General features: G+C 62.9%; 105 protein-coding genes, 1 tRNA gene, 2 pseudogenes and 1 CRISPR repeat array (1 of these 109 running past the window's edge). Of the genes and pseudogenes, 44 read left to right on the top strand and 64 right to left on the bottom strand.

Going from position 1 to position 113,537, the window contains the following annotated elements; all coding sequences use genetic code 11:
* From AC2FL1_RS08020 to AC2FL1_RS08000, 5 genes are all read right to left on the bottom strand, one after another.
* Window positions 1-1,210: the 5' portion of a branched-chain amino acid ABC transporter permease gene (locus AC2FL1_RS08020; protein WP_496823613.1), read on the bottom strand. Its footprint begins 95 nt before the window's first position; only the first 1,210 of its 1,305 coding nucleotides appear in the window; the start codon lies at window positions 1,208-1,210; the stop codon falls past the left edge of the window.
* Window positions 1,207-2,217, bottom strand: a complete 1,011-nt coding sequence (locus AC2FL1_RS08015) for a branched-chain amino acid ABC transporter permease (protein WP_234218037.1) — start codon at window positions 2,215-2,217, stop codon at window positions 1,207-1,209. The genes AC2FL1_RS08020 and AC2FL1_RS08015 overlap by 4 nt, the downstream gene beginning before the upstream one ends.
* Window positions 2,218-2,220: 3 nt before the next feature.
* Window positions 2,221-3,051, bottom strand: coding sequence for an ABC transporter ATP-binding protein (locus AC2FL1_RS08010; RefSeq protein WP_496823609.1), 831 nt, complete (start codon window positions 3,049-3,051; stop codon window positions 2,221-2,223).
* The gene (locus AC2FL1_RS08005) at window positions 3,048-3,836 is read right to left on the bottom strand and encodes an ABC transporter ATP-binding protein (RefSeq protein WP_234170370.1); all 789 of its coding nucleotides are present in this window, start codon (window positions 3,834-3,836) and stop codon (window positions 3,048-3,050) included. Before AC2FL1_RS08005 ends, AC2FL1_RS08010 begins: the two co-directional genes overlap by 4 nt.
* A 138-nt stretch (window positions 3,837-3,974) precedes the next feature.
* Window positions 3,975-5,168: an ABC transporter substrate-binding protein gene (locus AC2FL1_RS08000; RefSeq protein WP_496876557.1), complete on the bottom strand. Its 1,194-nt coding sequence runs from the start codon at window positions 5,166-5,168 to the stop codon at window positions 3,975-3,977.
* 159 nt (window positions 5,169-5,327) lie between these two features.
* Between AC2FL1_RS08000 and AC2FL1_RS07995 the strand changes: the two genes are divergently transcribed.
* The gene (locus AC2FL1_RS07995; protein ID WP_496876556.1) at window positions 5,328-6,440 is read left to right on the top strand and encodes a PQQ-dependent sugar dehydrogenase; all 1,113 of its coding nucleotides are present in this window, start codon (window positions 5,328-5,330) and stop codon (window positions 6,438-6,440) included.
* A 107-nt stretch (window positions 6,441-6,547) separates the two neighbouring features.
* On the opposite strand, the gene AC2FL1_RS07990 is transcribed toward AC2FL1_RS07995, so the two are convergent.
* The gene (locus AC2FL1_RS07990; RefSeq protein ID WP_496823603.1) at window positions 6,548-7,552 is read right to left on the bottom strand and encodes a GlxA family transcriptional regulator; all 1,005 of its coding nucleotides are present in this window, start codon (window positions 7,550-7,552) and stop codon (window positions 6,548-6,550) included.
* A 171-nt stretch (window positions 7,553-7,723) separates the two neighbouring features.
* Between AC2FL1_RS07990 and AC2FL1_RS07985 the strand changes: the two genes are divergently transcribed.
* Window positions 7,724-9,094, top strand: coding sequence for a class II 3-deoxy-7-phosphoheptulonate synthase (locus AC2FL1_RS07985; protein WP_496876555.1), 1,371 nt, complete (start codon window positions 7,724-7,726; stop codon window positions 9,092-9,094).
* Window positions 9,095-9,169: 75 nt separating this feature from the next.
* Here the strand turns inward: AC2FL1_RS07985 and AC2FL1_RS07980 are convergent, their stop codons facing one another.
* Window positions 9,170-9,862, bottom strand: a complete 693-nt coding sequence (locus AC2FL1_RS07980; protein ID WP_496876554.1) for a PAS domain-containing protein — start codon at window positions 9,860-9,862, stop codon at window positions 9,170-9,172.
* 247 nt (window positions 9,863-10,109) lie between these two features.
* Between AC2FL1_RS07980 and AC2FL1_RS07975 the strand changes: the two genes are divergently transcribed.
* The 10 genes from AC2FL1_RS07975 to phoB all read left to right on the top strand — a co-directional run bounded on the left by AC2FL1_RS07975 (window position 10,110) and on the right by phoB (window position 19,609).
* Window positions 10,110-11,000 (top strand): YicC/YloC family endoribonuclease, encoded by an 891-nt coding sequence (locus tag AC2FL1_RS07975; protein WP_496876553.1) that lies wholly within the window; start codon window positions 10,110-10,112, stop codon window positions 10,998-11,000.
* Window positions 11,001-11,018: 18 nt separating this feature from the next.
* Entirely contained in the window at window positions 11,019-11,660 is a 642-nt protein-coding gene (gene gmk, locus AC2FL1_RS07970; RefSeq protein WP_496876552.1) for a guanylate kinase, read from the top strand.
* Window positions 11,657-12,181 carry a gamma carbonic anhydrase family protein gene (locus AC2FL1_RS07965; protein ID WP_496876551.1) on the top strand — a complete coding sequence of 175 codons (525 nt, stop codon included), beginning with the start codon at window positions 11,657-11,659 and terminating at the stop codon, window positions 12,179-12,181. The genes gmk and AC2FL1_RS07965 overlap by 4 nt, the downstream gene beginning before the upstream one ends.
* 15 nt (window positions 12,182-12,196) lie before the next feature.
* Complete coding sequence (locus tag AC2FL1_RS07960; RefSeq protein ID WP_496876550.1) at window positions 12,197-13,243, top strand: sensor histidine kinase; 1,047 nt, start codon at window positions 12,197-12,199, stop codon at window positions 13,241-13,243.
* Between the two features lie 213 nt (window positions 13,244-13,456).
* Complete coding sequence (locus tag AC2FL1_RS07955; protein WP_496823592.1) at window positions 13,457-14,485, top strand: substrate-binding domain-containing protein; 1,029 nt, start codon at window positions 13,457-13,459, stop codon at window positions 14,483-14,485.
* A gap of 72 nt (window positions 14,486-14,557) precedes the next feature.
* Entirely contained in the window at window positions 14,558-16,018 is a 1,461-nt protein-coding gene (gene pstC, locus AC2FL1_RS07950; protein ID WP_496823590.1) for a phosphate ABC transporter permease subunit PstC, read from the top strand.
* A complete protein-coding gene (gene pstA, locus AC2FL1_RS07945) occupies window positions 16,015-17,373 on the top strand; it encodes a phosphate ABC transporter permease PstA (protein ID WP_496876549.1) in 1,359 nt (452 codons plus the stop codon). The genes pstC and pstA overlap by 4 nt, the downstream gene beginning before the upstream one ends.
* 14 nt (window positions 17,374-17,387) lie before the next feature.
* Window positions 17,388-18,185, top strand: coding sequence for a phosphate ABC transporter ATP-binding protein PstB (pstB, locus tag AC2FL1_RS07940; protein ID WP_496876548.1), 798 nt, complete (start codon window positions 17,388-17,390; stop codon window positions 18,183-18,185).
* A 17-nt stretch (window positions 18,186-18,202) separates the two neighbouring features.
* A complete protein-coding gene (phoU, locus tag AC2FL1_RS07935; RefSeq protein ID WP_496876547.1) occupies window positions 18,203-18,904 on the top strand; it encodes a phosphate signaling complex protein PhoU in 702 nt (233 codons plus the stop codon).
* Between the two features lie 15 nt (window positions 18,905-18,919).
* Window positions 18,920-19,609 carry a phosphate regulon transcriptional regulator PhoB gene (gene phoB, locus AC2FL1_RS07930; RefSeq protein ID WP_011047684.1) on the top strand — a complete coding sequence of 230 codons (690 nt, stop codon included), beginning with the start codon at window positions 18,920-18,922 and terminating at the stop codon, window positions 19,607-19,609.
* Window positions 19,610-19,625: 16 nt separating this feature from the next.
* On the opposite strand, the gene AC2FL1_RS07925 is transcribed toward phoB, so the two are convergent.
* Window positions 19,626-20,537, bottom strand: a complete 912-nt coding sequence (locus AC2FL1_RS07925; RefSeq protein WP_496823584.1) for a LysR family transcriptional regulator — start codon at window positions 20,535-20,537, stop codon at window positions 19,626-19,628.
* 98 nt (window positions 20,538-20,635) lie between these two features.
* On the opposite strand from AC2FL1_RS07925, the gene AC2FL1_RS07920 reads away from it, so the two are divergent.
* From AC2FL1_RS07920 to AC2FL1_RS07910, 3 genes are all read left to right on the top strand, one after another.
* Window positions 20,636-21,862 carry an acyl-CoA dehydrogenase gene (locus AC2FL1_RS07920; protein WP_496876546.1) on the top strand — a complete coding sequence of 409 codons (1,227 nt, stop codon included), beginning with the start codon at window positions 20,636-20,638 and terminating at the stop codon, window positions 21,860-21,862.
* A gap of 142 nt (window positions 21,863-22,004) precedes the next feature.
* A complete protein-coding gene (locus tag AC2FL1_RS07915) occupies window positions 22,005-23,753 on the top strand; it encodes a SulP family inorganic anion transporter (RefSeq protein WP_496876545.1) in 1,749 nt (582 codons plus the stop codon).
* Window positions 23,754-23,971: 218 nt separating this feature from the next.
* Window positions 23,972-24,742 carry an SDR family oxidoreductase gene (locus AC2FL1_RS07910; RefSeq protein WP_496876544.1) on the top strand — a complete coding sequence of 257 codons (771 nt, stop codon included), beginning with the start codon at window positions 23,972-23,974 and terminating at the stop codon, window positions 24,740-24,742.
* Here AC2FL1_RS07910 and AC2FL1_RS07905 read toward each other — a convergent pair.
* The 11 genes from AC2FL1_RS07905 to AC2FL1_RS07855 form a co-directional block, all read right to left on the bottom strand.
* Window positions 24,739-25,608: an acyl-CoA thioesterase gene (locus AC2FL1_RS07905; protein ID WP_496876543.1), complete on the bottom strand. Its 870-nt coding sequence runs from the start codon at window positions 25,606-25,608 to the stop codon at window positions 24,739-24,741. The two genes, AC2FL1_RS07910 and AC2FL1_RS07905, sit on opposite strands and share 4 nt — an antisense overlap.
* Before the next feature lie 16 nt (window positions 25,609-25,624).
* Window positions 25,625-27,580, bottom strand: a complete 1,956-nt coding sequence (locus AC2FL1_RS07900) for an acetoacetate--CoA ligase (protein WP_496876542.1) — start codon at window positions 27,578-27,580, stop codon at window positions 25,625-25,627.
* A complete protein-coding gene (locus AC2FL1_RS07895; RefSeq protein WP_496876541.1) occupies window positions 27,577-28,812 on the bottom strand; it encodes a serine hydrolase domain-containing protein in 1,236 nt (411 codons plus the stop codon). Before AC2FL1_RS07895 ends, AC2FL1_RS07900 begins: the two co-directional genes overlap by 4 nt.
* Window positions 28,813-28,917: 105 nt before the next feature.
* Window positions 28,918-29,718 carry an IclR family transcriptional regulator gene (locus tag AC2FL1_RS07890; protein WP_496876540.1) on the bottom strand — a complete coding sequence of 267 codons (801 nt, stop codon included), beginning with the start codon at window positions 29,716-29,718 and terminating at the stop codon, window positions 28,918-28,920.
* On the bottom strand, window positions 29,715-30,743 hold the full coding sequence (locus AC2FL1_RS07885) for a phosphotransferase (RefSeq protein WP_496876539.1): 1,029 nt from the start codon (window positions 30,741-30,743) through the stop codon (window positions 29,715-29,717). The genes AC2FL1_RS07890 and AC2FL1_RS07885 overlap by 4 nt, the downstream gene beginning before the upstream one ends.
* A 10-nt stretch (window positions 30,744-30,753) precedes the next feature.
* Window positions 30,754-31,404 (bottom strand): histidine phosphatase family protein, encoded by a 651-nt coding sequence (locus tag AC2FL1_RS07880; protein ID WP_496876538.1) that lies wholly within the window; start codon window positions 31,402-31,404, stop codon window positions 30,754-30,756.
* Between the two features lie 3 nt (window positions 31,405-31,407).
* Window positions 31,408-32,409, bottom strand: a complete 1,002-nt coding sequence (locus AC2FL1_RS07875; RefSeq protein ID WP_496823565.1) for an NAD(P)H-dependent flavin oxidoreductase — start codon at window positions 32,407-32,409, stop codon at window positions 31,408-31,410.
* A gap of 13 nt (window positions 32,410-32,422) precedes the next feature.
* The gene (locus AC2FL1_RS07870) at window positions 32,423-33,352 is read right to left on the bottom strand and encodes an SDR family NAD(P)-dependent oxidoreductase (RefSeq protein ID WP_496876537.1); all 930 of its coding nucleotides are present in this window, start codon (window positions 33,350-33,352) and stop codon (window positions 32,423-32,425) included.
* A gap of 10 nt (window positions 33,353-33,362) precedes the next feature.
* Window positions 33,363-34,181 carry an SDR family NAD(P)-dependent oxidoreductase gene (locus AC2FL1_RS07865; RefSeq protein WP_496876536.1) on the bottom strand — a complete coding sequence of 273 codons (819 nt, stop codon included), beginning with the start codon at window positions 34,179-34,181 and terminating at the stop codon, window positions 33,363-33,365.
* A 9-nt stretch (window positions 34,182-34,190) separates the two neighbouring features.
* The gene (locus AC2FL1_RS07860) at window positions 34,191-35,306 is read right to left on the bottom strand and encodes an acyl-CoA dehydrogenase family protein (protein WP_496876535.1); all 1,116 of its coding nucleotides are present in this window, start codon (window positions 35,304-35,306) and stop codon (window positions 34,191-34,193) included.
* Window positions 35,307-35,311: 5 nt separating this feature from the next.
* Window positions 35,312-36,469, bottom strand: coding sequence for an acyl-CoA dehydrogenase family protein (locus tag AC2FL1_RS07855; RefSeq protein WP_496876534.1), 1,158 nt, complete (start codon window positions 36,467-36,469; stop codon window positions 35,312-35,314).
* 138 nt (window positions 36,470-36,607) lie between these two features.
* Here AC2FL1_RS07855 and AC2FL1_RS07850 point away from each other — a divergent pair, with 138 nt between their 5' ends.
* Window positions 36,608-37,600, top strand: a complete 993-nt coding sequence (locus tag AC2FL1_RS07850; RefSeq protein ID WP_496876533.1) for an NADPH:quinone oxidoreductase family protein — start codon at window positions 36,608-36,610, stop codon at window positions 37,598-37,600.
* Between the two features lie 6 nt (window positions 37,601-37,606).
* On the opposite strand, the gene AC2FL1_RS07845 is transcribed toward AC2FL1_RS07850, so the two are convergent.
* Complete coding sequence (locus AC2FL1_RS07845) at window positions 37,607-38,263, bottom strand: histidine phosphatase family protein (protein ID WP_496876532.1); 657 nt, start codon at window positions 38,261-38,263, stop codon at window positions 37,607-37,609.
* 56 nt (window positions 38,264-38,319) lie between these two features.
* Between AC2FL1_RS07845 and AC2FL1_RS07840 the strand changes: the two genes are divergently transcribed.
* The 4 genes from AC2FL1_RS07840 to AC2FL1_RS07825 all read left to right on the top strand — a co-directional run bounded on the left by AC2FL1_RS07840 (window position 38,320) and on the right by AC2FL1_RS07825 (window position 40,958).
* On the top strand, window positions 38,320-39,144 hold the full coding sequence (locus AC2FL1_RS07840) for an enoyl-CoA hydratase (protein WP_496876531.1): 825 nt from the start codon (window positions 38,320-38,322) through the stop codon (window positions 39,142-39,144).
* A gap of 24 nt (window positions 39,145-39,168) precedes the next feature.
* Complete coding sequence (locus AC2FL1_RS07835; RefSeq protein ID WP_496876530.1) at window positions 39,169-39,657, top strand: MaoC family dehydratase; 489 nt, start codon at window positions 39,169-39,171, stop codon at window positions 39,655-39,657.
* Between the two features lie 99 nt (window positions 39,658-39,756).
* A complete protein-coding gene (gene aroQ / locus AC2FL1_RS07830) occupies window positions 39,757-40,206 on the top strand; it encodes a type II 3-dehydroquinate dehydratase (RefSeq protein WP_496823551.1) in 450 nt (149 codons plus the stop codon).
* Window positions 40,203-40,958 (top strand): helix-turn-helix transcriptional regulator, encoded by a 756-nt coding sequence (locus AC2FL1_RS07825; RefSeq protein ID WP_496876529.1) that lies wholly within the window; start codon window positions 40,203-40,205, stop codon window positions 40,956-40,958. Before aroQ ends, AC2FL1_RS07825 begins: the two co-directional genes overlap by 4 nt.
* 493 nt (window positions 40,959-41,451) lie before the next feature.
* On the opposite strand, the gene tsf is transcribed toward AC2FL1_RS07825, so the two are convergent.
* A complete protein-coding gene (tsf, locus tag AC2FL1_RS07820; protein ID WP_234144218.1) occupies window positions 41,452-42,327 on the bottom strand; it encodes a translation elongation factor Ts in 876 nt (291 codons plus the stop codon).
* A 77-nt stretch (window positions 42,328-42,404) separates the two neighbouring features.
* On the bottom strand, window positions 42,405-43,178 hold the full coding sequence (rpsB, locus tag AC2FL1_RS07815; protein ID WP_496876528.1) for a 30S ribosomal protein S2: 774 nt from the start codon (window positions 43,176-43,178) through the stop codon (window positions 42,405-42,407).
* 309 nt (window positions 43,179-43,487) lie between these two features.
* Between rpsB and AC2FL1_RS07810 the strand changes: the two genes are divergently transcribed.
* Together AC2FL1_RS07810 and AC2FL1_RS07805 are read left to right on the top strand one after the other, a co-directional pair.
* A complete protein-coding gene (locus AC2FL1_RS07810) occupies window positions 43,488-44,510 on the top strand; it encodes a hypothetical protein (protein ID WP_496876527.1) in 1,023 nt (340 codons plus the stop codon).
* On the top strand, window positions 44,504-45,682 hold the full coding sequence (locus tag AC2FL1_RS07805) for a hypothetical protein (protein ID WP_496876526.1): 1,179 nt from the start codon (window positions 44,504-44,506) through the stop codon (window positions 45,680-45,682). The genes AC2FL1_RS07810 and AC2FL1_RS07805 overlap by 7 nt, the downstream gene beginning before the upstream one ends.
* Window positions 45,683-45,686: 4 nt before the next feature.
* Here AC2FL1_RS07805 and olsA read toward each other — a convergent pair whose 3' ends face one another.
* From olsA to AC2FL1_RS07790, 3 genes are all read right to left on the bottom strand, one after another.
* Entirely contained in the window at window positions 45,687-46,520 is an 834-nt protein-coding gene (gene olsA / locus AC2FL1_RS07800; RefSeq protein WP_496876525.1) for a lyso-ornithine lipid O-acyltransferase, read from the bottom strand.
* Between the two features lie 2 nt (window positions 46,521-46,522).
* Complete coding sequence (gene olsB / locus AC2FL1_RS07795; protein ID WP_496876524.1) at window positions 46,523-47,278, bottom strand: L-ornithine N(alpha)-acyltransferase; 756 nt, start codon at window positions 47,276-47,278, stop codon at window positions 46,523-46,525.
* Between the two features lie 108 nt (window positions 47,279-47,386).
* Window positions 47,387-47,569, bottom strand: a complete 183-nt coding sequence (locus AC2FL1_RS07790; RefSeq protein WP_044028244.1) for a DUF3553 domain-containing protein — start codon at window positions 47,567-47,569, stop codon at window positions 47,387-47,389.
* 49 nt (window positions 47,570-47,618) lie between these two features.
* On the opposite strand from AC2FL1_RS07790, the gene AC2FL1_RS07785 reads away from it, so the two are divergent.
* Entirely contained in the window at window positions 47,619-48,215 is a 597-nt protein-coding gene (locus AC2FL1_RS07785) for a histidine phosphotransferase family protein (RefSeq protein WP_496876523.1), read from the top strand.
* On the opposite strand, the gene AC2FL1_RS07780 is transcribed toward AC2FL1_RS07785, so the two are convergent.
* The 9 genes from AC2FL1_RS07780 to AC2FL1_RS07740 form a co-directional block, all read right to left on the bottom strand.
* The gene (locus tag AC2FL1_RS07780; protein WP_496876522.1) at window positions 48,216-49,469 is read right to left on the bottom strand and encodes a glutamate-5-semialdehyde dehydrogenase; all 1,254 of its coding nucleotides are present in this window, start codon (window positions 49,467-49,469) and stop codon (window positions 48,216-48,218) included.
* A 54-nt stretch (window positions 49,470-49,523) separates the two neighbouring features.
* Window positions 49,524-50,630 carry a glutamate 5-kinase gene (gene proB / locus AC2FL1_RS07775; RefSeq protein ID WP_496876521.1) on the bottom strand — a complete coding sequence of 369 codons (1,107 nt, stop codon included), beginning with the start codon at window positions 50,628-50,630 and terminating at the stop codon, window positions 49,524-49,526.
* On the bottom strand, window positions 50,618-51,652 hold the full coding sequence (gene obgE / locus AC2FL1_RS07770) for a GTPase ObgE (RefSeq protein WP_234136752.1): 1,035 nt from the start codon (window positions 51,650-51,652) through the stop codon (window positions 50,618-50,620). The genes proB and obgE overlap by 13 nt, the downstream gene beginning before the upstream one ends.
* Window positions 51,653-51,688: 36 nt before the next feature.
* Complete coding sequence (locus tag AC2FL1_RS07765; RefSeq protein WP_011047718.1) at window positions 51,689-52,225, bottom strand: GNAT family N-acetyltransferase; 537 nt, start codon at window positions 52,223-52,225, stop codon at window positions 51,689-51,691.
* Window positions 52,222-52,833 (bottom strand): LysE family translocator, encoded by a 612-nt coding sequence (locus AC2FL1_RS07760; protein ID WP_496876520.1) that lies wholly within the window; start codon window positions 52,831-52,833, stop codon window positions 52,222-52,224. Before AC2FL1_RS07760 ends, AC2FL1_RS07765 begins: the two co-directional genes overlap by 4 nt.
* A 96-nt stretch (window positions 52,834-52,929) precedes the next feature.
* Window positions 52,930-53,199: a 50S ribosomal protein L27 gene (rpmA, locus tag AC2FL1_RS07755; RefSeq protein WP_011047720.1), complete on the bottom strand. Its 270-nt coding sequence runs from the start codon at window positions 53,197-53,199 to the stop codon at window positions 52,930-52,932.
* Between the two features lie 11 nt (window positions 53,200-53,210).
* Complete coding sequence (locus AC2FL1_RS07750) at window positions 53,211-53,792, bottom strand: 50S ribosomal protein L21 (protein WP_496823529.1); 582 nt, start codon at window positions 53,790-53,792, stop codon at window positions 53,211-53,213.
* Between the two features lie 290 nt (window positions 53,793-54,082).
* Complete coding sequence (locus AC2FL1_RS07745; protein ID WP_496876519.1) at window positions 54,083-54,886, bottom strand: DUF2059 domain-containing protein; 804 nt, start codon at window positions 54,884-54,886, stop codon at window positions 54,083-54,085.
* Window positions 54,886-55,725 (bottom strand): DUF2059 domain-containing protein, encoded by an 840-nt coding sequence (locus tag AC2FL1_RS07740; protein ID WP_496876518.1) that lies wholly within the window; start codon window positions 55,723-55,725, stop codon window positions 54,886-54,888. Before AC2FL1_RS07740 ends, AC2FL1_RS07745 begins: the two co-directional genes overlap by 1 nt.
* Before the next feature lie 122 nt (window positions 55,726-55,847).
* Here AC2FL1_RS07740 and AC2FL1_RS07735 point away from each other — a divergent pair.
* A tRNA-Ser gene (locus AC2FL1_RS07735) sits at window positions 55,848-55,937 on the top strand.
* A gap of 580 nt (window positions 55,938-56,517) precedes the next feature.
* On the opposite strand, the gene AC2FL1_RS07730 is transcribed toward AC2FL1_RS07735, so the two are convergent.
* The 14 genes and pseudogenes from AC2FL1_RS07730 to AC2FL1_RS07665 all read right to left on the bottom strand — a co-directional run bounded on the left by AC2FL1_RS07730 (window position 56,518) and on the right by AC2FL1_RS07665 (window position 73,770).
* Entirely contained in the window at window positions 56,518-58,209 is a 1,692-nt protein-coding gene (locus tag AC2FL1_RS07730) for a DEAD/DEAH box helicase (protein WP_496876517.1), read from the bottom strand.
* A gap of 78 nt (window positions 58,210-58,287) precedes the next feature.
* A CRISPR array of direct repeats spans window positions 58,288-59,117; the repeat unit is 36 nt; unit sequence CCTTTAGTAACCACCCGTTTTCGGGGTGGCTGTGGC.
* A 58-nt stretch (window positions 59,118-59,175) separates the two neighbouring features.
* A complete protein-coding gene (locus AC2FL1_RS07725; RefSeq protein ID WP_496876516.1) occupies window positions 59,176-60,189 on the bottom strand; it encodes a hypothetical protein in 1,014 nt (337 codons plus the stop codon).
* 58 nt (window positions 60,190-60,247) lie between these two features.
* On the bottom strand, window positions 60,248-60,748 hold the full coding sequence (locus tag AC2FL1_RS07720) for a type I-E CRISPR-associated protein Cas6/Cse3/CasE (RefSeq protein ID WP_496876515.1): 501 nt from the start codon (window positions 60,746-60,748) through the stop codon (window positions 60,248-60,250).
* On the bottom strand, window positions 60,738-61,190 hold the full coding sequence (locus AC2FL1_RS07715; protein ID WP_496876514.1) for a hypothetical protein: 453 nt from the start codon (window positions 61,188-61,190) through the stop codon (window positions 60,738-60,740). The genes AC2FL1_RS07720 and AC2FL1_RS07715 overlap by 11 nt, the downstream gene beginning before the upstream one ends.
* Before the next feature lie 10 nt (window positions 61,191-61,200).
* Window positions 61,201-61,830 carry a hypothetical protein gene (locus AC2FL1_RS07710; protein WP_496876513.1) on the bottom strand — a complete coding sequence of 210 codons (630 nt, stop codon included), beginning with the start codon at window positions 61,828-61,830 and terminating at the stop codon, window positions 61,201-61,203.
* 550 nt (window positions 61,831-62,380) lie between these two features.
* A pseudogene (locus AC2FL1_RS07705) lies at window positions 62,381-63,742 on the bottom strand (IS1380 family transposase).
* 567 nt (window positions 63,743-64,309) lie between these two features.
* Window positions 64,310-64,585 (bottom strand): hypothetical protein, encoded by a 276-nt coding sequence (locus AC2FL1_RS07700; protein ID WP_496876512.1) that lies wholly within the window; start codon window positions 64,583-64,585, stop codon window positions 64,310-64,312.
* Between the two features lies 1 nt (window position 64,586).
* A complete protein-coding gene (locus AC2FL1_RS07695) occupies window positions 64,587-64,922 on the bottom strand; it encodes a hypothetical protein (RefSeq protein WP_496876511.1) in 336 nt (111 codons plus the stop codon).
* Window positions 64,919-65,266 carry a hypothetical protein gene (locus AC2FL1_RS07690; RefSeq protein ID WP_496876510.1) on the bottom strand — a complete coding sequence of 116 codons (348 nt, stop codon included), beginning with the start codon at window positions 65,264-65,266 and terminating at the stop codon, window positions 64,919-64,921. Before AC2FL1_RS07690 ends, AC2FL1_RS07695 begins: the two co-directional genes overlap by 4 nt.
* Window positions 65,267-65,466: 200 nt before the next feature.
* On the bottom strand, window positions 65,467-67,785 hold the full coding sequence (locus tag AC2FL1_RS07685) for a phage/plasmid primase, P4 family (RefSeq protein ID WP_496876509.1): 2,319 nt from the start codon (window positions 67,783-67,785) through the stop codon (window positions 65,467-65,469).
* A 451-nt stretch (window positions 67,786-68,236) separates the two neighbouring features.
* On the bottom strand, window positions 68,237-69,520 hold the full coding sequence (locus tag AC2FL1_RS07680; RefSeq protein WP_496876508.1) for a tyrosine-type recombinase/integrase: 1,284 nt from the start codon (window positions 69,518-69,520) through the stop codon (window positions 68,237-68,239).
* A 361-nt stretch (window positions 69,521-69,881) separates the two neighbouring features.
* The gene (locus AC2FL1_RS07675; protein ID WP_496823524.1) at window positions 69,882-71,195 is read right to left on the bottom strand and encodes an HlyD family type I secretion periplasmic adaptor subunit; all 1,314 of its coding nucleotides are present in this window, start codon (window positions 71,193-71,195) and stop codon (window positions 69,882-69,884) included.
* Between the two features lie 3 nt (window positions 71,196-71,198).
* Window positions 71,199-72,995 (bottom strand): type I secretion system permease/ATPase, encoded by a 1,797-nt coding sequence (locus AC2FL1_RS07670; protein WP_496876507.1) that lies wholly within the window; start codon window positions 72,993-72,995, stop codon window positions 71,199-71,201.
* 127 nt (window positions 72,996-73,122) lie between these two features.
* Complete coding sequence (locus tag AC2FL1_RS07665; protein ID WP_496823520.1) at window positions 73,123-73,770, bottom strand: 2OG-Fe(II) oxygenase family protein; 648 nt, start codon at window positions 73,768-73,770, stop codon at window positions 73,123-73,125.
* Window positions 73,771-74,016: 246 nt separating this feature from the next.
* On the opposite strand from AC2FL1_RS07665, the gene AC2FL1_RS07660 reads away from it, so the two are divergent.
* From AC2FL1_RS07660 to AC2FL1_RS07650, 3 genes are all read left to right on the top strand, one after another.
* Window positions 74,017-74,865, top strand: a complete 849-nt coding sequence (locus AC2FL1_RS07660; protein ID WP_496876506.1) for a hypothetical protein — start codon at window positions 74,017-74,019, stop codon at window positions 74,863-74,865.
* Window positions 74,866-74,912: 47 nt separating this feature from the next.
* Window positions 74,913-75,605, top strand: coding sequence for a hypothetical protein (locus AC2FL1_RS07655; protein WP_496876505.1), 693 nt, complete (start codon window positions 74,913-74,915; stop codon window positions 75,603-75,605).
* Between the two features lie 305 nt (window positions 75,606-75,910).
* Window positions 75,911-78,874, top strand: coding sequence for a hypothetical protein (locus AC2FL1_RS07650; RefSeq protein WP_496876504.1), 2,964 nt, complete (start codon window positions 75,911-75,913; stop codon window positions 78,872-78,874).
* A 402-nt stretch (window positions 78,875-79,276) separates the two neighbouring features.
* Here the strand turns inward: AC2FL1_RS07650 and AC2FL1_RS07645 are convergent, their stop codons facing one another.
* The 10 genes from AC2FL1_RS07645 to AC2FL1_RS07600 all read right to left on the bottom strand — a co-directional run bounded on the left by AC2FL1_RS07645 (window position 79,277) and on the right by AC2FL1_RS07600 (window position 88,493).
* Window positions 79,277-79,630 (bottom strand): RidA family protein, encoded by a 354-nt coding sequence (locus AC2FL1_RS07645; protein WP_496876503.1) that lies wholly within the window; start codon window positions 79,628-79,630, stop codon window positions 79,277-79,279.
* Window positions 79,631-79,648: 18 nt separating this feature from the next.
* Window positions 79,649-80,749, bottom strand: coding sequence for an NAD(P)/FAD-dependent oxidoreductase (locus AC2FL1_RS07640; protein WP_496876502.1), 1,101 nt, complete (start codon window positions 80,747-80,749; stop codon window positions 79,649-79,651).
* A complete protein-coding gene (locus AC2FL1_RS07635; RefSeq protein ID WP_496876501.1) occupies window positions 80,746-81,771 on the bottom strand; it encodes a histone deacetylase family protein in 1,026 nt (341 codons plus the stop codon). The genes AC2FL1_RS07640 and AC2FL1_RS07635 overlap by 4 nt, the downstream gene beginning before the upstream one ends.
* Window positions 81,768-82,247: a GNAT family N-acetyltransferase gene (locus AC2FL1_RS07630; protein ID WP_496876500.1), complete on the bottom strand. Its 480-nt coding sequence runs from the start codon at window positions 82,245-82,247 to the stop codon at window positions 81,768-81,770. The genes AC2FL1_RS07635 and AC2FL1_RS07630 overlap by 4 nt, the downstream gene beginning before the upstream one ends.
* The gene (gene kce / locus AC2FL1_RS07625; protein ID WP_496876499.1) at window positions 82,247-83,173 is read right to left on the bottom strand and encodes a 3,5-dioxohexanoate:acetyl-CoA acetone transferase; all 927 of its coding nucleotides are present in this window, start codon (window positions 83,171-83,173) and stop codon (window positions 82,247-82,249) included. Before kce ends, AC2FL1_RS07630 begins: the two co-directional genes overlap by 1 nt.
* 1 nt (window position 83,174) lies before the next feature.
* A complete protein-coding gene (locus tag AC2FL1_RS07620; RefSeq protein WP_496876498.1) occupies window positions 83,175-84,506 on the bottom strand; it encodes an aminotransferase family protein in 1,332 nt (443 codons plus the stop codon).
* A gap of 1 nt (window position 84,507) precedes the next feature.
* Window positions 84,508-85,584 carry an ABC transporter ATP-binding protein gene (locus tag AC2FL1_RS07615; RefSeq protein WP_496876497.1) on the bottom strand — a complete coding sequence of 359 codons (1,077 nt, stop codon included), beginning with the start codon at window positions 85,582-85,584 and terminating at the stop codon, window positions 84,508-84,510.
* 64 nt (window positions 85,585-85,648) lie between these two features.
* Window positions 85,649-86,788, bottom strand: a complete 1,140-nt coding sequence (locus AC2FL1_RS07610) for an ABC transporter substrate-binding protein (RefSeq protein ID WP_496824296.1) — start codon at window positions 86,786-86,788, stop codon at window positions 85,649-85,651.
* 53 nt (window positions 86,789-86,841) lie between these two features.
* Window positions 86,842-87,627 (bottom strand): ABC transporter permease, encoded by a 786-nt coding sequence (locus AC2FL1_RS07605; RefSeq protein WP_496876496.1) that lies wholly within the window; start codon window positions 87,625-87,627, stop codon window positions 86,842-86,844.
* A complete protein-coding gene (locus AC2FL1_RS07600) occupies window positions 87,627-88,493 on the bottom strand; it encodes an ABC transporter permease (protein ID WP_496823498.1) in 867 nt (288 codons plus the stop codon). The genes AC2FL1_RS07605 and AC2FL1_RS07600 overlap by 1 nt, the downstream gene beginning before the upstream one ends.
* Before the next feature lie 93 nt (window positions 88,494-88,586).
* On the opposite strand from AC2FL1_RS07600, the gene AC2FL1_RS07595 reads away from it, so the two are divergent.
* The 11 genes from AC2FL1_RS07595 (at window position 88,587) to AC2FL1_RS07545 (ending at window position 101,148) form a co-directional block, all read left to right on the top strand.
* The gene (locus AC2FL1_RS07595) at window positions 88,587-89,555 is read left to right on the top strand and encodes a LysR family transcriptional regulator (protein ID WP_496876495.1); all 969 of its coding nucleotides are present in this window, start codon (window positions 88,587-88,589) and stop codon (window positions 89,553-89,555) included.
* Between the two features lie 151 nt (window positions 89,556-89,706).
* The gene (locus AC2FL1_RS07590) at window positions 89,707-90,390 is read left to right on the top strand and encodes a hypothetical protein (RefSeq protein ID WP_496876494.1); all 684 of its coding nucleotides are present in this window, start codon (window positions 89,707-89,709) and stop codon (window positions 90,388-90,390) included.
* 212 nt (window positions 90,391-90,602) lie between these two features.
* Window positions 90,603-91,244: a TetR/AcrR family transcriptional regulator gene (locus AC2FL1_RS07585; protein ID WP_496876493.1), complete on the top strand. Its 642-nt coding sequence runs from the start codon at window positions 90,603-90,605 to the stop codon at window positions 91,242-91,244.
* 18 nt (window positions 91,245-91,262) lie between these two features.
* Window positions 91,263-92,291: a zinc-binding dehydrogenase gene (locus AC2FL1_RS07580; protein ID WP_496823491.1), complete on the top strand. Its 1,029-nt coding sequence runs from the start codon at window positions 91,263-91,265 to the stop codon at window positions 92,289-92,291.
* A gap of 78 nt (window positions 92,292-92,369) precedes the next feature.
* Window positions 92,370-93,245 carry a branched-chain amino acid ABC transporter permease gene (locus AC2FL1_RS07575; protein ID WP_496823489.1) on the top strand — a complete coding sequence of 292 codons (876 nt, stop codon included), beginning with the start codon at window positions 92,370-92,372 and terminating at the stop codon, window positions 93,243-93,245.
* A gap of 4 nt (window positions 93,246-93,249) precedes the next feature.
* A complete protein-coding gene (locus tag AC2FL1_RS07570) occupies window positions 93,250-94,347 on the top strand; it encodes a branched-chain amino acid ABC transporter permease (RefSeq protein WP_496876492.1) in 1,098 nt (365 codons plus the stop codon).
* A complete protein-coding gene (locus AC2FL1_RS07565) occupies window positions 94,344-95,108 on the top strand; it encodes an ABC transporter ATP-binding protein (RefSeq protein WP_234136653.1) in 765 nt (254 codons plus the stop codon). Before AC2FL1_RS07570 ends, AC2FL1_RS07565 begins: the two co-directional genes overlap by 4 nt.
* The gene (locus tag AC2FL1_RS07560) at window positions 95,105-95,878 is read left to right on the top strand and encodes an ABC transporter ATP-binding protein (protein WP_496823485.1); all 774 of its coding nucleotides are present in this window, start codon (window positions 95,105-95,107) and stop codon (window positions 95,876-95,878) included. The genes AC2FL1_RS07565 and AC2FL1_RS07560 overlap by 4 nt, the downstream gene beginning before the upstream one ends.
* A 17-nt stretch (window positions 95,879-95,895) precedes the next feature.
* On the top strand, window positions 95,896-97,782 hold the full coding sequence (locus AC2FL1_RS07555; RefSeq protein WP_496876491.1) for an AMP-dependent synthetase/ligase: 1,887 nt from the start codon (window positions 95,896-95,898) through the stop codon (window positions 97,780-97,782).
* Between the two features lie 29 nt (window positions 97,783-97,811).
* Window positions 97,812-98,972, top strand: a complete 1,161-nt coding sequence (locus AC2FL1_RS07550; protein WP_496823481.1) for an ABC transporter substrate-binding protein — start codon at window positions 97,812-97,814, stop codon at window positions 98,970-98,972.
* 73 nt (window positions 98,973-99,045) lie between these two features.
* Window positions 99,046-101,148 (top strand): molybdopterin oxidoreductase family protein, encoded by a 2,103-nt coding sequence (locus AC2FL1_RS07545; RefSeq protein WP_496876490.1) that lies wholly within the window; start codon window positions 99,046-99,048, stop codon window positions 101,146-101,148.
* A gap of 175 nt (window positions 101,149-101,323) precedes the next feature.
* On the opposite strand, the gene nagA is transcribed toward AC2FL1_RS07545, so the two are convergent.
* Genes nagA through AC2FL1_RS07525 form a run of 4 tightly spaced genes read right to left on the bottom strand, consistent with a single transcriptional unit; the run spans window position 101,324 to window position 105,169 of the window.
* Window positions 101,324-102,469 carry an N-acetylglucosamine-6-phosphate deacetylase gene (nagA, locus tag AC2FL1_RS07540; RefSeq protein WP_496876489.1) on the bottom strand — a complete coding sequence of 382 codons (1,146 nt, stop codon included), beginning with the start codon at window positions 102,467-102,469 and terminating at the stop codon, window positions 101,324-101,326.
* The gene (locus AC2FL1_RS07535; RefSeq protein WP_496876488.1) at window positions 102,466-103,497 is read right to left on the bottom strand and encodes an SIS domain-containing protein; all 1,032 of its coding nucleotides are present in this window, start codon (window positions 103,495-103,497) and stop codon (window positions 102,466-102,468) included. The genes nagA and AC2FL1_RS07535 overlap by 4 nt, the downstream gene beginning before the upstream one ends.
* 8 nt (window positions 103,498-103,505) lie before the next feature.
* A complete protein-coding gene (locus AC2FL1_RS07530) occupies window positions 103,506-104,282 on the bottom strand; it encodes a GntR family transcriptional regulator (protein ID WP_496876487.1) in 777 nt (258 codons plus the stop codon).
* Entirely contained in the window at window positions 104,279-105,169 is an 891-nt protein-coding gene (locus tag AC2FL1_RS07525; protein WP_496823474.1) for a glucosamine kinase nucleotide-binding domain-containing protein, read from the bottom strand. The genes AC2FL1_RS07530 and AC2FL1_RS07525 overlap by 4 nt, the downstream gene beginning before the upstream one ends.
* A 158-nt stretch (window positions 105,170-105,327) precedes the next feature.
* On the opposite strand from AC2FL1_RS07525, the gene AC2FL1_RS07520 reads away from it, so the two are divergent.
* Genes AC2FL1_RS07520 through AC2FL1_RS07495 form a run of 6 tightly spaced genes read left to right on the top strand, consistent with a single transcriptional unit; the run spans window position 105,328 to window position 111,328 of the window.
* Window positions 105,328-106,236 (top strand): N-acetylmuramic acid 6-phosphate etherase, encoded by a 909-nt coding sequence (locus AC2FL1_RS07520; protein ID WP_496876486.1) that lies wholly within the window; start codon window positions 105,328-105,330, stop codon window positions 106,234-106,236.
* A complete protein-coding gene (locus AC2FL1_RS07515) occupies window positions 106,233-107,483 on the top strand; it encodes an ABC transporter substrate-binding protein (RefSeq protein ID WP_496876485.1) in 1,251 nt (416 codons plus the stop codon). Before AC2FL1_RS07520 ends, AC2FL1_RS07515 begins: the two co-directional genes overlap by 4 nt.
* A 56-nt stretch (window positions 107,484-107,539) precedes the next feature.
* The gene (locus AC2FL1_RS07510) at window positions 107,540-108,454 is read left to right on the top strand and encodes a carbohydrate ABC transporter permease (RefSeq protein ID WP_496823468.1); all 915 of its coding nucleotides are present in this window, start codon (window positions 107,540-107,542) and stop codon (window positions 108,452-108,454) included.
* 12 nt (window positions 108,455-108,466) lie between these two features.
* A complete protein-coding gene (locus tag AC2FL1_RS07505) occupies window positions 108,467-109,306 on the top strand; it encodes a carbohydrate ABC transporter permease (protein WP_496823466.1) in 840 nt (279 codons plus the stop codon).
* Window positions 109,303-110,331: a Gfo/Idh/MocA family protein gene (locus AC2FL1_RS07500; protein ID WP_496876484.1), complete on the top strand. Its 1,029-nt coding sequence runs from the start codon at window positions 109,303-109,305 to the stop codon at window positions 110,329-110,331. Before AC2FL1_RS07505 ends, AC2FL1_RS07500 begins: the two co-directional genes overlap by 4 nt.
* 1 nt (window position 110,332) lies before the next feature.
* A complete protein-coding gene (locus AC2FL1_RS07495) occupies window positions 110,333-111,328 on the top strand; it encodes an ABC transporter ATP-binding protein (RefSeq protein ID WP_496823462.1) in 996 nt (331 codons plus the stop codon).
* Between the two features lie 272 nt (window positions 111,329-111,600).
* Here AC2FL1_RS07495 and AC2FL1_RS07490 read toward each other — a convergent pair whose 3' ends face one another.
* Together AC2FL1_RS07490 and AC2FL1_RS07485 are read right to left on the bottom strand one after the other, a co-directional pair.
* Entirely contained in the window at window positions 111,601-113,226 is a 1,626-nt protein-coding gene (locus tag AC2FL1_RS07490; RefSeq protein WP_496876483.1) for a N,N-dimethylformamidase beta subunit family domain-containing protein, read from the bottom strand.
* A 4-nt stretch (window positions 113,227-113,230) separates the two neighbouring features.
* Window positions 113,231-113,537: pseudogene (locus AC2FL1_RS07485) on the bottom strand (CoA transferase); the annotation flags it as partial.

Genomic DNA, 113,537 nt, shown 5'->3' with positions numbered 1-113,537 from the left:
TCAGGTGCGATTTCAGCGCGCTGCCCTCGGCCATGCCGCTGGTAATCACCTGCATCAGGAAAAGGCCAAGCGGCTCGACCTGAACCCAGAGGAACCAGATCAGCATCGCACCCAGCACGGCGCCAAAATTGTTGCCCGAGCCGCCCACGATCACCATCACCCAGATCAGGAAGGTGAAGCGCAGCGGCTGATAGGTGCCCGGTGTCAGCTGCCCGTCGAGCGTGGTCATCATCGCACCGGCGATGCCACAGACCGCCGATCCCAGCACGAAGATTTGCAGGTGTCTGCGGGTGACGTCCTTGCCCATCGCCTCGGCCGCAACCTCGTTGTCGCGGATGGCGCGCATCATCCGGCCCCAGGGGCTTTTCAGTGCCATCTGCGCCATCCAGAGAAGGACCAGCAGCACCACCATGAACAGGACCGAATAGCCCAGTTTCACATAAAGCGTGGAGGCGGTGACCGGATCGATGCCCAGCGACGCGGCGCTTTCAACGAATCCGGCATCGTTTTGCAGGTCGATCTCGTAAGGCACCGGGCGGGGCAGGCCGATCACGTTCTTGACCCCGCGCGCCAGCCAGTCCTCGTTCTTCATCACCGCGATGATGATCTCGGCGATGCCCAGTGTGGCAATCGCCAGGTAATCCGAGCGCAGGCCCAGCGCCGTCTTGCCGATCAGCCAGGCGGCACCCGCGGCCAGAAGGCCACCGGCGGGCCAGGCCAGCAGCACCGGCAGGCCCAGGCCGCCGATATTGCCCGCCGCGGCCGGGTTGATCGCCTCGACCGCCATCACGTTGGGATCAAACACCGCGCGATAGATCACAAAGCCCAGAACCAGCACAGCCAGCATGGCCAGGTTACGCCCGCGTCCCTTGGGCATGTGGCGCGATACCAGCACGGCGGCCACCACGGTGGCAGCCCCCAACAGCAGCGCCAGCACGATGCCGAAGCCGCCCGCGCTCCACGCCTCGGGCGAAAGCGGCTCGGCCACAAGCACCACGGCAAGACCGCCCAGCGCGACAAAGCCCATCACACCCACGTTGAAGAGGCCCGCAAAGCCCCATTGCAGGTTCACCCCGATCGCCATGATGGCCGAGATCAGCCCCATGTTCACGATCAGGATGGCCGAGTTCCAGCTTTGCATGAAACCGGTGATCACGATCAGGACGGCGACGCCCAGAAACAGGGCGGTGTTCTTCACTGTCTCGGTCATACCGCTTTCCCCTTGAAGAGGCCCGTAGGCTTGAACAGCAGCACGATCAGCAGGATGACGAAGCTGACCGCGAATTTGTAATCGGTGCTGAGTAGCTGCACCAACCCGTCGGGTGACATGCCCTCGGGCGCCAGATAGCCCAGCACCTTTTTCCAGGCATAGGTCACCGTCACCTCGGAAAAGGCGATGACGAAACCGCCCGCGATGGCGCCCAGCGGGCTGCCCAGACCGCCCACGATGGCCGAGGCAAAGATGGGCAGCAGCAATTGGAAATAGACAAAAGGCTTGAAGCTTTTGTCCAGTCCATAGAGCACACCCGCCGTGGTGGCCAGCGCCGCCACGATGAGCCAGGTGTACATCACCACGCGCTCGGGGTTGATGCCCGAGAGCAGCGCCAGATCCTCGTTATCGGAATAGGCGCGCATGGATTTGCCGGTGCGGGTCCTGTTCAGGAACCAAAACAGAAGCGCCACGCAGATCACCGCGACAACAACGGTCAGCGCTTGGGTCGATTTGATGGCCAGCCCTTCGTCCAGCCCGGTCATCTTCTTGAAATCACGGGCCGAGATCAGGAAGCGGGTGCCATCGGCGAAATTCTGGTCGTTGGGGCCGATGATGAAACGCACCAGCCCGTTCATGATGAACATGACGCCCATCGACACGATGACCAGGATCACCGGTTTTGCCTTTTGTTCGCGGTAAAAGCGATAGACCGCGCGGTCGGTGACCAAAACCAGTGCCATGCAACCCAGAATGCCGAAAGGCAACGCCAGAAGCGCGGTTGGCAGAGGACCAAGGTGAATGCCATGCGATTGCATCCACCAGGTCACCAGCACGGTGATCATGGCGCCAAAGGCCATGGTGTCGCCATGGGCAAAGTTCGAGAACCGCAGGATGCCATAGATCAGCGTGACGCCCAGCGCACCCAGCGCCAGCTGGCTGCCATAGGCGATCGCGGGGATCAGGACAAAGTTAGAAAGCGCCACAAGGGCGTTGAGGATTTCCATGTCTCAGCCCCCCAGGAAGGATTTGCGAACTTCGGGATCTTCGAGCAGTTCCTTGCCGGTGCCGGTAAAGGCATTGCGGCCCTGAACCAGCACATATCCCTTGTCGGCGATGGCGAGCGCCTGTTTGGCGTTCTGTTCGACCATCAGGATCGGCAGGCCGGTGCGGCTGACCTCGATGATGCGGTCAAACAGCTCGTCCATCACGATGGGGCTGACGCCCGCGGTGGGTTCGTCCAGCATCAGCACCTTGGGCTTGGTCATCAGCGCCCGGCCCACGGCGACCTGCTGGCGCTGGCCGCCCGACAGCTCGCCTGCCGCCTGATAGCGTTTCTCGCGCAGGATCGGGAACAGGTCATAGACCTGCTCCATGGTCTCGCGGATGTCGTCGCGGCGGATGAAGGCACCCATTTCCAGGTTTTCCTCGACCGTCATCGAGGTGAAGATGTTGTTGGTCTGGGGCACGAAACCCATGCCCTTGACCACCCGGTCCTGCGGGGTGAGCCTGGTGATGTCCTCGCCATCCAGCCGGACCGAGCCCGAACGGACGTCGAGCATGCCGAACACCGCCTTCATCGCGGTCGACTTGCCAGCACCGTTGGGGCCGACGATTACGGCGATCTCGCCCGGGTTCACCGCGATGGTGCATTCATGCAGGATATCGGGCCCCTTGCCGTAACCGCCGGTCATGGTGTCACCGATCAGAAAGGGGCCGCCATCGACCTTGGAGGTCGGGCCGCTCTTGCGATGGGCGGGGGTCATGGTACCCATGCCCTTGGTGTTGGTGATCGAGGCGTCCTTGTTGCCGCGACCGTCCTGATAGGGATTGTCGCTCATGCGCCTGCCTCCAGCTGTGCCTTGTTCTTCAGGCCGGTGCCCAGATAGGCCTCGATCACCTGTTCATTGGCCTTGATCTCGTCCAGGGTGCCCTGGGCCAGGACCTTGCCCTCGGCCATGCAGATGACGGGATCGCAGATCTTGCCGATGAAATCCATGTCATGCTCAATCACGACAAAGGTATAGCCGCGTTCCTTGTTGAGCCGCAGGATGGTGTCGGCGATGGTCATCAACAGCGTCCGGTTCACACCGGCGCCGACCTCGTCAAGGAACACGATCTTGGCGTCGACCATCATGGTGCGGCCCAGTTCCAGCAGCTTTTTCTGTCCGCCCGAGACCTGGCCCGCCTTGTGGTCGGCCAGATGTTCGATGGTCAGGAACTCCAGCACCTCGTCGGCCTTGGCGCGCAGGGCGCGTTCCTCGTCGGCGATCCGCTTGCGCCCGAACCAGGTGTTCCACAGCGTCTCGCCCGACTGGCCGCCCGGCACCATCATCAGGTTCTCGCGGCAGGTCATCGAGCTGAATTCATGCGCGATCTGAAAAGTCCTGAGCAGCCCCTTGTGGAACAGCTCGTGCGGCGGCAGGCCGGTGATATCCTCGCCATCCATGGTGACCTTGCCGCTGGTGGGCGGCAGGACGCCGGCGATCACGTTGAAAAGGGTGGTCTTGCCGGCTCCGTTCGGTCCGATCAGACCGGTGACAGAGCCCTTGGCGATTTCCAGCGTCGCACCATCGACAGCATGGAATCCGCCGAAGTGCTTGTGCACGTCTTCGACGACGATCATGTGTTCCCCCGGGGCCGCTTGTTTTCTGCGGCCTTGTTGGTTGTTGCCTCATCCCCCAAAAAGAGGTGCGGCCTTTTGTCATTGAAACAGCCCGGACACAAGGCCCGGGCTGTTCGGTGTCATCTCATCGCGGGGCGATCAACGGTATTTGGCCGTGGTAATCTTGCCGCCTTCGATGGTGATCTGGCGGTAGTTGCCGGCACTTTCGCCGGGCCCGATCAACTCAACCGCGGTGGCGCCGACATAGTCAACCTCGCCGCCGTCCTTGATGATCTGAAGCGCCTTGGCCAGTTCACCGGGATAGATCTTTTCACCCGGTGCGTTGGCCACATCCATGATCTTGGACTTGTAATCGCCCGAGTCCTTGGAGTTGGCCGCCTGCATGGCCAGCATGATCAGGGCCGCCGCATCATAGGATTCCGGGGTGAAGGGCGAGGTAGAATCGAACGCGCCGCCCACCATTTCCGAGAACTTGGCAACGCCCGGGCTGTCGGTGCCGGGGTGCTGGCCGCTCGACCCTTCGATCTCGTTGCCGAAATTCTCTTCGAGCTTGGCGCCGATCATGCCGTCGGGGAAGTGGAAAGTGTCGAACGCGCCCGAGTCGATGGCCGAGCGCACGATGCCCGAACCGCCCTGGTCGACGTAACCGGCAACCACCAGACGGTCGCCGCCAGCGGCCGCCAGCGCGCCCACTTCGGCCGAATAGTCGGCCTTGCCGTCTTCATGCGCGGCCGAGATGGTCACGGTGCCGCCAGCGGCCTCGAACGCGGCCTGGAAGCTGTCGGCCAGACCCTTGCCATAATCGTTGTTGGTATAGGTCAGCGCGACTTCCTTGATGCCTTCTTCCATCAGCACTTCGGTCATCACGACACCTTGACGGGCATCCGAGGGCGCGGTGCGGAAGAACAAGCCGTTGTCTTCGGCGGTCGACAGCGCGGGCGAAGTGGCCGAGGGCGAGATCATCACGACGCCGTTCGGGACGGCGACGTTGGACAGGATCGCACCGGTCACGCCCGAACAGTCGGCGCCCATGATGCCGTCAACCTTGTCCGAGGTCACCAGACGCTCGGCGGCGGCGGTGGCTGCAGCGGCGTCGACGCAGGTCGAGTCCGCGCGCACCGAGGTCACGGTGGCGCCATCCAGCAGCAGGCCCGAGTCGGTGACTTCCTTCATCGCCAGTTCGGCACCATCGGCCATCGAGGGCGTCAGCGATTCGATCGGGCCGGTGAAGCCCAGAATCACGCCGATCTTCACCTCTTTGGCATGACCACCGGCAAAGGCCGCGCTTGCCATCAGGGCAGAGGCCGCAGTGGCCGTGAGAAGCTTTTTCATATGTTACTCCCTTGTTGGAACGTAATCGTTCTGACGAAACCCTAGGCAAGCTGTCGCCAAAAGAAAAGTCCTAACGAAAAAGTGGTTTGGTGCCGGAAATCATGGATGTTTTGGTTATCCTGGTCTTGAATTGAGACTGGGTGGACGGGAGGAAACGGGATGACAATCGTACAACTTGGTAGCGTGATTCTGATGATAGCAAGCCTGCTTGCCTCCGGGCAGGTCAGCACCGAACTGTCCTCGCGGGCGGGGCCGCTCAGGATCGAAGCCATGGTAGAAGGGTTGGAGTCACCCTGGGCAGTGGCGCCGCTGCCTGACGGCGGATTTCTTGTCACCGAGCGGGACGGTGTGTTGGTGCATGTCGCACAGGGCCGCAAGAGCGAGGTCGCCGGCCTGCCTCGGGTGCGGGTCGCGGGGCAGGGCGGTTTGCTGGATATTACCCTCGCCCGCGATTTCGCTCTTAGCCGGCGGCTTTACCTCACCTATGCGCAGCCACAGGCGGGTGGCGGTGCAGGAACGGCGGTGGCGGTCGCGCGGCTGACCGAGGACAACCGCCGCCTGACCGGTCTCAGTCGTATCTACGAGGTACCACCGGGCGGGCAGGGCGGTCGCCATTTCGGCAGCCGGGTGGTCGAGGCCCCGGATGGGACGCTGTTCGTCACCCTGGGCGATCGCGGCGACGATGCCAGCGCGCAGGATCCGGGCAACCCGCAAGGATCGGTTATCCGCATCAATCCCGACGGCAGCATTCCCGCCGACAATCCCTTTGTGGGACAAAGCGGTATCCGGCCCGAGATCTGGTCGCTGGGCCACCGCAATCCGCAGGGCGCGGGGCTGGATGCACAAGGGCGGCTCTGGACCTCGGAACATGGCGCGCGCGGCGGTGACGAGGTGAACCTGATCCGGCCCGGTGCCAATTTCGGCTGGCCGGTGATCTCTTATGGCCGGCATTACTCAGGGGCCAAGATTGGCGAAGGTACCCACAAAGAGGGGATGGAGCAGCCGCAGTTCCATTGGGATCCGTCAATCGCCCCGTCTGGCCTCCTGGTCTATTCCGGCGCTCTTTGGCCTGACTGGGCCGGAGATATTTTTGTCGGGTCGCTGAAATTCGACCATATCGTCAGACTGACCGGCAGCCCCCTGCGTGAAGCCGAGCGGCTAGAGGGACCCGAGACCGAGCGCGTCCGCGACATCGTCGAGGCGCCCGACGGCACGATCTGGTTCATCTCCGAAGGCCGGGGCGCGGTCTATCGCGTGGCGCCGGGGGGCTAGTCCCTGCTCGCCGCGTCTTTTACAGGTCGTTCATCTGGTACGAACGCGCCCTAGTGTCAAAAACGCAAGCCTGTGTCTGGCAGCGGCGACACAAGCTGCGCGTGACGCTAGACCGACAGCCGCGCGCTTTGCGCGCCGCGTTCGCGATAGGGCGTGGTGTTGTAATGCGCGCGGTAGCATTTCGAGAAATGGCTGGGCGAGGCAAAGCCGCAGGCCAGCGCCACGTTGATCACGCTCATGTCCGTCTGCATCAGCAGGTTTCGCGCCTTTTGCAGCCTGAGTTCCATGTAATAGCGCTTGGGACTGCGGCTGAGATAGCGGCGGAACAGTCGTTCCAGCTGGCGGGTGGACATGCCCACATCCTTGGCCAGCAACGCGGGCGAAATCGGCTCTTCGATATTGCGCTCCATCATCTGGATGACCTGGCTCAACTTGGGGTGGCGCACGCCGATGCGGGTAGGTGTGGACAGGCGCTGGGTGTCCTGATCGGTGCGGATCGAGGAATAGATCAGCTGATCGGCCACCGCGTTGGCCAGTTCTTCGCCATGGGAATTGGCGATGAGTTTCAGCATCAGGTCGATCGAGGCGGTGCCACCCGCCGTCGTGATGCGCGGCCCGTCGATGACAAAAACCGACTTGGTCAGAGTGACCTCTTCGAATTCCTCGATGAAACTGTCCTGGTTTTCCCAGTGGATGGTGGCGCGCTTGCCGTCCAGCAGACCGGCCTTGGCCAGGGTATAGCCGGCGGTGCAGAGCCCACCGATCACCGGACCGCGCCGCGCCTCTCGCCGGAGCCAGCTGACCACCTTTTTCGTGGTGGCCTTCTGCACGTCGATGCCGCCGCAGACCAGCACCACATCCTCGCGCCGCAACTCGTCCAGATCGCCGTCGAGCTTGAATACCGTACCGTTCGAACACGTCGCCGAGGCGCCGCCTTCGCCCACGACCGACCATTCATACAGCTGCTGTCCCGCCATCCGGTTGGCGATGCGCAACGCCTCGACAGCGCAGGCGAAACACAACATCGTGAACTGGTCGAGCAGGACAAAGACAAACCTCTGCGGCTTCTTCTGGCCGGTATCCACTCTGACAACTTGGCGTTGCTCTTTCATGCGCGCGTTCCTTGCCTTATGTGACGCCACGTCGGGGGCGTCTGCGCTGGGTTGTCATTCACATTGCTCAGAGCTTGTTTGCGACGTCAAGAGGCGCAAATCTGATATGGTCTCTGCCCGGGTCATTTTGTATAGAGGCCCCCTGTGAATATCCTTGCGGAGATGAGAGCGATGAGCGAGTGGCAAAAATCGACCTGGCGCGCGAAACCGCGGGTCCAGATGCCCGATTATACCGATCAGGCCGAACTGGCCCGAGTCGAGGCGCAGCTTTCCCAGTATCCGCCCTTGGTCTTTGCCGGCGAGGCCCGGCGGCTGAAACGGCATCTGGGCGCAGCAGGGCGCGGCGAGGCCTTTCTGCTGCAAGGCGGCGATTGCGCCGAAAGCTTTGACCAGTTCAGTGCCGACGGCATCCGCGACACGTTCAAGGTGATGCTGCAAATGGCGATGGTGCTGACCTTTGGCGCCAAGGTGCCGGTGGTCAAGGTGGGACGCATGGCGGGTCAGTTCGCCAAGCCGCGCAGCGCGCCGACCGAGGTGGTGGATGGGGTTGAACTGCCCAGCTATCGCGGTGATATCATCAACGAGCTGGCCTTTACCCCCGAGGCGCGGATACCCAACCCGCAGAAGATGCTGCAGGCCTATACCCAGGCGGCGGCGACGCTGAACCTGTTGCGCGCCTTTTCGACCGGTGGTTTCGCCGACATGAACCGGGTGCATTCCTGGACGCTGGGCTTTACCGACGAACAGGATGTGCAGAAATATTCCGAGATTGCCGACCGTATCCAGGACACGATCGACTTCATGGGCGCGGCGGGCATCACCGCCGATACCACGCATCAATTCTCGACGGTCGAGTTCTACACCAGCCACGAGGGGCTGCTGCTGGAATATGAAGAGGCGCTGACGCGGCTCGATTCGACTTCGGGCAACTGGCTGGCGGGCTCGGGACACATGATCTGGATCGGCGACCGGACCCGGCAGCCGGACGGCGCGCATGTGGAATACTGCCGCGGCGTGCTGAACCCGATTGGGTTGAAATGCGGGCCGACCACCACCGCCGAGGATCTCAAGGTGCTGATGGCCAAGCTGAACCCCGAGAACGAAGAGGGCCGGTTGACCCTGATCGCGCGCTTTGGCGCGGGCAAGGCGGGTGACCACCTGCCGCGCCTGATCAAGGCGGTGCGCGAGGAAGGCGCCAAGGTGACCTGGGTCTGTGACCCGATGCATGGCAACACGATCAAATCGGCCTCGGGCTACAAGACCCGGCCCTTTGATTCGGTCCTGCGCGAGGTGCGCGACTTCTTCGCCGTGCACCAGGCCGAGGGCACCGTGCCGGGTGGCGTGCATTTCGAGATGACCGGCCAGGACGTGACCGAATGCACCGGCGGCGTGCGGGCGGTGACGGACGAGGATCTGAGCGACCGCTATCACACCGCCTGCGATCCGCGCCTGAACGCCAGCCAGTCGCTGGAACTGGCCTTTCTCGTGGCCGAGGAACTGACCCGGCTGCGCGCCGATCAGCGCCGCCGCGCCGCGAGCTGAAGCAGTATCAGACTTTAGACAAATTGGCCCGGGACATCGTCCCGGGCCATTTCCGTTGTGACCCCGAGTTTTCCTTCAATCCTCGGGCAGAACCAGGCGCAACTGCGGCTTGCCGCCCGCAAATCCCGTGCGTGGTTCGGCAAACCCCACAGTTTCAGCAGGCCCAGAGATCTGTTCCGTTGCCGTGTCAGCTGCCGCAGGAAGGTCGCGCAGAGTCGATCCGGCGATCTCGAAGCGGCGCCCGCCAGTGCCCAGCGGCCCATCCGAGATCATGATACCCAGAGCCCGGCTGACATCACCGAAATCGCTTTGCAGCGGCAAGAGGATCATCCGCGCCTCGACCCGAGGAGCGGTGAACCGCCGTTCCGCGTTCAACGTCATTTCGGCGATGGCCGGCGTGTTGAAGACATGTTCCAGCGTGGCCCCGATCTCGGAGCGGGCGGCAGCGGTGAAAAACGCGGTCAGCGGCATGCCGCGCACCTCCATCCCGGCCATCTCGCTCAGATGGCTGCCGGCCAGGCGGAACCGGGCGATACCGGGTGCAATCCGTTCCAGTATGAACGTGTATTCCAGGATGTTCTCCAGCCCGCGCGGGTCGATGTCCGAGCGTCGCGGCACCCCGTCACCGTCGCGCAGGGCCGCCCAATAGGCTTCGGCCTGCCGAAGCGGCGACACGGTACGTCCGCTGCGAAACCGGTCCATCGAGATTACGTTCCCCGCACTGTCCCCGGATCCCGACCGGAATTTGCCACCAAAAAAAGTCTTCATCACCGTTACCCTGTTGCTCGTCGTTCTCCTGCCTTGGCTCGCGTCCTGCAGGGCAAGGGCTGAGCTTAAGACAGGTTACCTAAACGTTAACCTGCCACGGGTTGCCCCAATCTTGGACCTAATTCTTAACGAATGGTTAACTGGGTAAAACTTGACGAAAATCCGGCCGGGTCTTGCCCAAGGGGCGGGCTTGGCATTAGGTGCGGGGGCATCTCCGGCTGGACCGGAACCACCAGAGAGGGCAGCGATGATCAGATCCATGACCGGTTTCGCCTCGGCGCGCGGCGAATTGGCGCCGTTCAGCTGGAGCTGGGAGCTGCGCAGCGTTAACGCCAAGGGGCTGGATCTGCGCCTGCGTGTGCCCGAATGGCTCGAAGGTCTGGAGACCGCGATCCGCGCCGATCTGGGCAAGGCGCTGACGCGCGGCAGCGTGACGCTCAGCCTGCGACTGAGCCGGGGCGAGGAGGGCGCGGCGCTGTCTCTGAACCCCGCGGCGCTGGCTGCGGTGCTGGAGGCGCTGTCGGAGGTCGAGGATCAGGCGATGGCGCGGGGCATGACGCTGGCACCCTCGCGCGCGGCCGATCTGCTGGCGCTGCGCGGTGTGCTGGAGGCCGGTGGCGGCGGCGACGATCCGGCCCCGCTGGTGAAACGGCTGAAGGCCGAACTGGGTCCGCTGATCGCCGCATTCCTGCAAATGCGCGAGACCGAAGGCAAGGCGCTGGTCGAGATTCTGCAAAACAACCTGACCCGCGTTGCGGAACTGACCGCGCAAGCGGCGGATCTGGCCGAGGCGCGCAAACCGCTGGTGGCCGAAACCCTGCGCGCCAATCTGGCCCGCGTGCTGGGCAACAGCGACGGCGCCGATCCCGACCGGGTGGCGCAGGAACTGGCCATGCTCGCCGTCAAGGCCGATGTGACCGAGGAACTGGACCGCCTGCAAGCCCATATCAAGGCCGCCCGCGACCTGCTGACCCAGGGCGGCGCGGTGGGCCGCAAGCTGGATTTCCTGATGCAGGAATTCAACCGAGAGGCGAACACACTCTGTTCAAAGTCACAAAACGCTGATCTGACCGGGGTAGGGTTGGAGCTGAAGGCGGTAATCGACCAGATGCGCGAGCAGGTGCAGAATGTGGAATAAAGACAGGAAGCAAGACAGATGACAGACCGCCGTGGCCTCTTGATCATTCTCTCCTCACCCTCGGGCGCGGGGAAATCCACGCTCGCCCGCCGGTTGATGACCTGGGATCCTGGTCTGAAATTCTCGGTCTCGGCCACCACCCGCGCCCCGCGCCCGGGTGAGGAACATGGCCGCGAATACTATTTCCTCAGCGAAGACCAGTTCAAGGGACAGGTGCGGCGCGGCGAGATGCTGGAACATGCCCACGTGTTCGGCAATTTCTATGGCTCACCCGCGGGCCCCGTGCGCGACACGATCGAGGCAGGCCAGGATGTGCTGTTCGACGTCGATTGGCAGGGCGAGATTCAGATCCGCAACTCGGATCTGGGCAAGCACGCGCTGTCGATCTTCATCCTGCCGCCGTCCATCAAGGAGCTGCGACGACGCCTGGAAAGCCGGGGCCAGGACAGCGCCGAGGTGATCTCGCGCCGGATGCTCAAAAGCTGGGACGAGATCAGCCACTGGGGCTATTACGATTATGTCCTGATCAACGACGATCTGGACGCCACCGAGGAACGGCTGAAAACCATTGTCAGCGCCGAGCGGATGCGCCGCATCCAGCAACCGGCGCTGCAAGAACATGTGCGCAAGCTGCAAAGTGAATTCGAGGACCTGTCATGACCATCTATGCCCTGGGCGAGCACCGCCCGCATATCCATCCCGACACCTGGGTCGCCCCCGATGCCAACCTGATCGGCAAGGTGGTGCTGGAAGAGGGCGCCTCGGTCTGGTTCGGTTGCACCATCCGCGCCGATCACGAAGAGATCCGGATCGGGCAGGGGAGCAATGTGCAGGAAAACTGCGTCATGCATATCGACGCGGGCTATCCCCTGACCATCGGGGCGAATTGCACTATTGGCCACAAGGTCATGCTGCATGGCTGCACCATCGGGGAAAACTCACTGATCGGCATGGGCGCAACCGTGCTGAATGGCGCCAGGATCGGCCGCAATTGTCTGATCGGTGCTGGTGCCCTGATCACCGAGAACAAGGAAATCCCCGACAACTCGCTGGTGATGGGGGCGCCCGGCAAGGTGGTGCGCCAGCTTGACGAGGCCGCCGTCGCCCGCATCGCCTGGAGTGCCAAGCACTATCAGGACAATATGCGCCGGTTCCGCGACAGCCTGACCGTGGTCGACTGACTCGGGAACGCCACGATGCCCGAGGATCAGAACCAAGAGTTTCTGGCCGCCATGCCACTGGCGGCCCTGCTGGTCGATCAGTCTGAACGCATCATCGCCGCCAATACCGAGGCGCAGACGCTGTTGGGACAGCAGATCGTCGGGCGGCACTATGCCACCATCCTGCGCCAGCCGCAGGTGATCGAGGCAATCGAGCGCTCCCTGCGCGACAAGGGCGCCAGCCGCAGCCGCCATCTGGCCAATGACGGCGCACAGGACACCACGTTCGAGGTGGCCTGCCGCTATGTGAAGGGAATCGGCGCGGTTGCGGGCGGCGCGGTGCTGGTCAGCTTTACCGACGTCACCCCAATGGAGCAGGCCGGGCAGATGCGGCGCGATTTCGTCGCCAATGTCAGCCACGAGCTGCGCACGCCGCTGACCGCGATCATGGGCTTCATCGAAACCCTGCGCGGCCCGGCGCGCAACGATCCTGCCGCCCAGGACCGGTTCCTGGGCATCATGGAGCAGGAGGCCGGGCGGATGAACCGGTTGGTGGGGGACCTTCTGTCGCTCAACCGGGTCGAAAGCGAAGAGCGGGTCCGCCCCCGTGGTGCGGTGGATCTGAAGGCGCAGATCGCTTCGACCCTCAATTCACTGCGCCCGCTGGCAACCGAGGCGGGGGTCGAACTGCACAGCACCGGTCCTGAGACCCCGGTCATTGTGCCCGGAGACGAGGACCAGATCCGCCAGGTCCTGACCAACCTGATCGAGAATGCGATCAAATATGGCGGCAGCGGCGGCGAGGTGCGCGTCACCCTCAGTGAGGCCGAGCGTGACCCCGCGGTGCGCGGCCCCGCCGCCCGTATCCAGGTTTCGGACAAGGGGGCAGGTATCGATCCGGTCCACCTGCCGCGCCTGACCGAGCGCTTTTATCGCGCCGACAACCACCGCTCGCGCCAGAAGGGCGGCACCGGACTCGGGCTGGCCATCGTCAAGCATATCGTTAACCGCCATCGTGGCCGGATGCGGGTGGAAAGCACCCTGGGCAGCGGCACCACTTTTACCGTGATTCTGCCGAAATAGCGCCGACTCGTCGCCCCGGGCAATGATCCGCCGCTGCAACAGCGACGTCATGCTTCTGTCACATGGCTGTCATGCAAACTTGCCGTCACAAATCCTGGCTTTGTCATATCCCTGTTACATACCCGTCACAAAAGCCTCATGCACGACCCCTAGAAGTCGGCCCGAGATCATCATGGGGATGATCACTAGATTACCGCTGTCAAGGAGACTGCAATGTCCTTTGTGAAACTGTCGGCTTCGGCCCTGGCAATTGCTGCTGTTTCGGCTACCGCTGCCGCTGCCCGCGATCAGATCCAGATCGCCGGCTCGTCTACCGTTCTGCCCTATGCCGCCATCGTTGCCGAAGCGTTTGGTGAAAACTTTGAATTCCCGACACCGGTCGTGGAATCGGGCGGTTCGGGTGCTGGCCGCAAGAAGCTTTGCGAAGGTGTTGGCGAAAACACCATCGATATCGCCAACTCGTCTTCGCGCATCAAGCAGTCGGACATCGACCTGTGCGCCTCGAACGGCGTGGCCGAGATCCAGGAGGTTCGCATCGGCTATGACGGCATCGTGTTCGCCTCTGACATCAACGGCGCAACCTTCGCCTTTACCCCGGCCGACTGGTACAACGCCCTGGCCGCCAAGGTGGTCAAGGACGGCGCTCTGGTCGACAACATGAACAAGACCTGGAAAGACGTGAACCCGGCCCTGCCGGATCAGGCGATCCTGGCCTTCATCCCGGGCACCAAGCACGGCACCCGTGAAGTGTTCGACGACAAGGTGATCCACGCTGGCTGTGAAGCCACCGGCGCCGAAGAACTGTTCAAGGCCGCGGGCGACGAAAAAGCCAAGGGCTGCAACGCACTGCGCACCGACGGCGCGTCGATCGACATCGACGGCGACTATACCGAGACCCTGGCCCGCATCGACGCCAACAAGAACGGCATCGGCGTGTTCGGCCTGTCGTTCTACCAGAACAACACCGACAAGCTGGTCGTTGCCACCATGGACGGCGTGGTTCCCTCGGTTGAATCGATCGCTTCGGGTGAATATCCGGTGTCGCGTCCGTTGTACTTCTACGTCAAGAACGCACACCTGGGCGTGATCCCTGGCCTGCAGGAGTACATCGAATTCTTCGTCTCCGACGAGATCGCCGGCCCCGATGGCCCGCTGTCCGCATATGGCCTGGTCTCTGACCCGGAACTGGCAGCAACCCAGGAAGCCGTTGCCAACCGGACCCCGATGGGCCCGCTGAACTAAGCAAAGCCCCAATGGCCGACGGCGCCCGCGCGACGCCGTCGGTCTTTTTTACTCCCTCTGCGGAAGAGCAAGATGAGCGTCAGCATCATTACCCTGATCGTGCTCGGCATCGCCGTGCTCGGCTATTTCCTCGGGAGGCAGCGCGCCCTGTCTCTCTCCGCGAGTTCCGGCAAGAGGCTGCATTCCCTGCCGGGTTATTATGGACAGATGGTATTTCTGTTCTCGGCCGTTCCGGCCCTGCTGCTGATGGTGGCATGGCTGTTCATGCAGCCGATCCTGATCGAAGGCCGCATCAGCGCCGATATTCCCGACAGCGTGATCCCGGAAGGTGGCGCCCGCAGCCTGGTGATGGCCGACGTGCGGCGTATCGCCGGCGGGCTTGACGCGCTGATGACCGATGGTGGGATGTCCGAGGCAGAGCTTGATCAGATGCGCGCCGATTTCACCAACATTCGTGCACGTTTGGCGAGTGTCGGCATTGCGCTCGGCGCGGAAGTGCCGGTGCAGGTGTTCGAGGCGGCCAAGGACTATCGCAAGGCGAACAAGACGGCATCGCTCTTGATGAGCGCTCTGGTCCTGGCCGTGTGTGCCGCAGGCACGCTCCTTGCCATGTCGCGCGTTTCCCCCGACCGGCGTGCACGCAACGTCAGCGAAGGCTTCGTTCTTTCCCTGCTTGTCGGCGCCTCTCTGGTGGCGATCCTGACGACAGCCGGTATTGTCGCCTCTCTGCTGTTCGAGACCTTCCATTTCTTCAAGCTGTACCCGGCGCGGGAATTCTTCTTCTCGACGGTCTGGAACCCGCAATTCCGCGGTGGATCCGAACTGGGCATCCTGCCGCTCCTGTGGGGGACACTCTATGTTTCGTTCATCGCGCTGCTGTTTGCGGTACCGATCGGGCTGCTGATCGCGATCTATCTTGCGGAATATGCCAGCAAGACGATGCGGGCTTTTGCAAAACCCGCGATCGAAGTCCTGGCCGGTATTCCGACCATCGTCTACGGCCTGTTCGCACTGATCACCGTGGGGCCGTTCCTGCGCGACTGGATCGCGCAGCCGATGGGGTTGGGCAATTCGTCCTCGTCGGTGCTGACCGCCGGTCTGGTCATGGGCATCATGCTGATCCCCTTCGTCAGTTCCCTGTCGGACGACATCATCAACGCGGTGCCGCAATCCATGCGTGACGGGTCCTTCGGTCTGGGTGCGACGCAATCCGAAACGATCCGCCAGGTGATCCTGCCGGCAGCGTTGCCGGGGGTCGTCGGCGCCATTCTGCTCGCGGCCAGCCGGGCCATCGGCGAGACCATGATCGTGGTCATGGGGGCGGGTGCTGCCGCCAAGCTGGGCCTGAACCCGTTCGAGGCGATGACAACGGTAACCGTGAAGATCGTCAGTCAGCTGACTGGCGATACCGAGTTCGCCAGCCCTGAAACCCTGGTGGCCTTTGCCCTGGGTCTCACCCTGTTTGTCTTTACCCTCGGGCTCAACGTCCTCGCGCTCTACATCGTGCGCAAATACCGGGAGCAGTACGAATGACCGACGCAACCGCGAATTCAATCGGGGCATCCCCCAGGCGGCATGCCGGATCGCTGTTCGACAAGGACGCGCGGACACGCAAACGCAACTCGGCCGAAAACCGGTTCCGGATGATGGGGCTGGCCGCGGTCATCTTCGGTGTGCTCTGCCTTGCGGGTCTGCTGGGTTCGATCATCTCGAACGGGGTCTCGGCCTTCAGCCAGACCTTCATCACGGTGGATGTCTTTCTGGACCCGGCGAAACTTGACAAGGCGGGCGACCGCAACCCGGACAAGATCGCCAAGGTGACGACCTTTGGCTATGCGCCGCTGATCGCGAACGCGATGGAGCAGGCCATGGAACAGGCCAGTATCAATGTCGAGGGTATCAACAAGAAGGATGCCGCCGAGCTGGTGTCCAAGGAAGCGCCGGCGCAGTTGCGGAACTATGTGCTGAACAACATCGACCAGATCGGCGAGACGGTACAGTTCAAGGTGCTCGCCTCGGGCCGGATCGATGGCTATTACAAGGGTCGCGTCACCATGGCCTCGGCCGAGCTTGACCGGAACATCTCGCCCGCGCAGTTGCAGCTGGCCGATCAGCTGAAGGAGGCCGGATTGCTGCGAACCGGTTTCAACTGGCAGTTCTTCACGGCGCCTGATGCTTCGGACACACGTCCGGAAGCCGCCGGCCTGGGCGTTGCCATCCTGGGGTCGCTCTACATGATGATGATCGTGCTGCTGCTGGCACTGCCGCTGGGGGTTGCAGCCTCGGTCTATCTGGAGGAGTTCGCGCCGCAGAACTGGCTCACGGATGCCATCGAGGTGAACATCGCCAACCTGGCCGCGGTACCGTCTATCGTGTTCGGTATCCTTGGCCTTGCGATTTTCATCAACATGGCGGGACTGCCGCAATCGGCGCCCATCGTCGGCGGCCTTGTTCTGACGTTGATGACGCTTCCGACGATCATCATCGCCACGCGCGCCGCGCTCAAAGCGGTGCCGCCGTCGATCCGGGATGCGGCGCTGGGGGTAGGGGCGTCCAAGATGCAGTCGGTGTTCCACCATGTCCTGCCACTGGCCGCGCCTGGCATCTTGACAGGCACCATCATCGGCCTTGCACAGGCCCTGGGGGAAACCGCGCCGCTGCTGCTGATCGGCATGGTTGCCTTTGTCCGCGAGTTTCCCGCGGGCCCGCCGGAGGGGTTCTTCGACCCTGCCTCGGCGCTGCCGGTTCAGGTCTACAACTGGACGCAACGTGGTGATCCGGCCTTTGTCGAACGGGCATCGGGTGCCATTATCGTACTGCTCGTCTTTCTTCTGTGCATGAACGCACTGGCAATCATACTGCGCCGCCGGTTCGAACGCCGCTGGTAAAGGAGAGCGACAAAATGAACGACATGTCTCGACTGGAGAGAACCGTGGGAACCAAAGAAATCAAGATGGAATGCCGCGACTGTCAGGTCTATTATGGCGACACGCACGCGATCAAGGACGTGAACGTCGATATCGAGGACAAGACCGTCACCGCCTTCATCGGGCCGTCTGGCTGCGGCAAGTCCACGTTCTTGCGCTGCCTGAACCGGATGAACGACACGATCTCGGTGGCGCGCGTCGAAGGTGTGTTCATGCTGGATGGCGAGGACATCTATGACAAGCGGGTCGACCCGGTTCAGTTGCGCGCCAAGGTCGGCATGGTATTCCAGAAGCCGAACCCGTTCCCCAAGTCGATCTATGACAACGTGGCCTATGGTCCGCGCATTCATGGACTGGCCCGGAGCAAGGCGGAACTGGACGATCTGGTCGAGCAAGCGTTGCGCCGCGGCGCCATCTGGGAAGAGGTCAAGGACCGGCTGGACGCACCGGGCACCGGCCTGTCGGGCGGCCAGCAACAGCGACTGTGCATCGCCCGCGCCATCGCCACCGAGCCCGAGGTACTGCTGATGGACGAGCCCTGTTCGGCGCTCGACCCGATCGCCACCGCCCAGGTCGAGGAACTGATCGACGAGCTGCGGCAGAACTATTCGGTGGTGATCGTTACCCACTCGATGCAGCAGGCCGCTCGGGTCAGCCAGAAAACCGCCTTTTTCCACCTCGGCCAATTGGTGGAATACGGCGAGACCGGCCAGATCTTCACCAATCCCGAAGACCCCCGGACCGAAAGCTATATCACCGGCCGCATCGGCTGAGGACAGGAGCAGGACACATGGCTCAACAACATATCACCTCGGTCTATGACCGGGATCTGGAGGCGATCCAGGCCCATATCATGAAGATGGGCGGCCTGGTCGAGGCCGCGATCATGGCTTCGGCCCGGTCGTTGGAAACCCGCGACGCGGAACTGGCGAACGAGGTGCGCGCCGGCGACAAGGCGATCGACGCACTGGAAGAGTTGATCAACCAGGAAACCGCGCGCCTGATCGCGCTGCGCGCGCCCACGGCAGGCGATCTGCGGCTGGTGCTGACGGTGCTCAAAATCGCCTCGAACCTGGAGCGGATCGGCGATTACGCCAAGAACATCGCCAAGCGGACCACGGTGCTGGTCGATCAGCCGCAGGTGGGAGACAGCGCCGCAGCCCTGCGCCGGATGGCGCGCGAGGTTGAAATGATGCTCAAGGATGCGCTGGATGCCTATATCCAGCGCGACGCCGAACTGGGCGCCGACGTGATCGAGCGCGACCACGAGGTGGACCAGATGTATAACGCGCTGTTCCGCCAGTTCCTGACCTTCATGGCCGAGGACCCGCGCAACATCACTCCCTGCATGCATCTCCATTTCATCGCCAAGAATGTCGAGCGCATGGGCGACCATGTCACCTCGATCGCCGAGCAGGTCGTCTATCTCGTCACCGGCAACCGCCCCGACGAGATGCGCCCCAAGGGCGATGTGACGTCAACCACCGCGTAAGGAGGCACGGGACAGATGTCAGCCGATCAACCCAGCGTTCTGGTGGTCGAGGATGAAATGGCGCAGCGCGAGGTGCTGGCCTATAATCTCGAGGCCGAGGGGTTTCGCGTGATCCGCGCCGAGAACGGCGAAGAGGCGATGCTGCTGGTCGACGAGGACACGCCTGATATCATCGTGCTGGACTGGATGATGCCGAACCTGAGTGGCATCGAGGTCTGCCGGCGGTTGAAGACCCGGCCCGAGACCCGCAGCATCCCTGTCATCATGCTGTCGGCGCGCAGCGAAGAGGTGGACAAGGTCCGCGGGCTGGAAACCGGCGCCGACGATTACGTGGTCAAACCCTATTCGGTGGTCGAGCTGATGGCCCGCGTGCGCAGCCAGCTACGCCGGGTCCGCCCCTCGACCGTGGGGCTGCGGCTGGAATACGAGGATATCGTGCTGGATGCCGAAACCCACAAGGTCAGCCGCTCGGAAAAGCCGCTGAAGCTGGGCCCGACCGAGTTTCGGCTGCTGTCGACCTTCATGGAGAAACCGGGCCGGGTCTGGAGCCGCGAACAGCTGCTGGACCGGGTCTGGGGCCGTGACATCTATGTCGATACCCGCACCGTCGACGTGCATATCGGACGGCTGCGCAAGGCGCTGACCCAGCATGGCGGAGACGATCCGGTGCGCACGGTGCGCGGCGCGGGTTACGCGCTGGGCTGAGGCGGGCAGGGGGCGTCTAGCGCGGCAGGCCCTCCTCGGGCTCGGCCTGCGCCGCCAGCCAGTGGCGAAAGGCGCGCAGCGACGGGTCGTTGCCGCGCGCGCGTGGCCAGACCAGGTAATAGGCGCCCAGGGTTTCGACCGCGTCGGGATAGGCGGCGACCAGCCGCCCGGTGGCCAGGTCCTGTTCCACCACGTAATTCGGCAACAACGCCACCCCCAGCCCGTGCAGCGCCGCCTGTCCGATGGTGGCGAACTGGTCGTAAAGCGTGCCGGGCAACGTTTCGGGGCAGGCGACCCCCATCTGCGCAAACCAGTCCTGCCAAGCGCGCGGGCGGGTCTGGATATGCAGCAGCGGTAGACGTAGCAGGTCGCCGGGCGATTTTGGCGCCCCATGTGGCAGCAGGCCCGGCGCACAGACCGGCAGCACCCGCTCCGACTTGAGCAGCAGCCGGTCGGTGCCAGGCCAATCTGGTTCGCCAAAATGAATCGCAGCATCAAAGGGTTCTGTGGCAAAGTTGAACGGGCGCAGCCGGGTGGTCATGTTGATGGTGATATCCGGGTGCAGGCGCGAGAATTCGGGAAGGCGCGGCATCAGCCAGCGCATCCCGAAGGTGGGCAGGATCGCCAGATTGACGGTGCCGCCCGCCGGCGCCACCTGCAACCTAAGAGAGGCCTGCGCGATCCGGTTCAACGCCTCTCGGATCTCGGTCACGTAGTCCTGCGCCGCCGGTGTCAGCGACAGCCGCTTGCGGTCGCGCCGGATCAGCTCCACGCCCATCTGTCCTTCGAGCGTCTGCAACTGACGGCTGACCGCACTTTGCGTCAGCGCCAGTTCCTCGGCCACAGCCGAGGCCGAGCCGAGCCGGTCCAGCGCCTCGAGCGCGCGCAGCGAGGAGATCGACGGAAAGAACTTGCGCGAGGTCAGCATGTATGCGTTTTACTCATGAAAACCCGCAAAAGTCTCGCTGTATTTTGCGGTTCGGGAAAGATATGGTCCCGTCAGACCGTATTTCAGGAGTTTTCCCGATGGATATCGCCGCCAAGCCCGCCCTGCGTGACAAGGACAAGCCCGATCTGGGCGGTTTCGACTGGGAGGATCCGTTCCGCCTGACCGACCAACTGAGCGAAGACGAACGCATGATCGCCGATGCCGCCCGCGCCTATGCGCAGGAAAAGCTGCAACCGCGCGTCACGCAAGCGTTCCAGACCGAACATACCGACCCCGAGATCTTTCGCGAGATGGGTGAAATGGGCCTGTTGGGCACCACCATCCCCGAACAATATGGTGGCATCGGCGCGGGCTATGTGACCTATGGCCTGGTGGCGCGCGAGGTCGAGCGTGTCGACAGCGGCTATCGCTCGATGATGTCGGTGCAAAGCTCGCTGGTGATGTACCCGATCTATGCCTATGGCAGCGAAGAGCAGCGGATGAAATACCTGCCTAAACTCGCCAGCGGCGAATGGATCGGCTGTTTCGGCCTGACCGAGCCCGATGCCGGGTCGGACCCGGCCAGTATGAAGACCCGCGCCATCAAGACCGACGGCGGGTATCGGCTCACCGGTACCAAGATGTGGATCTCGAACGCGCCGATCGCCGATGTCTTTGTCGTTTGGGCCAAGTCTGACGCGCATGACGGCAAGATCCGTGGCTTTGTGCTGGAGAAGGGCATGAAGGGGCTGAGCGCACCGAAGATCGAGAACAAGATGTCGCTGCGCGCCTCGATCACCGGCGAGATCGTCATGGACGGTGTCGAGGTGGGCGAAGAGGCACTGTTGCCGCATGTCTCGGGCCTGAAAGGTCCGTTCGGCTGTCTGAACCGTGCCCGCTATGGTATCAGCTGGGGCGTTATGGGCGCCGCCGAGGCCTGCTGGCACGGCGCGCGGCAATACGGCCTGGACCGCAAACAGTTCAACCGCCCGCTGGCCCAGACCCAGCTGTTCCAGCTGAAACTGGCCAATATGCAGACCGAGATCGCGCTGGGCCTGCAAGCCAGCCTGCGCGTCGGCCGCCTGATAGACGAGGCCAAGGCCGCGCCCGAGATGATCTCGATCGTCAAGCGTAACAACTGCGGCAAGGCGCTGGAAATCGCGCGCCACGCCCGCGACATGCATGGCGGCAACGGCATCAGCCTGGAGTTCCAGGTAATTCGCCACATGGTGAACCTGGAGACGGTGAACACCTATGAGGGCACCCATGACGTGCACGCCCTGATCCTGGGCCGGGCACAGACCGGGTTGCAGGCATTTTTCTGACTCTCCCTCAGGTTTTGAAATCAAAGGCGCGGGGCTCAAGCCTCGCGCTTTTTTCATCTGGCCCCCTTCACATTCGCCGTGTTTCATTCATATAAGCTTACGTGAATATGTATAGCTGGCACGGATCGGGCAGGGGACAGGGATGAATCAACGCATACGCGGGCTGGCCCGGACCTATCTGCCGATCCTCGACTGGGGCCGCAGTTATGGCCGAGCGGAGTTGAGTGGTGACCTGATCGCCGCCGTCATCGTGACCGTGATGCTGATCCCGCAGTCGCTGGCCTATGCGTTGCTGGCGGGTCTGCCGGCCGAGGTGGGGCTATACGCCTCGATCCTGCCTCTGGTGGCCTATGCGCTGTTTGGTACCAGCCGGGCGCTGGCGGTGGGGCCGGTGGCGGTGATCTCGCTGATGACCGCCTCGGCGCTGGCGCCACTGAACCTGTCGAGCGTTCCCGAATACGTGGCCGCTGCGGGGGTGCTGGCGCTGTTGTCGGGCGCGATGCTTCTGGCGATGGGCGCGCTAAGGCTGGGTGTCGTCGCAAATTTCCTCAGCCATCCGGTGATCGCGGGTTTCATAACCGCCTCGGGCCTGCTGATCGCGGCGAGCCAGTTGAAACATATCCTTGGCGTGCAGGTGCATGGGCATACTCTGCCCGAAATCCTGCTCGATCTGGCGCGGCATCTGGGACAGGTCAATCTGGCAACGCTGGTGACAGGCCTAGTCGCTCTTGGTTTTTTGTTTTGGGTTCGCAAAGGACTAGCGCGCGTTCTGCATGAAAAATGCGGCCTGCCGAAGGCTCTCGCCTCCACGTTGGCGCGGATTGGACCGATCTTTGCCGTCATTGGCACAACGCTTGCGGCCTGGGTGCTGAACCTGCCGTCGCTGGGCGTTGCCGTGGTGGGTGAGGTTCCAATGGGTCTGCCGCCCTTTGGCCTTCCGAGTGTAGACTGGGGCCTTATACCGGCGCTGATCGGCCCGGCTGCGCTCCTCTCGATTATCGGGTATGTCGAAAGCGTTTCCGTCGCGCAAACCCTTGCTGCCAAACGCAAACAGCGTATCGACCCCAATCAGGAACTGATCGCGCTGGGAGCCGCCAATATCTCGTCTTCGCTGTCTGGCGGGTACCCGGTGACAGGAGGTTTCGCGCGCTCAGTGGTGAATTTCGATGCCGGGGCCGAAACGCCTGCGGCAGGAGCCTTTACAGCCGTGGGCCTGCTGGTGGCTGCGCTGTTCCTGACACCGCTCCTGTATTTTCTGCCCAAGGCGACGCTGGCCGCTACCATCATCGTGGCGGTGCTGTCGCTGGTCGATCTGTCGATCCTGTCGCGGGCCTGGTCCTATTCGCGCGCCGATTTCGCTGCTGTCTTTGCCACCATTGCGCTGACCTTGCTCGCTGGCGTTGAAATAGGCGTGGCCAGCGGCGTGCTGATTTCGCTATTGCTCTTTGTCTGGAAAACCTCGCGCCCGCATGTGGCCGAGGTGGGGCAGGTGCCTGGCAGCCAGCATTTCCGTAACATCCTGCGCCACAAGGTAGAAACCGATCCCGCCGTGGTGACGCTGCGCATAGACGAGAGCCTCTATTTCGCCAATGCCCGCCGGATGGAGGACCTGATCCTGAACCGGGTCCTGCGCGACCGCGACACCTTGCGCCACGTAATTCTGATGTGCTCGGCCGTGAACGAGGTCGATTTCAGCGCGCTGGAATCGCTTGAGGCGATCAACCGACGGCTGGGCGATCTGGGTGTCAAACTGCATCTGTCCGAGGTCAAAGGGCCGGTGATGGACCGTCTGGCCCGCAGTCATTTTCTTGAAGAACTGACAGGGCGGGTATTCCTGTCGCAATACGACGCCTTTGCTGCACTTAGATCGAAGCAGGCCAGATTTGCCTGATACGGTATTCTTATAATCGGTATTATGTTTTATTAACGTTCACCCAAATGCCGGGACGTCACAGTGTTTGTCCGGATTGGCACGGCACTGAGCCTACGCTAGCGTAAGCGCCAAAGAGTGGACAAATGACGCGTACAAATCGGCAAAGATACTTCAGGGTGACTCCTTATCACTTTGATTATTAGCGTCTTTGCCGATGCACAACATGGGAGAATGCTGTGGAAATCAAAGACAGGATCGTCGTTGTCACAGGTGCGGCCAGCGGGATCGGGCGCGGTCTGGTCGAGCGTTTCGCCACCGAGGGTGCGAAACGCGTGGTCTGTGCTGACCTGAACCTGCAAGGCGCCGAGGATGTCGCCCAAGCTGTCGGCGGTGTCGCCCTGCGCTGCGATGTAAGCTGCGAGGCTGATATCGCAGCAATGATCGAACATGTGGAAACTGAAATCGGTCCCATCGACCTGTTCTGTTCCAATGCCGGTATTCTGACCATCGGTGGCATCGAGACGCCGGACGCCGATTGGCAACGCATCTGGGAGATCAACGTGATGTCTCAGGTCTGGGCGGCCCGTCACGTGGTGCCGCGCATGATCGCGCGCGGTGGTGGTTATCTGCTCAACACGGCCTCGGCGGCGGGTCTGCTTAATCAGGTTGGTGCGGCACCCTATGGGGTCACCAAACACGCCTCGGTTGGTCTGGCCGAGTGGCTGGCGATGACCTATGGCGATGACGGGATCGGCGTGTCGGTTCTGTGTCCGCAGGCGGTCCGCTCGGAAATGACGCGCGGGCATGAGGAATCGGTGGCGGCGCTGGACGGACTGCTCGAACCCTCGGACGTGGCCGAGGCCTGTGTTCAGGCCATCCGCGATCGGCGTTTTCTGGTGCTGCCACATCCGCAGGTTCTGGACTATATCCGTATGAAAACAGCAGATTACGACCGTTGGCTGGGCGGCATGCGCAAGCTGAACCGGCAATTCGGCGGCAAGCTTTAACCTTCGGATTTCAGCCGCCGCATCAACCCTTCCTGTGCCACGCTGGCCACCAGCGTGCCATCCTCGGCATAGATTTTGCCCCGATTGAAACTGCGCCCGGCGCCGGTCCAGGGACTGTCCATCGCGTAAAGATGCCAGTTCTCGAACCGGATCGGCGCGTGAAACCACATGGCATGATCCAGGCTGGCGCCGTTCACTTGACGGGTATACCAGCTGAGCCCGTGCGGGCGCAGGCCCGAGCCCAGCAACCCCATGTCCGAGGCATAGGCAAGCAGCAGATGCTGCATCGCCGGCCCTGCCCCGGCTGCCGCCCCCATCCGGAACCACAGGTAATGACGGTCGTCGGTCGGGATCGGCTCGAACATGTCGCGCGGCTCGACCTCGCGGATTTCGATGGGACGCGCGCGGGTGAATTCGGCGCGGTATTTCTGCGGGATACGGTCTATGAAACGCTCTTGCAAAGCCTGTCGCGTCGGATGGGTTTCCGGGCCGGAAATCTCGGGCATCGGATGCTGATGATCCCAGCCGTCATCGCCCGCATGGAACGAGGCCGACAGGTTCAGGATCTGGCGACCATGTTGAATGGCCACCACCCGTCTGGTTGTGAAGGAACCTCCATCACGCGCTCTATCTACTTGATAAATAACGGGAATGGATGGGTCTCCGGGGCGGATGAAATAGGCATGCAGCGAATGGCACAGCCGATCCTCGACCGTGCGATAGGCCGCGGCCAGCGCCTGGGCAATGACCTGACCGCCATAGATGCGGGTCGGCGTTTCACCCCCCGACCCGGTGCCACGAAACAAATCCACCTCCAACCGCTCGATATCGAGCAGGTCGAGCAGCTGGTGTTCCGCATCGGTCATATCGCATCCTCCGGCGTCAGCGTCGCCCGAGCGCGTAAGTCACGAAGAAATCGAAACTTTCCGGGTTCGCCATCGAGTCCCGGTTCACCACTTGCGCCGGGTCGCCCCCCAGTAGCAGTTTCTTGACTGGAACTTCCAGCTTCTTTCCCGACAGGGTGCGCGGCACCTCGGCGATCTGAACGATGTCGTTGGGGATGAAGCGCGGCGACAGCGTTTCGCGGATGGCCGTCTTGATGCGGTCACGCAGGGCCTCGTCCAGCAGCTGCCCCGGCGCCGGCACCACGAAGAGCGGCATGAAACTGTCGCGGCCCAGAAACTCCAGATCGACCACAAGGCTGTCCAGCACCTCGGGCAGCGCCTCGACCGCGCGATAGATCTCGGACGAACCGAGCCGCAGCCCCTTGCGATTGATGGTGGCGTCTGAGCGGCCATAGATCACCGAACCGCCCTCTGGCGTGATTTCGATCCAGTCGCCATGGCGCCAGATACCGGGATAGGTGTCGAAATAGCTCTCGTGCAGGCGGCTGCCATCCGTGTCGCCCCAGAACCCAAGCGGCATCGAGGGGAGCGGTTCGGTGCAAACCAGCTCGCCCACTTCGCCAATGATCTCATTGCCTTCCGGGTCAAAGCTGCGCACGGCGTTGCCCAGATAGCGGCATTGCATCTCGCCTGCACGCACCGGCAGCATCACGTTGCCGCCGACAAAGGCCCCGCACAGGTCGGTCCCGCCCGAGATCGGCGCCAGCCAGATATCCGGGTCCACGGCGTCATAGACCCAGTCATAGCCCTCGGCCGTCAAGGGCGAGCCGGTGGTCCCCAGCGCTTTGAGCGACGACAGATCCAGCGACTCGCGCGGGCGGATCCCCGATTTCAGGCATTGGGTGACATAAGCCGCGCCGACGCCGAAACTGGTCACCCGCTCGTCGGCCACCACACGCCAGACCGCCAACATGTCGGGGTGGTTGGCCGCCCCGTCAAACAGCACCACGGTGGCACCCTGCCCCGTGGCGACGAATTGCGTATTCCACATGATCCAGCCGGATGAGGTGAGCCAGAGAAAGCGGTCGTCAACGCCCAGATCCTGATGCAGCGCCTGTTTGGCGCCCTCCATCAGGATACCGCCATGACCATGCACGATGGGTTTCGGGTTGCCGGTGGTGCCCGAGGAATAGACGATCCACAGCGGATGATCGAAGGGCAGATCGGTAAATTCCGCTCTGGCCGTGCCTTGCGTCATCTCGTCCCAAGGGGTCATCCCCGGCGACGCATCCCCCATCACCGGCACCAGAACCGTGTGGGTCAGGCTGGGCAGACCGGCGCGAATCTCCTCCAGCACGGGACGCCGGTCGATGGTGCGCCCCGCGTGAACATAACCATCCTGCGCGATCAGCACCTTGGGTTCGATCTGGCGAAACCGGTCCAGGATCGCCACATGGCCCATGTCCGGGGCGCAAAGCGACCAGATGGCGCCAATACTGGCCGCGGCCAGAAAGGCGATCACGGCACTATCAGTATTGGGCAGGATCGCGACCACCCGGTCCCCCTGCCCCACGCCCATGGCGCGCAGCTGTGCGGCCACATTGGCCACCTGTTGCGCCAGTTGCGCCCAGCTGACCTCCTTGCGGCCGAACCCCTCGGAGCGCAGGATCAGCGCGGGTGCCTCGGGGCGGCTCTCGGCATGGCGCAGCATGTGCCGGGCAAAATTGGTGGTGACACCGGGAAACCAGACCGCACCGGGCATCCGCCGCTTGGCCAGCACCCGACCGTCGCCCCCCTGAAACGGCATGCCCGCGAAATCGCGGATCGCAGTCCAGAACCCAGCCAGATCCGTAATGCTCCATTCCCAGAGGGCATTGTAGTCGTCAAATTCCAGCCCGCGCTCCTCTGCCAACCAACGCTGAAACGCCGCCATGCGGCTTTGCTCTGCGCGGGCTTTGCTTGGGGTCCAGAGAATGGGCCGGGGATCTGTCATTCGCTTAATGCTCCATGGATCAGCGCCTTGAGTTCCGACCGCGAGGGATAGGCGCTGGAGGGTGACAATTGGGTGAAGAACACCACCGTCATGTCATTGACGCGGTCCAGCCAGAAAAAGGTCGAGGCCATGCCGCCCCAGCTGAAATCACCGACCGATCCGGGGGTGCGGGCGCGGGCCGGGTCCAGAACCACGGCGCCACCCAGGCCAAAGCCCATCCCCTCCATCGGCTGTTCGGCAAAGCTTTGCGGTCCCATCGAGGCGATATCGCCCGGCAAATGGTTGCGCATCATGAAATCAAGCGTTGCCGGGCCGATCAGGCGATGCCCGTCCACCTCGCCACCCCGGCGCAGCATCTCGGCAAAGCGGCGGTAGTCGTCGATCGTGCTGACCAGACCGCCGCCGCCGGAATACATGCTGGCATTCTCGAAGGGCGAGTTGCCCGCCTCGTCAAACAGCCGCAGCGTATCGCCGCCGGAATGGGCATCGTTAAGCGCCATCGCATCCCCGGCCAGAGGCGTATAGAGCGAGGCGAACCGGTCGCCCGCGCCCTCGGGCACGCTGAACCCGGTCTCGGTCATGCCCAGCGGGGCGAAAATCTCGTCCTGAAAAAACTGCGCCAGAGTCCGGCCCGACACCACCTCGACCACACGCCCCAGAATGTCGATGGAAACCGAGTATTCCCAACGGCTTCCCGGTTGAAATGCAAGTGGTAGCGCCGCCACCTTGTCGACCATGTCGGCCAACGCGCCCTGACCCGGTTTGAACAGCAGATCCTGCGCCTCCATCGCGCGCGCCAGAACGCCCGGGTTGAACGGATAGCTCAACCCGGCGGTATGGGTCAGCAACTGGTGCAGCGTCGGCGAGGGTGCTGGCTCGGTCTGGTCAATCGCGCTTGCCCCGGGCACCAGCGCCTGCATGTCCGAAAAGGCCGGCAGAAAGGTCGACACCGGCGCGTCGAGGTGAAACAGCCCCCGTTCGGCCAGCATCATCACCGCCAGCGAGGTTACCGGCTTGGTCATCGAATAGATGCGCACCAGCGTGTCACGGGTAAAGGGCAACTGGTTCTCGATGCTGCGCTGACCGGCTGCGTGGAAAAAAATCTCGTGCCCGCCCTGGCTGACCAGCACCGAACTGCCCGCATAGCGGCGCCGGTCGACATAGCCCTGCATCCAGCCCGCGATCCGGCCCAACCGGCCGGTGTCGAGTGTCCTGTAACCGGGGTCGGGCATCGCGCTATCCTCCTGCTGTCGCGGCTGGGCCGAGTGTCACCCGGCCCCCGCGCCAAGGAAAGTACGTAGGAATACGGACCCTTGTCGAGAGAGCACGCCAGCCCCTCATGGCACCATGCCCAGGCTGCGCCCGGCTTCGATCAGCAGCGGGGCATAAACACTCTCCAGCTCTTCTGGGGTGACATGGAAACTGGGCCCGCCCAGGTTCAGCCCGTGCAGCCGGGCACCACCCAGCGACAGCACCGGCACCGCGATGCCGTTCACATCCGCCCGCCAGTCGCCATATCCGGTGCAATAACCGCGCGCGGCGTATTCCTCGACGGCGCGCTCGATCTGGCTGCGCAGCTCTGCCTCGGGGAAGCCCAGGTCGCGGGTTCCGGCGGCGATGGCCGCCTCGCGCTCCTCCGCCCCCATCCCCACCAGGATCGCCCGCCCGATGGCCGAGCGGAACAGCGGCAGGCGCGAGCCCACATGCATGCTGAGCGAGACATTCTCGCGCGAGCGTGACACCGCGACATAGATCACCTCGGCCCGATGCACCTCGCCCAGGGCGGCGGTGATATAGGGGTTGCCGCCCGCGCGCAGGTCGCGCAGCACTTCGGCCGCGCGGTCGCAGATATCCATGCCCGCCAGCACACCCATGCCCAGTTGCAGCACGCCAGCGCCCAGCCGATAGGCGCTGGTTTCACGGTCCTGCACCAGGTAGCCCAGCTGGCACAGCGTATAAGTCAGGCGCGAGACGGTTGGTTTGGGCAGGCCGGTGCGTTCGGACAGGTCGGTATTGGTCAGCAGCACTTCGCCGGGGCGAAAACTGCGCAACACATCCAGCCCCCGCGCCAGCGCGGCGACGAAGTTGCGGTCTTTGCTCTCGGCCAGGCCGTCCGTATCACCGCACTGCCCGCTCACCCGCGCAACGCCCTCAACCCGTTTTGCGCGAACACCGCCACATACTGGCCCAAGCGCCGGGCGCGTTCGGGGTTTGACGCATTGCCATCCAGCGCGCGTTTATAGACGCCCTGGATGATCGCCGCCATGCGGAAGAAATTGAAGGCAAGGTAGAACCCGAACCGGTCGATCCCGCCGATCCTACGCCGCGCGCAATAAGCGGCGATGAACTCGGCGTCCGTCGGCAAACCCAGCGCGGCACGGTCGACACCGGCCAGCCCGCGCCCCTCCTTGCCCGGCGGCATCTGCCATTGCATGATCACGGCGGCCAGATCCGCATAGGGGTGGCCAATGGTCGACAGCTCCCAATCCAGCACGCCCAGACAGCGGCTACCGTCCTTTTCGAACATCATGTTGTCGATCCGGTAATCGCCATGTACCAGCGTGCGTTGACCGTCATCCTCGGGCATCTCCTGTCCCAGCGCCTCGATCAGCGCGTCCATGTCGGCGATGGTTTCGGTTTCCGAGGCCTGGTATTGCTTGGTCCAGCGCGAAAGCTGGCGTTCGAAATAGTTGCCCGGCGGGCCATAATCGGACAGGCCCACCGCGTCGATATCGACCGAGTGCAGCGCCGCCAGCACCCGGTTCATCTCGTCGATGACAGCGGTGCGGGTCGCGTTGGTTTCGCCCTCCATCGTCGGTTCGTAGAAATTGCGCCCGTCCAGATGCTCCATCACGTAAAAGGCCGACCCGATCACCGCGTCATCCTCGCACAGCAGATACATGCGCGGTACCGGCACATCCGTGCCCGCCAGCGCGCTTTGCACCCGGAATTCGCGATCCACCGCATGGGCGGATTTGAGCAGCACGCCGGGTGGCTTGCGTCGCAGCACATAATTGCGCGCGGGGGTCTTCAACAGAAAAGTCGGATTAGACTGGCCAACGTCGAATTTGCGGGCCTCCAGCGGCCCGGCATAGCCCGGCAGGTGGTCGCGCAGATAGGCATCGACGGCGCTCAGGTCGAGGCTGTGGGTCGTGTCGCTCATATCCTGTCCCTCAACTATAGCTCAGCTTATCCGCATGGGCCGGTTGGGCGAAATGCGGGGTTGCGTTGAATTCATGCAAAAAGAAGGCGCGCGGGGTGAAGATGAACCGCGACATGGCGGTGTTCTTTACCTGCAGGTTCAGCGCGATCATCTGCTCGGGCGGCGCGCTCAGCGCGGCGGCGGTCAACTGTCCGATGGCCCCGCCCGAGCTGATCACCAGCACCCGTTCGGCACCCTCGCGCGTGGCCTGCTGGCGCGCTGCCTCGATCCGGGCGGTGAACTGGGTCCAGCTCTCTCGCGCGCCCACAACCCCGCCGCCCTGCCATTCGCGCAAAACATCGCGCAGGGTGCGGAAATGCGTCTTGCGGTCATGCTGCACCGGATCGGGGATGGTGCCGCCGAATTTCACCCGCAACAGGTCGTGGAAATCATACTCGTTCCAGCCCGCGTGCTCCTCGGGCGCGTCCGTGAACCCCATGCCGCACAGGGTTTCCTTCTGCCGCGCCAGCGTGCCGGTGACCAGCCGGTCGGGCACCCAGCCCATATCGCGCAGCGCAGCCCCCACCAGTTCCGACTGGCGATGACCCAGCTCGCTCAGCCGGTCATAGTCGTCCGAGCCGAACGAGGCCTGCGCATGGCGGATAACAATCAGTTCCGCCATGGCTCAGCCGGTGAACTCGGCGGCCAGCCGCGCGCCCGCCGCACGGTATTCGCGGTCGATCCGATCCACCAGATCGGCCACAGGTTCGATCTGATGCACGTCGCCCACGCCTTGCCCTGAGCCCCAGATCTCTTTCCACGCCTTGGGTTTGGAGGACCCCTGGCTGAAGTTCATCGAACTGGCATCGGCCGAAGGCAGGTTGTCGGGATCCATCCCTGCGCGTTCCACCGACTTCTTCAGGTAATTGCCATGCACGCCGGTAAAGAGCGAGGAATAGACGATATCCTCGGCGGTGCTGTCGACGATCATCTGCTTGTACTCGGGCTGTGCGTTGGCCTCGTTCGTGGCGATGAAGGGCGAGCCCATATAGCCGAAATCCGCCCCCAGCGCCCGGGCGGCCAGCAGGCTTTCGCCACAGGCGATGGCGCCCGACAGGGCCAGCGGCCCCTCGAACCACGACCGGATTTCGCGGATCAGCGCCAGCGGCGATTGCTGGCCAGCGTGCCCCCCGGCCCCCGCCGCCACGGCGATCAGCCCGTCGGCGCCCTTGTCGATCGCCTTCTTGGCGAATGTGTTGTTGATCACGTCATGCAGCACCACGCCGCCACAGCTATGCGCGGCCTCGTTCACCTCGACCCGGGCACCCAGCGAGGTGATCCAGATCGGCACGTTCCAGCGCGCACAGATTTCCAGGTCCCGTTCCAGCCGCCCGTTTGAGCGGTGGACGATCTGGTTCACCGCAAAGGGAGCCGCTGGGCGGTCGGGGTTGTCCTGATTGTGGCGGTCCAGTTCCTCGGTGATGCGTTTCAGCCAGGCCTGCAGCAGCGGCGGCTCGCCCTCGCCTTCGCGCGCATTGAGCGCCGGGAACGACCCCACGATCCCCGCCTTGCATTGCGCAATCACCAGATCGGGCACCGAGATGATGAAAAGCGGCGAGCCGATCAGCGGGATGCGCAGGCCGCGCAGGGCGGGCGGCAGGTGGCTTTCGTCGCGTGTCCAGGTCATGTCTTTCACTTTCTCATGCTCCCCAAGGCAGGTCGATGCCCCGCGCATCCGCCGCCTTGCGGGCAAATTTGCGTGTCTGGCTGAAGGCATCGGTAAGCTCTCGCTTGCCCTCCTCATCCTGCACCTGCGCAAAACGGGCGGCGATTTCCTCGGGCGTGTTGGCATCGCCTTCCAGCAGGAAGCCCTCGGTCTCGAATATTCGCGTCTGCGCGTAACAGCCCGCCCCGGCGCAGAGGATCACGCGCGAGGGCGCATCCTCGCTCACCAGATAGAGCAGGCCCGGCGTGATCGTTTCGGGCGCCAGCAGCGCCAGCGCCTGTTCGGGGATCAGGTCTTCGGTCATGCGGGTCGCGGCAGTGGGCGCCAGACAGTTGACGCGGATGTTGTCGCGCGCGCCCTCGATATGCAGCACGTTCATCAGGCCCATCATCGCGGCCTTGGCCGCGCCATAGTTGGCCTGCCCGAAATTGCCGTAAAGCCCCGAGGCCGAGGAGGTGAAGACCACCCGGCCATAGCCCTGTTCGCGCATGATGGGCCAGCAGGCATGGGCCACATTGGCGCTGCCGATCAGATGCACGTCGATCACCTTGCGGAAATCGGCCATGCTCATCTTGGCAAAGCTCTTGTCGCGCAGGATGCCCGCGTTGTTGACCACGATATCGACGCGGCCCCATTGGGCCATGGTCTGGGCAACCATGTCCGCCACCTGCGCCTCGTCCGCCACATCGGCCGCGTGCGCGATGGCCTCTCCGCCCATGGCGCGGATCTCCTCGACCACCGCCTGCGCGGCGTCGGATGAGGCACCGGTACCGTCGGTCGCCGCCCCCAGATCGTTGATCACCACTCTGGCGCCGCGCGCGGCCAGACCCAGCGCATGGGCGCGGCCCAGGCCCGCGCCCGAGCCGGTGACGACTGCCACGCGTCCGTCGAAACGAATGTTCATCCCCGCCCCCTTACATCGCCTTTTCAAAGATGTTGCGGCCGGACATCACGTTGATGCCGCCCGAAACCGGGATCACCGCACCGGTCACATAAGACCCGCCACGTCCGCAGAGGAACAGCATGCAACCGGCGATATCCTCGTCCCGGCCCACCCGGCGCAGCGGCACGTCGCTGCCGACCTTGGCGCGCTTTTCCTCGTCCGCGGTTGCGAACGCTGTCATCCGCGACACGAACGGCCCCGGCGCAAGCGCGTTGACGGTGACGGCATAGGGCGACAGTTCCTTGGCCATGATTTTGGTCAGGTGGATCACCGCCGCCTTCGACGCCGCATAGCTATAGGCGCCATCGCCCATCGGCACTTCGCCCATGACCGAGCCCACGTTGACCACCCGCGCCGGATCATCGACCGAGCCGCTTTTCATCAGCATCGGCAACAGTTTCTGGGTCAGATCGAAGACACCGGCCACATTGACCGACATCACCTTTTCCCAGGCCTCATGCGGGAACTGGCCCATCGGTGCACCCCAGGTAACACCGGAGTTGTTCATCAGGATATCAAGGGTTTCGGTTCTGTTTTTCACCTCGGCGACCAGCGCGTAGATGCCCTCCTTGCTGCCGACGTCACCCGCAAACCCCTCGGCGCTGCCGGGGGCATCAAGCGCGTTCAGCTCGGCGGCCACCGCCTCGCAGGCCTCGCCCTTTCGCGAGGCGATCAACACGCGCGCACCTGCGCGCACCAGCGCCTCGGCTGCCATGCGCCCGATGCCGGTGGCGCCGCCGGTTACCAGCGCAGTCTTGCCATGCAGGGAAAACAATGTCTCAGGTGTCATGATAAATCCTTAAAATCCACGTGCTTGCGCAACGATGTTTGCGTGATATCCGTAATCGCCCAGCCATTCGGCCCCGACCCGGGCGCGTTTCATGTAGAAGCCCATGTCGAATGCGTCGGTCATGCCGATGCCGCCATGCATCTGCACGCCCTCTTGCACCGCGCGCTGCGCAGTATCGGTGGCGCGCGCCTTGGCCAGCGACACGGCCAGCGCTGCATTCTCGGGGTCTTCGTCCAGCATCCGGCCCGCGTTCAGGATGGCCGAGGCGGTCACTTCGCATTCACACCACAGATGCGCAGCGCGGTGTTGCAGGGCCTGAAAGGCGCCAATCGGCACCCCGAACTGCTTGCGTTCCTTGAGATATTCGACGGTCATCCCAAAGGCACCAGCGGCCAGCCCGGCCATCTCGGCGGCCAGCGCCGCCTGCCCGGCGCGCAGCGCGGGCGCCAGTACGGTCATTGCCTCATCGACCTGACCCAGCACATCCTCACCCGTTGCCGCCACATCAGTGAATTCGATCCGCGCCGCATCGCGGCTGTCAATCATCGCCTGTGCCTCGCGTGTGATGCCGTCGCGCGCGGCGGGCAGATCGAACAGGGTCAGCCCTGCATCGGTCCGCGCCAGCACCAGCAGCCGGTCGGCATTGGCCCCGTCCACAACAAACCGTTTTTCGCCGTTCAGGCGGAACCCGTTGCCCTCGGCCCGCGCCTGCATCTGCGTCGCCTCGGGGTCGAACTTGGCGCCTTCGTCGATGGCCAGCGCATAGGTGACCTCTCCAGTGGCGATCCGGGCCAGCGCCTGGCCCGCGCGGGCATCCGACACCTGCCGCAGCGCCGTCGCCGCGATCACAGCCGTGGACAGAAACGGCGAGGCAACCAAGGTCTTGCCCATCTCACCGGCCAGCGCGCAGGCGGCAGCATGGCCCATGTCGCTGCCCCCGGCCTCTTCAGGCACCAAGACCCCGGCCCAGCCCATCGCGGCCATTTCCGACCAGAGCGCCCGGTCCTGCGTCTGCCCCGCGTCCCGCAGCCCGCGCAGATGTGCCACCGGGGCGGCCTGATCCAGGAACCCGCGCGCGGCATCGGCCAGCATGACCTCTTCTTCGCTTCGTACCAGTTTTGCCATCTGCCTTACCCCGGAAGCCCAAGAACACGTTTGGAAATGATCGACAGCATCACCTCGGAGGTGCCGCCCTCGATCGAATTGGCCTTGGTCCTCAGCCAGTTGGGCGCGCGCCCGTCCTCCCAGACCAGCGCGTCGGACCCGCCCGCCGCCATCACCAGTTCCAGATTGCGCTTGTTCAGCTCGGTTCCCATGTATTTCAGCATGGCCGAGGCATCGCCCGCACCCTGCCCGGCCTCGGCCTGATCCTTGTAACGCTCCAGTGTCAGCGCCACGGCCAGCCCGTCGACCTCGGCCCGCATCGCATCGGCGCGCAGCACCGTGTCGGTGCTGCCGCTGTCGGCCAGCACTGCGCCCAGTGCCCGGCCCGAGCCCATGGTGCCACCGGCGGCCGAGATCATCTCGCGCTCATGTGTCAGCAGATATTTGGCCACGTCCCAGCCGCGATTGACCTCGCCTACCACCTGGTCGCGCGGCACCTGCACATCGTCAAAGAAGGTCTCGCAAAACGGCGAGGCGCCCGAGATCAGCTTGATCGGCCGCGTGGTCACGCCCGGGCTGGTCATGTCGAGCAAGATAAAGGAAATACCCTTGTGCTTGGGCGCCTCGCGGTCGGTGCGCAGCAGCGCAAAGATCCAATCGGCCTGATCGGCGTAAGAGGTCCAGATCTTCTGCCCGTTGACCAGCCAGTGATCGCCCCTGTCCTCGGCCCGGCTTTGCACATTTGCCAGATCCGATCCCGCGCCCGGCTCGGAATAGCCCTGACACCAGCGGATTTCCCCGCGTGCGATGGGCGGCAGGTAATGCAGCTTTTGCTCATGCGTGCCGAAATGCAAAAGCGCCGGTCCCAGCATCCAGATGCCAAAACTTTGCAGCGGATAGCGCGCGTTCAGGCGGCGCATTTCCTGGTGGAACACCTTCTCCTGATCGCGGCTCAACCCGGCGCCGCCGTACTCGATGGGCCAGGTCGGCACCGTGTACCCCTTGCTGACGCAACGTTGCAGCCAGGTACGCTGTGCTTCTGACGTAAAGTTCCAGTTCTTGCCGCCCCAGCAGATGCTAGCCTCGTCATTGCGGCCATCGCGCATGTCTACGGGGCAATTCGCCTCTAGCCAGGCGCGCAGCTCGTCGCGGAAGGCGGCAATCGCCTTGTCCTCTTCGGCCATGTGTCCTCCCCATATACCGATATCCGTTTTGCAGAGCAGAATTGCATTTCGAAATCCGGTTGACAACCAAGGGGGCGGGCCAAAGACTTGACGTCAAATCGCGGTACGCAAGCGACCGCAACAGGGAGAAAGACCGATATGAAAGCCATGTTGAGCACCGCCGTAGGCGGCCCCGAAACGCTGGAGCTGACCGAACTGCCCGATCCGGTGCCGGGCAAGGGAGAACTGCTCTTGCGTGTCTATGCGGCGGGGGTGAACTTTCCCGATACGCTGATGATCCGCGACCTCTACCAGATGAAACCGCCCCGCCCCTTTGCGCCCGGCGGCGAGATCGCGGGAGAGGTTCTGGCGGTGGGCGAAGGTGTCAGCGCCTATGCGCCCGGCGACCGTGTGCTGGCGCTGACCGGGCATGGCGGCTTTGCCACCCATCTGACGGTCAAGGCCAACGTGGCGTTCAGGATCCCCGACACGATGCCCTATGAGGACGCCGCCTGTTTCATTTTCACCTATGGCACCTCGCATCACGCGCTCAAGGACCGAGCGGCGCTGCAACCGGGCGAAACCCTGCTGATCCTGGGAGCTGCGGGCGGCGTTGGTGCGGCTGCTATCGAGTTGGGCAAGGCCGCAGGCGCGCGGGTGATCGCCGCCGTCTCATCCGAGGAGAAGGCCGAATTCTGCCGCCAGATCGGTGCCGACGAGACGCTGGTTTATCCACGCGAACTGGACCGCGACGGGCAAAAGGCGCTGTCGGCCGAGATCAAGAAACTGGCCGGGGGCGACGGGGTCGATGTGGTCTATGACGCGGTGGGCGGGGCCTATGCCGAACCCTGCCTGCGCGCGATGGCATGGAAGGGCCGTTACCTGGTGGTGGGCTTCCCGGCGGGCATCCCCAGCATCCCGCTGAACCTGACCCTGCTCAAGGGCTGTCAGATCGTCGGCGTCTTCTGGGGCGCCTCGGTGTTTCGCGACCCCAAGGGCCATGCCGCCAACGTGGCCGACCTGTTCCGCCTGTACGCCGAGGGCCGGATCAAGCCGCAGATCTGCGCGCGCTTCCCGCTGGATCAGGCTGGCGCAGCGCTTGAGATGATGCAGGACCGCAAGGTGCTGGGCAAAGTGGTGATTACACCCTGACCGGGTCTAGGACAGATGCGCCACATCGTTGAACCCCCGCACCACCATCCGCTCGCCCTGGATCACCAGCCGGCTGATCGAGCCATTGGCCGCCCCGTGAAAGGCAAAAGGTTCGGCCCCGCAGGCCATCGCCATGGCGGCACCGATGACGCCGCCATGCACAAAGGCCGCGACCCGCTGGTCGGGATGGCGCGCCGCGATGCGCAGCAGCCCCGCCCGCACCCGCGCGTGCAATTGGGCTGTGGTTTCGGCGCCCGGGATCTCACCCCATTCCTGCCTCTCCTTGGCGCGGATGAAGGCCGGATCGTCATTGGCGGCACGGATGCGGTATTCGCCCCGGTCCCAGTCGCCCAGAAACACCTCGCGCAGGTCCGGCTCTACCAACGGCACCAGCCCCAGATGCGCGACCAGCGGTGCGGCGGTCTGGTGGGTACGCCGCAGCGTGGTGACATAGATCGCCGCCAGCGGTTCGTTCTTCAACCGCGCGCCCACCGCGCGGGCCTGCGCCTCGCCCTCGGGATGCAGCGCCGGGTCACCCTGTCCATTCACATGCGCAAACGGCTCGCCCGGACGGGCGGGCTGGCTTTCGCCATGACGGATCAACAACAGATCGACCGCCCCGGCGGGCGGCGCATAGACGGTTTGACGGTATTCCCGGGTCATCGGATTCTCGCAGGCTGGACTGCGCGCATCCTGTCCCGGACCGGGGAGAGGATGCAATGAACCAAAACGAGATCGACACCGGATCGGAGTTGCTGCTGTGCGGCCTTGCCGATGGCGTGGCCACCCTGACGCTGAACAACCCCGAGCGGCGCAACGCGCTGTCGGGCGACCTGCCACAGGCGCTGGGCCGGATGTTGGCCTTGCTGGACGACGAGCCCCGCGCCCGCGTGCTGGTGCTGACCGGCGCAGGTGGTGCCTTTTGCGCGGGTGGCGACATCACCAGCATGGGCGCGGCCCTGGGCGGTGGCGCGCAGCCCGACGCCGACGCGATGACCCGCCGCCTGCGGCAGGCGCAGGACGATATCGCACTGCGCCTCGCTCGGCTGAGCAAGCCCAGCATCGCCGCCCTGCCCGGTGCCGCCGCCGGGGCGGGCATGTCTCTGGCGCTGGCCTGCGACCTCCGTATCAGCGGGCAGAGCGGCTATCTGCTGCCCGCCTTTGGCGGTATCGGCCTGTCGGGCGATTTCGGCGGCAGCTGGCTGCTGACCCGGCTGATCGGCCCCGCCCGCGCCAAGGAGGTCTATTTCACCAACCGCCGTATCATGGCCGAAGAGGCACTCGCACTGGGCCTCGTGAACCGGGTGGTGGCGGATGCGGATGTCCTGGGCGAAGCACAGGCGCTGGCCGCCCAGATCGCCGACTTTGCCCCGATGGCGCTGCGCTACATGAAGGAAAACATTGATCGTGCCGGCGATGTCGATCTGCGCCACGCGCTGGATATCGAGGCAGACCGCATGATCCGCACCCTGCTGAGCGCCGATCACCGCGAAGGCGCCCGCGCCTTTGCCGAGAAACGCAAGCCCGAGTTCGGCGGGCGCTGAGACCACATGGAAAGGACCGCCACCATGACCCCGCTTGAACAGGCTCTTCACCAGGAACAGGCCAGGATCGGCCAGGACCTCCCCGCCTCAAACTGGATCACCGTCGATCAAGCGATGATCGACCGCTTTGCCGAGGTGACGATGGACGACCAGTGGATCCATGTGGACCCGGCCCGCGCCGCCGCCGAGACCCCGTTTGGCGGCACCATCGCGCATGGGTTCCTGACCCTCTCGCTGGGCAGCCGCTTTGTCTATGACGTACTGGCGCCGCTGCCGGGCCAGGTAATGGGGATCAATTACGGCTTTGACAAGCTGCGGTTTCTGGCCCCGGTGCCCGCCGACGCACGGCTGCGCGGGCATTTCCGCCTGCTTGAGGCACGTCCGCGGGGCGCCACCGAACTGCTGCGCAAGTATGCCTTGACGGTCGAGATCGAAGGCAGCGACACCCCGGCCCTGGCTGCCGAATGGCTGACACTTAGCCAGTTTGAGCAAACGTTGCCTGCGACCAACTGATCCGATGAAAATTCTTCCGTGTCACTGGTTTGGGTGACTGCAAGCTGGACAGCTTGTCCTATTCCTGTCTAAGAGATTCCTGAATGGGGATTTAATGTGATGAACAGTATTCTGGTCTTGCACGGCCCTAATCTCAATTTGCTGGGCACCCGGCAACCCGAGGTTTACGGCACGACAACGCTGGAGATGGTCAACAGCGCTTGTATCGCGCATGGCCAGTCTAGGGGCCTGTCGGTTGCCTGCCTGCAATCGAACCACGAGGGTGCGCTGGTCGATGCGATCCACGCCGCCAAGGGTCTGCATCACGGCATCGTGCTGAATGCAGGGGCCTATACCCATACCTCGATCGCGCTGCGCGACGCCATTTCCTCGGTCGAACTACCTGTGGTCGAGGTGCATCTGTCCAACATCCACGCGCGCGAGGCGTTCCGCCACGTTTCACATATCGCGCCGGTCGCTCTGGGCCAGATCTGCGGCTTCGGTGCCCAGGGCTATCTGCTGGCGCTCGACGCGCTGGCGGCGCATCTGTCGCCAGGGGATGCACAATGAGGCTGCGCAGCTATCTGGAAAAACTCAGCTACGTCCGCACGCTGGAAGAGTTGTGGGACGGACATACCCGCCAGATGGCGGAATATGGGTTTGACCGTCTGCTCTACGGCTATACCAACTATCGCACCGCGACCTCGCTGGGCGACCCCGAAGATTTCGTGATCCTGAGCAACCACAAGGAAGCCTATGTGAACGGGTTCCTTCAGGACGGGCTCTATTTCCATGCACCGATGCTGCATTGGGCTTTGGAACACGAGGGCGCCGGCAGTTGGCGGATGATCTCGGACATGCTGGACAGCGAGACGATGACCCCGCAAGAACGGCGCGTCTATGCGTTCAATGCCGAGCATGGCGTGACGGCCGGGTATACGATCAGCTTCACCTCGGTCTCGGCCCGGACCAAGGGCGCGATCTCGCTATGCGCCCGCGAGGGGATGAGCCAGGACGAGGTCGATGCCCTGTGGCAGGAACATGGTCAGGACATCCTGCTGATGAACAACGTGGCGCACCTCAAGATCATGACCCTGCCCTATGCGGCGCCGAACCGGTCACTGACCCGGCGCCAGCGCGAGGCATTGCAATGGGTGGGTGACGGCAAGACCACCCAGGATATCGCCATCCTGATGGGGCTGACCGCAGCCACGGTGGAAAAACACTTGCGCCTGGCGCGCGAGGCGCTGTCGGTTGAGACCACCGCGCAGGCGGTACTGAAAGCGGCGCTGCACAATCAGATGTTCATCATGGAAGCCTGAGAGCGGTTTACTTCAACTTTCTCCCGCAACCATTTAATATTCAATAATAAGAAGGTGAATCGCCCTGTATTTGACAGGGTGAAATCCTTGTGTGTACGGTGAGTATTCAGAAAGTTGACCATAGGTAAGGAATCCCCGACTTTCGAACAGGGCCAGGTTTTCGCATTATGATGATGTTCCGTGAGTGGTGGCTTTGGCCTGGGAACATCGGGAAAAGACCCTTGTGATTTCAAGGCTCTCTGACCTGTCCGGCGTTGGCTGTCTATTAATCGACGTCAGCGCCGGAGAACATGAGGGGCCCCACCATCCCCATCTTACGGGGCCCCTCACCCAAATCTCAGGGCGATACCGGCAAAACCGGTATCGCCCTGATGTCGTTGCGACATATGGATTTCCCAGGCCGGTTCATCGAGCGGCAAAAGAAAACCGGCCGCACGTCAGACATGCGGCCGGTCGGAAGTTTTCGTAACGGCAAAGCCGGTACAGGTCGGGATCAGCCCTGTGCGGCCTTTGCCACCTCGGCGGCGAAGTCTTCCTTCTCGACCACAATGCCTTCGCCCACTTCGAGACGGACAAAACCGGTGATCTCGGCTCCGGCCTCGGCAGCGGCGGCACCGACGGTCACGTCGGGGTTCACCACGAACTGCTGGCTCAACAGGGTCGATTCGGCGACGAATTTCTTCATCCGACCTTCGATCATCTTCTCGATCACAGCTTCCGGCTTGCCGGATTCGCGGGCGATGTCCATCTGCACCTGCTTTTCCTTCTCGACCACGGCCGGGTCCAGCTCGGCTTCGCTCAGCGCGGCGGGGTTCACGGCGGCGATATGCATCGCGACCTGCTTGCCCAGTGCCTCGTCGCCACCTTTCATGGCGACCAGAACGCCGATCTTGCCCATGCCGGCGGTGGCGGCGTTGTGGACATAGGTCACAACGGTTTCGCCTTCGATCTTGGCCAGGCGGCGCACCGACATGTTCTCGCCGATGGTGGCGATCTTGTCGGTCAGGGTGTCGGCCACGTTCTTGCCACCCAGATCGGCGGCCAGCAGCGCGTCGACATCGTCAACGGCCAGCGCGGCCGATGCGATCTTGCCGACCATGTCCTGGAATTCGCCGTTCTTGGCAACGAAGTCGGTTTCCGAGTTCACCTCGACCGCGACACCCTTGCCACCGTCGACGACAACGGCGACCAGACCTTCGGCGGCGGTGCGGCCCGATTTCTTGGCGGCTTTCGCCAGACCCTTGGTGCGCAGCCAGTCAACGGCGGCTTCCATGTCGCCATCGGTTTCGGTCAGCGCCTTCTTGGCGTCCATCATGCCGGCGCCGGTTGCGTCGCGCAGTTCCTTAACGAGTGCTGCAGTGATTGCCATCTTGGCTCTCCTCAATTCAAAACGGATTTGGGGCAGGTCATACCCTGCCCCATATGTCATTCGGATGACGGGGCCGATCAGGCCTCGGCGGCTGCCTCTTCGACCAGCGCCTCTTCGGCGGGGGCCTCTTCCAGCTCGCCCAGATCGACGCCTGCGGCGCCCAGCTGAGCCGACATGCCGTCCAGCGCGGCGCGCGCTGCCAGATCGCAATACAGCGAGATGGCGCGGGCGGCGTCATCGTTGCCGGGGATGATGTAATCAACACCATCGGGCGAGCAGTTGGTGTCGACCACGGCCACAACCGGGATGCCCAGCTTGTTGGCTTCAGCAATCGCCAGCGCTTCTTTCTTGACGTCGATGACGAACAGCAGGTCCGGCACGCCGCCCATTTCGCGGATCCCGCCCAGCGAAGCTTGCAGCTTGGCCTGGTCGCGTTCCATGCCCAGACGCTCTTTCTTGGTCAGGCCTTCGGCGCCGCCTTCCATCTTCTCGTCGATCATGCGCAGGCGCTGGATCGACTGCGACACGGTCTTCCAGTTGGTCAGGGTGCCGCCCAGCCAGCGGTGGTTCATGTAATACTGGGCCGATTTCTCGGCAGCTTCGGCGATCGGGCCCGCGGCCTGACGCTTGGTGCCCACGAACAGAACGCGGCCGCCCTTGGCGACGGTATCGCGCACGGCTTTCAGCGCCTGGTCCAGCATCGGAACGGTCTGGGTCAGGTCGAGGATGTGGATGCCGTTGCGGGCGCCGTAGATGAACGGCGACATGCGCGGGTTCCAACGTTGGGTCTGGTGGCCGAAGTGAACGCCAGCTTCCAGCAGCTGACGCATGGAGAACTCGGGAAGAGCCATGCGGTATTTCCTTTTTCCGGTTTGCGCCTTGGCGGGGGAGAAGAAGCGGATGCTCCAACCGGCGGTTCGGATGGGGATGTCTCCCCCAAACGGACCAAAACCCCGCCTGCGGGTTTTGAATGGCGCGCGTATACAGTGACCGGACCCGGGGCGCAAGGGGCTTCGAGCATATCCGCGAACCCGTCGCCTTGCCTCATCTGGAAACATAGCGAATTTTGTGATACTCATCCAGAGATTGCATCATACCGGTCCCCTCATCCGGCGGCCGCTTCTGTTTTGACATGATTTTGTAGAAATAGGTGAATTGGCATGCCAAACGACACCGTCGATGGCGGGACACCGGCCGCCGCAGCACAAGCGTCCCCGCCCGCGCCCGCAGCTGCTGCGGAGAAACCCAAACCCGCCGGTTGGCGCGCAACCCTGTCCAACCTGTCCTCGCTGATCAAGGATTTCGGCATCGTCGCCGCCATCGTCGCCACCCCGATCGCCATCGTGGTGGTGGTGATCTGGGAAGGCGTGCTGCGCCCGCGCCTGACCGCCGAGATCATGACGGAACTCAGCCGCCCCGACGAGGGCTATCGGGCCTGGCACCGCGACAACGTGATCGGGGCGCTGTCGGGCCATGATCCGGCCATCTTGCGGAAATGGCTCGAGGCCGAAGGTGGCCCCGTCATCGAGCAACTGGCCAGCCCGCCCGACGCCGAAGAGATCAAGGCGCTGTTCGCCGATCCCGACTTCCGCAAGTTCTTTCAGCGGCAGGTGCTGCTCTCGGTCAGCGATTTCCGCGACGATTATGTGGAATACCTCTACCGCGAATATGGCGAGACCAACATGCTCAAGGCGTGGCTGTCGCCGGTGACCGAACAGGTCGACGCGGTCTATACGCTCAACCTTTTCTACCAGAAAACACCGATACAGGATGCCGAGGGACGTCAGGCGGTGAACGAGGCCGGATTGGCTCTATACGACACCAGCTTCAAGATCTCGGACCAGTTCTATGCCACCGACGATCAGCTGTTTCATATCAATGTCCGGCCCGAGACCAAGGGCGGGTTCTACGACATCTTCCGGCAGGAAGCGGCGGTGCTGACCATCACCATCGGGAACTTCACCCAGAACATCAACGTGAACGGCTTTCAGGACGATGTAACCTGTATCGTGCGAACGGCGTTAAACAATGCGCCCTCCGGCTTTGTCACGGTACGGGCGAATATCAAGCGGTCCGGGCCGCTGGATCCGAACAACCCAGTGACGCTGGACGGGCAAGTCCCCGATGGCGGCTTTGACATGAAGATCATCGTGACCGCGAAAAAGGGGAGAAAGACATGCTGATGCGCCGCTTGCTTGTACTCCTGCTCTCTCTCCTTACCCTGCCCGCCCTTGCGCAAGAGGCGCGTTGGCACCCCCTGGCCGGGTTCGACAAGGTCTGGATCAAACAGGGCGCCACCTTTGACGGGCCAGAGACCGGGCGTTTCGAATACGATGCGCTGCGGTTTGGCCGCGAGGTGCCGCTATACGAATACGAGTTCTTCGATATGGAGGACCTGTTTCAGCGCGCCTACCGGAACCGGGCAGCCAACGGCGTTCTGGTGAATGCCGCCACCGGCGGCGCCCGCATCCTGTCGCCCACCATGGCCGAGGCCTGGCTGGCGGTGCGCGACGACCCCGCTGTTGTGGCAGTGGTGCCGATGGGCTTTGCCCGGGTGGCGGGTGACACGCGGGTGGTGGGCTATCGCCGGATCGACGGGCGCGACATGCAGTCGATGTTCTTTGCCCGCAATCTGGACGCGATCCTGTGTCTGAACGACATGGCCCGGCGCAACGCCGAAAGCTATGATGGGCAGGTGCCGTTCCTGTTCGGGCTGAATTTCAAGGGCCGGGCCACCTACTCTTATGTCGAGGGGCTGGACATGGTGAACCTGGCGGACAGCAGCAGCCCGCAGCGCTTCCTGGAAACCTTCACTGCCTGCTCGGACCTGTTGCAACTGGGCCGCCGGGTGATCGAGCCGCGCGATTACAGCCGTTTAGGCAGCCCGCGCGGTCGCATCGCCTTTGACCGGGCCGCCAGCGCGGAAATCAAGCCCACCGAACGGATCGTGCTGCTTTATGATCGGTTTGGCCACATGAACTTTGTCCGCACCCGCCAGCCCACCGGGGTCTACGAGCTTGGTCGATTGCTCAGCTCGAACGGGTTCTATGACGACGAACCCTGCAAATACCCTGAAAAAGACGCGTATCGCGGCCGCTCGACCAGCTGCGAGTTGTGGGCGGTGACCATTGCCGCCTTTGATGGCGCGGCAATCGCGGTGCGCCAGGGCGACAAGGCGGTGTTCTGGGGCGATCCGGGTCGCTACGCGCCCGGCGTGCTGGTGATCCGCCGCAAGGCCGCAGCAGAGCCGCCGCAGGCGCCAACCGCACCAGCACCAGCACCGGCCAAAGTGGCCCCTGTTCTGCCGCTGACCCCGGCGCCAAAGCTTCAACAGCGGGCGCTCCCGGCGGATTGAGCGCTCAGGGCGTGAGCCGCGCCAGGCTGTGCGCGTGGCGCACCGCCTCTTCGCAATGGGCGGCCAGCGCCTTGCGGTTGTCGAAATCGCTCACCCGGGCCGGGGCGTGATAGATCAGCTCGACCCGGCCCTGCCGCCGCGCCGCCAAAGTCTTGAGCAGATGCGGGCCGAACTCCATGTCGCCCCACCAGCCATAGAATCGGTCGGGCTGGCCTTTGGGGGCGTGGAACACGACCGAGACCGGTTGCACATACATGATCGGCCGCAGTTCGGGCGCGAAAAACGCCGCAAACAGCGTAGTCTTGAATGGCAGAACCCTCAGCCCGTCGGTCGAGGTGCCTTCGGGAAAGAACAACAGCTTGTGCCCCACCGCCAGCCGCTCGGTGAAAATGCGGGTCTGTTCGCGCGCTTGCTTGGGGTTGCGTTCGATGAACACGGTACCGGTGGCCCGCGCCAGCCAGCCGATGCCGGGCCAGTTCGCCACCTCGGCCTTGGACACGAAATAGACCCGCTTGCGCGCGTTCAGCGCAAAGATGTCCAGCCAGGAGGTATGGTTGGCCACCACCGCGCCCTGCTCGCGCATCAGCTCTCCGCTGCTCTCGAACCCGATGCCGAGGATACGGAACGCGTTGCGGCAGACAAATTGGGTGATATGCGGCGTGACGGGCCGGTGCAGGCCGCACAGTGGCCGCTCGACCAGCCGCACCAGCAACAACACGATCAGCCCACCAAAGACGAGCAGCGCCAGCGGCACCCCGCGCACCAGCACCAGCAGCCAGCCGATCAAGTCGATCTCGATCGGATCGGGGTCATCCTCACTGTTCCAGAGTGGAACCATCCCTAGCCCCCGCCATAGATACGCCGCTGGCGCTCGTTCATCCGTGCGGTATCCAGGATCAGGCAGACATCGGTGGTGTTGAACGCATGGTCGACATAGGCGCCATCGCCCACGAACCCGCCCAGCCGCAGATAGGCCTTGATCAGCGATGGCACCTCGAGCATGGCGCGGCGCCGGTCCAATGCCTCGGGCGCGACCCGGTTCATGTCGACATAATGGGCGGGCTGGGTGCGCACCCGCAGATCCTCGGGTGCAAGGTGGTTGTGATACAGCATCGACAGCGGCTGAGCCAGCGCCTCGACATCGGTGCCGTGGAAACTGGCGACCCCGAACAGAACCTCGATCCCGTGCTGCGCGACATAGTCGGCCAGCCCGTTCCACAGGTGGTACATGGCCATGCCACCACGATAATCGGGATGCACGCAGGAGCGGCCAAGTTCCAGCAGCCGGCGACCCGAGCGTTTCAGTACGCCAAGGTCATATTCATCCTCGGAATAGAACTGCCCCGCTGATTGCGCCTGACTGTCCCGCAACAGACGATAGACGCCCACCACCTGCCTTGACCGGTTGTTGATGCACAGCATATGGTCGAAAAACGGGTCAAACCGGTCCCGCTCCAGCCCGGCCTGATGATCGACCAGCGCCCCGCCGCCGCCCAGTTCGCGCACGAACACGTCATAGCGCAGGCGCTGGGCCGCGTGCAGTTCGGCCTCGGTCTCGGCAATCTTGACGGTAAAGGCGGGGCCGTGGTCTGGCATGGGTCTCCGGCGGGTGGATCGTGGTTGCGCGCAGATAGCGCGGCTTTCGCAGGATTTGCAACACAAAGGCGGTGGTGGGCGCTGGTGTTAACCTTTCGGTAACGCAAATCACGGATCAAAGACCACAAGCAGGGCGATGCGCGTGCCGTCAATCACCACCTTGCCCTGATCGGGAAAATTCACGGTGATCTTGCCGGCGATGCTGGACTGGACCTGCCCGGTTCCCCAGTCGGGGTAATCAGGGTGGCGCACGAACATGCCCGGTGCAAGAATGGCATTGAGATCGGTCATATCCGGGCCCTGTCTGCTGGATGTGCGGGTCTGACAACGGAGGTATCGCATGGCCCAAAGCGGCGTCAACCTGGCCAGCCTGATCGGCTCGCGCATCTGTCACGACCTGATCAGCCCGATCGGCGCCATTACCAACGGGCTGGAGCTGCTCGACATGACCGGCGCGGTCGAGGGGCCCGAGATGGAACTGATTGCCGACAGCGTCGGCAATGCCGAGGCGCGCATTCGCTTCTTTCGCATCGCCTATGGCGCGTCGAGCGATCAGATGCTGGGCCGTGCCGAACTGGTCGGCCTGCTCGACGATCTGAACCGCAGCGCCAGGGCCAAGGCCGACTGGGCACCGACTGAGCCGGTTGCCCGCGCCGAGGTGCGGATGGCCTTTCTGGCGCTGCAATGCTGCGAAACCGCCCTGCCCTTTGGCGGCAGCGTGCGGATGGACCAGCATGGCGACCGCTGGATCGTCACCGCCGAGGCCGAGAAACTGTCGGTCGATCCCGCCCTGTGGGAGGGGTTGAGCAACCCCGCCGCCCTGAAACAGGTGACACCGGCGCAGGTGCAATTCGCCCTCTTGCCGGCGGTGGCCGAAGATGCCGGCCGGCGGGTCACGGTTGAGACCAGCGACCGCCAGCTGGTGATCCGGTTCTGATCAGGCCCGGGTCGTTCCGTTCCCGCGCACCAGGTATTTGAAACTGGTCAGCTGCGCCGCCCCCACCGGGCCGCGCGCATGCATCTTGCCGGTGGCGATGCCGATCTCGGCACCCATGCCGAACTCGCCGCCATCGGCAAACTGGGTCGAGGCATTGTGCATCAGGATGGCGCTGTCGAGCCGCTCGAAAAAGCGCGCGGCAACCGCGTCATCTTCGGTGATCACGCAATCGGTGTGGTTCGAGCCATAGTGCCGGATATGGGCGATGGCCGCGTCCACGTCATCGACCACCTTGGCCGCGATGATCATATCGAGGTATTCCTTGCCCCAGTCCGCCTCGGTTGCGGCAAGCGAGCCGGGCAGCCCCTCGGCCCGCACCTCGACCCCGGCTTCGATCAGCGCGTGCACCAGATCGGCACCAAGATTGTCCGCTATATCCTTGTGAATCAACAGACATTCAGCAGCGCCACAAATCCCTGTGCGGCGCGTCTTGGCATTCATCACCACGCGCAGCGCCTTTTCGGGATCGGCGTTTTTGTCGATATAGATATGCACGATGCCTTCGAGATGGGCAAAGACCGGCACCCGCGCCTCGCGCTGTACCAGCCCCACCAGCCCCTTGCCGCCACGCGGCACGATCACATCGACATAATCGGTCATGGTCAGCAGTTCGGATACCGCCGCCCGATCGCGGGTCGGCACCAGCTGAATCGCATCCTCGGGCAGGCCCGCGGCGCGCAGCCCCTCGACCAGACAGGCATGGATCGCACCCGAGGAATGGAAGCTTTCGGACCCGCCGCGCAGGATCACCGCATTGCCCGATTTGAGGCATAGCGCCCCGGCATCCGCCGTCACATTGGGGCGGCTTTCATAGATCACCCCGATCACCCCCAAAGGTGTGCGCACCCGCTGGATATGAAGCCCCGAAGGCATGTCCCATTCCGCCAGAACCTCGCCCACCGGATCGCCCTGTTCGGCCACGGTGCGCAGACCGTCGACGATGCCCTGAATCCGCGCCTCGTCCAGCTTGAGCCGGTCCATCATCGCCGGGCTCAGCCCCTTGTCGCGGCCATAGTCCAGATCGCGCGCATTGGCGGCGATGATCTCACCCCGCCGAGTCCAGACCGCATCGGCGGCGGCGATCAGTGCGGCATGCTTGCGCTCGGCTGTGGCAAAGGCCAGTTCGGCCGCGGCGGCCTTGGCCCGTTTGCCGATATCGGTCATGACGGCGGCGATGTCTTCGATGTCTTTCATGGCGGTCCCCTGCGCTTGGGTCAGGTCAATGGATAGAGCGTCGCGGCGTCCGGGTCAAAGCGCCATGTCGTCCCGGTGGATCAATGCGGCGCGGCCTGGATAGCCCAGCGTCGCCTCGATCTCGGACGACTGACGCCCCCGAATGGCGCGCGCCTCGTCGCCGGTATAGCGGCAAAGCCCCTGCCCCAGGCGCCGACCGTCCGGGCCCAGAATGGCAACCGGGTCGCCGCGGCCAAAGACACCCGAAATCGTCGTCACCCCGGCTGGCAACAGGCTCTTGCCGCCCTCCAGCGCGCGGGCGGCACCTGCATCGACGCTGATCTCGCCGCGCGGCTTCATCGCTGCGATCCACCGCTTGCGGGCCGCCTGTGGGTCAAGCGTCGCGGTGAACCAAGTGCAGTTGGCACCATTTTCAAGCGTTTTCAGCGGGTTCAGGGGTGATCCTTCGGTAATCGCCATGGCGCAACCGCCAGCGGTGGCCATCTGTGCCGCCATCAGCTTGGTCTTCATTCCGCCCTTGGACAGGCCCGAGCCCGCATCGCCGGCCATTGCCACGATCTCGGGCGTGATCCGCTCGATCACGTCGAAGCGAGTGGCACCGGGATCGTCGCTGGGATTGCCGGTATAGAACCCGTCCACATCCGACAGCAGGATCAGCTGATCGGCGCCCACGGTGACCGCGATCTGTGCAGCCAGCCGGTCATTGTCGCCATAGCGGATCTCGTCCGTCGCCACGGTGTCATTCTCGTTGACGATGGGCACCGCCCCAAGACCCAGCAGCGTTTCCAGCGTCGCGCGCGAGTTCAGATAGCGGCGGCGATCCTCGCTATCCTCGAGCGTGACCAGAACCTGCGCGGTGGTGATCCTGTGCGGGGCCAGCGCCTCTTCATAGGCGCGCGCCAGACGGATCTGGCCCACGGCGGCGGCGGCCTGGGATTGTTCAAGCGGCAGCGCCGTACGCGGCAGGCCCAGCACGCCCCGCCCCAACGCGATCGAGCCGGACGAGACCAGGATCACATCCAGGCCCAGCCCCTTGAGCCAGGCCACGTCGGCCGCCAGTGAATGCAGCCAGTCGGCGCGCAGGTCTCCCGTGTTGCGGTCGACCAGCAGGGCCGAGCCGATCTTGACCACCAGCCGCCGGGCTGCCGTCAGGGTTGCCAAGGCTGCGACTCCTCCACAGGCTTTTCGCGAAGGCGGTTGGCGTCGATGCGGGCCCGCAGGGCGCGCAGCACCTCGGTCACCCCCTCGCGCGAGGCGCCTGACATCATCATCACCGGTCCGCCCGAGGCCTCTTCCAGCTCTTCGACCAGAAAGGCGCGTTCCTCGTCATCCAGCGTGTCGATCTTGTTCAGCACGGTCACGCGGGGTTTGTCCGCCAGATCGCCGCCATAGGCCTCAAGCTCGCCGATGATGGTGTGGTAATCCTCGACCAGATCGCCCGAGGTGCCATCGACCAGATGCAACAGCACCGCGCAGCGTTCCACATGGCCCAGGAACCGGTCGCCGATGCCGCGCCCCTCATGTGCGCCGGCAATCAGGCCGGGAATGTCGGCGATCACGAATTCCACATTGTCGACACCCACAACCCCCAGATTGGGGTGCAGCGTGGTAAAGGGGTAATCGGCGATCTTGGGCCGCGCGTTCGACGTGGCCGCCAGAAAGGTCGACTTGCCCGCATTGGGCAGGCCCAACAGGCCCACATCGGCGATCAGCTTGAGCCGCAGCCAGATGGTGCGATCCACCCCCGGCTGGCCCGGATTGGCCCGGCGCGGCGCCTGGTTGGTGGCCGATTTGAAATGCAGGTTGCCAAAACCGCCATTGCCGCCCTTGGCCAGCAGCACCCGCTGGCCCACCTCGGTCAGGTCGGCCAGAACGGTTTCCTCGTCCTCGTCCAGGATCTCGGTGCCCACGGGCACCCGCAGCACGATATCGTCGCCATCCTTGCCCGACCGCTGCTGACCCTTGCCGGGCACCCCGTTCTGGGCAAAGAAATGCTGCTGATAGCGAAAGTCGATGAGCGTGTTCAGCCCATCCACCGCCTCGGCCCAGACCGAACCGCCCTTGCCGCCATCGCCCCCATCGGGGCCGCCATATTCAATGAATTTTTCGCGCCGGAAACTGACGCAGCCATTTCCGCCGGAACCCGAGCGGATATAGACCTTTGCAAGATCGAGAAATTTCATATGTGCTCCCTACTGCAAAGGCCCGGGCGGGCCAAGTCACAGTTTGCGGCTATAGGTCCAGGTGGGGACGGCGGCGTCGCGGGCCACCGAATAACTCTCGGCGTCTCCAAGATACTGAAACCCGCAATGGGTCAAGACCCTGGCCGAGGCAGGATTGTCCTGAAACACGCTGGCGAACATGGTGGCGTTGCCCAACGGGTTGGCATTCACCAACGCCTCGACCGCCATCGAGGCGATGCCGGTATTCCAGAACACGGGCGCGACCCAGTACCCGACCTCGGACTGGTTGCGATCCATCCGTTCCAGCGAGATCAGGCCCATCAGTTCGGGCCCGCCGTCGCGGGTGGCATCCATCGCCCAGACATCCTCGGTCCGCTCCTCGCTCATGGCGCGGGCGACAAAGCCTTCGGCCATGCCCGGAGGCAGCGGATGCGGGATAGAGGTGGTCATGCGCGCAACCCGCTCGTCGCGGGCGTAATGCTCGATCAGCCCCATATCCGACTTGCGCAGCGGGCGCAGATCAAAGCGTTCGGTTTCAATGACCGGCTGGTTTATGATCGTATCAAACTTCATTTCTGTGCTCCTCCTCCGAACACACCATAAATCACGGATGCAACGGTCAGCCCCGCCAGCATCCACATCAGGTATTTCTCGCTAGGCCGTCCTGCAACCACCGCCGCGATGCGATCGCCTGCAAAGGCCCAGAGCGGGTGGAAAACCGCCTGACAAGCCAAAAGCCCCAGCGCCACCGTCAACGTCGCCTGAAACGGCAAGGTGCCGGGGGCGACGAAACCGGCAAATCCGGAAACGATCAACGCCCAGGCCTTGGGATTCAGCGGGTGCACCAGCAACCCGGCGCGAAACCCCGGTGCCGCGTCAGACGCGCCTCCATCAGTGCTCAGGCGCAGATTGGCGATCTTCCAGGCGAGCCAGCAGATATAGGCCACGCAAAGATATTTGAGCGCCTGAAACAACATCGGCACCCGATCGGCGAGTTCCATCAGGCCAAACCCCACCGGCCAGATCACCAGTTGCTTGCCCAGGGCCACCCCGGCGACAAAGGGCAGCGCCGCGCGAAAGCCATAGCGCGCACCGGTGGCCAGCAGGGCCATGTTGGCCGGGCCCGGCGTGCCCACCTGCGCGGCGGCAAAGAGCAGAAAGCTGGTCGTGGCAACGGCCATGGGGCGTCCGATGAAACTTTGGTGAAAAACGAGAAAGGGGACCGGCAATCCTTGCCGGTCCCCCATGAATTTTTTCTAAACCTTCTGGGTTTCGGCTTACTCTGCGGCCTCCGCCACCGGCAGGACCGAAATGAAGGTGCGCTTTTTCAGCCCCTTGTGGAACTTCACGGCGCCGTCGACGGTTGCAAAGATCGTGTGATCCTTGCCCATGCCAACGCCTTCGCCCGGCCAGAACTTGGTGCCGCGCTGACGCACGAGAATGTTGCCGGCGCCAACAGCTTCGCCGCCGTACTTCTTGACGCCAAGACGGCGACCGATGGAGTCGCGGCCGTTACGGGAGGAACCGCCAGCTTTTTTATGTGCCATTCTTTCTCTCCTTAGCCTTGAGCCAGCTCTTTGGCCTGCTCAACCCATTCGGGCTTTACCTTAACCGCGTCGATAGCAGCAATCTGCTCGTCCGACAAGGCGGCCAGCGCGGCAAAGCTGCCAATGCCCGCTTCGACCAGCTTCTTGGCGGCGGCGGGGCCGACACCGGTGATCTTGGTGAGATCGTCCGAGCCTGCGGCTGCGGGGGCTGCGGCTGCGGGTGCAGCGGCGCCTGCGGCGGCCTGGCCGGTTGCGGCTTTGACACCGGTCTTGTCGGCGCCCGAGGTCAGGATCTCGGTGATCTTGACCAGCGTCAGCTTCTGGCGGTGACCCTTGGTGCGCTGCGAGCTGTGCTTACGACGGCGCTTGACGAAATGGATTAGCTTTTCGCCTTTGATCTGGTCGATGACTTCGGCCTGAACCGCAGCACCATCAACCAGCGGCGCGCCCACAACCGGTGCGTCACCGCCCAGCATCAGCACGTCGTTGAATTGAACTTTTTCACCTGCATCGGCAGCCAGCTTTTCAACGCGGAGCACATCGCCCGCCTGAACCTTGTACTGCTTGCCGCCAGTCTTGAGGACCGCAAACATGCGTCTTTCCTTCTTGTCACCGCGTTCTTCGGTCCCCGGAGCCCCGAGCGTTTCGGCCCCCTAACGGAAAGCCACCTGCGAACAGCGCGCCCTGTTTCGGGCGGATTAACGGCCCTTCCGATTCCGGGCAGGCCAAACGATAACGAAACCCGGCGCGGAAACCGGGCCGGGATGCGGGCTTATCCATGTCGTGCGGGGCTTTGTCAACCGCAAATGCGGGCACAAGCGGGATGTCTTTTCCATGCCGCGCCGTCGGACGCGCGTTCCGCAGGATCACCGGTGCCCGGCACTCAGATATCGGACGCCTTGAGCGCAAATCCCACCGCTCGGCCCAGATCATAGGAGATCGCTCCATACAGCCGGTCGAACCCATCGAACAGCGCCGTGTTCAGCGCCTGCCCGGCAAGGCTGAGCGAAAAGTCGATATTGGCCTGCATCTGCGCATCGTCCAGCGGCGCATAGGCGAAATAGAGAAACCCCATCACCCAACGCCGGGTCTCGGCCTCGGTCTCGTCGCGGGCCTCCAACAGGCCGGCCAGTACCGCGCCGTCATCGCGCGCGGTTCCCTGCCCGTCGCTGAGACCACGGTAAAACTGAAAATCGGCGCTGATCGCCCCTTTGACATTCTGGCCGATCAGGTCATTTGCCGCCACATACTCGGCCACCTGGCGCAGGCGGGTGTCATCCTTCCCTGCCCGCTCGGCCCGCTCCAGCGCCATTTCCTCGATACCGTCATCGGTAAAGGCGCGCCGGGCCGAGTTTTCCAGTGTCAGGATGGTCTGGCCGTTTTCGGTCCGGAAAAACGCGGTCGCAGCCGCGACCTGTTCTTCATCCAGGTGATCGGCCAGCGCGCTGCTCAATGCCGTGTACATCCGATCGGGCGCATAGATCCGCGCCACCTGAGCGGCGAAGAACGCGCCGCCTGTCCCGTCCAGCATCTCGGCATCCAGCGTTTCGCCGTAGCGCAGCCCCTCGTCGCGCAGGATCTCGACCACCTCGGTCAACCGCATGGCCTGCGCCAGATCATCGAACGCGGGGTCGGCCGCCACCGGCGCGGCCAGCCACAGGCACAGAACCGCCCAGACGCGCCGCATCACAACTCCTGCACCGGCTGAAGCTCCGCCATGCGAACCGCCAGCACCTCGAACCGGTCGGCCATGATCGAGTATTGCACCGCGTTCAGCAATTCATAGACCTCCTGCATCAGGGGCTGTTCCAGCGCCTCTGTATAGGCGTCCACCTCGTCATCGGAAAAGGCCTGATAGGTATAGGCCGCCGAGGCCAACGCCGAAAGCTGGAGCGCATTGCGCATCTCGGTCTCGTTGCCGCGCAAAAGCTCGCGCAGATCCTCGACCTCCATTTGCAGATCGATCACCCCGGCGGCACTGGCCGCCAGCAGGAACCGCAGCTGAATCTCCTGCAAGGCGCGCAGCGCAGTGCCGGAGGAATCTATGGCGCGGTTCATCCGTTTCAGGCTCTCGACCCGGGACGAGCCATGTCGCACCAGTTCCGAAACAATCGCCTCGCCCGCTTCTTCCTTCAGATCGTCATCGGTCATATGTGCGTCGTTCTCGGCCACCACCAGCCGCTGACCCAGGTCCGAGGCATAGAATTCGACCGCATGATCAAGCGCCGCATCGCTCAGCGTCTGTTCCAGGATATCCAGCGCCTGTACACGCATTCCCTTGGTATCGAACACCTCGCGGGTCAATGTGGTCCACTGGCTGCCGAAACTCTCGGCCTCCAGCCCCAGCATCCCCGGCGCCGAGGCAGAGGCCTGGGCAATCGAATCCAGCGCCACGTCGAAACCGGTGGTGACGAGAAACGCCTCGATCCGCGCCCGGTCCGCCGCCCTGAGCGGCTGCGCAAGCGCGAGACCAAGAAGCAAAAAGCCGAAAAGGAGGGGCAAGGTGTCGCGAAACAGTCGTGTCATATGCCAAGCCTAAGCCATTTACCCGCACGGGCAATGGAAATTCGAGCCGGTGCAAAAACTTGTCACTTTCCGCTTGCACCCCCGCGCGAACCTCACTAAATCCCCCCCTCACAGACCCCCGCGGAGAGGTGCCGGAGTGGTCGAACGGGGCGGTCTCGAAAACCGTTGTGGGTGCAAGCCCACCCAGGGTTCGAATCCCTGTCTCTCCGCCACTATTCCATTTAAGTATTTGATCTTGCTGCGCAATTCCTGCGCATGCGCGACTTACCTACCCACCAGCCGACTCACCGTTTAGGTGGTTGGACACCGAGGTGAGGTGCATTGCAGACACGCTGGCGAGACGTGGCTCGGGGCGATTATGTACTTCGCCCGGTCAATGGCGGCTCATCATGCAAGCGCATGCGATTCATTGCCGTTCGGGCTTGTCGGGTGTCTCTGAGGCTCACCGGCAGCCGGGAGGGGTACCCCCCGACCACATGGCCAGAGAATGGACCCCGCCCCCACTCGTATGGGCTGGGTCTCACTTAACAGGGGGGGGCAGAGGAAGGTGTAACGTTTGCGCTGCTCGAGGGGCCTATATGGGGTCTCGGACATTCCCGACGCTTGGAAACGGAAGGTGGCGTGGGGGGCGCGTATTCAAGGGATGGCGAAAGGGATTGCGGGTTGATCCAAATTTCAAGGTGGGCTTTGTTCTGATCGCTATGCCACTCGCTCCCTAAAGCGCAATCCTCGACTAGATCGCGGCCGCCACGGAGTGGTTGGCCATCTTGACGCAGGTCGTTACTTAAACAATCACAGTTCCTCGAAATCATCCTTCTGCTCTTCAGAGGCGATCTGTCTCAGCTGCTCCAGATCCAAAACATTACGGTTGCCGTCTTTATGCGCCCTCGCGTGGCAAATGCGACAAAGAACCAGAACGTCCGTCTGTACATTTGTCCGTGTCGGGCCATTGTCAGCCAAGGGATTGACGTGGTGGACCTCTACTTCACGAAGGGTGATCCGTGGTTTGTGGCCGCAGGCTTCGCAGGTGATGCCTCTTGTTCGAAGCGCCTCTCGCCGCACTGCCGGGTTGCGTTCCGAACTTGATATGCTGCGTTCAATGGATCGGCCCTCGAAAAATCCCTTGTGAAAACGCCCCGGCAGGAAGTCGCCCAATTGCCCGACCCGAGCGTCCCCAATCACAAAACACACCTTCGCATCGGGACGGCGCAGCCCTCGGCCAAGCACCTGAACCATCCGGCGTGCGGCGGTGTTCTTGCTGTCGAGATATGAGGTCATTGGATCCCCGACACGGAGATGCTCTTCCAATTCCTCGTCCCAGTCCTCAAAGAGTTCGCGGGGGGCTGAAAACGGTATCCGAGGCACGACAATCGTGTTCCATTGCCGGTCAACATCCAGACCGGCCCACGCACCGGCGGCGATCAACACCTTTGCATTGCCCATACGGTCATAGGCATCCCGAGTAGTCTCTTCCCGAGTGCGCCAGATACAATCCTCGACACGCTCCCCAAGCCGTTGGGCAAGTTCATGGCTGGGCGTCACGACAAGGGTAAGGCCGTCAGCACCATTGATTTCGTCGACCATCGCCTGCAGCCACTCGTCGGTGCCGACCTCGTGTTCCACAGCGAAAGAGAAATAAACTTCACCGTGATGGGCAGGTTCGATCACGGCGGACAGCGCGGACTGTACCTCGATACCCATGCTTCGAACGAAGTCATTGAAGCGCCTGTTCACACTAAGCGTTGCGCTGACAAAGATCGTGCTGGGCCGGTTGGCAATTTTCTTCAACAGGCGACCGGGTAGGCGGTGTATGACGGCCACCCCTCCTTCGCCGTCCATGCCCACTTTCCTGAACCAGACGGGTTCTGCTTGGGCCACCTCCCGAATGATCTTTGCTTTCGCCCTGGTCTCGGGGTCTGCAAAGGTGGTCGCAAGGACTTCCGTCGCGACTTGTAGTGGGTTGGACGGGTCAATACCAAGGCTTCGCAGGGTGCTTCGGGGAATGCTCAAGTCTGCGCTGAGCGCAGCTAGGCCGGGGATCTGGTCGGCCTCATCGAAAACAATCACCTCGCGCTCGGTGACGCCATTATAAGCGCCGCCGAGGCGCTGATCATATATCACCGAGGAGGCGGTGCAGATTATGATGTCCGCGGTCATCGCGGACTGCTTCTGCGCATCAAAGGCGGCTGTATCGAATATGCCCTCCTCATCGGTGAAGTGTCTTTTCGACCGGAAGGTTGCAACCGAGCGGCCGGGGAACAGGTCCTGCACCCAATTCAAGTCGCTGCTTGCTTCCAATTGGCTGATGAGTTCGCCAGTGGCCAGACAAATGGCAGCCCGTTTTCCGCTTTCGAACAAGGGATGAAGGTACGCGCGCGTCTTGCCAAGACCGGTGGCTCCCTCCAACAACAGCGGCGCATCCGGGTTCTCGATGTGCTTACGCACACGTTGCGCAAACTCCTTCTGTTCATTCGACCGAAACATACACCCCTCCTTCAGTCCGGAACCACCCCTGTTCGGGTGACTGTGGCCGACCACGACAATCTGGCACTGCTTTTTATTTTTTCAGTAACCACCCGTTTTCGGGGTGGCTGTGGCCGGTCTGACCCTGCCCGTGAGCAAGCACTTACTTTAGTAACCACCCGTTTTCGGGGTGGCTGTGGCACACGCCAGACGGGCCTGCACGGTTCATTCTCCTTTAGTAACCACCCGTTTTCAGGGTGGCTGTGGCGCGATTGGGCGCAACTCACTGGGGAAACCATCCTTTAGTAACCACCCGTTTTCGGGGTGGCTGTGGCGGCGACCCCTGACATGCTGGTGATCGGCTACCTTTAGTAACCACCCGTTTTCGGGGTGGCTGTGGCTGAAAAGCAAAGCCTCCCGCTGCACTCCTTCCTTTAGTAACCACCCGTTTTCGGGGTGGCTGTGGCATCCATCGCCTTGGCCTGCCCGTCCTTCTTCCTTTAGTAACCACCCGTTTTCGGGGTGGCTGTGGCCTCGGAGTGCTACGACAACTTCCTTGTCGACCTTTAGTAACCACCCGTTTTCGGGGTGGCTGTGGCCGGCAGGCGGTCACGCGGTCGAGGCTCAGGCCTTTAGTAACCACCCGTTTTCGGGGTGGCTGTGGCCGTTGTTGGTGGCAATGTCGTCCTCGATCACCTTTAGTAACCACCCGTTTTCGGGGTGGCTGTGGCAAGCACCAATGACGGGCGCACGACCGCTTACCTTTAGTAACCACCCGTTTTCGGGGTGGCTGTGGCTGGGCGGCGGGGCTGTTGAGGTCCGGGTAACCTTTAGTAACCACCCGTTTTCGGGGTGGCTGTGGCCACCGCTCGCAGGTAGTCCGGGTCGGGCTTCCTTTAGTAACCACCCGTTTTCGGGGTGGCTGTGGCTGATCCTGCGTAATCGACTGATATACAATGGAAACACCGGCTTCTTGTTTTGAAAAACTCATCCCTCTGCAGAAGGTTCAGCGACAAAGTCCGAGATTTTTGCAGGACTGTCGATCCCGCCACTGGAAACGATACGGACCAGTTCGCCGTCGAGGCGCATCTCTGCCTTGAAATCAATGTATCCGCCCGCACCGCGCGCGCTGTGCGCTCCCAAGACAGGCCGGCGCGACAAGGCATCGAACCCCGCCATCAGGATGTCCATGTCCCGGTCGCGGTAGTTGCGCACCACCAGCGTTCCTTTCAGCGATATGTTCGGGGGAAGCGCCCAGTGCTGAAAGATTGCCCGAGTGGAGACCTTCATCGCGTCTTTGCCAAGTTTTTCCTCGATTTCCGCATTGACCGCTTTCAGCAGCTTCTTTGCTTCTGCCAACTCTGCCTTGACGCTGGGAATTTCCTCAGCCGGAAGCGGCTTTTTCCTGCTGCTCAGTTTGCGTTCCAGCTGCTCGACCAGACCTTCTGCCGTGGCCCTACGGCCGTTCAGCTCAACACGAACGATGGTCTTTTCCCGTTCATCATCGGCAAGCGCCTCCAAGGCACCCTCCGTCACGTCTATGTCCTTGCGCACGGACGTGATCGGGAACGGCATGACAGGTGACGCCGGCATGAAGTGACCCAGAAAATCCAGTCTGGACTTGATACCGAGGCCCGAGCCGAAGAGGTCGACAATAGGCTTTGCTTCGCGTTCTGCCGCAATCGCTTGCAGGTCAATTTTTTCCTGCTCTTTCTCGCTGTCGGCTGTTTGGCCCACGATCATCTCGTAGGCGGTCGCTGCTGCAATCCCCCCGGCGGCTTTGATGGTTTTCATTGCCGCCCCCCTCCGCATCGCGCCGCGTACGGTCGACGCGGGCAGGTAGCCGCTTTTGATCAGTTCGCCTTCCTCATTCATGCCTATGGGCATGACAGGGAAGTTGTTCATCGCGTTGCCGCTGGTGCCAGAGGCGACGGGCATCGTGATCGAAAGCGGTGCGCGCGGCGTGATCGTCAATTCAATTACAAGCGTTTGTTTACTCATCGGTCTATCCTTTGGTCATCGGCCTGATGGTCTGATAATTGGACTAGGTCACGCTGGTTCAAATGCGGATCATCCCACGCCCGAACGCGCGGGCTGGCCCCGGCAATCCCTCTGCCAGAGTTGTCATGAATGCTTCTGCATCGGTGATCTTGAGTATGCCAGCAAACTGCGTGCGGTCTATGCTCAGAGTTTTGCCTTTGCGTTCGATTTTCTCGCCTCGCGCAGTTATGCTCAACGCCCTAACCTCGAACCCGGCATCCGCTGCTTTCCTTTCCAGCCACGCCTTGCGCGAACGCCAGTCATGCCTAGGAAAATACCGATGCCTGCCCTTGCACTTGGTTCCACAACTGGCGACGAGTTCGAAGGCCAGAATATCTCCCTCCCGAACTTCCCGCAGTCGCTTGCCCGCGTCCGTGAATGCAGCTTCGGCGCGAACAACAAGGTGATCCCCAAGGTCTGCAAACAGCGGCCTCTCGCCATTGGTCATGTCTTCGAGCAACTGGTGGCTGGCGTAAGCACCGATACCGGCGGGCTTCGGAATGATGTGGTCATGCAGCATCTTTTTGCATCTCCTTTCGGTAAGCTCGTGCCAGAGGGTGCGTTATTTCGGCGTTAGTAACGTCGAGGGTGGTTACCCCATCCGGGTGACAAATCGCGGTTCTGCGCGCATCGTAGGTGGCCCTCAAAGTGTCGACCGTGATCAGCGCCTTAGAGAAGATGACCAGAACGACGGGCTCCTTCAGGGCCGCCAACTCGGCTGAGAAGGCTTCCCATACAGTGCGGGTATCGCCACCGGGGTAAGCAGCTATGTCCGTGGCAAGGGTGCAGCCGCTACTGCGAAAGATTGCCCACTTGTTCAGTCGGCATGCAGAAGTCTTCCCGGCAAGTGCGTGGTTCATGGTGAGCGACTTTATGGCGTCCTTGACGGGATCCCCGGTGAGTTGGTTCCCAAGAACCTTTCGTGAGAAGTCTGAGGCCACAATTTCAAAAGACGTCTGCATATTGGTGTCCTCAATATAAAAAGGGAGCATAGCAGGGCGCGCGGTTGCGAGGGTCGTGATAGGCCGGTTTCCAAGCCGCCTCGGTCAGTGGATAGCTCGTGTCACCGGAAAAAAGATTGTATGGGACCGGACGCATCGGCTGGCCTTCCGGTCCGACGATGCTGTGATCCTCTTCGGATTGGCGGATACCCCACTTGCTGACGCGCCCATATCCCTGAGCGCGTTTCTTTCCTATCGCCTCAACGCCACGAAGAAGGGCTGCCATTCCCTCTCGGTCGCCCCGAACCTGCCATCTGATCCTTTCAGCATGCAGTACTTTGTATGACGAAAGAACTTGTCCAAATTCGCGTTTTCGCTTGGCGCTAAGGGCTTGCGGCGTTCCTCGGCTATTTCGAGGAGATAGTTCTGCAGGCCAATCGTGTTGCCAGCGCATACTGGCCGCCCACCCTATTCCGCCAATGTGGTACGGTTCGACTATGGCAGCGGATGCATGGAATAGCCCATCGGCCTGCTCGACTGGAATTTGGGTCCAATCCCCCAGTTTTTCATGGGCCAACGCACCCAAAAGGCTATCCATTGTCAGATAACCTTGAAAAATGATTGGTGAGGCGAGCGTTGCCTCAATTGTGTAATTCTGCATTCCAACTCCGAGGCGGAAAATGGGTCACGAGACGGTTTTTTCTTCTATGGAACAGTAGCTTGAAAATAAGCAGTAACCTGTTCGAAGGCTACTCTGTGAGGGGCCGACATAGCAACCTGTCACAGCCAGTGATTTTGTTTTGAATGCTCAGTCGTCATCTGCTCTGGCTCCAACAAAGTTGGCTCTGAAAGGGATGCCGTCGCGCAATGCGTTACACCTTCAGGCAACCGTAGCCGTCGAGCCGTATTTGATAACACAGTTATTAAAGGAATTGCGGGGCGCTGATGGTACGCAATGCGTTACACCTTGGGGCAAAAGGAACCGCAGCACTAAATCCGACATTCCCCAAGTGGCCTACCGTTTGAGGTCAGGATCGCCTGATTTCGCTTGTTGATCAAGCGGTTTGGGCCCTGGGCGGCGTTTGCATGGATCAAAAGAAACGAATTCGGGCAGGCCGGTCCGCAAACTCGCGTCATTTTGGCCCTGCGTCGCCGTTTTTCAGCGTGATTGACAGACCTGTCCTGCCGCGTTCGTTCAGTTTGGGCCAGGATCATGGTTGCGCGCATGATGGAGGTGCTCGCAGACGGCGGATGGCAGCAAGGATGGCGCGCACCATCGGGCCGTTGATGGCCACCTCGGCCAATTGGAATGTGATGGCACGGGAATGGCGCACGACGCGCGCTCCGATCTTGATGAGCTTGAGCTGCAGGCTGGTCAACGACCAGTCGGCCATGGGCTCGGGCAGGTCTATGCAGCGCAGGAATGTCGCCAAATTATAGGCTAGCGCGTGCAGTTGCAGCCGCACCTCGTTGTCGCCGAACCGCCTGCAGGACAGCCGCGTCCAGCGGAAGGCGTGCTTGCCTTCCTTGATGTGCTGCTCGGCAGTGCCACGCTGGTTGTAAAACCGCACCACCCAATCCGGCTCCATCGGTAGGTTGGTGACGATGAAGCCCACACGAGGGAACAGCTCGCCCGGATGCCATTCGATCTTGGCAATGACGCGGCGCTCCTTGTCCCAGGACGCGGCCTGATAATGGAAATCCTCGAAGAAGCGTTTTACCTTGGTCTAGGAAGGCCGACCCACGGGCCGGGTCAGCCGATACGCGATCTTCTCGCGCAGGACGTTGTTGGCGGGCAGCCGGATGGCATAGAAATAGCCAGCTTCCTCCAGTCTTTCGTAGATCGCGGGGATCGCATAGGCGGCGTCGGCCCGAAAGAACCGGCCCCCAAGGTTGCGGCCAGCGTAGCGGGCGATGACTGGATCGAGAACATCTCGCCAGCCGTCGGCGCTGTGGACATTGCCGTGACGCAAGGCGCAGCGTTCCAGCATGCCGAACTGGTTGAATAGAAAGTTGGGGTGGTAGCAGGTGCAGTCGAAATGCCCATTCCAAACGGACCCCTCCTGATCGCCATGGGTCGGGCTGACCGAGCTGTCCATGTCCAGCACGATGTACTTCAGCCCGCTGCGGTCATGAAACCGGTCGATCCATTGCCCGTTCAGGTCGGCCAGCGCTTCCCGGTTCTCGGACAGTGCCAGCGTCTCGGTCTCGAACCGCCCCATCTGCGAGGCCGAGGCCGCTTGTGCGTCGACCGCGCGACCGCCGACAATCTGGCGCATGACCGGATCGAGGGCCAGACGGTCGGCGTCGTTGACATCCTCGTATCCGGCCAGCCGCCCGAACACCGATTGCCGGAACAACCCGTCGAGCCGATGGAGCGTGTTCTTGCCGCGTCGGGTATCGCGCAGTGCAACGGACGCCAAACCGGACAGCCCGAGTGCGTCATCAAGCTCGCGCATCACCAAGAGACCACCGTCCGAACTGAGTTGCGTGCCGCGAAATTGCAGCCGGACCCGGCGGTCAAAATCGACCCGATCACCCCGATCCGAAGCCGCACCCACAGGGTGATCCATGAAACACGTCCTTCGTAGCCAGCAACACCATGATTTATATATAGAATACAGCGATCACCACAGCGAAATCAGCGGATTACTTGGGGAATGCGGGCTAATGTAATCTTTGGTAGGCACTTTTGAAATATCAGTTTTCACGTTATGTCCAGAGATTAAACTTTAAATGCCATGTGCCGACATATCTTCACGCCGTAGTAGCTGTACTTATTTTTAGTTTTGCTTATTCCAGCGAGCCGCTGCACGCTCAAACTTTGTCTCGTCAAGAATTAGAGGAATTAAGGGGCCTTACCGAAAGAGCCTGCTTCATAGATCAAAAGTCGAGAAGGCTTAATGCAGGAATAAGCGACATAGTCATTGAAAGATACTGCCAATGCTATGCTGAAGCATTGTACCCTAACAACCTTACTATGCAGCACCTTTTGCGGGCGCAAAATATATTAGCGGGCCGAGGTGAGCATGCTATGGTTGAGTACCTGTTGATGGGTCAGGATATTTATGGTGTTTCCATTCGCTGCACTCGCCTAGCCCTCGATCCGTAGAATTAGCAATTGGTGTTTTGGATATCAATCATAGCTCGGCATTCCCCAAAAAGTACAGAAAAATGAGCGTGGGCAGGACGGCCATGTAGCCCCAAATGAACGCTCTTTGGAAGGCTCCTTGACGGACCGCTCCTGCAATAAATCCAACCAATGCCGCTATCAAGGATGTAATCGCAACAACGGCCAAACAAGCCCCGAAGGCTTGGCCAATATTTGCGTACGGCGTAAAAATGAAATAGGCAACAAAAGTAACAATTGCTCCAACAAGGTTCACACCAAGGAACGCTGACGTCAGTCGGGACACATCACTTCCTCCAAACCCTCCTACCGCCACCATCGTGCGACCAGTCCCTGATTCGAGTCCACCCCAACCGTCTCAGTGCGACACCGACGCTGCCCGCGCAGGGGCGGGCGTTGTACCGGCCATGCAGCCGCGCCACGAGTTCCTCCATGGTCCACGGGCGGTTGCGCTGTGCAGGCGGCAGGGAGCGCATGAGAGCCTCGATCTGGTCGACCAAGGGGGTGTCGCACTGAATGCGGCTGTCACGCAGGCGCTTGCGTTCTGCGGCGCGGATAGCCTCTTTGGTTTCATCGCGGGCGCGTTCACGCTCAGCACGCAGATGGTCGATGTATAGTTTCATCTGTCACGTTCCTCCGGTGGTAGGGTGACGACCGTTGGGCAGTCGGGGCAGTCGTCCGGGCAGAGGTCCATGGGGCTGATGAACCCGTGGCCAATGTACTGCGCCGCACGGCGCATGGCATCTTCAAGCTCAGCCTCACGCTGTGCGCACAGGTCTCTATCTGGGAAGGCCCATCCTAGGCGTCTGTACGGATCATGTTCGCTGCGCGCGCACCACTGCCAGCTGGGCGGGCTTATGAGGCCCTCAGGGTCATAAGGAATGACGAGTGCTACAAGGTCAGCTCCATCGAACCCAGCATATGTATTGTTTCCATCCGGCACGAAGGTCAGTTTCTTCTTTTCCATGTCTCGTTTCCTTTCGACTTGGGGGGGGCGGCTGTATAGTTCTGCGCGGTTTGCGCGATTTGGGTCCATTTTCCGTAAAGTCCCTATATGAAGCTCTATAGAGAAAGTTACGGGATTAGCTCTGAAACCGCGCAAACCGCGCAATACTTAAGACCAGGGGTAGCTGCCCCGGTCGCACGCGGGGCAGTTTGTTTACTTTCTTACTGAACCAGTGGCGTTTTACGCCGTGGTGCGATCCCGGCATAATCACGCCGAGAATTGACCAATGCATGCCCCCGGTCGCTCAGGCGGCGTGTGAAGGTGTTCTTCGTGGCAGCCCTGATGCCGTTACCGGCTGCCCACCCGGTATATTCGCCGTACAGGTCACCAGTCGGACAACTCAGGTTACCGCCCACGCAGCACAGTTCACTGATGAACTGGCCGATGATGTCTTCATCCGTCCGGTATTGCTCGGTGGCGGCCTTCACGGACGGCGGCACGGCGAGACCGCTTGCCCAATAGTCCGCCAACCCATCGAGCGCCCAGTTCAGAATGCCGCTGCCTTCACGGCGCAACCGCTCGGGTAGTCTTGCGTCCTGCTCATGCTCCGGGATTTGGACCCCCCAGTCGATCAGGGTGACCCTGCGCCATATACCCACGCTTGTATCGTGAATGGCGGGCCGGTGGTTGCCGGTCATGATGAACGTATGCGACGGAGCGAAGTCGATGAATGACCTCCCGTATACCGGGCGCGCTGTCAGCACATCGCCGCCGGTCCAGAGCTTGACGCGTTCTTCGTCGAGCCGCCCCTCCCGTACCTCACTGGTAAACGCGCCCCGTGCCCCTTGCAGGCGCAGAGTGTCGGCGCTTGGACCTTGGGACGAACGTTCTTGCCGCATGAGCGCCTCGGCCTGTATACTCACACCGTACCCGCCAAGTACGTACATGAGCGCCTCAACGAAGGTGGTCTTCCCATTCGCACCACCGCCGTGGAAGAAAAACAGACGCTGTTCGCCGGGCTTGCCCCAGAGGGTTAGCCCGGCGATCTGCTGAAGCAACCGGCGCACCGCGACATCAGGCTGAACACGAGCCAAGAACGCCTCGAACTCCGGCGCTGCCGCCTCAGGATCGAAGTCCACGCCCGCCCGCTTGGTGATGAGATCATCCGGACAGAACGCACACAGGGCGCGCTTGCGCAGGTCGAGCACGCCGTTCCTGACACCCAAGAGTTCTGGCTCAGCATCGAGGTCGGCAGCCGACACCGTCATGCCGTCATGCGTCCACCCGACAGCGGCCATGGCGTCCATGCGCGGCAGAGTACTGCTGGCCGCTGCGTGCTTTGTGACCTTCTGGCTCTTGTCGGTCTGGCCGTCTTTGAGCAGGGCTGCACCCAACGCGGATATCTGCGCGATGGCTTCGCGTGCCGCCTTACGAATTGCGTTCGCCGAGTCGCCAGCCTTGGTCCAGCCGACAACCGGGTCGAACGTGAGCACATCGCCGGTCTGGTCCACGCGGATCAACCGCCCCCGCCACTGGCCGGCGAACAACCGGCCGTTGAGAACATCGCGCTCCTCGTCTACCCCCGGCGAAAGCACCGACGACAGCCGCACACGACGGGGGTCTTGCCACCCTGCCGCCTTCGCCATGTGGAACAAAGTGCCGAGGTTTATCCCGCCCTCCGGTTCGATGCTGTTCCACAGCTTGTCGAACGCGGCGTCGGTGTACCCTTCGTCACCACGAGACCATTCACGCAGCAAATCTTCCGCACATGCCCATTCCGTTGACCGCAACGCCATGCCGATATCGCGCCAATCGAAGTAGCCCATGACTGGTTCCATGGTGGCCAAGGCATCGCGCACCCGCTCGACGTTCTCGGGTGTCTCTGGGTCGGGCGCATGGGTGCTAAGGTTGACGCCCTTTGCTCCCGCGTTCTTAACGGGTGTTCCGGACCGGCCACCTTTGGCCTGCACCGCAAGACTCATGGCGGCTACGCCAGAGTCCACCGACGCCCATGCTCCGGCGTTCATAAGCACTTCACCAGTCACGGTAACAAACCGGCCTTTGGAATACGCCTCGAAACCGGTGGCTGCGATCTGGGAGAAACCCTCCGTCGATCCAATCACCCTGAGGCCGCGCCCTGATGGACTGCGCTCTATGTAACAGCCCTTGCACGCCTTCAGGATGCGCTGAACATTCAAATCGCTGACAGGCTTACCGCTCGCATCGATGCAGTCATCAAGGTCGAGTGCGCCGATCCCCATTCCTGACAGGAGCGCGATGCCTATGCCCGCGTAGCGGTCCGGAGCTGCGTTATACGCCGCCAGCGCTTCGTCGAAGGTCACAAGGTTAGCTATGTCTTCTGGTGAGCCCAGAGAGCCGCTCCGCACCGCGCCGTTGGCGTAGTAAGGTACCTTGTCGGGCTTGAGCTTGCCTGCCTTTTTGACCGCCTTCCAGAGCAACCAGAGCTTCTGCACCTTGAGTTCCGTGGGGACGACGTCGCTTATGCGGGCCGAGGGCGGATCAAAATAGTCGCGTTTCATACCGCAGCACCCCCATTCAGGTAGGCACGGACATCGGCCACGCGCCACCGGCGCGTCTTGGGCCCTATAGCAACGGGCTGGGGCAACCGGCCAGCTTTGACATCTCTCCACACCGAGGCGCGGCTCCGCTTCGCGAGTGCAGTGATGGTGTGAACGTCAACGAGCGCGGTATCGGGCAAATCGTCGAACGACGTCAGGTGGTCGAGACGGGGGCGTAACGCCCCCTGCGCTTGGATTACCAACATGGGTATCTCCGTGATGTGATGAGAATGGCGACATCACGAAGCTGCAAGCGCTATGCTTCGAAACTTCCGTCGGATCGGTTGACATAGGTATGCTCATCGAGCTCCTACGCCTCACGCCGATTCATTCGGTACCAAATTCGGGAACGAAGATCAACAACTAAGCGTCTGATTTAATTAAGTTAACATACTAGACATAGTGGACACGGCTATTTGTTTCCGACCAGAGCCACGACGTTCCCGCCCGCAGCCGATCCCGTGACATGTGCTGCCCAAGCCTCCATGACGCCGCGCCGCTGCTCAAGCAGGTCGGTCCGGTGATACGCCGCCTCAACCGCGTTGCGGATCGTGTGCGCCAGCGCTCGCTCTGCCAGATCAGGCGACACGCCGTTCTCACTGGCCCAGTCGCGGAAGGTCGAGCGCAGCCCATGAGGCACCGCAGGACGCCCAGACCGTTGGTCGAGATAGCCACCCTCCCGCGCTTCGTTGATACGCCTCATGCAGGCGCTAAGCGCCGCGTCCGACAGCATCCCACCGCGCACCGCCGGGAAGACATAGGGCGACCCGAGATCGCGCGACAGCGCCTCCAGCAGCGCGACCGCCTGCGCGGTGAGCGGCACGCGGTGTTCCTTGCCTGCCTTCATGCGCTCTGCCGGGATGGTCCACAGACCAGCTTTCAGATCGAACTCAGCCCACGTCGCACCCCTGATCTCGCCAGACCGCGCAACCGTCAGCGTCATCATCTCCAACGCCCGCGCAGCCATGCCGTCGCGCCCTTGCAGATCGACAAACCACGGCACCATATCACTGATCGACAGCGCCGGATGGTTGGTGACCTTCGCCACCTTCGAGGGCTTGGGCAGGATCGCGTCGAGGTTGCCTTTCCACCGGGCCGGGTTGTCACCCACCCTGTGCCCGGCCACGGTCGCCCATGCCAGCACACCCTCGATGCGCCCACGCACGCGTGTCGCAGTCTCCGTCTTGGTCTGCCAGATCGGCTCCAGCACGCGCAGCACGTCCTGCACGCCAATGTCACCCACCAGCATCTTCCCCAGTTCCGGGTTTGCATAGGTGCGCAGCGTCGAGCGCCACTGGTCGCAATGCTTGGGGTTCTTGAACTCAGTCAGCTTGCTTTCGAGGAACTTCTCGACCGCCTTCTCGAACGTCAGCCCGCGCTTTTGCTCAGCCTGCAGGCGTGAGCGCAGCGCCTTGCGCTCCTCGACCGGGTCGAGCCCCTGCCAGACCTTCTCCAGTTCCGCACGCGCGCGCTCACGCGCCTGTGCCAGCGTCACGGTCGGATAGCTACCCAGCCCGATGTGCCTGCGCTTGCCGCCGACTGGCGTGCGGAGAAGCCATGACTTCGACCCGCTCGGGGTGATCTGGACCATCAGACCCTGAACCCCACCAACCGATACGACCTTCTTGGATTGCCCCCCGTCGTGCTCGAGCCGCTTCACCTCTAGGGCGGACAGTTCCTTCGCTAGTTTCGGCATGACCAACCTTCCTACCTACCTAAATGGTTGCGATCATCTGAGACTAGCTGAAGCGCATTGCGCAAGCAAAATCAAGCAAGGCACTGGTAAACAATACAGTTCCGAACTCGTTGAGGCTGAATGAAACAGAAAATTGGCGGCCTGTCTCTCCGCCACTATCCCCCTGGACAGCAATATTATTCCGAAGCTTTCGGGGCGTAGTGTGCTTGTCGTTATCCACAGAATCTCTGCGGAAGGTTACAATCCCCTGCCGCTGCATGGCGGCCACTTTCCAGTTCCTTATGTCTCGGCGCCAGTGCCGTGTGCATTGGGATGATCCGGGTCCGCTCGACGGCTATTGCCTGCGCGGCCCAGGCCCCGATCAGGTGTCGCGCAGGGCCCGGTCGAAGAAGTGTTTGATGGGGCGGACGACATAGTTGATCGCGGTCCGGCTTTCGGTCGCGATATACGCCTCGACCGGCATGCCCGGCAACAGGGCGCGTCCGTTGAGCTTGGTCTCCTCGCCCGCGTTCAGCGCGACCTTGACGTCATAGTGATACTTCTTGGTCAGCGGATCCAGCGTGACATCCGGCGAGATACGGGACACCGCGCCGAGGATGATCGGAAGGTCGCGCGCGTTGAAGGCGCGGAACTTTATCGATGCCTCCTGCCCGATGAAAACCTGGTCGATATCGGCCGCGGCGATGCGCACGCCGATCTGGAACGGATCGTCATCCGGCACGATCATCATCAGCGGCTTGGCCGCGGTGATCACCGAGCGGCGCCCCTGTACCTGGGTTTCGTGTATCTTCCCATTGACCGGAGCACGGATTTCCAGCTTTGACAGGTCGTCCAGCAGGCTCAGGCGCATTTCCATGAAACGGGTTCTGAGCGGTCGCAGCTTGCGCAGTTCTTCTTCAGCCTTTTCCTGTGCGTTGGGGATCACGACAAGGCGCTTGAGATTCAGCTCCGAGATCTTGCCGCGCAGTTCCGCAATCTTGGCCTCGTTCTTGCCAATGTCGCCCCGGATGGTGACATCGTCCTTTTTCAGCTTGTAGAGTTCCGACATCGTGATCAGCTTGCGTTCCGCAAGCTGCTCGGCATTGACGATCTCCAGCGACAGCAGGCGCATCTCGTCCTGCTTTGCCAAGAGTTGCGCCTCGACACCGGCGATTTCTGCGCGCACCTGGGTGATCTGTTCATCCAGCAGATGCATGCCCGAGGTGATCGCCTCGAAATGCGCGGCAAGCTGGCGTTGCTGCCGCTCGACCATCAGCCTGACTTCTGCCCGCGCCTGCGCCGCCTCCTCCAGCACCGGTGTCAGGACCATCTGCCGCTGGTTATCCATTATCGCCTGAAGTCGCGCGATATTGGCCAGCACCTCGAACAGCTCGCCCTCGACGACATTCAGGTCGGAATGGAACTGGCGGCTGTCCAGCCGGACAAGGATATCTCCGGCTCGCACCCGGTCGCCGTTGCGCACATAGATCTCGCTGACCACACCACCGATGGGGTGCTGCACCGCTGTCATCGAGGTGGAGACCTCGATCGTTCCCGACCCGATCACCGCGCCCGAGATATTGGCCCGTGTCGACCAGACCGCTAGACAGCCGAGCAGAAAGATCAGCGAGAAGACCGTTACCGCAAAGGGGCGCCCGGTGGTCCATGTTCTGCGCCGTGATTTCGGGTCGTCCATGACCTATCTTGTCCCCGTTTTTTCCGAATCTTTCGATCGTATGTCACGCAGAACCGAAACATTCGGTCGTTGTTCGGTTTCCTTGACGGGCGGCTCGGCCTTGCTCTTGGCCGTGACCTGTCTTTTCGACATCGCCCCCGAGGCCAGCATCTCGGTCAGCTTGCCGTCCTTTAACTGAAAGCGCCGGTCGACATAGGGCAGTTCCAGCGGCTCGCGCGAGGTCAGGATGATGGTGGTTCCGTTGTTCTTCAAGGCGTTGAACGTGACCTTCAGTTTCTTGGGGATCCTGACCAGCATGTCGGAATCAAGCCCGTCGATCAGCAGGATCTTGGGGTCGCCGTAGAACGCACGTGCCAAGCCCAGCTGATAGCGCTCGAAACTCGACAGGCAGTTGCCCCGCGCATCCAGCATCGTCTTGTACCCATCGGGCAGTGAACTGATCGCGGCATGCATACGCGCGCGTCTGGCCGCAAGGCTGACCGCATCCGGGGTCGCCTCGGTATCGAGGCCCGAGATGTTCTCTTCGATCGTGCCCGCCACAAAGCTCGGATTGTCGGGCGCATAGCCGAACAGCTTGCGGGCATCCGCGTCGGTCAGGCGCGAACTGTGCCGCCCGCCGACCAGAACAGCGCCTGACGATGTCGACCACATGCCCAGGATGGTCTCCATCAGCACGGTCTTGCCCTGGCTCGACAAACCGTTGATCTCGATGATCTCTCCGGCTTCGGCGACCAGCGACACCGAGCGCAGGATCAGCTTGCCCGTCAGGGGCGAGCGGACCGACACGTTGTCCAGCATCAGCTGATGCAGGGCGCCGGGCTGTTCGGCATACTCGTCCTCGAGTTCTTCGGCCCGCGTGGCCAGAATGGCGTTCAGACGCTGCCAGTGATCGCGGGCCTGGAACATCTGCGGGATCTGGGTAAAGAACCGGTCTACCGGCCCCAGGATGCGCGTCACCAGGAAGGTTGCCGCCACCATGGCCCCGACGGTCAGAACACCGTTCAGCGTCAGATAGGCGCCGGTCGCCAGAACCGAATAGCGCACCACCATGACAGTGACCTTGGACATGCTGTCGAACCAGCCGGTCCAGTCCTTGAGCGCGATGGCGTCGTCACGCGCGTCCTCGCGCGCCTTCTGCCATCTGGGCCGGAACCCCACCCCCATGTCCTGGCCACGCACCGTTTCCCGTGACGCGATCAGGACACTCCGCAGGGTGGCGACGGCGCCCGCGCTGTCGCGTGCGCGCTCGCGACGTCCGCCCATGAACACCGCCTTTATCAGCGCCAGCAGCCCGATCAGCGCCACACCGGCGACACAGGCCCAACCGAGCAGCGGATGCAGAAAGAACACCACCGTCAGAAACATAGGCGTCCAGATGAAATCAAAGACCGCGATCAGCGAACCGGAGTGAAAGAACCCCCGCAGGCCATCCACCTCGTCCAGTCCGACAGCCGGTTTCGACTTGTTGTGCTGGAAAACATGGTTGCGCCCCGAATTCCGCAGCAGGGTTTCTTCCATCTGTTCCTGAAACTGCGCTCCGAACCGGGCCAGCAACCGCTTGCGCGCATAGTCAAGCGTTCCCAACACCATCAACAACACGATCAACAGCGAAAACAGCGCGATCAGCGTCTCCATCGATCTGGAGGTCAGAACGCGGTCATAGACCAGGATCATGAAAAACGGGCCGCCCAACCGCAGAAGATTGACGGCGAAACTCAGCACAAAGGCAGAACTGAGGATAAGCCCCCCCTTGCGGACGGCCTTGCGGGCGGAGCCTCTGAGGGCCTTTGCCGCGTTCATTCGTTCCCCTCCTTTTCACGCGACCCGACGAACGTGCCCGCCCTTGCGACGGTTCGTTCGCCAGATCGCCACCCCCTGCTCTCTGTCAGTGCAGAAAGACAGAGCCGTGTCTATCAGACAAAGGGGGTCAGGATTTCTTCACCTGGTTCAGGTTGAAGCTGATGATGACCCGATTGCCGGCATCTCCGGTTTCCTTTGTCTCGTTCGGATCCACCGCATGATAGAGCCAGGCCGGGAAAATGATCATGCGCCCCGCGACGGGGGTATAGCGGACCTTGGTCCAGTTTTCGCGCGCCCGCTTCTTGTTGGGCTGGAACTTGGCTTGGTTCATCAGATGCACAGTGCGCGGTTCGATGAATTCGATGCTACCACAGTTTTCCGGTGCCTGAATATAGTATACCCCGCTCCACAGGCAGCCGGGATGCACATGCGCCCGGTTCACGCAACCCGGAGGATTGATGATCGACCACATGGTTCCGATGCGGATCGTGTGGCTGTCGGCATAGCCGAGGTCCTTCGAGATCATATCGGTGGCGTTGCCGATCAACCCGACCAGATCGGCATATTCCTTCGACTTGTAGAGGTCGTTATGGCTGTGCCATCCACCAAGCGCGGGGATGTTCGAGCGGCTGATGCCCTTCTTGTCTCTTTCACGCTCTGCATAGATCGACGCGAGAAGTTTATTGTTCAGTTCTTCCGGCTCGGGCACGTCGATCTGGAAAATCATCGTTGGAAAGTAGGAACGACGGACAAAACCGAGGTCTTTTTGCGACATGGATAGTCTCTCTTGAGTGAATATTAATATCGAATGCCCGGATGCTTGCAAAATTCGCACCGCGTTGCAACGCTTAGGAAAAGGAGTATTCGGAAATAATCTTTCATCAGGCGCGGTTGCTGCGTTGCAGCGACGCCTGGCGGGCATTATCCGATGCCGGATCCAGCCGCCCGCGCCACACCGGCTTTGCGTGGCAAAATGGCAAGATCGCTTGTCATGATCCCACCGTTGCGTCACCCTTTCAGCATGACACACTCTTCCCTCCCCACCGCATCTGTCCGCCCGGCCCGACCCCGCTGGCGCGGAGCGCTGCGCCTCGCCACCGCCGGGCTGATCTGCATCTGTGCCATGCCGGCGATTGCGCAGCAGCAGCCTGCGCCCTTTGACAACACAGCGGGTACGGTGTTCGACATCATCCGCGCCGACGATCCCACGACCTTTGTCTGTCTCGACGAACTGGGCCGCGCGGAACGCCAGATTTGGGATAAACGCGTTGACGGAGAGCCTATTGTCCTGGCGTATCTTTTCCAGGCGCAATACGCGGATGGCGCGTCGATCGAGATCGCCATCAACCCCGAATTCGGATCGCCGGAAAACGCCAGGGAACAGGCCGAACTCTATGCCCCGGCGCTTGGACGCCTGCCCTCGGCGCTGCGGGCCGGGATCAAGCGGTTCAGCGTGCATGACGGGCGGCGCGGGTACCATGCGGGGACCGGTGGCATCGTCGTCTATGCGGACACGACCGCGAACCGGCTGAGCTATGACCATCTCGAAGAGTCTCTGTTTCACGAGGCGGTCCACGCCTCATGGGATCATGCGCACCGGCTGGCGCCAGCCTGGATCGCGGCCCAGCGATCGGACGGCATGTTCCTGACCGAATACGGACAGAAACGCCCCGAGCGTGAAGACCTTGCAGAAACAGCGCTTTTTGCCTTTGCCATCCTGCATCACCCGGACCGGTTTCCGCCGGTTGATACGAGAGTAACGCTTGAGGCGGTTCCAGCACGAATCGCGTATATCCGCGAATTGCTGCCACCCGGAGAACCACTGACCCGGCAGATCGGACCACCCCAGGGTTGCGCGGCGCGGCAGTGAGTTCCGAACCGCCACCCACCGTTGCAGGTTGGCTTCAGCTACACGGGTTGAGCGCGCAAACCTGCCAGGAACTTCTGGGCCTGAAACCACCGTTGTTGCCGCCGGCTGTCTCGGCGCCCGATGCCGCAATCCCTGACGGTCCCGCCCTGTGGTCGCTGGTCGCGGACTGTCTGGCGGCGGAATTGCCGACGCTAGACAGCGATATCAGCAAGACCGCCGGGCAGACTCTGGTCAACTTTGCCCCCGATCGGGAACGCCATCCAAGACCCTTTACCCTGCTCGTGCCAGTCCAGAGCCGGGTCTATGTTTCGTGCCCGCTGACCGGACAGGCGAATGACGTGCTGACGGTGGCGCATGAGTTCGGTCACGCGCTGCAACTGACCTGCTGTCCCGGAACCGCGCTGCCACCTCTGGTGCGCGAAACCTGTGCCTTTCTCGCAGAGGCTATCGTCACGGAGGCGCTGAGCCAGCACGACGAGGCCCTGTCCGGATCGGTGCATGAGGTCTACGCGCGCCGCGCGGCCACCGATCTCGGCCCGGTCGCCCGACGGCTGCGCGCGGCGCTCGATACGCTTGAGGCGCAATATGACTACAACTGGAACTATCCCCTCGCGCGCCAGATTGCGCTGCAGCTCATACCTGGTCAGGCCCCGCGCGATACCCGATTCCTGACAGAGCTCTTCCGCGGAGAAGCGTCTTTTTCGGCTCTTGTTTCGCTGCTTTGCGGCATGACACGATAGGCACGACGTCGGCGTGATAGGCCTTCGTCCTGCCCGGAGTTAACCGTTGACAGGAATCCGATTCGGCGCAAACATGACTTTGAAAAACGCAGTTACGGGGTCGTGGCGCCGCCTGGCATCACTTTGACCCATTATGAGCCCCGCGGGATTGTGCGGGTCGGATTTCCATTTTTTTAATGCGCTTTCGGCGTAGGTTTCCGAACTGCTTTCCCTGTCCCGTGTCTCTCTCAGCTTATGAATTTGCGGTCGTATGCCATGCGACCGTGCTCTTAAACTTTGACCCATTTTTGACTGGAGACTCCGTCATGACCGCCATTATCGCAACCGCATCGCTGAACACCGCAGACCTGACCATCGACCTGGCCGACCTGATCGACGAGGCCCAGGCCCTGACCGGCCTGGACGCTCCTGTCAGCTTCGCGCCCGACTACTACGATGGTGACGAGGGTAACGAAGGCGACGAAACCAACGAAGGCGACGAAGGCGACGAAGACGACGAGGGCAACGAGCACGACGAAGGCAACGAGCACAACGAAGGCAACGAAGGCAACGAAGGCAACGAAGGCGACGAACAGAACGAAGCCGACGGCGGCGACGAGGGCGACGAAGGCAACGAGGGCAACGAGGGCAACGAAGGCAACGAGGACGACGAAGGCAACGAGCACGACGAAGGCGACGAGGACAACGAAGCCGACGAGGGCGACGAAGACAACGAAGGCAACGAGAACGACGAAGGCGACGAAGCCGACGAAGGCGACGAGGGCAACGAAGGCGACGAAGGCAACGAGGATAACGAAGACAACGAAGGCGACGAAGGTAACGAAGGCGACGAAGGCAACGAAGGCGACGAAGACCTCGGCGACGAGGGCAACGAAGGCAACGAGGGCAACGAGGGCAACGAAGGAAACGAGGGCAACGAGGGTAACGAAGGCAACGAGGACGACGAGAACAACGAAGGCGACGAAGCCAACGAAGGTGACGAGGGCGACGAAGGCAACGAAGGCAACGAAGGCGACGAAGGCAACGAGGACGACGAAGGCAACGAGGACGACGAAGGCAACGAAGTCGACGGCGACGAAGGCGACGAAAACGACGAGCAGGACGAAAACGACGAGGGCGACGAGAACGACGAAGCCGACGAAGGCAACGAAGGCGACGAAGACGACGAAGGCAACGAAGACAACGAAGGCAACGAGGGCGACGAGTCCGGCGACGAAGGCGACGAGGGCAATGAAGCCGACGAAGGCAACGAAGGCGACGAAGACGACGAAGGCAACGAGGACGACGAAGGCAACGAAGGCGACGAAGGCAACGAAGCCGGCAACGAAGGCGACGAAGACAACGAAGGCAATGAAGGCAACGAAGACAACGAAGGCGACGAAGGCGACGCCAACGATCCCTATGACAATGAGGGCGACGAGGGCAACGAGGACGACGAAGGCGACGAGGACGACGAGAGCAATGAGGGCGACGAAGGCCCCCAGACCGACGATGAGGACGACGAAGGCAACGAAGGCGATGAAGGCAACGAAGAAATAGAAGGCCAGGAAGACGACGAGGACGACGAAGGCGACGAGGGCGACGAGGATAACGAGTGGGACGAGGATAACGAGGACGACGAAGGCGACGAATCCGACGAAAACGACGAGGACGACGAAGGCAACGAAGGCGACGAAAACGACGAGGACGACGAAGACAACGAAGACGACGAGGGCAACGAAGGCGACGAGTACGACGAGAACGACGAGGACAACGAATTCGACGAAGGCGACGAGAACGACGAAAACAACGAGGGCAACGAAGGCGACGAAGACGACGAATTCGACGAGGGTGACGAAGGCGACGAAAACGACGAAGGCGACGAAGGTAACGAGGGCGACGAGGGCCAGACCGACGGCGACGAAGACGACGAAGGCGACGAGAGTGACGAAGGTGACGAAGGCGACGAAAGCGACGAAGCCGACGAAGGCGACGAAGGCGACGAAACCAATCTGAACGACGAAAACGACGAGGGTGACGAAGGCAACGAAGGCGACGAGGACGACGAATACGACGAAGGCGACGAATTCGACGAGGGTAACGAAGGCGACGAAGACGACGAAGACGACGAGTTCGACGAAGGCGACGAGAACGACGAAGGCGACGAGTCCGACGAATTCGACGAGCACGACGAAAACGACGAAGGCGACGAAGGCGACGAATTCGACGAAGGCGACGAAGGCGACGAGGCCGAAACCGGCACCGGCGATGACGGTGACGAGGGCAACGAAGGTGACGAAGCCAATATCGACAATCGTGGCGACGAAGGCGACGAAAACGACGAAGGTGACGAAGCCGACGAAGGCGACGAGGGCGACGAGCACGACGAAGGCGACGAAGCCGACGAAGGTAACGAAGGTGACGAAGGCGACGAAGACGACGAAGCCGACGAAGATGACGAAGGCGACGAAGACAACGAAGGTGACGAAGCCGACGAAGACGACGAAAACGACGAGCACGACGAATATGATGAAGGCGACGAAGGTGACGAGGACAACGAGGACGACGAGTCTAACGAAGGCGACGAAGGCGACGAGAACGACGAGCTCGACGAAGGTGACGAAGGCAACGAAGGCGATGAAAACGATGAAAGCGACGAAGGAGATGAAGGCGGCATAGACAACGAGGGCGACGAAGGCGACGAAGACGACGAGGGCGACGAAGACGACGAAAACGACGAGAACGACGAAGGCGACGAAGACGACGAGAACGACGAATACGACGAAGGCGACGAAGACGACGAAGGCGACGAAAACGACGAGTACGACGAAGGCAACGAAGGAGACGAAAACAACGAGGATAACGAAAACGACGAAAACGACGAAGGCGACGAAGAGAACGAAGGCTTCGAGAACGACGAAGACGACGAGTACGACGAAGGCGACGAAGACGACGAAGGCGACGAAGGCGACGAGTATGACGAAGGCGACGAAGCCGACGAAGACGACGAAGGCGACGAAGGCGACGAAGACGACGAAGGCGACGAAGAGAACGAGGTCTTCAACAACAACGACGGCGATGAAGGCGACGAGGGTGACGAAGGCAACGAAGGCGACGAAGGAGACGAAGGCAACGAAGGCAACGAGGGCGACAGCCAGGCCGATGCCAACGAAGGAGATGAGGGAGACGAAGACGACGAAGGCAACGAAGGTGACGAAGGCGACGAAGACGACGAAGGCAATGAAAACGACGAAGGCGACGAAGGCGACGAAGGCGACGAGCCTATCTAAGCCGGCCATTGCCGAACCGTCCGCAGGGGTTTCCTGCGGACGGGACCACCCTCACTCCCGGGCGATGCATTGCATCGCCCGTTCCTTTTTCGAGAAAGACACAAGAAAGACCATGCGACCGGGTCCGCCAATACACGCGCAGCCGGGTCCGTTCGGCCTGGTTGCCGGGTGATCACGTCATCCGGCACACCGGGCTCTGCCGCGCGTGTTGGCTGTGGGGGGACAGGGCGTCAGTGCCTCGAAACCCGCTCTGTTTCTGATCTGACCCGATAAGCTCTGACCCGATGCCAACTGGCACAGGTCCTGTGGCGTGCCGAAACCTCCGACATGTCAGAGGCGCGCGCAATTGCGGGGGATCGGTGTCCGATGGTCGCGCCGTTCACGCCCGCCGGGGCGCCTTGGTCAGATACCTTTCGCGGCGGTGACGATGAACTCCACCCGATAGTCGGGCGTCGCCAGTTTTGCCTCGCCACAGGCCCGCGCCGGGGCATGGCCCTTGGGCACCCAGGCATCCCAGACCGCGTTCATCTCGTCGAAATCCACCATATCCGCCAGCCAGATCGTCACTTGCAGAAGCCGGGTCCGATCGCTGCCGACCTCACTCAAAAGCGTGTCGATCCGGTCCAGACAGTCCCGCGTCTGTTGCGCGACGCTGGCACCCGGCGTGCCGACCTGCCCCGCCAGATAGACGGTCTCGCCATGCAGGACGATCTGACTCATGCGGGTGCCGGAATGAAGACGGGTGATCTCGGTCATAACAGGGTCCTTGTTCTGTCAGGGAATAAAGCGTGCCGGGTCAAGTGCCGCGACGGTTTCCGGTGTCAGCTCGGGCGGATGCCCGGCGATGAGAGCGGCGGTCAGGCGGGACAGGCCGGGCGCGGTCTGGATGCCGTAGCCCCCCTGCCCGGCCAGCCAGAACAGCCCCTCGACCTCCGGATCGAAACCCACCACCGGACTGCGATCGGGGGCAAAGGTGCGCAGGCCGGCCCAACTTGCTTCGACCCGCTGCACCGGTTCGCGCACCGCCTGTTCATAGCGGTGCAGCCCCTCGGCCAGGACCATGTCGTCGGGCCAGGCATCATGCGGCGCCACCGGGTCCTCGTCGGCGGGGCTGACCATCAGCCGGCCCGCCTCGGGCTTGGCGTACCAGTGTTCCGCGGCGCTGGCGAAAAGGGGCCAGGCACGGATGTCCTGCCCGCCGGGAGGTGGCAGCAGCGCCGCGCTCCGGCGCATCGGTTGCAGCCCCAGCATGCGCGCTCCGGCCATGCGGGCCACCTCGTCGGCCCAGGCCCCGGCGGCGTTGACCAGCAGCGGTGCCTGATAGCTGCCGTCCCTTGTGGTCAGGGTCCAGACGCCCGCCGCGCGGGTGATGCCGGTCACCGGGGCGGCGGTGACAACCTGCCCGCCACGGGCCCTGAGCAGGCGTGCGTAACCGCCCAGCATGCGGTCGACGTCGATATCCTGCGCATCCCATTCGATGATGGCGCCGGCGATCCGCTCCTGCCGCAGGATCGGTACCAGCTCCACCGCCTGTGCCGGTGTCAGCGACTCAAGCCCGCTGGCGCCGTTGGCATAATCGTCAAGCGCCGGCAGTTCATCTTCGGTGGCCACCAGCATCTCGCCCCTGGGCGACAGCAGGCTGTGCGCGCTGACCCCCTCGGGCGCGGCCAGGAACGGGGCCGAGGCCACGTTCAGCGCGCGCAGGGTGGCATTGCCGTAATTGCGGATGAAGATCGCGGCAGAGCGTCCGGTGGCATGGTATCCCGGCGCCGTCTCGGCCTCGAGCACAAGCACCGACATATGCGCGGACAGTTCCGCCGCCGCGCTGACCCCGGCGATGCCGCCGCCGATCACAAGGACATCCGCCGTTTTCACGACGCCTCCTGAAACCCGGTCAACACTCGGGTCAGATTGTCGCCCAGACTGTCGGAGAGATATCCGCCCTCCTGCACGAACAGCACCGGCAGCCCGGTCCGCGCCAGGGCCGCGCCGATCCGGGCAAATCCGTCGCCGGTGATGGCCAGCCCCTGGAACGGATCGTCGATCGAGGCATCGAGGCCAAGCGCCACCACCAGCACCTCGGTCCCGAAGCTTGCCACCTGTCGCAACGCGACACCCAACGTGTCCAGATAATCATCGTCCCCTGTCCCACGCGCCAGCGGCAGGTTCAGGTTGGCCCCCAGCCCCCGGCCCGCGCCGCGTTCCTGCGCATGGCCCCAGAAGAACGGATAGAACCGCGCAGGGTCGGCGTGGATCGACACGGTCAGAACGTCGTCGCGGTCATAGAAGATGCCCTGTGTCCCGTTGCCGTGATGCACGTCGATATCGAGGATCGTCGGGCGCAGACCGGCGTCAAGCAACCGCTGGGCGGCGATGCCGGAATTGTTCAGGAAACAGAACCCGCCCGCCAGATCGCCAAAGGCGTGATGGCCCGGCGGGCGTGACAGGACATATGCGCCCCGTTCGCCGCCGCTGATCAGGTCGGCCCCGGCAATGGCCGACTGGGCCGACCAATAGGCCGCCTCCCACGTGCCCTCGGCGATGGGACAGGCGGTATCGGCCTGATGATACCCCGCCTGCCCGACCGCGGATTTCGGATATCCGTCCGTCCGCGCCGCCGGGTGGATATTGGGGATCACCTCGGCCCCGGCGCCGGGAATCCGGCGCCAGCGGGCATGGATGTTCTGAAGAAAGGTCAGATATTCGGCCGAATGCAGTGCCGCGATCGGCGCCAGCCCGGCATCCTCGGGCGCCGCGAACACGCAGCCTGCCGCCTCGGCCCCGGCCTTGAGCACCTCGATGCGGCGCGGCTGTTCGGGATTTGGCAAAATGGCGCCATTGGCCATGAAGTGTTTCGGATCGTGCAGCCATTGCCGCCTGTCGAATACCGCTTTCATTCGTCTCCTTTCAGGGCCGCACAGCCGGCCTCGTCCAGTATCAGCTCGCTCTGCCCCCCGGCCGAGACGAATCCCAGATGATCATAGAACCGCCGCGCCCGGGAGTTGGTGTGATAAACGCTGAGCTTCAGAAAGCCCGCCCCCCAGAGTTGCCGGCCATCCGCCAGCGCCGTTGCCAGCAGGCGGGTGGCGATCCGCTGGCCGCGCAGCTGCGGCGCCGACCACAGATCCGACACATAGAGCCCGGCCCCACCCCGTGTCGTCGAGAACAGCGGAGAATAGAGCGCCACACCCACGATCTCGCCCGGCCTCTCGGCCAGAACCGCCCGAAAGGCCGGCGCCGCGCCCCAACCGGCGCGCTCCAGATCGGCGGGACGCGCCCGGTGACGGTCGCCCAGATCGTCCGACAGACGTTGCAGCGCCTGGTTCAGCGCGGCGGCATCCGCCTGTTCCGCTATGCGAAAAACTAGGCCCATCAGAACGCCACCCTGTCCGCGCCTTTCAGTCCCAGCATGGCGCGCGCCTCGCCGGGGCTTGCCACCTCTCGACCCAGTTCTTCGACGATGCGGCGGATCTTGTGTACCTGCTCGGCATTGGACCGGGCCAGCACCCCGCGCGAGATCATCAGACTGTCCTCGAGCCCCACGCGGACATGCCCCCCCATCGCCGCCGCCATCGTCACCAGAGGGATTTGATGGCGCCCGGCGGCCAGGACCGAAAACAGATAGTCCTGACCAAACAGTTTGTCCGCAATCGTCTTCATGTGCATGAGGTTCTCGGGGTCGGGACCGATCCCGCCCAGCACGCCGAACACGAACTGGATGAACAGCGGCCCCCGCACCAGACCGCGATCCACGAAATGACGCAACATATAGAGATGCCCGACGTCGTAACATTCGAATTCGAACCTTGCGCCTCGGTCTGTGCCCATCTCGGTCAGAATGCGCGCCATGTCGCGCGGCGTGTTCTTGAACACCAGGTCGTCGGAATTGCGCAGGAACGGCTCTTCCCAGTCGTGCTTCCAGTCGTGGATCCGGTCCGCCGCCGGATAGAGTGCAAAGTTCATCGTGCCCATGTTCAGGCTGCACATTTCGGGCGCGGCCTGTCTGGGCGCGGCCAGCCGGTCGTCAAGCGTCATCACCGCGCTGCCCCCGGTCGTCAGGTTCAGCACCGCATCGCTGGCCTGTTTGATGCGCGGCAGAAAGCCCATGAAGTCCTCGACCCGGGCCGAGGGTCGGCCCGTTTCGGGGTCGCGCGCGTGCAGATGCAGGATGGCGGCACCGGCCTCCGCCGCCTCGACGGCCTGTCCCGCGATCTCGTCGGCGGTGACCGGCAGGTAGGGCGACATCGACGGGGTATGAATCGAGCCGGTGATGGCGCAGGTGATCAGGATCGGCGACATCTCAGCCGACCTTTCCGGCGATCTCATCGGCGAATTGCGACAGCGATCCGTCCAGCCCCTCGATGATCTCGTCCAGATGCGCGTCGGTCAAGATCAACGGCGGACAAACCAGGATGTGATCGCCCTCGACCCCGTCGCGGGTGCGGCGGGAATAGACGATCAGCCCCTTGCCATACGCGATATCGACCAGCCGCTGATAGGCGTTCAAGCCCTTTGGCAGCGGCGTCTTGCTGTCCCGGTCGGCCATCAGTTCAAAGGCGGTCAGCAATCCCTTGCCGCGCACGTCACCGATGATCGCGTGTTTCTGCATCAGCCCGTGCAGCCGGGCCTGCAACCGCGCGCCCATCCGGGCGGCGTTGGCACAAAGATCCTGCGCCTCGATCTCTTCGACGACGGCAAGGCCCGCGGCACAGGCCAAGGGATTGCCCGCATAGGTATAGCCATGCGCGAACCCGCCCGCGTCCAGCACCGGTTCGACCAGCCGTTCGTCGACGATCATCGCGCCCAGCGGCACATAGCCCGCGCCAAGCCCCTTGGACATCACGATGATATCGGGACGGGCATTCCAATGATCCGATCCCAGGAACCGACCCGTCCGCCCGGCTCCGGTCATCACCTCGTCGGCGATCATCAGGATACCGTAGCGGTCGCAGATCTCGCGGATGCGTTCCATATAGCCCACAGGCGGCACCAGCGCCCCGGTCGAGGCACCGCCCACCGGCTCGACGATAAAGGCTGCCACGGTCTCGGGGCCTTCGGCCTCGATCTTTGCGGCCAGCATGTCGGCATAGTGATGGCCGGTCTCGGGAACCTCCGGGTCCAGCCCATCCAGATAGGCGCGCGGCGCGGGGATCTTGGGCATCTGCCGCAGCATCGGCTCGAACGGCGCGCTGAGCGGCGCATACCCGGTCACCGCCAGCGCCCCAAGCGTGCTGCCATGATACGAGGGTCGGCGCGAGATCACCTTCCACCGGCTGCCCTGCCCGGTGGCGTTCATGTATTGCCGGGCCAGTTTGAGCGCGCTTTCAACCGCCTCGGACCCGCCCGAGACAAAGAACACCTTGTTCAACCCCTCGGGCGCCAGCCCCGCCAGTTTCGAGGCCAGTTTCTCCGAGGCCTCGGTCTCGAAATGCAGCCGGTAGCCAAAGGTGGATTTCTCCATCTGGCGCTGCATCGCGGCCAGCACGTTCGGATTGGAATGGCCGATATTGCAGACCATCGCGCCCGAGGAGCCATCCAGATAGCGGTTGCCGTCCTGGTCCCACATATAGACGCCGCGCGCCTGGTCCAGCACCGGCTTGCGGCCGCGCCCCTGATAGAAAAGATGCGACATCTCACGCCCCTCGCAGCGCCGCGCAATCCTGCGGGCGGAAACCGACGGTCACCGTGCTGCCCTCGGCAAAGGGGCGCTCGTCGATCATGTTGATTGCCTGTAACTGCGTTTCGCCCAGCCGCACGAAATACCGTACGGTCTGACCCTGGTAATCGACCGTCTCGACCGTGGCCGGCGCCGTGATCAGCCCCGACAGATCCGCCCTTTCATCATAGAGCGTCAGTCGTTCGGCCCTGAGCACCAGCTTGGCTGGACCCGAAGCGACCCCAACCGCACGGGCCGTTGGAACCGGAACCTTGCCGAACAGCGGCACCTCCAACGTGACACCCTGCGCGTCTGCGCCAAGGGATGTCCCGGCCAGGATATTGGAGGCCCCCAGAAAGCGGGCCACAAATTCACTTGCAGGTGTGTTGTAGACCTCGGACGGGGAGCCGACCTGTTCGACCCTCCCCGCGCTCATCACCACGATCCTGTCGGACATCGCCAGCGCCTCGGACTGGTCATGCGTCACGAACACCGTGGTGACCCCGATCTGATGCTGGATACGTTTCAGTTCGACCCGCATATCCTCGCGTAGATTGGCATCGAGCGCCGAGAGCGGCTCGTCAAGCAGCAGCACCTCGGGTTCGATCACGATGGCGCGGGCCAGCGCGATACGCTGCTGCTGGCCGCCAGACAGCTCCTTGGGATAGCGGTTGCCGACATCGGGCAATTGCACCAGATCAAGCGCCGCCTGAACCTTGGCCGCGATATCCGCCCTGGGCACATCGCGGTATCTCAACCCGAACGCAACGTTGTCGGCCACGGTCTTGTGTGGAAACAGCGCATAGTTCTGGAACACGATCCCCAGATTGCGCTTGTGGATCGGCACGTCGTTGATGCGCCGCCCGCCGATCAGGATCTCGCCCTCGGTCGGGTCCAGCAATCCCGCGATCATGCGCAGATTGGTTGTCTTGCCACAGCCGGACGGGCCAAGCAGCGTGACAAAGGCGCCCTCGGGTATGTCGAGATCGGTGGGGTGCACCGCCGTGAATTCGCCGAAACGCTTCACGATCTTGTTGAGGGTGACGGAACTCACGGGACCATTCTCCGGATCAGGGGGATGTTCCCCGGGACGCCTTGCCCCGGGGAACGGATTTGGCTCAATAGCCTTTCTGGACGCGACCGAAGGTCTTGGACCATTCCGCCTCATGCCCGTTCCAATAGTCCGGATCGGCAAAGGTCAGGCCCGCCAGCGTGCCGGTCGGGTCAAAGGCCGGCAGCGTCGGGATCTTGTCACCCAGATCGACCTTGTTCGGGTCAAGCGCGGTGGGATAGTTCTGCCCCTCGGCCACCGCGATCGAGGTCTCGGGCGCCAGCATGAAGTTCAGGAGTTCCTCGCAGGCCTCCATCGGCGAGCCCTTGATCACGAACAGGCATTCCTGCCAACCGAATCCGTTGGGCGGATCCATGTAGCCGATGTCGTGGCCCTGTTCCTGCAACGCATAGATGCGGCCCGACCAGCCTTCGGTCACATAGATCTCTTCCTCAGCAAGCAGGCTCATCAACTCGGCCCCCGAAGTCCAGTATTTCAGCGCCAGGTCGCGATGCGCGCGCACCGCGTCCCATGCGGCGTCTTCGTCGGTCACACCGTTCGGATCCTGTCCGGTCTGCAACGCGGCGTACCACATGCGGGTGCGCCAGTCGCTCCAACCACCGATCTTGCCCTTGAGGCTGTCGTCGATGAGGATCTTGGCGCCCATCTCCTTCATCCGGTCATCGCTGATATGTTTGCGGTTATAGGCCAGACCGGTGGTGCCATAGTCATAGGGCACGCAGGACAGCTTGCCCCCGGTGACACCCCGGAACACATCGACCAGCTTGGGGATGACGAATTCGAGGTTGGGGATATTGGCCTCGTTCAACTCCGAGGTCAGTCCCAGCCCATGATAGCGCGCGTAATCGAACACGCCGGACAGGTGGGCGATGTTGTATTCGCCCGGCTGGCTGGCCTTGACCCGGCTCAGATATTCGTCGCCGCCACCAAAGGTGCCATCGACCACCTTGATGCCGGTCTTGGCAGTGTAGGGATCAAAGGCGTGCTTGCGGAACGCCTCGGACACCACGCCGCCCCAGCCATCGAACCGCACCTGTTCGGTGGCCGCATGGGCATAACGGGCAAAGGGCGTTTGCACGCCATAGGCCAGGCCAGCGGCACCGATCAGCCCCAGAAAGCCGCGCCTGTCGATATCGCCGTTCATATAGCGCTCGCGCAGACGCTCATAGCGGGTGGTATTGTCCATTTTCCTGGTCATGTCTCTCTCCTTATCGGTATGTCGTTGATCTCAAGCGGCTTTCAGCTGCCGCTCTTCTTGGCCAATTGCCGAGCGATGGCCGCCCCCAGCAGGGGCAGACCAACAGTCATGACAATCATCACGGTGCCAAGCGCGTTGATCTCGGGCGAGATCGAGTTGCGCAGCATGGCAAAAATTTGGGTGGGAACGGTCTCGACACCGCCGGGCTTCCAGAACAGGGTGCCGGTGATGTCGTCGAAACTGATGGTAAAGGCAAAGAGGCCACCGGCCAGCACCGCCGGCATCATCAGCGGCAGGGTGATCTGAAAGAAGGTCTGGACCGGGGTCGCGCCCAGGCTCATCGCGGCCTCTTCCACGTCGCGCTTGATCCCCATGAGCCGCGCCTGCACCACCAGGATCACGAAGGGCAGCGTAAAGATGACGTGACCGAACAGCAGCAGGCCAAAGCTCTTGTTGACGCCCAGAAAGTTGAGGAACAACAGCAGCGCCACCGCCAGCACCACCTCGGGCACCAGGATGGGCGCGATCAGCAGGGTCGAGATGGCATTGGCGCCGGGCACCTTGTAGCGCACCAGCGCCAGGCTGGCCAGAACGCCCAGCGTGGTCGAGATCAGCGCCGTCAACAGCCCCAGCACCACCGAGGTACGAAAGGCGCGCAGAATGGCATCGTTGTTCCACAATTCGACGAACCAGCGCACCGAGACGCCGGTCATCGGGAAGCTGCCGAATTGCGAGGCGTTGAAACTGAGCAAAACGACCACAGCCACCGGCAAGAACATGAAGATGTAGACGCCGATCGACCACGCACGGATAAGCTGCCACCCCATCAACCCAACCCCTTCATCAGCTGGGCCATTCCCAGATAGCGGTTGTAGATCATCACCAACGCCCCCAGCACCGCCAGCAGCATGAGGCTGAGCGCGGACCCGAGCGGCCAGTTCAGCTGGGTGATGATGGCTTCGAACACCAGATTGGCGAACATCGCGTCGCGCGGCCCACCCAGCACAAGCGGCGTGATATAGGTGCCCGCCCCCAACACGAAACACAGCAGCCCGCCCGCCGCCAAACCCGGCAGCGATAGCGGCAATGTCACCTGAACGAAGGATTGCCATTTCGTGGCGCCCAGCGAGTTGGCCGCATCCTCGAGATTGGTGTCGATCCCCTCAAGGCTGACATAGATGTTGAGCACCATGAAGGGCAGCAGGAAATGCACCAGCCCCAGGATCACGGTGGTCTCGTTATACAGCATCTGGATCGGTTCGCCGATCACCCCCAGCGACAGAAGCACGGAGTTGAGCGCACCCGATACCCCCAGGATATTGATCCAGCTCATCGTGCGGATGATGTAGCTGATCCAGAAAGGCAGCATCAGCAACAACAGCAAAATCGCCTTGTTCCCGCGCGATCTGGCTATGAAATAGGCCGCCGGGTACCCCATCAACGCACAGCAGAACGTGGTGATCGCCGCAATGCGCAGGGTACTGATCAGGATATCCCGGTAAAACCGGTCGGTCAGCGCCTCTTGCCAGTTGTCGAGATAGAACCCGACCTGATCCGCGCCGGTCGCGGTGCGCAGCCAGAAGCTGTAGACCACAATGAACATCAGCGGCACCAGCAGCAGCAAGGTCACCGCCACCAGCGCGGGGGAAAGCAGGATCCAGGGCTGTCTGGCCGCGCGGGTTTCGATGGACATGGGCTTGCCTCGGATGAACACTTGCAAGCACTGTGCAAACCCGGCAACTATAGATCAAATAGATAATAGGTATTCTGACTATAGATGGTTTCTATGACTCGAAACTCGAACCGGCTCGACCCCGAACGCATCGCACGCGAGCTTGACTGGAACCTGCTGCGCACCTTCGTGGTGCTGGCCGAGAGCCATTCGGTCACCGATGCCGCCAACCGGCTGGGCCTGCGGCAACCCTCGGTCTCGGCGGCGCTTAAGAAGCTCGAAGACCGGATCGGCCGCAAGCTTCTGGACCGGTCACCGGGTCACTTCGCGCTGACCGATGCGGGCCGGCTGCTCTATCGCGAGGCGGTTGAAATCAACGGTTCGGTGCTGCGCCTGTCCACGCTGATGCGCGAGTTGACCGATGAGGTGCAGGGCAATGTGCGGATCACCGTGGCCAGCCACGTGGTCTCTCCCCTGCTCGACACGGCGCTGTCGCGGTTTCACGCGGACCACCCCAGCGCAACCTTGTCGATCGAGGTCTATTCCAGCGCCGACGCCATCGCCGAGGTTGCCGCCAAACGCGCCTCTTTCGCCATCTGCCTGGTCAAGGAGCACAACCCGAAGCTGGAATATCAGCGGCTGTTCCGCGAGTTCTTTGGTCTGTTCTGCGGCCCGCCGCACCCGCTGTTCGGCAAGCGCGACCTGACGCTTGCCGATCTGGCCGGACACAGTTCCGTCAGCTTCGAGACCGACCGCCTGCAGGACGTGTTGAAACCGGTGACCGTAATGCGAGCCCAGGCTGAGTTGGGTCAGAAGATCACCGGCGTGTCGAGCCATTTGGAAGAGGTGCGCCGGATGATCGTCGCCGGGCTGGGCATCGGCCCCCTGCCCCTGCATGTGGCCGCGCGCGACGTGCGCGACGGGCAGTTGTGGCAGGTGCCACCCTATGACGGCCTGCCTGCGATCGACGTGCATGTGGTCTGGAATCCGGCAACCGTCAAGAATCGGGCCGAGGAGCTGTTGCTGCAGCGGATCCTGACCGCAATCGAGACCACGCCGATGGATCAGCGCACCTATCGCTAGGCCCGGAACGGCGGCTTGTTGCCTGTTGCCGTCACCGCCATCCGCGAAAAGACGCCCGTTGGCAAAACTACCCGTACAAACGGAAATTTCCCCCTAGTGCCGCCTCTCGTGCCACCCCATCTAGGGCCCATCCAAGTCACGGGAGACCGCAATGAATCGCATTCTCATCCTCGTCGCTCTCGGCGCCATCGGCGCCGGGGCCTATGTCTTTTTTACACAAGGAGACCAGCAGGCCGAAGCGCCGCAAAGCACCGCAGTGACCCCGGCCGAGCCGGTCGCCGAACCGATCGAGCAACCGGCCGCCGAACAGGCCCAAACCGCTGCCGAAACTGCGGCGGAGCAGGCCCGGACCGCCGCCGAACAGGCCGCCGAAGCCGCCGCTCAGGCGGTGGATCAGGCAACCACCGCCGTGACCGAAACCCTCGACCAGGTGGGCGAGGCCGCCAGCCAGGCCGCTGAAGGCGCAAACGATTCCGCCGCTCAGGCTGTGGATCAGGCGACCGAAGCCGCCGCCGAGGCCGCCTCGCAAGCGGCTGAGACCGCCGGCAATGCCGTCGATACCGCCACCGAGGCCGCGACAGGCGCCGCCACCGCTGTCGGCGAACAGGTTGCCGCCGCCCAGACCGGTGCCGCCGAACTGTTCAAGAACTGGCAGGACAACGGCATGCTGAGCCAGTCCGGCTTTGACTATGACACCATGGTCGAGGCGGTCGAGACAAGCGCACTGAACCCGACGGTCAAGACCGGCGTGCTCCAGATCCTGTCCGGCATCGAGGCCGCCCCCGAGACCATCTCGGTCCAGGCGCAGGCCCTGCGCGCCCTGATGGCAAACTGAGCACCGAGACAGCCTGACCGCGCGACGGGCGGGGCCGCAAAGTCGGCTTCGCCCGTTTTCATTTCTGCCCGGAACCCTGCCAAGGCGCCGCGCCGCATTCCCCTGTCTGCCGCCACGTCACGCAAGTGTCGGATTGATCCATACCCGCGCGTATGTATCCTTCATACCCAAGAGTATGTTTTCCGCCGCAGACAGCCGAAGGCACAAGCCCCGTGAGCGATACCACCACCAACAGCCCCAGCCGCAGCGAGCGCTACGAGGAGTTGCTTGACGCCGCCGCCGAATGCTTCCAGAGCCGTGGTTTCGACGCCACCTCGATCGATACGGTGGCGCGGCACCTTGGCGCGACCAAGGGGCGAGTCTATCACTATTTCCCGTCCAAGATGGACCTTTTCAACGCGGTGCGCGACCGGGGCATGGATATCGTGTTCCAAGCCACAGATCCCGGTTATCAGGCCGATCTTCCGGTGCTGGACCGGCTCGAGGCGATGGCGCGCGGCCATGTGCGGGCGATGCTGTTCCACCATTCCTTCATGCTGGTGCTGAAGGACGGGCTGCTGATGCGCCGCTATACCACCACGACCGATTTTCAGAAGGAATCGCTGTCCCAGCATATCGCGCGCCGCGATGCCTATGAGGCGCGGTTCCGCGAATTGCTGGCCAAGGGGCTGGCCGAGGGCAGCCTGCGCGCCGGCCCCGACCCGGCGATCACAATACAGACCTTCATGAGCGCGCTGAACGGGCCGGTCGCCTGGTTCCGCCCCCGCCCCAGCGACACGCCGCAGAAATACGAAGCCATCATCGAAGAGATCGTGCGCTTCGCCATGCAGGGCCTGCGGGCCCATCCCTCCTGACCCTGATCGAGGACGACAATGACAGATATCCCCACCACCATGTTCGCCGTCTTGCAGACCGGCGACGGGTATTCCGGCAAGGCCACCGGCCCGGCCATCGCGGACGCGGCCGACTGGCTGGAGCCGGGCGAGATTGCGGTGCCGCAACCCGGCCCCGGCGAGGCGCTGATCCGGCTACGCATGGCCTCGGTCAACCCCTCGGACCTGCATTTCATCAAGGGCGAATACGGCCAGCCGCGCGTCAAGGGCGCGCCGGCGGGCTTTGAAGGCTGCGGCGACGTGGTCGCGGCGGGCAAGGGCGCCGAAGGACTGGTGGGCCAGCGCGTCGCCTTTGTCGCCGCCAGCTCGGGTGCCTGGGCCGAATATGTGCTGACCAAGGCGCAGATGTGTATTCCACTGCGCCCCGATATCAGTGACGAGGACGGATCGGCGCAGATCGTCAACCCGCTGACCGCCATGGCCATGGTCGATATCGCCCGCTCCGAGGGCGAGGCCTTTGTGGTGTCGGCAGCCACCAGCCAGCTGGGCAAGCTGATGGTGTCGCTGGGACGCGATCTGGGCCTGAAACCCATCGCGCTGGTGCGACGGGCAGAAGCGGTCGAACCGCTCAAGGCATTGGGCGCGGTCGAGGTTCTGGTGACCTCGGACCCCGAACTGGTTCAGAAATTCACCGCCATCAGCCGGGCACTGAAACCGCGTGTGTTCCTGGACGCGGTATCGGACCAGACCTCTGAGCGCATCTTTACAGCCATGCCCAACGGCGCGCGCTGGGTGTCTTATGGCAAGCTAGACGCCGAATTGCCGGTGCTGACCCAGATGGGTCAGCTTATCTTCATGAACAAGCGAATCGAGGGGTTCTGGCTCACCCAGTGGATGATGACCACCCCGCTGGCCGATCAGGCCCGCGTGGTGGCCGAGGTGCAGGCGCGCTTTGCCGACGGACGTTGGAAAACCGATGTGTCGGGGCACCTTCCGCTTCGTGACGTTGTGTCAGGATTGGCCGAAGCTCTGAAAAAGACTGACGGAAAGGTGATGATCACGCCATAGTGAGGACCAAGCCCCTGGCCCGATGCGCGGGCCGGGGCGCTGTAAAGGACGCCGGAAAACCGGCGCAGGGAGGAAAACTTGGATAACGTACAGCTGCTGATCAGCGGGCTGGCGAATGGCTGCGTCTATGGCCTGATCGCGCTTGGCTTCGTGCTGATCTACAAGGCGACCGAGTCCGTGAACTTCGCGCAGGGCGATTTCATGATGCTGGGCGCCTTTGTCACCATCGGGCTGACCAATACCGAATATATGGGCCTGCCGTTCTGGCTGGCGCTGCCGATCTCGATCGGGATCATGGCGGGGCTGGGCTATATGCTCGACCGGCTGGTGATCCGGCGCATGTTCGGCGAAAGCCAGACGGCGGTTGTGATCCTGACCATCGCGCTGGGTTTCGTGATCCGCTTTGCCGCCGGTCTGATCTGGGGTCACGAGCCGCAGACGCTGCAAAACCCGCTGGCGGGCAAGGAGCTGTCGTTCGGCGGTCTGGTCCTGGGGCTCGAGGATGTGGCGGTGATCATCGTCACCCTGGCGCTGACCGGGTCGCTCTACCTGTTCTTCAGCCGCACCAAGCTGGGCCTGGCGATGCAGGGCGCCTCGCAGAACCAGCTGGCCGCTTATTACATGGGCATCCCGGTCAAGCGGGTGCAGGGCTTTATTTGGGCGCTGGCCGGCGCGGTGGCCGCGGTTGCGGGCATCCTGTTTGCCGCAAAGGGTTCGGTCGATCCCTCGACCGGCCTGTTGGGCATCAAGGCCTTTGCCGCCGCCGTGATCGGCGGATTTGGCAGCCTGCCCGGCGCGCTTGCGGGCGGGTTGATCGTCGGTGTCATCGAACCCTTTGCCAGCCGCTATATCGCCGCCGGTTACAGCCAGATCGCGCCTTATGCGCTGCTTGTGGCGGTGCTGGTCTTCCGTCCCCACGGCCTGTTCAGCCAGGTCCGCGTGAAGAAGGTCTGAGATCATGCGCATCGTTTTCAAAACCGACTACATGCAGGATATCCGCCCCTGGAAGGATGGCTATCAGCTGAGCCTCTACATGATCCTGCTGGCCATCGTGGTGGCCGCGCCCTGGCTGCTGGACGCGTTCTACCTGGGCGAGCTGACCAATGTGCTGATCTGGGCCATCGCGGGCATGGGCCTGATGGTGCTGACCGGCCATACCGGTCAGGCCAGCCTGGGCCACGCGGCCTTTCTGGCCTTTGGCTGTTATGCCAATGTCATCCTGCTCGAAGCGGGTGTGCCCTTTATCATCGCCTTTCCGCTGGCCGGGGTGATCACCGGGCTGATCGGCGCCACGGTGGCGATCCCTGCCTTGCGGCTGCACGGCATCTATCTGGCCATCTTCACGCTGGCCCTTTCGATCCTTGTCGACGACATCATCGTGCTGACCGAACCCTGGACCGGCGGCGTCGGCGGCAAGTACATCGCCGGGATCGACCTCTTTGGCCTGACCATCGACCGCTGGGGCACGCCGATGCTGTTCTATTGGCTGGTGCTGGCGGTCACCGTGATCGTAACGCTGGGCTATATCAATCTGCTCCGCTCTCCGCTGGGGCGCAGCTTCATCGCGGTGCGTGACAGCGAGGTATCGGCTCAGGCGATGGGTGTCGATATCGCACGGGCCAAGACCATTTCGTTCGGCCTGTCGTGCATGGTCACCGGCTGGGCGGGCGCTTTCATGGGCCTGTTTGCCGGCGCCTTCAACAACGAGACCTTCAGCGTGGTGATCTCGATCGAGCTGTTGATGATGATCGTGATCGGCGGGCTGGGCTCGATCCACGGGGCCTTTTTCGGCGCTATCGTGATCGGCTTTCTGCCGCAGTTCCTCTCGATCTCCAAGGAATACGTGGGCGCCGTCTTTGGCGGCAGCACCGTGGCCATTCCGGGGCTGGAATTCGGGATCTTCGGCATGATCCTGATCGCCTTCATCCTGCTCGAGCCGATGGGCATCTATGGCCGCTGGCTGAAGATCCGCACCTTCTTCGAGCTGTTCCCCTTCTACCGCAAGGACATGTTCAAGCGGCAGAAATCCTATCTGAAGACGGAGCGCCTGAGATGAGCCTGCTGGAGCTGGAAAACGTCACCCTGAAATTCGGCGGGCTGACGGCGGTGGACAACCTGTCCTTCTCCGTCGAAGAGGGCGAGGTCTTTGCCATCGTCGGCCCCAACGGGGCGGGCAAGTCGACGGTGTTCAACCTGATCTCGCGCTTTTACGACCCCTATGCGGGCCAGATCCGGTTCGACGGGCACAACCTGTTGGAGGTCAAGCCGTCGGGCGTGGCCGCCTATGGAGTGGCGCGCACGTTCCAGAACATCGAACTCTTTGAACATGCCACCGTGTTGCAAAACCTGCTGGTGGGACGCCACCGGCATCGCCGCACCAACCTGTTCTCGGAGATCCTGTTCACCCCCTCGGCGCGGCGACAAGAGATGGAGAACCGCGAGAAAGTGGAGGAGATCATCGACTTTCTCGATCTCCAGGCCTATCGCGACAAGTATATCGCCGGCCTGCCCTATGGCGTGCGCAAGGTGGTCGAGGTGGCCCGCGCGCTGGCCACCGATCCCAAGCTGTTGCTACTGGACGAACCGGCCTCGGGTCTGTCGGTCGAGGAGACCAACGACATGCGCTGGTGGATCGACGATATCCGCCGCCAGATGGGGATTACCGTGCTGATGGTGGAACATGACATGGGGCTGGTCTCGGGCGTGAGCGACCGGGTGCTGGCCATGGCAGACGGGGCGAAGCTGGCGCTGGGCACACCGGCGCAGGTGCAATCCGACCCCGCCGTGATCGAAGCCTATCTGGGGAAGGCCGCATGACCGAGCCCATTCTGAAAATCCGCAATATCGAAAGCTTTTACGGCCCGATCATGGCCATCCGTGGCGTCTCGCTCGAGGTGCGCCCGGGGCAGATCGTCTCGATCCTGGGCGCCAATGGCGCCGGCAAGACCACGCTGATGAAGACCATCTCGGGCGTGATGGATCCCGAAAAGGGCACCATCACGTTTGACGGCGAGGAAATCCAGGGATCGGAACCGCACAAGGTAGTCCAAAAGGGCATCGTGCATGTACCCGAGGGGCGTGAGGTGTTCCCGCTGCTGACGGTGGACGAGAACCTGAGCCTGGGCGCGTATACGGCCACCGACAAGGCGCAGATCGAACACGACCGGGAACTGGTGTTCAGCTATTTCCCGATCCTGAAGGAGCGCCGCAACCAGGAGGCGGGCACGCTGTCGGGCGGGCAACAGCAGATGCTGGCCATTGGCCGGGGTCTGATGGCCAATCCGCGCATCATGCTGCTGGACGAACCTAGCCTGGGCCTGTCGCCCCTGCTGGTGCAAGAGATCTTTGCCATCCTCAAACGGCTCAACGAAGAGCAGAACATGACCATGATGCTGGTCGAACAGAATGCCAGCGCGGCGCTGGAGCTGGCCGATCATGGCTATGTGATGGAGGTCGGGCGCATCGTCATGGACGGTTCGGCGCAATCGCTGATGGCATCCGAGGACATCCAGAACTTCTATCTGGGTGTGCAAGAGGAAGGCGCGCGGGAGAACCGCCGCTGGAAACGCAAGAAAACCTGGCGCTAACGAAAGAGGTGAGCAAGATGGATACACGCACCCTGCCCGCCCAGACCGTGATCAACGGGGTCACGTTCAACGCCACTCCGGGCCAGCGCCCGGTGCTGGTGGACGGCACCACCACGATCTCGGCCCTGTTCCAGAAACGCTGCGCCGAGCTGGGCACCCGCACCGCGCATCGGGAGAAGGATTTCGGCATCTGGAAATCCTATTCCTGGGCCGATTACTGGCAGCACGCCAAATGGATCGGCCTTGCCCTGCGCAAGCTGGGGCTGAAACGCGGCGAGGTCGTCTCGATCCTCAGCGAGGACCGCAAGGAATGGGCCTGGTTCGACATGGGCATTCAGGCCGTCGGCGGCATCGCCTCGGGGGTCTATACCACCGACTCGGCCAGCCAGCTGAAATACCTGATCAACGACAGCGACAGCCGGTTCCTGATCGCCGAGAACGAGGAACAGCTGGACAAGTACCTGCAGATCGAAGGCGAGGTTCCCGGCCTGCTCAACGTCATCATTCTCGAGGATGAGGGGTTGCATGACCTGAACCATCCCCGCTGTTTGATGATCGACAGGCTTTATGAGATCGGCCGCGAGGCGGAGAAGGAAGAGCCGGGCGCGTTCGAGGCCGAGATCGCCCAGATCCGGCCCGAGGATGTGGCGCTGCTGATCTATACCTCGGGCACCACCGGCATGCCCAAGGGCGCGATGCTGACGCACGAGAACATCATGGCCGGGATCGAGGCGGGCGCCCACAGGTTGCCGACCGAGGAGACCGACGAGCAGCTGTGTTTTCTGCCGCTCTGCCACATCCTGGAACGCGACGTGTCGATCTATTTCCCGCTCGCCTCCAAATGCACGGTGAATTTCGCCGAAAGCCCCGAGACGGTGTTTGCCAACCTGCAAGAGGTCTCGCCCGCCACCTTTACCGCGGTACCGCGGGTGTGGGAGAAGATCTATTCCCAGGTGCTGATCCTGGCGCAAGAGGCCACGCCCAGCGGGCGCGCGGCCTTTGGCATGGCGCTGCGGGCAGGCATGAAGCGTGCGCAATACCTGATTGAAAACAAACCGGTTCCCGCCGGTGTGGCCGCCAATTTCTGGCTCTGGGACAGGCTGGTCCTGCGCAACCTGCGCCGGATGCTGGGCATGGACAAGATGCGCCGGGGCGGCACCGGGGCGGCGCCGATCTCGCCCGAGCTGCTGAAATGGTACTGGGCCATCGGCGTGCCGCTGGTCGAAGGCTACGGCATGACCGAAACCGCCGGGATCGCCACCATCAACACGCCTGAGGAAAACCGGATCGGCACCATCGGCAAGGTGGTTCCCGGCATCGAGGTGCGTATCGCCGAGGGGGGCGAGATACAAGTCAAGGGGCTGAATATCTTCAAGGGCTACTGGCGCAACAACGAAAAGACCGCCGAAAGCTTTACCGACGATGGCTGGCTGCGCACGGGCGATATCGGGCGGATGGATGCCGATGGATATGTCACCATCACCGGGCGGCTCAAGGACATCATCATCACCGCCGGGGGCAAGAACATCACCCCCGCCGAAATCGAGAGCCGACTGAAATTCAGCCATTACATCTCCGACGCGGTGATTGTCGGAGACAAGCGCAAGTTCCTGACCTGTCTGATCATGATCGATCAGGAAAACGTCGAGAAATTCGCGCAGGATCGCAAGGTACCGTTTTCGAACTTCGCCTCGCTCTGCGCCGCCAAGGAGGTGCGCGAGCTGATCGCGGCCGAGGTCGCACAGGTGAACAAGGAATTCGCGCGGGTCGAGCAGATCAAGGATTTCCGCCTGATCGACGTGTTGCTGACCGCCGAAGACGATGAGCTGACCGCGACGATGAAACTGAAACGCAGTTTTGTCGAAAAGAAACACGCACATCTCATCGAAGATATGTACAAATAACAACAGGGATATCCAAAGGGAGGAATAACATGAAGAATATGATCAAGGGTCTGCTGGCGGCCACTGCGCTGACCGCGGCAGCAGGTCTGGCCAGCGCCGAAACCCAGGGTGTGACCGATGACGAGGTCGTCATCGGCGCGGTCAACGACCTGAGCGGCATCTTCGCAGCCGTGGGCGTGCCCGCCACCAAGGGCGCCAATGTCTATTTCGACAAGGTCAACGCCGCAGGCGGCGTGCATGGGCGCAAGATCCGCTACGTGGTCGAAGATCACGGCTATCAGATGCCACGCGCGATGCAGGGCTTCAACAAGCTGCTGAACCGCGACAAGGTCTTTGCGATGATGCAGAACCTCGGCACGCCGATGAACCTGGCCGGGTTCAAGCTGATCGATCCGATGGGCATTCCGAACATCGCCCCGCTGTCGGCAGCGCGTCAGATGATCCAGGAACCGATGGGCAACAAGTTCACCTCGTTCTCGAGCTATTTCGACCAGAGCCGGGTGGGCGTGAAATATCTGGCCAGCGCACATGGGGCCAAGAATGTCTGCACCATGTATCTGCCCACCGATTTTGGCAAGGAGATCCTCGAAGGCACCAAGGCCGGGGTCGAGGAAGCGGGTCTGACCTTTGCCGCCGAGACCACCCACAAGCCGGATGAGACCGATTTCGTAGGCTCGCTCAGCAAACTCAAGGAATCGGGCTGCCAGATCGTGACGATCGCTTTGGGCGTACGTCAGGCGATCACCATCGTCGGCACCGCCAAGAAGATGGGCCTGTCCGACATGCAATTCATGGGCACCTCGGCCAGCTTCCTGACCGTGGTGGCGCAGGTTCCCGGCGGCGTGACCGAAGGGTTCTATGCTGCGGCAAGCTGGCAGGACCTGTGGGCGCGTGCAGACGAGCCGGCCCCGAAAGCCTTCATCGAGGAATACAAGGCCGCAACCGGTGAAGACCCGCAAGGCTTTGCCATGCTCGGCTATGCCGCAGCCCAGCAGATGGTCATGGCGCTCGAGGCCGCAGGCCCCGATCTGACCCATGAAAGCTTCATTGCCGCGATGGAATCGCTCGACTATCAGGACGATTTGGTCGGCAACCATATCAACTATGGTCCCGACGATCACCAGGGCGCGGACTCGGTCTATGTTCTCAAGGTCGAGAACGGCGGCTGGGCCAAGGTCCACGAGGAATAAGATCTGAAAAACGCGGGCGTCCGAAGGTTTCGGGCGCCCGTTTTGTGTCCAGCCCCATGATCGGTGATGCCCCATGTCAGCCCCAAGCACCCAGCTCCGCACCCAGCACCGCAGCTGCAATATCTGCGAGGCCATGTGCGGCCTGATCATCACACATGACGACAACGACGTTCTGTCGATCCGCCCCGACCCCGAGGATCCGCTGTCACGCGGCCATATCTGCCCCAAGGCGGTCGCCTTGCAGGATTTCCGCACCGATCCCGACCGGGTGACCAAACCTTTGCTGAAACGCGGCACTGATTTCGAGGAAATCAGCTGGGAGGCGGCGTTTGACCATGCCGCCGAGCGTATCCGCGCCGTGCAGGCCGCCCATGACCGCGACGCGGTGGGCGTCTATCTGGGCAATCCCAACGCGCATAAATTCGGCAACCTTCTGAACCTGCCGGCGCTGGTCAAGGCGATCGGCACCGCCAACCGCTACAGCTCGGCCACCGCCGATCAGATCCCCCATCACGTCGCCTCGATCCACATGCTGGGCCACCCGATGCTGATGCCGATCCCCGATATCGACCGCACCGATTTCCTGTTGATCATCGGTGGCAACCCGGTGGTTTCGAACGGTTCGATGATGACAGCGCCGGGCTATGGCCGCCGCATCGACGCGATCAAGGCGCGCGGCGGCCGGGTTGTCGTGATCGACCCGCGCCGGACCGAGACCGCCGAGCGCGCGGGGGAGCATCACTTCATCCGTCCCGAAAGCGACGCCTGGCTGCTGATGGCGATGCTGCATGTGATCCTGTCGGACGGCCCTGCCCGCCTGCGCCACCTGGAACCGCTGACAGATGGGCTGGACCGGCTGAGCGCCGCTGCCGCCCCTTTCACCCCCGAACGCGCCGCCCAGGTCACCGGGATCGGCGCTGACACCATCCGCCAACTGGCCCGCGATTTCGCCGCCGCCCCCCGCGCCGCCTGCTACGCCCGCATGGGTGCCTCGACGCAAAGCTTTGGCACGCTCTGCCAATGGGCCACCAACGCGCTCAACATCGTGACCGGCAATTTCGACCGCGAAGGCGGCGCCATGTTCACCACCCCGGCGGTGGATTATGTCGGCATGACCTCGCGCAGGGGCAAGTCCCGCCGCTATCCCGAGCGGCGCTCGCGGGTGTCGGGCCAGCCGCTCTACAATGGCGAATTTCCGGTCTCGGTGCTCGCCGAAGAGATCGAAACCCCCGGCCCCGGCCAGATCCGCGCGCTGGTGACCGTGGCGGGCAATCCGGTGCTGACAGCGCCCAATGGGCGACGCATCGAACGCGCGCTTCAGGGGCTCGATTTCATGATGTCGCTTGACATTCATGTGAACGACACCACCCGGCACGCCGACCTGATCCTGCCCGGTACCGTGGCGCTCGAAGAGACGGTCTATGACATGGTGTTCCACACATTCGCGGTGCGCAACACGGTGGGCTATGCACCGCCGATCTTTGCACCGCCGCAAGGCAATCCGGCCGAATGGGAGGTGATCGCCCGGCTGACCGCAAAGCTGACCGGCGCCAACCAGATCGGCCCAGCCCCCGATCAGATGCTGGCGATGCTGTTAGCGCAGGGGTTCCACGGCGATAATGTCTCGCTCGCGGCGCTGCAAGAGAAAGGCCGACCGCGCGATCTGGGTCCCTTGGTACCCAACCTGACCGACCGGCTGGAGACACCCGACGGGCGGCTTGATTTGGCGCCACAGGCATTTCTGGACGACCTGCCGCGCCTGCTGGCCAGCGGTGACACCCCCGATCCCGCGCATCCCTTCACCCTGATCGGACGGAGACAGGCACGCAGCCACAACAGCTGGACCCAGAACAGCCCGCGCCTGGTCAAGGGCCGCAATCGTTGCACGGTCGAGGTGAACCCGAGCGATGCCACCCGCCTCGGCCTCGCCGACGGCGCGCCAGCCCGCGTCACCAGCGCGGCCGGCACGGTCACCCTGCCTGTCGAAGTGACCGAGGCCATGGCGCCGGGCGTCGTCTCCATCCCCCAGGGCTGGGGCCAGCAAGGAGGCCACCTTTCGGCAGCGACACAAAACCGGACCGTTTCGATCAACGACCTGACCGACGACCGCCGCACCGACCCGCTCAGCGGCAATGCCGCCTTCAACGGCCTGCCGGTCTCACTGCACCCGGCGTGACAGGTCTTTCATTTCGCCCGCAATACTCCGGGGGAGGAGACAAAATTCGTCGAATTTTGTCTCTCGGGGGCAGAGCCCCCGCGCCGTGCACAGCACGGCGCCCGGCCCAACGGGAGGCGGGGTTTTCGTCAGAAAACCCCAACGACAGGCGGGAGCGCCCCGCATTCCAATAGTCTCAGCCGATCTCCTGACCAGCGCGCCACACCCGGCGCAGCGCCAATCGATCGTCCAGATGCACCAGGTCAGCCCGCGCGCCGGGCGCAAGCCGCCCCAGGTCTGCGCGTCCGATCAAATCGGCAGGCGAGCGCGTGGCCATGCGGACCGCCTCAGACACATCCAGCCCGGCCATGGCCATCACGTTGCGTATCGCCTGCGCCAGCTCGAGATGCGCCCCGGCGAGGGTCCCATCGGCAAGTGTCAGCCGGTCCCCGTTGCGTCGGATTTCGCGCCCGTTGAGCGTGAACGAATCGATATCGGACCCCGCCGTCGCCATGGAATCACTGACCAGAAACACCCGTCCCGGACCGGCCTTGGCCCGGATCGCATTGCCCAGCGAGGCGGGATGCACGTGGATGCCATCGGCGATAATCCCCGCCGACAGCGCCCCCAGCGCCAGTGCCGCGCCCACCACGCCCGGTTCACGATTGCCCATCTGGCTTTGTGCATTGAACAGATGGGTGACACAGGCCGCCCCCGCATCTGCAGCTGCGCGGCAGTCCTCGAAACGCGCATCGGTATGACCCAGCGACACCAGCACCCCGGCAGCGCTCAACGCGCGGATCTGCTCCGGCGTCACGCTTTCGGTCGCCAGCGTGACCTTGAGCAGCGGCAGCCGCCGCGCCGCCTCCAGCAACAGCGCAAGATCGTCGTCGCCCATCGGACGGATCAATGCCGGATCATGCGCACCCTTGCGCGACAGCGCCAGGTGCGGCCCTTCCAGATGCAGGCCAGCGATCCCAGGAACGCCCTCTGCCACCGCTGCCTCGACCGCAGCGATGGCGGCGGCGACCACCTCGGGCGCGTCGGTGATCAGCGTCGGCAGGATTGTGGTCGCCCCGATCCGGCCATGCGCTTCGGACATCCGGCGCAGGCTGTCGACAGAGGGCGCGTTGTTCAGCATTACGCCGCCGCCGCCATTGACCTGAAGATCGACGAAACCGGGCGCAAGCCACCCCCCTTCGAGGCGCAGATGCCGTGCGTCGGTGGGAACCGATTCTTCGGCTGCGACCCGCAGGATGAGCCCCGCCTCGACCAGCAGCGCGTGCCCCTCGACAACGCCTTCGGGCGTCAGGATGCGGGCTCCGGACAGGGCAAGGGTCATACCGTCTCCGTCACCTTGTTGAGATGGCGCGGCGCGTCCGGGTCGATCCCGCGCTCCGAGGCGAAGGCCTCGACCATGGCATAAAAGGACACGATGAGACTCAGCGGATCGGTCAGGGGATGGCCGCTGCGCACGCGTTCCAGCGTATGGGCGCGGGTCACCCGACCTGTGGTCGCAAACACGGTGGCACCCTTGGCTGCGATCTGGTCAGCGATATCGGCCAGCGGCGCCTCGGCCGCATCGCCTGCGGCAAAGCCCAGCACCGGGAACCCCTCCTCGACGATCGAGACCGGCCCGTGCAGAACCTCGGCCGAGGAATAGCTCTCGGCATGCAACTGGCAGGTCTCCTTGAATTTCAGCGCCGCCTCGTTGGACACCGCCAGTGCGGTGCCTCGCCCCAGAGTGAAGAGCGACGGCCGCGCGCCGATGGCGGCGCGCATCTCGGGCCAATCGATGCGGCTCGCCGCCGCCAGCGTCTCGGGCAGGTTGCCAAGCGCGACGCGCAGCCCCTCATCCTCGGCCCAGTCGGCCAACAGCATCAACCCGGCCACCGCCGAGGTGACAAAGGTCTTGGTTGCCGCGACGCTCAGCTCGGGCCCTGCATGGATGTCGATCGTATGATCGCTGACCCTGGCCAGGGGCGAAGCGGCATCGTTGGTCAGCGCCACGCTCAGCGCCCCGTCGCGCCCTGCATTGCGGGCCATGGCGACGATATCGGGGCTCTTGCCCGATTGTGACACCGACAGGCAAAGTGCGCGCTCAAGCCTGAGCCGCGCATCATAGACCGAGGCCACCGAAGGGCCAATCGAGGCAACCGGCAGGCCCAGCAGCAGCTCGGCGGCATATTTCAGATAGGTGCAGACATGATCGGACGAGCCGCGCGCCACCGTCGCGATAAACAGCGGATCGCGCAGGCGCATCACGGCAGCCAACCGGGCCACATCCTGCGCCCCGTGGTCCAGCAGACGCTGCACCGCGTCAGGGATTTCGTCGATCTCGCGCCGCATGCGCGTGATATGCTGGGTCATGATCAGTCCTAGCTGTTGCCAAGGCGCAGTTCGGCCACGAAATCGTAGGCGTCCGCGCGGTAAAGGGATCGGGTGAATTCGATGACCCGCCGGTTCGGCAGGTACGAGGTACGGATGATGCGAAGCCCCGCCGTACCGGGTTCAACCCCCAGCAGCGCTGCGTCCTCTGCCCCCAGATTGACCGCCGAGATCCGTTGCAGCGCCCGCACCGGTCGGTTGCCGTCACGTTCAAGCACCGCATAGAGCGATGACGAGACGATCTGCGGATCCGGCAGGATATCGGTCGGAAGCGAGGCCCGTTCGATCGCCATCGGCCGCCCATCGGCGCGGCGCAGACGGGCGACGCGCGCCACCTCCTCGCCCGAGCTGAGCGCCAGCGCCATAACCTCTTCGGGCGACGGAATGAACACACCCCGCGTCAGCCATTCGCTGGTAACGTTCAGACCGCGCCGCTCCATATCCTCGGTGAACGAGGTCAGGTGCGACAATGATTGCTCGACCCTGGGCGCGGCATCGGCCACGAAACTGCCCGAGCCCTGGCGCTGAACGATGATGCCGCGATCGACCAGCTCCTGCATCGCCCGGCGTACGGTGACGCGCGACAAGCCGGTCAGGCTGGCAATCTCGCGCTCGCCCGGCAAGGGCGCGCTCTTGGCCAGCAACCCGCTGTCGATGCTCTGCTCGATCCGCTTGCGAAGCCGCACATAGAGCGGCCCCGCCGCGTCCTCGACCCAGGCGCCGGGGCGCAGATGGGCCTCGATGGTTTGCATGGTATCGCCGCTCATGCCGCTCCCCTCGCGCTGCGTTCCGCCAGCCGGCGGGCCATTTCCAGCCCGCCATCCAGCGCCGTTCCCCGTGCGGGGACAAGCGCGCCGGACATGTCCGCGGGCAGGAAAGCCGTATAGCATCCGGCCAAGCCACCTAGGGCACAGATCTCCTCGTCCGGCTGCCAGCCAAGCGCGCGCAGGCCGCGGGACAGATAGTCGGCCCCTGCCCGCATCAGCGCCTGCCCTAGGGGATCGCCCGCCTCGGCGGCCTCGACCACCATGGGCGCCAGCGCCGCATAATCAGCAGGCCCCGCCTTGGCCGAGAACCGTATGATGGCCTCGCTGCCCGCGCCGACCCTCTCCGCCACCGCCGCAACCAGCGGCGTGACTGACTCCAGCCCGTCCTGCGCCCAGAGACAGCTGCGCAACAAGGCCATGCCCAGCCAACAGCCCGAGGCCTCGTCACCCAACGACCAGCCGTGACCGCCGATCAGACGGATGCCATCGGCATCCTGACGCCCCAGAAATGAGCCGGTCCCGACCCCGATCAGGCAACCGGTCCGCTTCCCCAGCGCGCCCACCACGGCGGGCAAGCGGTCGTCGGCCACCTCGACATGGCGCAACGGCAGGGCGGCGGCGACCTCTCGGGCCGCAGTGTTATCGATCACGCCGGCAAGCCCTGCAAAAACAGGAATGTCGGCCAGACTTTCGGTCGGCAGACCCGCCTGAACCACAAGCCGCGCCAACCCCTCGTTCAAGGTGGACAAGGCCCCGGTACGATTGGAAAACACATTGGCGCTGCCCAGGCGCAGTTCGTGCCGAATGGCGCCCGCCTGCAAGGCAAACCGGCAGGAGGTTCCCCCGCCATCGACCGCAATCAGATATGGAAAGCCAGACTCACACATGCAATACCTTTATAATACCTCTCAATGCCAATAAAGACCTTTGTGCGATACTTGGCATGAATTTCGCTCGATTAGAGTAGATTTACGGCCCAAAATTGGAAGGAGGTAGACAAAAGGTATTAAATAGGTATTAGATATACCAGCCACAGGGGAATCATATGCTGCCGCAGACCGAGACATTGCGAGACGAGGCACGGGGATTGGACACCCGCCCCGGCCCGCAGATTCTCGCCTTGCTGTTGCAAGGCCAGCAGAGCGCGCTCGGCGTCATCCAAACCTGTCTGCCGCAGATCGACGCGGCGGCAGCACTGGTTGCGCAGACCCTGCAAACCGGCGGCGACATCCACTATGCAGCAGCCGGTTCGTCGGCGCTGATGGGGCTGGCAGACGGCGTTGAATTGCCCGGCACATTCGGCATCGCCCCCGAGCGCATCCACATCCATATGGCCGGTGGCGTCCCCGTGACCGCCGCCATGCCCGGCCATACCGAGGATGATGTGCAAGAGGCCGAACAGGCCGCGCGCAGGGTGAAAAGTGGTGACATTGTGATCGCGCTTTCCGCAAGTGGAACAACACCTTATCCAATCGCTTTCACCCGTATCGCAGCCGCATCCGGCGCGCGGATCGTGGCGATAGCCAACAATGCCGGCACGCCCCTTCTGGCGCAGGCCGATTGCGCCATCCATCTACCCACACCGCCCGAAGTGATCGCCGGATCGACCCGGCTGGGCGCGGCAACGGCGCAAAAGGCAGTGCTGAACATGATCTCGACGCTGATGGCGGTCCGGCTGGGCCATGTGCACGACGGCATGATGGTCAACCTGATCGCCGACAATGACAAATTGCGCCAGCGCGCATTGGGCATCGTTGAGCGGATCGTTCCCGGCGCCGCGCCCCGGCGGGCGCTCGATCTGGCCGGTGGTCACGTCAAGGAAGCGGTATTGATCGCCGCCGGCGCCGCTACACGGGAACAGGCAAGCACGTTGTTGAACCGGACCGGTGGCCATTTGCGCCCGGCACTGGCGGAACTCAAAAAAAACACAGACCAAGGGAGAGAAAACACATGAAAACCAAAGTATTGAGCGCCGTTCTTTTGGCATCGACCGCACTTGGCGGCACGGCCTGGGCGGAAACGACCCTGACCATCGAAAGCTGGCGCAACGACGACCTGACCCTGTGGCAGGACAAGATCATTCCCGCCTTCGAGGCCAGCAACCCCGGCATCAAGGTCAAGTTCACCCCCTCGGCCCCGGCGGAATACAACGCCGTGCTGAACGCCAAGCTCGACGCGGGTTCGGCCGGTGACCTGATCACCTGCCGCCCATTCGACACCTCGCTGGGCCTCTACCAGAACGGCCACCTGGCCGATCTGAGCGATCTGGCCGGCATGGCCAATTTCTCGGACGTGGCGAAATCCGCCTGGCAGACCGATGACGGCGCCGCCACCTTCTGCGTGCCGATGGCCTCGGTCATCCATGGCTTCATCTACAACAAGGACGCCTTTGCCGAGCTGGGGCTGAGCGTGCCCGAGACCGAGGCCGAGTTCTTTGACGTACTGGAGAAGATCAAGGCGGATGGCAGCTATATCCCGATGGCGATGGGCACCAACGACCAGTGGGAAGCAGCCACAATGGGATACAACAATATCGGCCCGAACTACTGGAAGGGCGAGGAAGGCCGCCTGGCATTGATCAGCGGCGACCAGAAGCTGACCGACGAGGCCTGGGTCGCGCCTTATCGCGTGCTGGCCAAATGGGGCAACTATCTGGGCGACGGGTACGAGGCGCAGACCTATCCCGACAGTCAGAACCTGTTCACCCTGGGCCGCGCCGCGATCTATCCTGCCGGCAGCTGGGAGATCACCGGGTTCAACGCACAGGCCGATTTCGAAATGGGCGCCTTCAAGCCGCCGGTGCAGAATGCGGGCGACAAGTGCTATATCTCGGACCATACCGATATCGCCATCGGCCTGAACGCCGCCTCGCCCAATGCCGAGGCCGCGCGAACCTTCCTAGACTGGGTCGGCTCCGAAGAGTTTGCCAATATCTATGCCAACGCCCTGCCCGGCTTCTTCTCGCTGTCGAGCTTTGACGTGCCGATGCAGGATCCTCTGGCGCAGGAATTCGTCAGCTGGCGCGGCGAATGCGGCTCGACCATCCGTTCGACCTATCAGATCCTGTCGCGCGGCACGCCGAACCTGGAAAACGAGACCTGGAACGCCTCGGTTCAGGTGATCAAGGGCGCCGAAAGCCCCGAGGACGCGGGCAAGCGGCTGCAGGACGGGCTGGCCAGCTGGTACGACCCGCAGAAGTAACCTGAAATCCGCCGGCTCCGCCTGACGGGGCCGGCCCCGACCGGATGAGGCATACCATGGGCGCAGGTCGCATCAAATGGCATGTCGTGGTCTTTCTTGCACCTGCGGTGCTGGTCTATACCGCGATCATGATCTTCCCTCTTTTCAACACCTTGCGGCTCGCCCTTTACAGCGAGGCGGATCAGGTGCGGGTGTTTGTCGGGCTCGACAATTTCCGCCGCCTGTTTGGCGATCCGAACTGGTCGGGGGCATTCTGGAACGCGCTGGGCAACAATTTCTGGTTCTTCTTCATCCATATGCTGGTGCAGAACCCGATCGGCATCGCGCTGGCCGCGATCCTCAGCCATCCGCGCCTGCGTTTTGCCGCCTTTTACCGTTCGGCCATCTTCATTCCGACCATCCTCAGCTTTGTCATCGTGGGCTTTGCCTGGAAACTGATCCTAAGCCCGATCTGGGGCATCGCCCCCGACATGCTGGACGCCATCGGCCTGAAAGCGCTGTTCGCGCCCTGGCTGGGCAAGGAGGAATACGCGCTGACCACGCTGGCGCTGATCTCGGTCTGGCAGTTCGTGGGCATCCCGATGATGCTGATCTATGCCGCGCTGTTGTCGATCCCCGAAGAGATACTGGAGGCCGCCGAGGTCGAGGGGCTAACCGGCATGGCCGCCTTCTGGAAGATCAAACTGCCGCTGATCCTGCCCTCGATCGGTATCATCTCGATCCTGACATTTGTGGGCAATTTCAACGCGTTCGACCTGATCTATGCGGCACAGGGCGCGCTGGCGGGGCCGAATTTCGCAACCGATATCCTGGGCACCTTCATGTATCGCACCTTCTTCGGCTTTCAGCTGCAACTGGGCGATCCGCATATGGGCTCGGCGATTGCCACCGCGATGTTCGCGATCATCCTGCTGGGTGTCTGTGTCTATCTCTTTGCGATCCAGACCCGGATCCGCCGCTATCAGTTCTGAGGGGGACACGAGATGAACAAGGCCCGCCGCAACCCCGCCAATACCTTTGCCATGCATGGGGCACTGATCCTCTATACCTGCATCGCGCTGTTCCCGGTCTTTGTGATCCTGATCAACAGCTTCAAGACCCGCAAGGCGATCTTTCGCGAGCCGCTGGCCCTGCCCGATGCCGACAGCTTCTCGATGATCGGCTATCAGACGGTGATGAAACAGGGGGATTTCTTCCTCTATTTTCAGAACTCGATGATCGTGACGGTGGCCTCGCTGTTCTTTGTCCTCATGTTCGGGGCCATGGCGGCCTTTGCGCTCAGCGAATACCGGTTCCGGGGCAACACGCTGATGGGCCTTTATCTGGCGCTTGGGATCATGATCCCGATCCGTATTGGCACCGTCGCCATTCTGGAGCTGATGGTGGCCAGCGGGCTGGTCAACACGCTCTGGGCGCTGATCCTGGTCTATACCGCCCAAGGCCTGCCGCTGGCCGTGTTCATCCTCAGCGAATTCATGCGTCAGGTCAGCGACGATCTGAAGAATGCGGGCCGGATCGACGGGCTGAGCGAATACACCATCTTCTTTCGCCTGGTGCTGCCGCTGGTGCGCCCCGCCATGGCGACGGTGGCAGTGTTCAACATGATCCCGATCTGGAACGACCTGTGGTTCCCGCTGATCCTGGCCCCGGCCGAGGAAACCAAGACCCTGACGCTGGGCAGCCAGGTCTTCATCGGCCAGTTCGTCACCGACTGGAACGCGGTTCTGTCGGCGCTCAGCATGGCGATCCTGCCGGTCATGGTCCTTTATGTCATCTTCTCGCGGCAGCTGATCCGCGGCATCACAAGTGGAGCCGTCAAATGACCCGTGTCCTGATCGCCGGTCTCGGCAATATGGGCCTCAGCCATGCGCTGGCCCATCACCACCACCCTCAGGCGCAGATCGTGGGCCTCGTGAACCGCTCTGGCATGACCGATCATCCTGAACTGCGGGCCTATCCGGTGTTTGCCGATTTCCACGCGGCACTGGCTGAAACCCGGCCCGATCTGTTGGTGATTGCCACCTATTCCGACAGCCATGCCGATTTCGCCTGTGCGGCGATGGAGGCGGACGCGCATGTCTTTGTCGAAAAGCCACTGGCCACCACCGTGGCCGATGCGCGCCGCGTGGTGGACTGCGCGACCAGGACCGGGCGCAAACTGGTGGTGGGCTATATCCTGCGCCATCATCCCAGCTGGCAGCGTCTGATCGCCGAGGCGCGCGCGCTGGGCGGGCCGTATGTGTTCCGGCTGAACCTTAACCAGCAATCCGACGGCCCCACATGGGAGACCCACAAGGCGCTGATGCAGACCACCAGCCCGATCGTCGATTGCGGTGTGCATTACGTCGACGTGATGTGCCAGATCACCGATGCGCCCCCTGTGCGGGTCAACGGCATCGGCCTGCGCCTCAGCGACGAGATCGCGCCCGACATGTACAATTACGGCCAGTTCCAGGTGGTGTTCGCGGATGGCTCGGTCGGCTGGTACGAGGCGGGATGGGGCCCGATGATGTCCGAGACCGCCTTTTTCGTGAAGGATATCATCAGCCCCAATGGCGCGGTGTCGATCACCGATGGCAACAAGGGCGCCTCGGACGACGTCGACGGCCATACCCGCGTGGGCGGGTTGCTGGTGCACCGCCCCGGCAATGATACCCTGATCGAGCTGGCGGGCGAACCCGGCCACCAAGAACTCTGCGATACCGAACAGGCCTATATGCTGCGCGCCATCACCGAGGATATCGACCTGACCCGACATATGAGCGATGCGGTGCAATCGTTGCGCATCTGCCTGGCCGCCGATCACAGCATTCGCACCGGCGCCCCCGTGAATTTGAAAGAGGACTGACATGACCGCCCTGACCCTGAGCAATGTGTGCAAATCCTTTGGCCCGGTCGACGTGCTCAAGAATATCGACCTGACCGTCGATGACAGCGAATTCGTCGTCTTTGTCGGCCCCTCGGGCTGTGGCAAGTCCACCCTGCTGCGGGTGATCGCGGGGCTGGAGGAGGCGACCTCGGGCAGCATCGACATCGGCGGCCAGGTGGTCAACACGGTGCCCCCGGCCAAGCGCGGCATTGCCATGGTGTTCCAGTCCTATGCGCTCTACCCGCATCTGACCGTGCACGGCAACATGGCGCTGGGCCTGAAACAGGCGGGCCACCCCAGGGACGAGATCGAGCGCAGGATTGCCGAGGCGGCGCGGATGCTGTCGCTCGAGGCCTATCTGGCGCGCCGCCCGTCCGAACTGTCGGGTGGCCAGCGCCAGCGCGTCGCCATCGGCCGCGCCATCGTGCGCAAGCCCAAGCTGTTCCTGTTCGACGAACCGCTGTCGAACCTCGACGCCGCCCTGCGCATGAACACCCGGATCGAGATCGCCAACCTGCACCGGCAACTGACCGCCTCGATGATCTATGTCACCCATGACCAGACCGAGGCGATGACGCTGGCCGACAAGATCGTGGTGCTGCGCGACGGCCGGGTCGAACAGGTGGGCAGCCCGCTTGAACTTTACAACAACCCCGCCAACCGCTTTGTCGCCGAGTTCATCGGGTCGCCGGCCATGAATTTCGTGGCCGCCGACCGGGTGGGCGGGCCGGTGGGAGCCACGCTGGGCATCAGACCCGAACATGCCCGCATCGGTGACACCGGCCCGCTGTCGGGTCAGGTGATGCATGTCGAGAAGCTGGGCGGTGACACCAACGTGATGATCGACCTGGGCCAGGACAGCCGGTTCACCGTGCGTGTCTTTGGCCAATATGACATCGACCCCGGCGCAGAGATCAAGGTCGACTATGATACGGGCAACACGCTGTTGTTCAGCGCCGAAGGGGAGCGCATCTAGGCCTGACCCTCCGCAGCCGAAAGGTGTAGCGGCAGAGTTCCCGTAACATCTGCTCCCGGCGGCGCGGCGGAACAGCTGATCGATCGCGAGACCGACCAAGGCGCCAAGTCCAATCCCAAGGGCGCCGATTATTCTCTGGCAGCCAGATGCGCAACGCGTCTATCTCCACGAGACAGACACCTAACCACGCAGATTGACCCGCATATTGCCGGTTCCAAAACCTGCGCACCTGTTGCCAAGGTTTGAATTCATCTTGCAACGGGCGCCACGTCTCATGTGCCGAACCGGTCGAGCACGTTGCGGGTTATGGTGATCACCTGCGCATCGTTCCGGATCAGGCCTGCCACCCATTCGCAGGTCGCGGCCGTGAAGACCTCGCCCTTGCCTTTCTGCCAGTGGATGATCATGCCATTGCCCCGCGCGCAGGCGTCCAGCGTTTCGGGCGTGACCTTGCCGTAAAGCGCCGTCGCTTTGAACGCTGCATCGGCGCTGCCGATATAGAGCGTTTCGCCCCAGACCCCGGTATCGGCCTCGATATTCGTGGCCAGACCCATGGCAAGGATGGCGACGTCCGGCGCCGCCCCGTCGGTGCAGGTGGGAAAGGGCAAGCCATCCTCCATCCGGTAATCCAGCCCGTCGACCTCATACCCAAAGATACGCGAGGCGGCGCCCAGCACATCGCCATATCCCAGCCCCGCGCTGTCGAAGGCCCAGTGACCGGGGCGGTAGATCGTGAACCCGCCGGGCCCGTTGCCCGCACAGCGCCCGAGCCCCGCATAGACCCCGCGCAGGGCGTTAACGCCGAATGTCAGCGCGCCGGGGCGGCCCACCGGGGCCACTTCCCACGCGGCGGTGGTCAGGTGGGGCGTGGCGCTTTCGGCCATCGGGTCGCGTTCGGCCACGTATTTATAGCAGGTCTGGGTGCGGCCATCGTCGCTGATCCTCGTCTGCCACAGGAAATTGCCCGCGAACCGTGCCACGTGTCCGCCCGCATCGACGTAAACATCGACCGCATCGCGCATACGCGCACTCCAATATTCGTCATGGCCGACAAAGATCGCACAGGCATGGCCGCTCAGGCGGTTGGGGTCGGCGTCCAGATCATGCTGCGTGCAAAAGTCCAGATCATAGCCTGCGCTTTCCGCCCAGCGGGCGAAATGGCGTTCATAGCTGGCCCACCCGGCCGAGGCATATTTCTTGGAATAGCCATAGGCATAGGCCCATTCCATGTAAGGGTAGCGCGTCATCTCGCCATGCCGGGGCGGATGATCCGGCAAGGCGCGCGGCGCACCTGCTGGCAGTTTGCAGAAGCCCCGTGTCCATGGGCGCTGCGTGGAAACGACAGGAGAGAACGCGTTGCCCTCGGGCCCGGTGATCCCTTCGTAATGGTTCGACCCGCCCCAGCAGCTATAGGCCAGCCACGTGCCCGTGGCGCAGACCAGAACATAAGGCGCGCGCGGCAGATGGGGCGCGCGGTGGATCAGGATCAGATGGTGTTCCTCGATCCGGTCGCCGTTGATCTCGGCGGTCAGGGTGATCAGATAACCGCCGGGGCGCCAGTCATCCGGTACGGTAAAGCGGGTGCTTTCGGGCCAGTCGCAGCCGATGACCGAACAATCGGCGGGTGTGTCGTGGTACCGGCCCGGCAGGTCATCGACCCGCAACAGCGGTTCATAGGTCGCGCCGTCCCGGCCCACCTCGAATGACCAGGTTTCGGCGGTGGTAGAGACATGCAGCACGACCTCCTCACCCGGAGCATAGGTCATGCGCGGGGTATAGCCCCAGATTTCCAGCACTCGCGCGTCCCGCGCCGGGCCGATATAGTAGTGATCCAGAATATGCCGCGCGCGGGCGCGGGTGCGGGGTGTGATGGCGGGGCCAGGTCCTTCGGTCGTCATTGTGTCACTCCGGCAGGTATTTGTCGGACCAGCCGTCAGCGGCGGTGCCCTCGGCAATCATGGCGGCGATGTCGGTCTCGGAATAACCGATCCGCGACAGGATCTGGCGCGTCTGCGCGCCGGGCTTGGGCGCATGGCCGGGAATAGTGATCGCGGCGCGGTTCGGGCGGACGGCATTGGGTGCCACCAGATCGACCCAGCGGCCCATCGGGTGCCGGTCATGCCGGATGGCTCGATAAGTGGCCTGCCGGATATCGGCGGGGCCGTCGCTTTCAAGCTGCAGGCTCGCATCTCGATTGGCCGAAAGCGAG

The sequence above is a fragment of the Ruegeria sp. YKSF070 genome, from assembly GCF_059612725.1.
Note: the sequence above shows the minus strand (reverse complement) of the source record. Positions and strands in the feature narration are given on the sequence as shown.

Excerpts from the sequence above, each read along its gene's own strand:
- AC2FL1_RS07720 (WP_496876515.1), bottom strand. The coding sequence starts at position 60,748 with ATGCTGCATGACCACATCATTCCGAAGCCCGCCGGTATCGGTGCTTAC.
- AC2FL1_RS07680 (WP_496876508.1), bottom strand. The coding sequence starts at position 69,520 with ATGCCGAAACTAGCGAAGGAACTGTCCGCCCTAGAGGTGAAGCGGCTC.
- rpsB (WP_496876528.1), bottom strand. The coding sequence starts at position 43,178 with ATGGCTCTTCCCGAGTTCTCCATGCGTCAGCTGCTGGAAGCTGGCGTT.
- tsf (WP_234144218.1), bottom strand. The coding sequence starts at position 42,327 with ATGGCAATCACTGCAGCACTCGTTAAGGAACTGCGCGACGCAACCGGC.
- AC2FL1_RS07600 (WP_496823498.1), bottom strand. The coding sequence starts at position 88,493 with ATGTCCATCGAAACCCGCGCGGCCAGACAGCCCTGGATCCTGCTTTCC.
- AC2FL1_RS07810 (WP_496876527.1), top strand. The coding sequence starts at position 43,488 with ATGCCAAACGACACCGTCGATGGCGGGACACCGGCCGCCGCAGCACAA.
- AC2FL1_RS07850 (WP_496876533.1), top strand. The coding sequence starts at position 36,608 with ATGAAAGCCATGTTGAGCACCGCCGTAGGCGGCCCCGAAACGCTGGAG.
- AC2FL1_RS07670 (WP_496876507.1), bottom strand. The coding sequence starts at position 72,995 with ATGAACGCGGCAAAGGCCCTCAGAGGCTCCGCCCGCAAGGCCGTCCGC.
- AC2FL1_RS07975 (WP_496876553.1), top strand. The coding sequence starts at position 10,110 with ATGATCAGATCCATGACCGGTTTCGCCTCGGCGCGCGGCGAATTGGCG.
- AC2FL1_RS08015 (WP_234218037.1), bottom strand. The coding sequence starts at position 2,217 with ATGGAAATCCTCAACGCCCTTGTGGCGCTTTCTAACTTTGTCCTGATC.
- AC2FL1_RS08000 (WP_496876557.1), bottom strand. The coding sequence starts at position 5,168 with ATGAAAAAGCTTCTCACGGCCACTGCGGCCTCTGCCCTGATGGCAAGC.
- AC2FL1_RS07790 (WP_044028244.1), bottom strand. The coding sequence starts at position 47,569 with ATGACCGATCTCAATGCCATTCTTGCACCGGGCATGTTCGTGCGCCAC.
- AC2FL1_RS07685 (WP_496876509.1), bottom strand. The coding sequence starts at position 67,785 with ATGAAACGCGACTATTTTGATCCGCCCTCGGCCCGCATAAGCGACGTC.
- AC2FL1_RS07995 (WP_496876556.1), top strand. The coding sequence starts at position 5,328 with ATGACAATCGTACAACTTGGTAGCGTGATTCTGATGATAGCAAGCCTG.
- AC2FL1_RS07555 (WP_496876491.1), top strand. The coding sequence starts at position 95,896 with ATGGATACACGCACCCTGCCCGCCCAGACCGTGATCAACGGGGTCACG.
- AC2FL1_RS07880 (WP_496876538.1), bottom strand. The coding sequence starts at position 31,404 with ATGGCGGAACTGATTGTTATCCGCCATGCGCAGGCCTCGTTCGGCTCG.
- AC2FL1_RS07565 (WP_234136653.1), top strand. The coding sequence starts at position 94,344 with ATGAGCCTGCTGGAGCTGGAAAACGTCACCCTGAAATTCGGCGGGCTG.
- AC2FL1_RS07525 (WP_496823474.1), bottom strand. The coding sequence starts at position 105,169 with ATGTGTGAGTCTGGCTTTCCATATCTGATTGCGGTCGATGGCGGGGGA.
- AC2FL1_RS07765 (WP_011047718.1), bottom strand. The coding sequence starts at position 52,225 with ATGAAGTTTGATACGATCATAAACCAGCCGGTCATTGAAACCGAACGC.
- AC2FL1_RS07840 (WP_496876531.1), top strand. The coding sequence starts at position 38,320 with ATGAACCAAAACGAGATCGACACCGGATCGGAGTTGCTGCTGTGCGGC.
- AC2FL1_RS07825 (WP_496876529.1), top strand. The coding sequence starts at position 40,203 with ATGAGGCTGCGCAGCTATCTGGAAAAACTCAGCTACGTCCGCACGCTG.
- AC2FL1_RS07570 (WP_496876492.1), top strand. The coding sequence starts at position 93,250 with ATGCGCATCGTTTTCAAAACCGACTACATGCAGGATATCCGCCCCTGG.
- AC2FL1_RS08010 (WP_496823609.1), bottom strand. The coding sequence starts at position 3,051 with ATGAGCGACAATCCCTATCAGGACGGTCGCGGCAACAAGGACGCCTCG.
- AC2FL1_RS07490 (WP_496876483.1), bottom strand. The coding sequence starts at position 113,226 with ATGACGACCGAAGGACCTGGCCCCGCCATCACACCCCGCACCCGCGCC.
- AC2FL1_RS07885 (WP_496876539.1), bottom strand. The coding sequence starts at position 30,743 with ATGAGCGACACGACCCACAGCCTCGACCTGAGCGCCGTCGATGCCTAT.
- AC2FL1_RS07905 (WP_496876543.1), bottom strand. The coding sequence starts at position 25,608 with ATGACCGATGCGGAACACCAGCTGCTCGACCTGCTCGATATCGAGCGG.
- AC2FL1_RS07915 (WP_496876545.1), top strand. The coding sequence starts at position 22,005 with ATGAATCAACGCATACGCGGGCTGGCCCGGACCTATCTGCCGATCCTC.
- AC2FL1_RS07805 (WP_496876526.1), top strand. The coding sequence starts at position 44,504 with ATGCTGATGCGCCGCTTGCTTGTACTCCTGCTCTCTCTCCTTACCCTG.
- AC2FL1_RS07590 (WP_496876494.1), top strand. The coding sequence starts at position 89,707 with ATGAATCGCATTCTCATCCTCGTCGCTCTCGGCGCCATCGGCGCCGGG.
- AC2FL1_RS07710 (WP_496876513.1), bottom strand. The coding sequence starts at position 61,830 with ATGCAGAATTACACAATTGAGGCAACGCTCGCCTCACCAATCATTTTT.
- AC2FL1_RS07855 (WP_496876534.1), bottom strand. The coding sequence starts at position 36,469 with ATGGCCGAAGAGGACAAGGCGATTGCCGCCTTCCGCGACGAGCTGCGC.
- AC2FL1_RS07500 (WP_496876484.1), top strand. The coding sequence starts at position 109,303 with ATGACCCGTGTCCTGATCGCCGGTCTCGGCAATATGGGCCTCAGCCAT.
- AC2FL1_RS07620 (WP_496876498.1), bottom strand. The coding sequence starts at position 84,506 with ATGTCGCATCTTTTCTATCAGGGGCGCGGCCGCAAGCCGGTGCTGGAC.
- AC2FL1_RS07780 (WP_496876522.1), bottom strand. The coding sequence starts at position 49,469 with ATGAAAGACATCGAAGACATCGCCGCCGTCATGACCGATATCGGCAAA.
- AC2FL1_RS07505 (WP_496823466.1), top strand. The coding sequence starts at position 108,467 with ATGAACAAGGCCCGCCGCAACCCCGCCAATACCTTTGCCATGCATGGG.
- pstC (WP_496823590.1), top strand. The coding sequence starts at position 14,558 with ATGAGCGTCAGCATCATTACCCTGATCGTGCTCGGCATCGCCGTGCTC.
- AC2FL1_RS07870 (WP_496876537.1), bottom strand. The coding sequence starts at position 33,352 with ATGAACATTCGTTTCGACGGACGCGTGGCAGTCGTCACCGGCTCGGGC.
- AC2FL1_RS07520 (WP_496876486.1), top strand. The coding sequence starts at position 105,328 with ATGCTGCCGCAGACCGAGACATTGCGAGACGAGGCACGGGGATTGGAC.
- AC2FL1_RS07675 (WP_496823524.1), bottom strand. The coding sequence starts at position 71,195 with ATGGACGACCCGAAATCACGGCGCAGAACATGGACCACCGGGCGCCCC.
- rpmA (WP_011047720.1), bottom strand. The coding sequence starts at position 53,199 with ATGGCACATAAAAAAGCTGGCGGTTCCTCCCGTAACGGCCGCGACTCC.
- AC2FL1_RS07785 (WP_496876523.1), top strand. The coding sequence starts at position 47,619 with ATGGCCCAAAGCGGCGTCAACCTGGCCAGCCTGATCGGCTCGCGCATC.
- pstB (WP_496876548.1), top strand. The coding sequence starts at position 17,388 with ATGAACGACATGTCTCGACTGGAGAGAACCGTGGGAACCAAAGAAATC.
- phoB (WP_011047684.1), top strand. The coding sequence starts at position 18,920 with ATGTCAGCCGATCAACCCAGCGTTCTGGTGGTCGAGGATGAAATGGCG.
- AC2FL1_RS07605 (WP_496876496.1), bottom strand. The coding sequence starts at position 87,627 with ATGGGGTGGCAGCTTATCCGTGCGTGGTCGATCGGCGTCTACATCTTC.
- AC2FL1_RS07760 (WP_496876520.1), bottom strand. The coding sequence starts at position 52,833 with ATGGCCGTTGCCACGACCAGCTTTCTGCTCTTTGCCGCCGCGCAGGTG.
- AC2FL1_RS07635 (WP_496876501.1), bottom strand. The coding sequence starts at position 81,771 with ATGAAAGCGGTATTCGACAGGCGGCAATGGCTGCACGATCCGAAACAC.
- AC2FL1_RS07550 (WP_496823481.1), top strand. The coding sequence starts at position 97,812 with ATGAAGAATATGATCAAGGGTCTGCTGGCGGCCACTGCGCTGACCGCG.
- AC2FL1_RS07660 (WP_496876506.1), top strand. The coding sequence starts at position 74,017 with ATGACACACTCTTCCCTCCCCACCGCATCTGTCCGCCCGGCCCGACCC.
- AC2FL1_RS07835 (WP_496876530.1), top strand. The coding sequence starts at position 39,169 with ATGACCCCGCTTGAACAGGCTCTTCACCAGGAACAGGCCAGGATCGGC.
- AC2FL1_RS07925 (WP_496823584.1), bottom strand. The coding sequence starts at position 20,537 with ATGCTGACCTCGCGCAAGTTCTTTCCGTCGATCTCCTCGCTGCGCGCG.
- AC2FL1_RS07895 (WP_496876541.1), bottom strand. The coding sequence starts at position 28,812 with ATGCCCGACCCCGGTTACAGGACACTCGACACCGGCCGGTTGGGCCGG.
- AC2FL1_RS07610 (WP_496824296.1), bottom strand. The coding sequence starts at position 86,788 with ATGGACAATACCACCCGCTATGAGCGTCTGCGCGAGCGCTATATGAAC.
- AC2FL1_RS08005 (WP_234170370.1), bottom strand. The coding sequence starts at position 3,836 with ATGATCGTCGTCGAAGACGTGCACAAGCACTTCGGCGGATTCCATGCT.
- kce (WP_496876499.1), bottom strand. The coding sequence starts at position 83,173 with ATGTCGCCGATCCTGATCACCTGCGCCATCACCGGCTCGATTCATACC.
- nagA (WP_496876489.1), bottom strand. The coding sequence starts at position 102,469 with ATGACCCTTGCCCTGTCCGGAGCCCGCATCCTGACGCCCGAAGGCGTT.
- AC2FL1_RS07560 (WP_496823485.1), top strand. The coding sequence starts at position 95,105 with ATGACCGAGCCCATTCTGAAAATCCGCAATATCGAAAGCTTTTACGGC.
- AC2FL1_RS07580 (WP_496823491.1), top strand. The coding sequence starts at position 91,263 with ATGACAGATATCCCCACCACCATGTTCGCCGTCTTGCAGACCGGCGAC.
- AC2FL1_RS07875 (WP_496823565.1), bottom strand. The coding sequence starts at position 32,409 with ATGACCTGGACACGCGACGAAAGCCACCTGCCGCCCGCCCTGCGCGGC.
- AC2FL1_RS07740 (WP_496876518.1), bottom strand. The coding sequence starts at position 55,725 with ATGACACGACTGTTTCGCGACACCTTGCCCCTCCTTTTCGGCTTTTTG.
- aroQ (WP_496823551.1), top strand. The coding sequence starts at position 39,757 with ATGAACAGTATTCTGGTCTTGCACGGCCCTAATCTCAATTTGCTGGGC.
- AC2FL1_RS07530 (WP_496876487.1), bottom strand. The coding sequence starts at position 104,282 with ATGAGCGGCGATACCATGCAAACCATCGAGGCCCATCTGCGCCCCGGC.
- AC2FL1_RS07730 (WP_496876517.1), bottom strand. The coding sequence starts at position 58,209 with ATGTTTCGGTCGAATGAACAGAAGGAGTTTGCGCAACGTGTGCGTAAG.
- AC2FL1_RS07965 (WP_496876551.1), top strand. The coding sequence starts at position 11,657 with ATGACCATCTATGCCCTGGGCGAGCACCGCCCGCATATCCATCCCGAC.
- AC2FL1_RS07865 (WP_496876536.1), bottom strand. The coding sequence starts at position 34,181 with ATGACACCTGAGACATTGTTTTCCCTGCATGGCAAGACTGCGCTGGTA.
- AC2FL1_RS07860 (WP_496876535.1), bottom strand. The coding sequence starts at position 35,306 with ATGGCAAAACTGGTACGAAGCGAAGAAGAGGTCATGCTGGCCGATGCC.
- AC2FL1_RS07715 (WP_496876514.1), bottom strand. The coding sequence starts at position 61,190 with ATGCAGACGTCTTTTGAAATTGTGGCCTCAGACTTCTCACGAAAGGTT.
- phoU (WP_496876547.1), top strand. The coding sequence starts at position 18,203 with ATGGCTCAACAACATATCACCTCGGTCTATGACCGGGATCTGGAGGCG.
- AC2FL1_RS07695 (WP_496876511.1), bottom strand. The coding sequence starts at position 64,922 with ATGAAACTATACATCGACCATCTGCGTGCTGAGCGTGAACGCGCCCGC.
- AC2FL1_RS07515 (WP_496876485.1), top strand. The coding sequence starts at position 106,233 with ATGAAAACCAAAGTATTGAGCGCCGTTCTTTTGGCATCGACCGCACTT.
- AC2FL1_RS07920 (WP_496876546.1), top strand. The coding sequence starts at position 20,636 with ATGGATATCGCCGCCAAGCCCGCCCTGCGTGACAAGGACAAGCCCGAT.
- AC2FL1_RS07645 (WP_496876503.1), bottom strand. The coding sequence starts at position 79,630 with ATGACCGAGATCACCCGTCTTCATTCCGGCACCCGCATGAGTCAGATC.
- AC2FL1_RS07725 (WP_496876516.1), bottom strand. The coding sequence starts at position 60,189 with ATGAGTAAACAAACGCTTGTAATTGAATTGACGATCACGCCGCGCGCA.
- AC2FL1_RS07750 (WP_496823529.1), bottom strand. The coding sequence starts at position 53,792 with ATGTTTGCGGTCCTCAAGACTGGCGGCAAGCAGTACAAGGTTCAGGCG.
- AC2FL1_RS07650 (WP_496876504.1), top strand. The coding sequence starts at position 75,911 with ATGACCGCCATTATCGCAACCGCATCGCTGAACACCGCAGACCTGACC.
- AC2FL1_RS07630 (WP_496876500.1), bottom strand. The coding sequence starts at position 82,247 with ATGGGCCTAGTTTTTCGCATAGCGGAACAGGCGGATGCCGCCGCGCTG.
- pstA (WP_496876549.1), top strand. The coding sequence starts at position 16,015 with ATGACCGACGCAACCGCGAATTCAATCGGGGCATCCCCCAGGCGGCAT.
- AC2FL1_RS07985 (WP_496876555.1), top strand. The coding sequence starts at position 7,724 with ATGAGCGAGTGGCAAAAATCGACCTGGCGCGCGAAACCGCGGGTCCAG.
- obgE (WP_234136752.1), bottom strand. The coding sequence starts at position 51,652 with ATGAAATTTCTCGATCTTGCAAAGGTCTATATCCGCTCGGGTTCCGGC.
- AC2FL1_RS07900 (WP_496876542.1), bottom strand. The coding sequence starts at position 27,580 with ATGACAGATCCCCGGCCCATTCTCTGGACCCCAAGCAAAGCCCGCGCA.
- AC2FL1_RS07980 (WP_496876554.1), bottom strand. The coding sequence starts at position 9,862 with ATGAAGACTTTTTTTGGTGGCAAATTCCGGTCGGGATCCGGGGACAGT.
- gmk (WP_496876552.1), top strand. The coding sequence starts at position 11,019 with ATGACAGACCGCCGTGGCCTCTTGATCATTCTCTCCTCACCCTCGGGC.
- AC2FL1_RS07845 (WP_496876532.1), bottom strand. The coding sequence starts at position 38,263 with ATGACCCGGGAATACCGTCAAACCGTCTATGCGCCGCCCGCCGGGGCG.
- AC2FL1_RS07495 (WP_496823462.1), top strand. The coding sequence starts at position 110,333 with ATGACCGCCCTGACCCTGAGCAATGTGTGCAAATCCTTTGGCCCGGTC.
- AC2FL1_RS07960 (WP_496876550.1), top strand. The coding sequence starts at position 12,197 with ATGCCCGAGGATCAGAACCAAGAGTTTCTGGCCGCCATGCCACTGGCG.
- AC2FL1_RS07955 (WP_496823592.1), top strand. The coding sequence starts at position 13,457 with ATGTCCTTTGTGAAACTGTCGGCTTCGGCCCTGGCAATTGCTGCTGTT.
- AC2FL1_RS07535 (WP_496876488.1), bottom strand. The coding sequence starts at position 103,497 with ATGACCCAGCATATCACGCGCATGCGGCGCGAGATCGACGAAATCCCT.
- olsB (WP_496876524.1), bottom strand. The coding sequence starts at position 47,278 with ATGCCAGACCACGGCCCCGCCTTTACCGTCAAGATTGCCGAGACCGAG.
- AC2FL1_RS07690 (WP_496876510.1), bottom strand. The coding sequence starts at position 65,266 with ATGGAAAAGAAGAAACTGACCTTCGTGCCGGATGGAAACAATACATAT.
- AC2FL1_RS07510 (WP_496823468.1), top strand. The coding sequence starts at position 107,540 with ATGGGCGCAGGTCGCATCAAATGGCATGTCGTGGTCTTTCTTGCACCT.
- AC2FL1_RS07990 (WP_496823603.1), bottom strand. The coding sequence starts at position 7,552 with ATGAAAGAGCAACGCCAAGTTGTCAGAGTGGATACCGGCCAGAAGAAG.
- AC2FL1_RS07745 (WP_496876519.1), bottom strand. The coding sequence starts at position 54,886 with ATGCGGCGCGTCTGGGCGGTTCTGTGCCTGTGGCTGGCCGCGCCGGTG.
- olsA (WP_496876525.1), bottom strand. The coding sequence starts at position 46,520 with ATGGTTCCACTCTGGAACAGTGAGGATGACCCCGATCCGATCGAGATC.
- AC2FL1_RS07665 (WP_496823520.1), bottom strand. The coding sequence starts at position 73,770 with ATGTCGCAAAAAGACCTCGGTTTTGTCCGTCGTTCCTACTTTCCAACG.
- AC2FL1_RS07545 (WP_496876490.1), top strand. The coding sequence starts at position 99,046 with ATGTCAGCCCCAAGCACCCAGCTCCGCACCCAGCACCGCAGCTGCAAT.
- AC2FL1_RS07595 (WP_496876495.1), top strand. The coding sequence starts at position 88,587 with ATGACTCGAAACTCGAACCGGCTCGACCCCGAACGCATCGCACGCGAG.